This window comes from Streptomyces sp. NPDC005955, from assembly GCF_042871255.1.
Lineage (GTDB): Bacteria > Actinomycetota > Actinomycetes > Streptomycetales > Streptomycetaceae > Streptomyces.
In genome coordinates this window covers 1-112474 of the sequence record NZ_JBIAIF010000014.1, presented here as the reverse complement: position 1 = coordinate 112474, position 112474 = coordinate 1, and the positions used below count along the sequence as shown (strand labels likewise).

General features: G+C 73.3%; 110 protein-coding genes, 1 rRNA gene, 3 pseudogenes and 1 riboswitch (1 of these 115 cut by a window edge). Of the genes and pseudogenes, 48 read left to right on the top strand and 66 right to left on the bottom strand.

Annotated features, from left to right (window positions below; all coding sequences use genetic code 11):
- From ACFYOU_RS27700 to ACFYOU_RS27690, 3 genes are all read left to right on the top strand, one after another.
- Positions 1–870, top strand: the 3' portion of a protein-coding gene (locus ACFYOU_RS27700; protein WP_391309305.1) for an adenosylmethionine--8-amino-7-oxononanoate transaminase. Its footprint begins 456 nt before the window's first position; only the last 870 of its 1326 coding nucleotides appear in the window; its start codon lies beyond the left edge, outside the window; its stop codon occupies positions 868–870.
- A 61-nt stretch (positions 871–931) separates the two neighbouring features.
- Positions 932–1744, top strand: coding sequence for a dethiobiotin synthase (gene bioD / locus ACFYOU_RS27695; RefSeq protein ID WP_391309303.1), 813 nt, complete (start codon positions 932–934; stop codon positions 1742–1744).
- A 135-nt stretch (positions 1745–1879) separates the two neighbouring features.
- Positions 1880–2560 (top strand): methyltransferase domain-containing protein, encoded by a 681-nt coding sequence (locus ACFYOU_RS27690; protein ID WP_391309302.1) that lies wholly within the window; start codon positions 1880–1882, stop codon positions 2558–2560.
- A gap of 15 nt (positions 2561–2575) precedes the next feature.
- On the opposite strand, the gene ACFYOU_RS27685 is transcribed toward ACFYOU_RS27690, so the two are convergent.
- Both ACFYOU_RS27685 and ACFYOU_RS27680 read right to left on the bottom strand, forming a co-directional pair.
- Entirely contained in the window at positions 2576–2947 is a 372-nt protein-coding gene (locus ACFYOU_RS27685; protein ID WP_389768272.1) for a fic family toxin-antitoxin system, toxin component, read from the bottom strand.
- 3 nt (positions 2948–2950) lie between these two features.
- Positions 2951–3178, bottom strand: a complete 228-nt coding sequence (locus ACFYOU_RS27680; protein ID WP_391309299.1) for an antitoxin — start codon at positions 3176–3178, stop codon at positions 2951–2953.
- A 192-nt stretch (positions 3179–3370) separates the two neighbouring features.
- Here ACFYOU_RS27680 and ACFYOU_RS27675 point away from each other — a divergent pair, with 192 nt between their 5' ends.
- The 6 genes from ACFYOU_RS27675 (at position 3371) to mug (ending at position 9273) form a co-directional block, all read left to right on the top strand.
- The gene (locus tag ACFYOU_RS27675; protein ID WP_391309297.1) at positions 3371–3796 is read left to right on the top strand and encodes a GNAT family N-acetyltransferase; all 426 of its coding nucleotides are present in this window, start codon (positions 3371–3373) and stop codon (positions 3794–3796) included.
- 196 nt (positions 3797–3992) lie between these two features.
- Entirely contained in the window at positions 3993–5330 is a 1338-nt protein-coding gene (locus ACFYOU_RS27670) for a hemolysin family protein (protein WP_389768267.1), read from the top strand.
- Positions 5327–6340 (top strand): hemolysin family protein, encoded by a 1014-nt coding sequence (locus tag ACFYOU_RS27665; protein WP_389768265.1) that lies wholly within the window; start codon positions 5327–5329, stop codon positions 6338–6340. The genes ACFYOU_RS27670 and ACFYOU_RS27665 overlap by 4 nt, the downstream gene beginning before the upstream one ends.
- 75 nt (positions 6341–6415) lie before the next feature.
- The gene (locus tag ACFYOU_RS27660; protein WP_391309295.1) at positions 6416–7210 is read left to right on the top strand and encodes a GDSL-type esterase/lipase family protein; all 795 of its coding nucleotides are present in this window, start codon (positions 6416–6418) and stop codon (positions 7208–7210) included.
- Between the two features lie 60 nt (positions 7211–7270).
- Positions 7271–8713: an adenylosuccinate lyase gene (gene purB / locus ACFYOU_RS27655; protein WP_385494678.1), complete on the top strand. Its 1443-nt coding sequence runs from the start codon at positions 7271–7273 to the stop codon at positions 8711–8713.
- Positions 8710–9273, top strand: a complete 564-nt coding sequence (gene mug / locus ACFYOU_RS27650) for a G/U mismatch-specific DNA glycosylase (protein WP_385494777.1) — start codon at positions 8710–8712, stop codon at positions 9271–9273. Before purB ends, mug begins: the two co-directional genes overlap by 4 nt.
- Before the next feature lie 4 nt (positions 9274–9277).
- On the opposite strand, the gene ACFYOU_RS27645 is transcribed toward mug, so the two are convergent.
- From ACFYOU_RS27645 to ACFYOU_RS27635, 3 genes are all read right to left on the bottom strand, one after another.
- Positions 9278–9709, bottom strand: a complete 432-nt coding sequence (locus tag ACFYOU_RS27645) for a hypothetical protein (RefSeq protein WP_391309293.1) — start codon at positions 9707–9709, stop codon at positions 9278–9280.
- Between the two features lie 63 nt (positions 9710–9772).
- The gene (locus tag ACFYOU_RS27640) at positions 9773–10507 is read right to left on the bottom strand and encodes an ABC transporter permease (protein WP_391309291.1); all 735 of its coding nucleotides are present in this window, start codon (positions 10505–10507) and stop codon (positions 9773–9775) included.
- Positions 10508–10509: 2 nt separating this feature from the next.
- Positions 10510–11439 (bottom strand): ATP-binding cassette domain-containing protein, encoded by a 930-nt coding sequence (locus ACFYOU_RS27635; protein ID WP_391309290.1) that lies wholly within the window; start codon positions 11437–11439, stop codon positions 10510–10512.
- A 109-nt stretch (positions 11440–11548) separates the two neighbouring features.
- On the opposite strand from ACFYOU_RS27635, the gene ACFYOU_RS27630 reads away from it, so the two are divergent.
- The 3 genes from ACFYOU_RS27630 (at position 11549) to ACFYOU_RS27620 (ending at position 14859) form a co-directional block, all read left to right on the top strand.
- Entirely contained in the window at positions 11549–12829 is a 1281-nt protein-coding gene (locus ACFYOU_RS27630; RefSeq protein ID WP_391309288.1) for a histidine kinase, read from the top strand.
- 37 nt (positions 12830–12866) lie between these two features.
- A complete protein-coding gene (locus tag ACFYOU_RS27625; protein ID WP_391309286.1) occupies positions 12867–13523 on the top strand; it encodes a response regulator in 657 nt (218 codons plus the stop codon).
- A gap of 178 nt (positions 13524–13701) precedes the next feature.
- Positions 13702–14859 (top strand): ROK family protein, encoded by a 1158-nt coding sequence (locus ACFYOU_RS27620; RefSeq protein WP_389768250.1) that lies wholly within the window; start codon positions 13702–13704, stop codon positions 14857–14859.
- A gap of 23 nt (positions 14860–14882) precedes the next feature.
- Here the strand turns inward: ACFYOU_RS27620 and ACFYOU_RS27615 are convergent, their stop codons facing one another.
- Entirely contained in the window at positions 14883–16496 is a 1614-nt protein-coding gene (locus ACFYOU_RS27615; RefSeq protein WP_391309284.1) for an FAD-dependent oxidoreductase, read from the bottom strand.
- Between the two features lie 70 nt (positions 16497–16566).
- On the bottom strand, positions 16567–16995 hold the full coding sequence (locus tag ACFYOU_RS27610) for a DoxX family protein (protein WP_391309283.1): 429 nt from the start codon (positions 16993–16995) through the stop codon (positions 16567–16569).
- A 302-nt stretch (positions 16996–17297) separates the two neighbouring features.
- Here ACFYOU_RS27610 and ACFYOU_RS27605 point away from each other — a divergent pair, with 302 nt between their 5' ends.
- Complete coding sequence (locus tag ACFYOU_RS27605; RefSeq protein ID WP_389768420.1) at positions 17298–17771, top strand: GNAT family N-acetyltransferase; 474 nt, start codon at positions 17298–17300, stop codon at positions 17769–17771.
- Positions 17772–17890: 119 nt separating this feature from the next.
- Here ACFYOU_RS27605 and ACFYOU_RS27600 read toward each other — a convergent pair whose 3' ends face one another.
- The 3 genes from ACFYOU_RS27600 to ACFYOU_RS27590 form a co-directional block, all read right to left on the bottom strand.
- Complete coding sequence (locus ACFYOU_RS27600) at positions 17891–18652, bottom strand: GntR family transcriptional regulator (protein WP_389768244.1); 762 nt, start codon at positions 18650–18652, stop codon at positions 17891–17893.
- Between the two features lie 322 nt (positions 18653–18974).
- Entirely contained in the window at positions 18975–19856 is an 882-nt protein-coding gene (sigJ, locus tag ACFYOU_RS27595; RefSeq protein ID WP_391309281.1) for an RNA polymerase sigma factor SigJ, read from the bottom strand.
- An 85-nt stretch (positions 19857–19941) separates the two neighbouring features.
- Positions 19942–20934 carry an EamA family transporter gene (locus ACFYOU_RS27590; protein WP_391309280.1) on the bottom strand — a complete coding sequence of 331 codons (993 nt, stop codon included), beginning with the start codon at positions 20932–20934 and terminating at the stop codon, positions 19942–19944.
- Between the two features lie 47 nt (positions 20935–20981).
- Between ACFYOU_RS27590 and ACFYOU_RS27585 the strand changes: the two genes are divergently transcribed.
- The 4 genes from ACFYOU_RS27585 to ACFYOU_RS27570 all read left to right on the top strand — a co-directional run bounded on the left by ACFYOU_RS27585 (position 20982) and on the right by ACFYOU_RS27570 (position 28414).
- Complete coding sequence (locus ACFYOU_RS27585; protein ID WP_391309278.1) at positions 20982–22454, top strand: aminotransferase class I/II-fold pyridoxal phosphate-dependent enzyme; 1473 nt, start codon at positions 20982–20984, stop codon at positions 22452–22454.
- 144 nt (positions 22455–22598) lie between these two features.
- Positions 22599–24020, top strand: coding sequence for an SWIM zinc finger family protein (locus ACFYOU_RS27580; RefSeq protein ID WP_391309276.1), 1422 nt, complete (start codon positions 22599–22601; stop codon positions 24018–24020).
- Between the two features lie 68 nt (positions 24021–24088).
- The gene (locus ACFYOU_RS27575; RefSeq protein WP_391309274.1) at positions 24089–26884 is read left to right on the top strand and encodes a DUF6493 family protein; all 2796 of its coding nucleotides are present in this window, start codon (positions 24089–24091) and stop codon (positions 26882–26884) included.
- Positions 26885–26977: 93 nt separating this feature from the next.
- Complete coding sequence (locus ACFYOU_RS27570; RefSeq protein WP_391309272.1) at positions 26978–28414, top strand: GNAT family N-acetyltransferase; 1437 nt, start codon at positions 26978–26980, stop codon at positions 28412–28414.
- 34 nt (positions 28415–28448) lie between these two features.
- Here ACFYOU_RS27570 and ACFYOU_RS27565 read toward each other — a convergent pair whose 3' ends face one another.
- Positions 28449–28979 carry a hypothetical protein gene (locus ACFYOU_RS27565; protein WP_391309270.1) on the bottom strand — a complete coding sequence of 177 codons (531 nt, stop codon included), beginning with the start codon at positions 28977–28979 and terminating at the stop codon, positions 28449–28451.
- 271 nt (positions 28980–29250) lie between these two features.
- Here ACFYOU_RS27565 and ACFYOU_RS27560 point away from each other — a divergent pair, with 271 nt between their 5' ends.
- A complete protein-coding gene (locus ACFYOU_RS27560) occupies positions 29251–30942 on the top strand; it encodes a DUF885 family protein (protein ID WP_391309269.1) in 1692 nt (563 codons plus the stop codon).
- Positions 30943–30995: 53 nt separating this feature from the next.
- A complete protein-coding gene (locus tag ACFYOU_RS27555) occupies positions 30996–31892 on the top strand; it encodes an ATP-grasp domain-containing protein (protein ID WP_391309267.1) in 897 nt (298 codons plus the stop codon).
- Between the two features lie 10 nt (positions 31893–31902).
- Here the strand turns inward: ACFYOU_RS27555 and ACFYOU_RS27550 are convergent, their stop codons facing one another.
- A complete protein-coding gene (locus tag ACFYOU_RS27550) occupies positions 31903–32040 on the bottom strand; it encodes a hypothetical protein (RefSeq protein ID WP_391309265.1) in 138 nt (45 codons plus the stop codon).
- A gap of 179 nt (positions 32041–32219) precedes the next feature.
- On the opposite strand from ACFYOU_RS27550, the gene ACFYOU_RS27545 reads away from it, so the two are divergent.
- Positions 32220–33014, top strand: a complete 795-nt coding sequence (locus ACFYOU_RS27545) for an ATP-grasp domain-containing protein (RefSeq protein WP_391309262.1) — start codon at positions 32220–32222, stop codon at positions 33012–33014.
- 80 nt (positions 33015–33094) lie between these two features.
- Here the strand turns inward: ACFYOU_RS27545 and ACFYOU_RS27540 are convergent.
- Together ACFYOU_RS27540 and ACFYOU_RS27535 are read right to left on the bottom strand one after the other, a co-directional pair.
- Positions 33095–33599, bottom strand: a pseudogene (locus ACFYOU_RS27540) (class I SAM-dependent methyltransferase); the annotation flags it as partial.
- 66 nt (positions 33600–33665) lie between these two features.
- A complete protein-coding gene (locus ACFYOU_RS27535) occupies positions 33666–34160 on the bottom strand; it encodes a rhodanese-like domain-containing protein (RefSeq protein ID WP_389768218.1) in 495 nt (164 codons plus the stop codon).
- A gap of 168 nt (positions 34161–34328) precedes the next feature.
- Between ACFYOU_RS27535 and ACFYOU_RS27530 the strand changes: the two genes are divergently transcribed.
- The gene (locus ACFYOU_RS27530; RefSeq protein WP_391309260.1) at positions 34329–34775 is read left to right on the top strand and encodes a winged helix-turn-helix transcriptional regulator; all 447 of its coding nucleotides are present in this window, start codon (positions 34329–34331) and stop codon (positions 34773–34775) included.
- Positions 34776–34791: 16 nt separating this feature from the next.
- On the opposite strand, the gene ACFYOU_RS27525 is transcribed toward ACFYOU_RS27530, so the two are convergent.
- Together ACFYOU_RS27525 and ACFYOU_RS27520 are read right to left on the bottom strand one after the other, a co-directional pair.
- A complete protein-coding gene (locus ACFYOU_RS27525) occupies positions 34792–37881 on the bottom strand; it encodes an AAA family ATPase (protein WP_391309258.1) in 3090 nt (1029 codons plus the stop codon).
- Positions 37878–39041, bottom strand: coding sequence for an exonuclease SbcCD subunit D C-terminal domain-containing protein (locus ACFYOU_RS27520; RefSeq protein WP_391309256.1), 1164 nt, complete (start codon positions 39039–39041; stop codon positions 37878–37880). Before ACFYOU_RS27520 ends, ACFYOU_RS27525 begins: the two co-directional genes overlap by 4 nt.
- 205 nt (positions 39042–39246) lie before the next feature.
- Here ACFYOU_RS27520 and ACFYOU_RS27515 point away from each other — a divergent pair, with 205 nt between their 5' ends.
- The gene (locus tag ACFYOU_RS27515; protein ID WP_391309255.1) at positions 39247–40332 is read left to right on the top strand and encodes an FAD-dependent oxidoreductase; all 1086 of its coding nucleotides are present in this window, start codon (positions 39247–39249) and stop codon (positions 40330–40332) included.
- Here ACFYOU_RS27515 and ACFYOU_RS27510 read toward each other — a convergent pair.
- From ACFYOU_RS27510 to ACFYOU_RS27495, 4 genes are all read right to left on the bottom strand, one after another.
- On the bottom strand, positions 40305–40811 hold the full coding sequence (locus ACFYOU_RS27510; RefSeq protein WP_389768208.1) for a MarR family winged helix-turn-helix transcriptional regulator: 507 nt from the start codon (positions 40809–40811) through the stop codon (positions 40305–40307). The two genes, ACFYOU_RS27515 and ACFYOU_RS27510, sit on opposite strands and share 28 nt — an antisense overlap.
- Before the next feature lie 330 nt (positions 40812–41141).
- Complete coding sequence (locus tag ACFYOU_RS27505) at positions 41142–42230, bottom strand: NAD-dependent epimerase/dehydratase family protein (protein ID WP_391309254.1); 1089 nt, start codon at positions 42228–42230, stop codon at positions 41142–41144.
- A gap of 99 nt (positions 42231–42329) precedes the next feature.
- Complete coding sequence (locus tag ACFYOU_RS27500) at positions 42330–43193, bottom strand: helix-turn-helix domain-containing protein (protein ID WP_391309253.1); 864 nt, start codon at positions 43191–43193, stop codon at positions 42330–42332.
- Between the two features lie 96 nt (positions 43194–43289).
- Positions 43290–43916 carry a YigZ family protein gene (locus ACFYOU_RS27495; protein WP_389768202.1) on the bottom strand — a complete coding sequence of 209 codons (627 nt, stop codon included), beginning with the start codon at positions 43914–43916 and terminating at the stop codon, positions 43290–43292.
- A gap of 117 nt (positions 43917–44033) precedes the next feature.
- On the opposite strand from ACFYOU_RS27495, the gene ACFYOU_RS27490 reads away from it, so the two are divergent.
- Positions 44034–44441 carry a CoA-binding protein gene (locus ACFYOU_RS27490; protein WP_391309250.1) on the top strand — a complete coding sequence of 136 codons (408 nt, stop codon included), beginning with the start codon at positions 44034–44036 and terminating at the stop codon, positions 44439–44441.
- A 15-nt stretch (positions 44442–44456) separates the two neighbouring features.
- On the opposite strand, the gene ACFYOU_RS27485 is transcribed toward ACFYOU_RS27490, so the two are convergent.
- The 3 genes from ACFYOU_RS27485 to ACFYOU_RS27475 form a co-directional block, all read right to left on the bottom strand.
- Positions 44457–45014 carry a YbaK/EbsC family protein gene (locus tag ACFYOU_RS27485; RefSeq protein ID WP_391309249.1) on the bottom strand — a complete coding sequence of 186 codons (558 nt, stop codon included), beginning with the start codon at positions 45012–45014 and terminating at the stop codon, positions 44457–44459.
- A 29-nt stretch (positions 45015–45043) separates the two neighbouring features.
- Positions 45044–45616 carry a helix-turn-helix domain-containing protein gene (locus tag ACFYOU_RS27480; RefSeq protein WP_389768196.1) on the bottom strand — a complete coding sequence of 191 codons (573 nt, stop codon included), beginning with the start codon at positions 45614–45616 and terminating at the stop codon, positions 45044–45046.
- A gap of 200 nt (positions 45617–45816) precedes the next feature.
- The gene (locus ACFYOU_RS27475) at positions 45817–46581 is read right to left on the bottom strand and encodes an acyltransferase (protein ID WP_389768194.1); all 765 of its coding nucleotides are present in this window, start codon (positions 46579–46581) and stop codon (positions 45817–45819) included.
- 156 nt (positions 46582–46737) lie between these two features.
- Between ACFYOU_RS27475 and ACFYOU_RS27470 the strand changes: the two genes are divergently transcribed.
- Positions 46738–47301 carry a DapH/DapD/GlmU-related protein gene (locus tag ACFYOU_RS27470; RefSeq protein WP_391309246.1) on the top strand — a complete coding sequence of 188 codons (564 nt, stop codon included), beginning with the start codon at positions 46738–46740 and terminating at the stop codon, positions 47299–47301.
- A 33-nt stretch (positions 47302–47334) separates the two neighbouring features.
- On the opposite strand, the gene ACFYOU_RS27465 is transcribed toward ACFYOU_RS27470, so the two are convergent.
- The gene (locus ACFYOU_RS27465; RefSeq protein WP_389773011.1) at positions 47335–47787 is read right to left on the bottom strand and encodes a DUF4442 domain-containing protein; all 453 of its coding nucleotides are present in this window, start codon (positions 47785–47787) and stop codon (positions 47335–47337) included.
- Positions 47788–47906: 119 nt separating this feature from the next.
- Here ACFYOU_RS27465 and ACFYOU_RS27460 point away from each other — a divergent pair, with 119 nt between their 5' ends.
- Together ACFYOU_RS27460 and ACFYOU_RS27455 are read left to right on the top strand one after the other, a co-directional pair.
- Positions 47907–48944, top strand: coding sequence for a hypothetical protein (locus ACFYOU_RS27460; protein WP_391309244.1), 1038 nt, complete (start codon positions 47907–47909; stop codon positions 48942–48944).
- Positions 48945–49071: 127 nt separating this feature from the next.
- A complete protein-coding gene (locus tag ACFYOU_RS27455) occupies positions 49072–50412 on the top strand; it encodes an MFS transporter (protein ID WP_391309242.1) in 1341 nt (446 codons plus the stop codon).
- 14 nt (positions 50413–50426) lie between these two features.
- On the opposite strand, the gene ACFYOU_RS27450 is transcribed toward ACFYOU_RS27455, so the two are convergent.
- Both ACFYOU_RS27450 and tuf read right to left on the bottom strand, forming a co-directional pair.
- Positions 50427–51272: a spermidine synthase gene (locus ACFYOU_RS27450; protein ID WP_389773020.1), complete on the bottom strand. Its 846-nt coding sequence runs from the start codon at positions 51270–51272 to the stop codon at positions 50427–50429.
- Positions 51273–51354: 82 nt separating this feature from the next.
- Positions 51355–52524, bottom strand: a complete 1170-nt coding sequence (gene tuf, locus ACFYOU_RS27445) for an elongation factor Tu (protein ID WP_389773023.1) — start codon at positions 52522–52524, stop codon at positions 51355–51357.
- Positions 52525–52927: 403 nt separating this feature from the next.
- Between tuf and ACFYOU_RS27440 the strand changes: the two genes are divergently transcribed.
- The 4 genes from ACFYOU_RS27440 (at position 52928) to ACFYOU_RS27425 (ending at position 56714) form a co-directional block, all read left to right on the top strand.
- On the top strand, positions 52928–53656 hold the full coding sequence (locus tag ACFYOU_RS27440; RefSeq protein ID WP_391309239.1) for a VTT domain-containing protein: 729 nt from the start codon (positions 52928–52930) through the stop codon (positions 53654–53656).
- 127 nt (positions 53657–53783) lie between these two features.
- Positions 53784–54983, top strand: a complete 1200-nt coding sequence (locus ACFYOU_RS27435) for an FAD-dependent monooxygenase (protein WP_391309237.1) — start codon at positions 53784–53786, stop codon at positions 54981–54983.
- Positions 54984–55289: 306 nt separating this feature from the next.
- Positions 55290–56162 (top strand): undecaprenyl-diphosphate phosphatase, encoded by an 873-nt coding sequence (locus ACFYOU_RS27430; RefSeq protein WP_389773031.1) that lies wholly within the window; start codon positions 55290–55292, stop codon positions 56160–56162.
- Positions 56163–56537: 375 nt separating this feature from the next.
- A complete protein-coding gene (locus tag ACFYOU_RS27425; protein WP_385494723.1) occupies positions 56538–56714 on the top strand; it encodes a hypothetical protein in 177 nt (58 codons plus the stop codon).
- Positions 56715–56789: 75 nt separating this feature from the next.
- On the opposite strand, the gene ACFYOU_RS27420 is transcribed toward ACFYOU_RS27425, so the two are convergent.
- On the bottom strand, positions 56790–56972 hold the full coding sequence (locus ACFYOU_RS27420) for a hypothetical protein (protein ID WP_391309235.1): 183 nt from the start codon (positions 56970–56972) through the stop codon (positions 56790–56792).
- A gap of 39 nt (positions 56973–57011) precedes the next feature.
- Here ACFYOU_RS27420 and ACFYOU_RS27415 point away from each other — a divergent pair, with 39 nt between their 5' ends.
- Together ACFYOU_RS27415 and lnt are read left to right on the top strand one after the other, a co-directional pair.
- Entirely contained in the window at positions 57012–57485 is a 474-nt protein-coding gene (locus tag ACFYOU_RS27415; RefSeq protein ID WP_391309234.1) for a nuclear transport factor 2 family protein, read from the top strand.
- 136 nt (positions 57486–57621) lie between these two features.
- Complete coding sequence (lnt, locus tag ACFYOU_RS27410) at positions 57622–59232, top strand: apolipoprotein N-acyltransferase (RefSeq protein ID WP_391309233.1); 1611 nt, start codon at positions 57622–57624, stop codon at positions 59230–59232.
- On the opposite strand, the gene ACFYOU_RS27405 is transcribed toward lnt, so the two are convergent.
- The gene (locus tag ACFYOU_RS27405; RefSeq protein ID WP_391309232.1) at positions 59153–60061 is read right to left on the bottom strand and encodes a Gfo/Idh/MocA family oxidoreductase; all 909 of its coding nucleotides are present in this window, start codon (positions 60059–60061) and stop codon (positions 59153–59155) included. The two genes, lnt and ACFYOU_RS27405, sit on opposite strands and share 80 nt — an antisense overlap.
- A 12-nt stretch (positions 60062–60073) precedes the next feature.
- A complete protein-coding gene (locus ACFYOU_RS27400; RefSeq protein WP_391309230.1) occupies positions 60074–61279 on the bottom strand; it encodes an FAD-dependent monooxygenase in 1206 nt (401 codons plus the stop codon).
- A 79-nt stretch (positions 61280–61358) separates the two neighbouring features.
- Between ACFYOU_RS27400 and ACFYOU_RS27395 the strand changes: the two genes are divergently transcribed.
- The gene (locus ACFYOU_RS27395; RefSeq protein WP_391309229.1) at positions 61359–61991 is read left to right on the top strand and encodes a TetR/AcrR family transcriptional regulator; all 633 of its coding nucleotides are present in this window, start codon (positions 61359–61361) and stop codon (positions 61989–61991) included.
- A gap of 9 nt (positions 61992–62000) precedes the next feature.
- On the opposite strand, the gene ACFYOU_RS27390 is transcribed toward ACFYOU_RS27395, so the two are convergent.
- From ACFYOU_RS27390 to ACFYOU_RS27365, 6 genes are all read right to left on the bottom strand, one after another.
- Positions 62001–62516: a hypothetical protein gene (locus tag ACFYOU_RS27390; protein WP_391309227.1), complete on the bottom strand. Its 516-nt coding sequence runs from the start codon at positions 62514–62516 to the stop codon at positions 62001–62003.
- Positions 62517–62736: 220 nt separating this feature from the next.
- Positions 62737–63420, bottom strand: a complete 684-nt coding sequence (gene ung / locus ACFYOU_RS27385; protein WP_389773047.1) for a uracil-DNA glycosylase — start codon at positions 63418–63420, stop codon at positions 62737–62739.
- A gap of 104 nt (positions 63421–63524) precedes the next feature.
- Positions 63525–65102: an ABC transporter substrate-binding protein gene (locus ACFYOU_RS27380; protein ID WP_391309226.1), complete on the bottom strand. Its 1578-nt coding sequence runs from the start codon at positions 65100–65102 to the stop codon at positions 63525–63527.
- A gap of 251 nt (positions 65103–65353) precedes the next feature.
- Complete coding sequence (gene fabG / locus ACFYOU_RS27375; protein ID WP_391309224.1) at positions 65354–66115, bottom strand: 3-oxoacyl-ACP reductase FabG; 762 nt, start codon at positions 66113–66115, stop codon at positions 65354–65356.
- 221 nt (positions 66116–66336) lie between these two features.
- Positions 66337–66720, bottom strand: a complete 384-nt coding sequence (locus tag ACFYOU_RS27370) for a DUF3037 domain-containing protein (RefSeq protein ID WP_389773054.1) — start codon at positions 66718–66720, stop codon at positions 66337–66339.
- Positions 66717–67583, bottom strand: coding sequence for a HipA family kinase (locus tag ACFYOU_RS27365; RefSeq protein WP_391309222.1), 867 nt, complete (start codon positions 67581–67583; stop codon positions 66717–66719). The genes ACFYOU_RS27370 and ACFYOU_RS27365 overlap by 4 nt, the downstream gene beginning before the upstream one ends.
- A gap of 175 nt (positions 67584–67758) precedes the next feature.
- Between ACFYOU_RS27365 and ACFYOU_RS27360 the strand changes: the two genes are divergently transcribed.
- Together ACFYOU_RS27360 and ACFYOU_RS27355 are read left to right on the top strand one after the other, a co-directional pair.
- Positions 67759–67998, top strand: a complete 240-nt coding sequence (locus ACFYOU_RS27360; RefSeq protein ID WP_391309220.1) for a helix-turn-helix domain-containing protein — start codon at positions 67759–67761, stop codon at positions 67996–67998.
- 132 nt (positions 67999–68130) lie between these two features.
- Positions 68131–69357, top strand: coding sequence for a hypothetical protein (locus ACFYOU_RS27355; RefSeq protein WP_391309218.1), 1227 nt, complete (start codon positions 68131–68133; stop codon positions 69355–69357).
- 11 nt (positions 69358–69368) lie between these two features.
- Here the strand turns inward: ACFYOU_RS27355 and ACFYOU_RS27350 are convergent, their stop codons facing one another.
- From ACFYOU_RS27350 to ACFYOU_RS27335, 4 genes are all read right to left on the bottom strand, one after another.
- Positions 69369–70310, bottom strand: a complete 942-nt coding sequence (locus tag ACFYOU_RS27350; protein ID WP_391309216.1) for a GNAT family N-acetyltransferase — start codon at positions 70308–70310, stop codon at positions 69369–69371.
- A gap of 43 nt (positions 70311–70353) precedes the next feature.
- Positions 70354–71427: an alkene reductase gene (locus ACFYOU_RS27345; protein WP_391309214.1), complete on the bottom strand. Its 1074-nt coding sequence runs from the start codon at positions 71425–71427 to the stop codon at positions 70354–70356.
- Between the two features lie 28 nt (positions 71428–71455).
- Positions 71456–72451, bottom strand: a complete 996-nt coding sequence (locus ACFYOU_RS27340) for an MsnO8 family LLM class oxidoreductase (RefSeq protein WP_391309213.1) — start codon at positions 72449–72451, stop codon at positions 71456–71458.
- A gap of 138 nt (positions 72452–72589) precedes the next feature.
- The gene (locus tag ACFYOU_RS27335) at positions 72590–73354 is read right to left on the bottom strand and encodes a hypothetical protein (RefSeq protein WP_391309212.1); all 765 of its coding nucleotides are present in this window, start codon (positions 73352–73354) and stop codon (positions 72590–72592) included.
- 346 nt (positions 73355–73700) lie between these two features.
- Between ACFYOU_RS27335 and ACFYOU_RS27330 the strand changes: the two genes are divergently transcribed.
- Positions 73701–74303, top strand: coding sequence for a TetR family transcriptional regulator (locus ACFYOU_RS27330; RefSeq protein WP_391309210.1), 603 nt, complete (start codon positions 73701–73703; stop codon positions 74301–74303).
- 15 nt (positions 74304–74318) lie between these two features.
- Here ACFYOU_RS27330 and ACFYOU_RS27325 read toward each other — a convergent pair whose 3' ends face one another.
- Complete coding sequence (locus ACFYOU_RS27325) at positions 74319–75272, bottom strand: endonuclease/exonuclease/phosphatase family protein (RefSeq protein WP_391309208.1); 954 nt, start codon at positions 75270–75272, stop codon at positions 74319–74321.
- A gap of 356 nt (positions 75273–75628) precedes the next feature.
- Here ACFYOU_RS27325 and ACFYOU_RS27320 point away from each other — a divergent pair, with 356 nt between their 5' ends.
- Positions 75629–76852 carry a thiolase family protein gene (locus ACFYOU_RS27320; protein ID WP_389773081.1) on the top strand — a complete coding sequence of 408 codons (1224 nt, stop codon included), beginning with the start codon at positions 75629–75631 and terminating at the stop codon, positions 76850–76852.
- 116 nt (positions 76853–76968) lie between these two features.
- Here the strand turns inward: ACFYOU_RS27320 and ACFYOU_RS27315 are convergent, their stop codons facing one another.
- From ACFYOU_RS27315 to ACFYOU_RS27295, 5 genes are all read right to left on the bottom strand, one after another.
- Positions 76969–77877 (bottom strand): SAM-dependent methyltransferase, encoded by a 909-nt coding sequence (locus ACFYOU_RS27315; protein WP_391309205.1) that lies wholly within the window; start codon positions 77875–77877, stop codon positions 76969–76971.
- 77 nt (positions 77878–77954) lie between these two features.
- A complete protein-coding gene (locus tag ACFYOU_RS27310) occupies positions 77955–79076 on the bottom strand; it encodes an alcohol dehydrogenase catalytic domain-containing protein (protein ID WP_391309204.1) in 1122 nt (373 codons plus the stop codon).
- Positions 79073–80476 carry an aldehyde dehydrogenase family protein gene (locus ACFYOU_RS27305; protein WP_391309202.1) on the bottom strand — a complete coding sequence of 468 codons (1404 nt, stop codon included), beginning with the start codon at positions 80474–80476 and terminating at the stop codon, positions 79073–79075. The genes ACFYOU_RS27310 and ACFYOU_RS27305 overlap by 4 nt, the downstream gene beginning before the upstream one ends.
- 8 nt (positions 80477–80484) lie before the next feature.
- Complete coding sequence (locus tag ACFYOU_RS27300) at positions 80485–81240, bottom strand: (5-formylfuran-3-yl)methyl phosphate synthase (RefSeq protein ID WP_391309201.1); 756 nt, start codon at positions 81238–81240, stop codon at positions 80485–80487.
- 200 nt (positions 81241–81440) lie between these two features.
- Positions 81441–82784 (bottom strand): aminotransferase class I/II-fold pyridoxal phosphate-dependent enzyme, encoded by a 1344-nt coding sequence (locus tag ACFYOU_RS27295; protein ID WP_391309199.1) that lies wholly within the window; start codon positions 82782–82784, stop codon positions 81441–81443.
- Between the two features lie 102 nt (positions 82785–82886).
- On the opposite strand from ACFYOU_RS27295, the gene ACFYOU_RS27290 reads away from it, so the two are divergent.
- Positions 82887–83549 (top strand): pyridoxamine 5'-phosphate oxidase family protein, encoded by a 663-nt coding sequence (locus ACFYOU_RS27290; protein WP_389773096.1) that lies wholly within the window; start codon positions 82887–82889, stop codon positions 83547–83549.
- On the opposite strand, the gene ACFYOU_RS27285 is transcribed toward ACFYOU_RS27290, so the two are convergent.
- Together ACFYOU_RS27285 and ACFYOU_RS27280 are read right to left on the bottom strand one after the other, a co-directional pair.
- A complete protein-coding gene (locus tag ACFYOU_RS27285) occupies positions 83546–84577 on the bottom strand; it encodes an EamA family transporter (protein WP_391309196.1) in 1032 nt (343 codons plus the stop codon). The genes ACFYOU_RS27290 and ACFYOU_RS27285 overlap by 4 nt on opposite strands.
- A gap of 75 nt (positions 84578–84652) precedes the next feature.
- A complete protein-coding gene (locus ACFYOU_RS27280; protein ID WP_391309194.1) occupies positions 84653–85228 on the bottom strand; it encodes a Clp protease N-terminal domain-containing protein in 576 nt (191 codons plus the stop codon).
- Between the two features lie 240 nt (positions 85229–85468).
- On the opposite strand from ACFYOU_RS27280, the gene ACFYOU_RS27275 reads away from it, so the two are divergent.
- Entirely contained in the window at positions 85469–85657 is a 189-nt protein-coding gene (locus tag ACFYOU_RS27275) for a hypothetical protein (RefSeq protein ID WP_391309451.1), read from the top strand.
- Between the two features lie 72 nt (positions 85658–85729).
- On the opposite strand, the gene ACFYOU_RS27270 is transcribed toward ACFYOU_RS27275, so the two are convergent.
- From ACFYOU_RS27270 to ACFYOU_RS27260, 3 genes and pseudogenes are all read right to left on the bottom strand, one after another.
- Positions 85730–86332, bottom strand: coding sequence for a helix-turn-helix transcriptional regulator (locus ACFYOU_RS27270; protein WP_391309450.1), 603 nt, complete (start codon positions 86330–86332; stop codon positions 85730–85732).
- A gap of 402 nt (positions 86333–86734) precedes the next feature.
- Positions 86735–86866: pseudogene (locus tag ACFYOU_RS27265) on the bottom strand (helix-turn-helix domain-containing protein); the annotation flags it as partial.
- Between the two features lie 87 nt (positions 86867–86953).
- Positions 86954–87319, bottom strand: a complete 366-nt coding sequence (locus ACFYOU_RS27260; protein ID WP_046929261.1) for a VOC family protein — start codon at positions 87317–87319, stop codon at positions 86954–86956.
- Between the two features lie 96 nt (positions 87320–87415).
- Between ACFYOU_RS27260 and ACFYOU_RS27255 the strand changes: the two genes are divergently transcribed.
- Positions 87416–88381 (top strand): WYL domain-containing protein, encoded by a 966-nt coding sequence (locus ACFYOU_RS27255; protein ID WP_391309448.1) that lies wholly within the window; start codon positions 87416–87418, stop codon positions 88379–88381.
- Positions 88382–88779: 398 nt separating this feature from the next.
- Here the strand turns inward: ACFYOU_RS27255 and ACFYOU_RS27250 are convergent.
- Positions 88780–89007, bottom strand: a pseudogene (locus ACFYOU_RS27250) (integrase); the annotation flags it as partial.
- Between the two features lie 427 nt (positions 89008–89434).
- On the opposite strand from ACFYOU_RS27250, the gene ACFYOU_RS27245 reads away from it, so the two are divergent.
- Entirely contained in the window at positions 89435–90028 is a 594-nt protein-coding gene (locus ACFYOU_RS27245) for a DUF664 domain-containing protein (RefSeq protein ID WP_391309192.1), read from the top strand.
- Between the two features lie 85 nt (positions 90029–90113).
- Here the strand turns inward: ACFYOU_RS27245 and ACFYOU_RS27240 are convergent, their stop codons facing one another.
- The gene (locus tag ACFYOU_RS27240) at positions 90114–90839 is read right to left on the bottom strand and encodes a methyltransferase domain-containing protein (RefSeq protein ID WP_391309190.1); all 726 of its coding nucleotides are present in this window, start codon (positions 90837–90839) and stop codon (positions 90114–90116) included.
- Between the two features lie 94 nt (positions 90840–90933).
- Between ACFYOU_RS27240 and ACFYOU_RS27235 the strand changes: the two genes are divergently transcribed.
- The 4 genes from ACFYOU_RS27235 to ACFYOU_RS27220 all read left to right on the top strand — a co-directional run bounded on the left by ACFYOU_RS27235 (position 90934) and on the right by ACFYOU_RS27220 (position 94062).
- Positions 90934–91350 (top strand): hypothetical protein, encoded by a 417-nt coding sequence (locus ACFYOU_RS27235; RefSeq protein ID WP_391309189.1) that lies wholly within the window; start codon positions 90934–90936, stop codon positions 91348–91350.
- Positions 91351–91509: 159 nt separating this feature from the next.
- Entirely contained in the window at positions 91510–91917 is a 408-nt protein-coding gene (locus ACFYOU_RS27230; protein ID WP_385494763.1) for a YciI family protein, read from the top strand.
- Positions 91918–91930: 13 nt separating this feature from the next.
- A complete protein-coding gene (locus tag ACFYOU_RS27225; protein ID WP_391309187.1) occupies positions 91931–93106 on the top strand; it encodes a DUF6596 domain-containing protein in 1176 nt (391 codons plus the stop codon).
- 92 nt (positions 93107–93198) lie between these two features.
- A complete protein-coding gene (locus ACFYOU_RS27220; RefSeq protein ID WP_391309185.1) occupies positions 93199–94062 on the top strand; it encodes a PhzF family phenazine biosynthesis isomerase in 864 nt (287 codons plus the stop codon).
- On the opposite strand, the gene ACFYOU_RS27215 is transcribed toward ACFYOU_RS27220, so the two are convergent.
- On the bottom strand, positions 94059–94868 hold the full coding sequence (locus ACFYOU_RS27215) for a type II CAAX prenyl endopeptidase Rce1 family protein (protein ID WP_391309183.1): 810 nt from the start codon (positions 94866–94868) through the stop codon (positions 94059–94061). The genes ACFYOU_RS27220 and ACFYOU_RS27215 overlap by 4 nt on opposite strands.
- Positions 94869–94998: 130 nt before the next feature.
- A complete protein-coding gene (locus tag ACFYOU_RS27210) occupies positions 94999–96519 on the bottom strand; it encodes a glutamate-cysteine ligase family protein (protein ID WP_391309181.1) in 1521 nt (506 codons plus the stop codon).
- 539 nt (positions 96520–97058) lie between these two features.
- Here ACFYOU_RS27210 and ACFYOU_RS27205 point away from each other — a divergent pair.
- Both ACFYOU_RS27205 and ACFYOU_RS27200 read left to right on the top strand, forming a co-directional pair.
- Positions 97059–97637, top strand: coding sequence for a hypothetical protein (locus ACFYOU_RS27205; protein ID WP_391309179.1), 579 nt, complete (start codon positions 97059–97061; stop codon positions 97635–97637).
- A gap of 388 nt (positions 97638–98025) precedes the next feature.
- Positions 98026–98232, top strand: coding sequence for a DUF5999 family protein (locus ACFYOU_RS27200; RefSeq protein WP_385494783.1), 207 nt, complete (start codon positions 98026–98028; stop codon positions 98230–98232).
- A 103-nt stretch (positions 98233–98335) separates the two neighbouring features.
- Here the strand turns inward: ACFYOU_RS27200 and gcvP are convergent, their stop codons facing one another.
- Positions 98336–101221 carry an aminomethyl-transferring glycine dehydrogenase gene (gcvP, locus tag ACFYOU_RS27195; protein ID WP_391309177.1) on the bottom strand — a complete coding sequence of 962 codons (2886 nt, stop codon included), beginning with the start codon at positions 101219–101221 and terminating at the stop codon, positions 98336–98338.
- Positions 101222–101390: 169 nt separating this feature from the next.
- Positions 101391–101488: riboswitch (glycine riboswitch) on the bottom strand.
- A 111-nt stretch (positions 101489–101599) separates the two neighbouring features.
- Here gcvP and ACFYOU_RS27190 point away from each other — a divergent pair.
- Positions 101600–101998, top strand: coding sequence for a PRC-barrel domain-containing protein (locus tag ACFYOU_RS27190; protein WP_389773135.1), 399 nt, complete (start codon positions 101600–101602; stop codon positions 101996–101998).
- Between the two features lie 15 nt (positions 101999–102013).
- On the opposite strand, the gene ACFYOU_RS27185 is transcribed toward ACFYOU_RS27190, so the two are convergent.
- From ACFYOU_RS27185 to rrf, 11 genes are all read right to left on the bottom strand, one after another.
- Positions 102014–103381, bottom strand: coding sequence for a DNA polymerase IV (locus tag ACFYOU_RS27185; RefSeq protein WP_391309175.1), 1368 nt, complete (start codon positions 103379–103381; stop codon positions 102014–102016).
- Between the two features lie 58 nt (positions 103382–103439).
- Positions 103440–104075 carry a MerR family transcriptional regulator gene (locus ACFYOU_RS27180; RefSeq protein WP_389773140.1) on the bottom strand — a complete coding sequence of 212 codons (636 nt, stop codon included), beginning with the start codon at positions 104073–104075 and terminating at the stop codon, positions 103440–103442.
- Between the two features lie 223 nt (positions 104076–104298).
- The gene (locus ACFYOU_RS27175; protein WP_030794342.1) at positions 104299–104772 is read right to left on the bottom strand and encodes a bifunctional nuclease family protein; all 474 of its coding nucleotides are present in this window, start codon (positions 104770–104772) and stop codon (positions 104299–104301) included.
- 96 nt (positions 104773–104868) lie between these two features.
- Complete coding sequence (locus ACFYOU_RS27170) at positions 104869–105627, bottom strand: MerR family transcriptional regulator (RefSeq protein WP_391309173.1); 759 nt, start codon at positions 105625–105627, stop codon at positions 104869–104871.
- Positions 105628–105642: 15 nt separating this feature from the next.
- Positions 105643–106518 (bottom strand): FHA domain-containing protein, encoded by an 876-nt coding sequence (locus tag ACFYOU_RS27165; RefSeq protein WP_389773154.1) that lies wholly within the window; start codon positions 106516–106518, stop codon positions 105643–105645.
- 147 nt (positions 106519–106665) lie between these two features.
- Complete coding sequence (locus ACFYOU_RS27160; RefSeq protein ID WP_391309171.1) at positions 106666–107583, bottom strand: DUF881 domain-containing protein; 918 nt, start codon at positions 107581–107583, stop codon at positions 106666–106668.
- Positions 107584–107606: 23 nt separating this feature from the next.
- Positions 107607–107939: a small basic family protein gene (locus ACFYOU_RS27155; RefSeq protein ID WP_073795017.1), complete on the bottom strand. Its 333-nt coding sequence runs from the start codon at positions 107937–107939 to the stop codon at positions 107607–107609.
- Complete coding sequence (locus ACFYOU_RS27150) at positions 107936–108766, bottom strand: DUF881 domain-containing protein (protein ID WP_391309168.1); 831 nt, start codon at positions 108764–108766, stop codon at positions 107936–107938. The genes ACFYOU_RS27155 and ACFYOU_RS27150 overlap by 4 nt, the downstream gene beginning before the upstream one ends.
- 202 nt (positions 108767–108968) lie before the next feature.
- A complete protein-coding gene (locus tag ACFYOU_RS27145; protein WP_385494775.1) occupies positions 108969–111464 on the bottom strand; it encodes a sugar phosphate nucleotidyltransferase in 2496 nt (831 codons plus the stop codon).
- Positions 111465–111575: 111 nt separating this feature from the next.
- Entirely contained in the window at positions 111576–112184 is a 609-nt protein-coding gene (locus tag ACFYOU_RS27140; RefSeq protein ID WP_391309166.1) for a CDP-alcohol phosphatidyltransferase family protein, read from the bottom strand.
- Positions 112185–112390: 206 nt separating this feature from the next.
- Positions 112391–112474: ribosomal RNA gene (gene rrf, locus ACFYOU_RS27135) — 5S ribosomal RNA — on the bottom strand; the annotation flags it as partial.

The window sequence follows — 112474 nt, the reverse complement described above, 5'->3', positions numbered from 1 at the left end:
CCCGAGAAGCAACGGCTCATGACCTGGCGCGGCGGCTACCACGGCGACACCTGGCAGCCGATGGCCGTGTGCGACCCGGACGGCGGGATGCACACCCTGTGGTCCGGCGTGCTGCCCCGACAGGTGTTCGCGGACGCTCCCCCGGCCGGTTACGAGGAGTCGTACGCGGACCACCTGCGGGAGACGGTCACCCGGCACGCCGGGGAGCTGGCCGCGGTGATCGTGGAGCCGGTGGTGCAGGGCGCGGGAGGGATGCGCTTCCATCCGCCGGAGTACCTGCGGGTGCTGCGAGAGGTGTGCGACGAGCAGGGCGTGTTGTTGGTCCTGGACGAGATCGCCACCGGTTTCGGCCGCACGGGCGCGTTGTTCGCGGCCGACCACGCCCGCGTCACACCGGATGTGATGTGCCTGGGCAAGGCGCTGACCGGCGGCTACGTGTCGATGGCGGCGACCCTGTGCACCACGCGCATCGCCGAGGGGATCTCCCGGGGCGAGGTGCCGGTACTGGCCCACGGCCCGACCTTCATGGGCAATCCGCTCGCGTCGGCGGTCGCCCTGGCCTCCATCGAACTGCTGCTCGCGCAGGACTGGCGGACGGAGGTCAAGCGGATCGAGGCGGGGCTGCACGAGGCGCTGGCCCCGGCGGCGGCACTGCCCGGGGTCCGGGAGGTACGGGTGCTGGGCGCGGTGGGGGTGGTCCAGTTGGACCACGAGGTGGATGTGGCGGCGGCGACCGGGGCGGCGGTGCGCGAGGGCGTGTGGCTGCGCCCGTTCCGGGACCTGGTCTACACGATGCCGCCGTACGTGACGCGGGACGAGGACGTGGCCCGGATCGGCTGTGCGGTGCGCGCGGCGGCGGGCGCGGGCTGAGGGTGCGGGCAGGGGACGGGCGGGGACGCCCACGGGCAGCGGAACGGGACGGAGGGGCGCCATGGCGATCCTGGTCGTGACGGGCACGGGTACCGAGGTCGGGAAGACGGTCACCACGGCGGCGATCGCTGCGGTGGCGCTCGCCGCCGGCCGGTCGGTCGCGATGCTCAAACCGGCACAGACCGGTGTCGCGCCGGGCGAACGCGGCGACGCCGAGGAGGTGGCGCGGTTGGCGGGGCCGGTGACGGCGCTCGAACTCGCCCGGTACCCGGAGCCGTTGGCGCCGGCGACGGCCGCGCGGCGGTCGGGCCTGGCTCCGGTGGGTGCCCGGCAGACGGCCCGGGCGGCCCGGCGGCTGGCGGCCCTCCACGACCTGGTCCTGGTGGAGGGCGCGGGCGGTCTGCTCGTCCGGTTCGACGCGACGGGCGGCACCCTGGCCGACGCGGCCCGGCTGTTGGGCGCGCCGGTGCTGGTGGTGGTCCCGGCGGGGCTCGGCACGCTCAACACCACGGCGCTGACGGCGGAGGCGCTGCGGACGCGGGGGCTCGAACCGGCGGGCGTCGTGGTGGGCAGTTGGCCCCGGGACCCGGACCTCGCCGCGCGCTGCAATCTGGACGACCTCCCGCAGGCGGCCGGCGCGCCCTTGTGGGGGGCCGTGCCCGAAGGCGCGGGCGCGCTGGAGCCGGGGGCCTTCCGGGCGGCGGCCGGTAGCTGGCTCGCACCGGAACTGGACGGCCGTTGGGACGCCGGGGCCTTCGCCGCGCTGTGGTCCGCGCGGCCGTGGGGCGCACCGTCACGGCGGGACGTGCCCTCCCCGCTGGGGGCGGACGGCACGGCGCCGGAGGTGTCCGCGGCGCGCGGGGCGGCGGGGTAGTCCGGCGCACCAGGCGCGTCCGGGGTGCGGACGCTGCGGGCCGGCTTCCGTCGACGGGTGGTGGCGTCCCGGTGCGAGGACAATGACCGTGTTGCTCTCGTACCGGTCCCGGGCCGGTCGGACAGGGAGGTTCCCATGTGCTCGTGGACCCGTCCGGCACGGGCGCACCGGGACGCGGTGCGCCACCCCGTCTTCGCCCGGGTGTACGCGAAGGTGAGCGTGGCGACGGAGCCGGAGGTGGGCCCGTACCGTGCGGAGCTGCTGGCCGGGCTGAGCGGCCGGGTGGTCGAGGTCGGAGCCGGCAACGGGCTGAACTTCGGGCACTATCCGCCGTCGGTGTCGGAGGTCGTGGCGATCGAGCCGGAGGCGGTGTTGCGGCGGCTGGCCCGTACGGCGGCCCGTCGATCCGGAGCGCCGGTCGACATGGTGCCGGGCGTGGCGGAGGCCCTGCCGCTGAAGGGCGGGGCGTTCGACGCGGCGGTGCTGTGCCTGGTGTTGTGCAGTGTGCGGGACACTGCGCGGACCCTGGGCGAACTCCACCGGGTGCTGCGGCCGGGTGGAGTGCTGCGCTTCTTCGAACACGGCGTGGCGCCGGGCCGGGCGATGGCGGCGGCGCAACGGGGGCTGGACCGGACGGTGTGGCCGTTCCTGTTCGGCGGCTGTCACGTGGCCCGCGATCCGGTGGCGTCGATCGAGCGTGCCGGTTTCGTCGTGGAGTCCCGGCGTCCGGTGGTGGTCCCGGCGAAGGGGCCCCGGCTGCCCACTTCGTACCTGGTGCTGGGCACCGCCCGTCGTCCGCCGTCGGCCGGGGCGTGAGCGGGTGCCGGGCGCTCAGGCGCTCCAGGCCCGCAGTTCGTCGGCGATCTGTCGGACCGTGGCGTTCCCGGCCTTCACCAGCCCCGCCAGCTCGCGCACCCGTTCCGGCGAGGTGGCGACCTTGAGTCCGCTGGCGACCAGGTAGCCGTAGGCGACGGCGGTGGCGAACATCGCGTTGGAGCGTTCCAGGGCGGGGACGTGCAGGAGGACCTGGAGGAGTGCGGCGGCGCGGCTGAACGGGTCGTCGTAGACGGGCCGGCCGAATATCTCGGCCTCGTGTCTACTGACGGCGGCGACGAGCGCGCCCCAGTCGCTGACCTGGGGGTCCCCCGGTGTCTTGTGTTCGGCGACCATCAGGAGCCAGGCAAGATCGATTCGTAGGTTCAACCTTCAACGACGACCTTCGTGCTCCGCGCCGAACTCTTCGGCGAAGACGGACTCGTACTGCTTCATGAAGTCGGCGGCGGCCTCGACGAACGTGTGCCCCGTCTCCCCGGTGTCCTGTCGGACCAGTTCCTCGATGTAGCGGTTCACGCTCATGCCGCGGGCGAGGGCGCGTTCCCGCGCGGCTCGGGCGGTGCCCTCGTCCACCCGGACGTTCAGCTGCGTCTTGGCCATGCCTCGACGCTAGCGCCGAACCGCTAGCGTCGGCAAGGTGGGCAGCGGGGCGTCCGGCCGCACACGGCGACCGACCGTGCGCCCCCTCCACGCGCCCCGTCTCACATGCGCCCCGTCGGCCCGGTGACCCGGCGCGGGCCGCGGCACGGAAATCGCTGGCCGGACCGATCACCGCTCTGCTTGGCTCGGCCCATGAACGATCTCCGCATCCGCTGCGCCACCCCCTCCGACGTCAACGCCGTACTGCGGTTCTGGCACGTCGCCGCCGAGGGAACGAGCATCAGCGACGACCCCGACGGAGTGACCCGCCTCATCCGTACGGACCCCGGCGCCCTGCTGCTCGCCGAGCGCGACGGCCTCCTCGTCGGCACCGCGATCGCCGGCTTCGACGGCTGGCGGTGCTCCCTGTACCGGCTGGCCGTCCATCCGGACCACCGTCGACGGGGCATCGCCACCGCCCTGCTGACAGCGGCGGAGCAACGATTCGCCGCGCTGGGCGGGCGGCGGGTCGACGCCATGGTGCTGGAGGCCAACGAACGGGCCCACCGGACCTGGGACACGGCCGGGTACCGGCGCGAGGACCGCTGGCGGCGCTGGGTCAAACCGCTGTCGGGCTGACCGGAACGGGGTCGCACGGGCCGGAACGGGGCTTTGCGCACCCTTTACGATGAGGTGGACCACCCCGATCGGCAGGTGGTCCACCTCGTCGTCCCCGTTCCGAAAGGTGTGAGCGTCCGCCCATGGGCGAGCCTCCCAGTAGTAGACATCGCGCGTTCTCCCCGCCCCTGCCCGATCATGGGACGGAGGTGACCCGATGACCGAAGTGCTCCTGCTCGGGGTGGCGATCCTGCTCTCGCTGGCCTGTGGTGCGTTCGTCGCGGCGGAGTTCTCCCTGACCACCGTCGAGCGCGGCGAACTGGAGCAGGCGGTGGAGCGCGGCGAGCGCGGAGCCGCCAGCGCGCTCAAGGCCGTGAAGAACCTGACCTTCCAGCTCTCCGGCGCCCAGTTGGGCATCACCGTCACCAACCTGATCGTGGGCATGCTCTCCGAGCCGTCCATCTCCAAGCTGATCGCGGGCCCCCTCCGGGACCTCGGCATACCCGCATCGGCGGCCTCCTCCGTGGCGCTGGTCCTCGGCACGGCCCTGTCGACGGTGTTCCTGATGGTGGTCGGCGAGCTGGTGCCCAAGAACTGGGCCATCTCCTCCCCCCTCGTCATCGCCAAGTGGGTGGCCACCCCGCAGCGCCTCTTCAGCGCCGCGTTCCGCCCGCTCATCACCCACCTCAACAACACCGCGAACCGTGCGCTGCGGCGGCTCGGGCTGGAACCCACCGAGGAACTCGCCTCCGCGCGCGGCCCCCAGGAACTGGTCGCCCTGGCCCGGCACTCCGCGAAGGAGGGCAGGCTGGAGGCCGACACCGCCGAACTGTTCGTGCGCACCCTGAACCTCGCGGACCTCACGGCGGAGAACGTGATGACGCCACGGGTGCAGGTCATGGCCCTGGAAGCACGCGCCACCTGCGAGGACGTCGCCAACGCCACCCGGGCCACCGGACTGTCCCGGTTCCCCGTCTACCGCGGCAACCTGGACACGGTGGTGGGCGTCGTCCACATCAAGGACGTCCTCACCGTTCCCGCCGAGCGACGCCCGCGGGAGCCCGTCTCCGCCCTGATGCGCGAGCCCCTGCTGGTCCCGGAGTCACTGACCGTGGAACGGCTGCTGGACCGGTTGTCCGGCAAGCGCACCATGGCCGTCGTCATCGACGAGTACGGCGGCACGGCCGGGGTCGCCACCCTGGAGGACATCGTCGAGGAGGTCGTCGGCGAGGTCCGCGACGAACACGACCCGCACGAGACCCCGGACCTGGCGCTCGCCGGCGAGGACGAGGACGGCCGCACGCTGTACTCCGCCGACGGTTCCGCCCGCACCGACGAGCTCGCCCGGGTCGGCCTGCGCGCACCGGACGGCCCGTACGAGACGCTGGCCGGGCTGGTCGCCACCGAACTGGGCCGCATCCCGGCCGCCGGGGACCGGGTCGAGGTCGCCGGCTGGCGGCTCGACGTGGTCGACGCCTCCGGGCGTCGGGCCGCCCGGGTGCTGATGCACGCACCGCCCCTGACCGCCGACCCGGACGAGGAGGACGAGCGATGATCGCCGTCCAGTTGCTGATCGGGCTGGCGACCCTGGTCGCGAACGCCTTCTTCGTGGGCGCCGAGTTCGCCCTGATCTCGGTGCGGCGCAGCCAGATCGAGCCGCACGCCGAGGAGGGCGACCGTCGGGCGCGCAGCGTGCTGTGGGGACTGCGGCACGTGTCCGCGCTGCTGGCCGCCGCACAGCTCGGCATCACCCTGTGCACCCTGATCCTCGGCATCGTCGCCGAGCCGGCGATCGCCCACCTGCTGGAGCCCGCGTTCGACGCGGTCGGGGTGCCGCACGGCCTGGTCCACCCGATCTCCTTCGTGATCGCCCTGACGGTGGCCACGTACCTGCACATGCTGCTCGGCGAGATGATCCCGAAGAACGTCGCCCTCGCGGAGCCGGTGCGCAGTGCGCTGGTGCTGGGGCCGCCGCTGGTCGCGGTGGCCCGGGCGCTGCGCCCGGTGATCTTCACGATCAACGCCTTCGCGAACGGGCTGCTGAGGCTGATGCGGGTGGACGCCAAGGACGAGGTCACCGCCTCGTTCTCGGACGCGGAGCTGGCCCGGATGGTGAAGGACTCCGGCGATGCGGGCCTCATCGACGACCGCGCCCAGGAGCGGCTGCACGACGCCCTGGAGCTGGGGCGCCGCCCCGTGAACGACGTGGTGCTCCCGTTGGAGCAGATCGTCTACGCGCACGTGGGCGTCACCCCGGAGCAGCTCGAAAGGCTGTCGGCGCAGTCGGGCTTCTCCCGGTTCCCGGTGGTGGACGACAGCCGTCGGATCGTCGGTTACCTGCACGTCAAGGACGCGCTCGACGTCTCACCGCGGGACCTTCCGTTCCAGGTCAAGGACATGCGGTCGATCGCCCGGGTCCGGGCGACCACCCCGCTGGACGACGTGTTGACCGCGATGCGCAGCAGCCGCACGCACCTGGCCGCCGTGCTCGGCGCGGACGGCAAGCTGGCGGGCCTGGTGACCATGGAGGACGTGCTGCGGGAGCTGTTCGGACAGCCCGTGTAGCCGCCCGTCCGTCCACCGCCGCGGCGGGTGTCACCGGTCCGGTGGCACCCGCCGCGGCGTTACCATCGCACCGCTATGGAGACCACCGCCTACACCAGTTTCGTCGCCGTCGGGGACAGCTTCACCGAAGGCATGTCCGACCGGCTGCCCGACGGTTCCTACCGGGGGTGGGCCGACCTCCTGGCAGCGCGACTGGCCCGCGCGCACCCGGGCTTCCGGTACGCGAACCTCGCGGTGCGGGGCAAACTGATCGGCCAGATCGTCGCGGAGCAGGTGGAGCCGGCGGCCCGGATGCGGGCCGATGTGGTGACGCTCGTCGGCGGCCTCAACGACACCCTGCGGCCCTCGTGCGACATGGGACGGGTCCGCGCCCACCTGGAGGAGGCCGTGGCCCGGCTCGCGCCCTCCTGCGGCCGGCTCGTACTGATGCGCAGCCCGGGGCGACGGGGACCGGTGCTGCAACGGTTCCGGCCCCGGATGGAGGAGCTGTTCGCCCTGATCGACGACCTCGGGGCCCGGTACGGCGCCACCGTCGTGGACCTGTACGGCGCCCCGGTCCTCGGCGATCCCCGACTGTGGGACGCGGACCGGCTCCACCTCTGCGCCGAGGGCCACCGCCGGGTGGCCGAGGCGGTCGGGCAGGCACTGGGCCTACCGGCCACCTGGGACTGGCGCACGCCCCTGCCGCCCGCGGCGCCGGCGCCCTGGGCCACGCGCCGGGTGGCGGACGTCCGCTTCGCCGGGCGGCACCTGGCACCCTGGATCGGCCGACGGCTCACGGGCCGCTCCACGGGCGACGGACGCCCCCCGAAGCGCCCCGAGCTGCTGCCCTACGACGCATCCACCACCGCACCGCGCCCGGGTTCGTAGCTTCCTCCGAGGGGGACCGGGGCGCTGACCAAGAGGTTCCGCCCAGTAGACTCCCTCCACGTGACTGCTGCGCCTTCGAAGCCCCGTATCCCCAATGTCCTCGCCGGCCGCTACGCCTCCGCCGAGCTGGCCGACCTCTGGTCCCCCGAGCGGAAGGTGCGGCTGGAGCGTCAGCTCTGGCTGGCCGTGCTGCGGGCCCAGAAGGACCTCGGGATCGAGGTCCCGGACGAGGCGATCGCCGACTACGAGCGGGTCCTCGACCAGGTGGACCTGGCGTCCATCGCGGAGCGCGAGCGGGTCACCCGCCACGACGTGAAGGCCCGGATCGAGGAGTTCAACGCGCTCGCCGGGCACGAGCACGTGCACAAGGGCATGACGTCCCGGGACCTCACGGAGAACGTCGAGCAGTTGCAGATCCGGCTCTCCCTGGAGCTGGTCCGCGACCGTTCGGTGGCGGTCCTGGCACGGCTGGGCAAGCTCGCCGGCGAGTACGCGGAGCTGGTGATGGCGGGCCGCTCGCACAACGTGGCCGCCCAGGCGACGACGCTCGGCAAGCGTTTCGCGACCGCCGCCGACGAGCAGCTCGTCGCGTTCGGCCGGGTCGAGGAGTTGCTGGCGCGCTATCCGCTGCGCGGGGTGAAGGGACCGGTCGGCACCGCGCAGGACATGCTGGACCTGCTGGGCGGGGACACCGCCAAGCTGGCCGAGCTGGAGCAGCGGGTCGCCGGCCACCTGGGCTTCTCCCGGGCGTTCACCTCGGTCGGCCAGGTCTATCCGCGGTCGCTGGACTACGAGGTCGTCACCGCGCTGGTGCAGCTCGCGGCGGCCCCCTCGTCGTTGGCGAAGACGATCCGGTTGATGGCCGGGCACGAGTTGGTGACCGAGGGCTTCAAGCCGGGTCAGGTCGGCTCCTCGGCGATGCCGCACAAGATGAACACCCGCTCCTGCGAGCGCGTCAACGGCCTGATGGTGATCCTGCGGGGCTACGCGTCCATGACGGGCGAGCTGGCGGGCGACCAGTGGAACGAGGGGGACGTGTCCTGCTCGGTGGTGCGCCGGGTCGCGCTGCCGGACGCGTTCTTCGCGCTGGACGGGCTGCTGGAGACGTTCCTGACGGTCCTGGACGAGTTCGGTGCCTTCCCCGCCGTGGTGGCGCGCGAGCTGGACCGGTACCTGCCGTTCCTCGCCACCACCAAGGTCCTGATGGGCGCGGTGCGGGCCGGTGTGGGCCGGGAACTGGCGCACGAGGCGATCAAGGAGAACGCGGTCGCGTCCGCGCTGGCGATGCGCGAGGGCGGCGCCGAGCGCAACGAACTGCTCGACAAGCTCGCCGCCGACGACCGCATCCCCCTGGACCGGGCCGCTCTCGACGCGTTGATGGCCGACAAGCTGTCCTTCACGGGCGCGGCGGGCCAGCAGGTCGCGGCCGTGGTCGCCCGGGTGGAGGAGCTCACCAAGCGCTTCCCGGAGTCCGCCGGGTACGCCCCCGGAGCGATCCTCTGACCCGCTTCACCCCCGCCGAACTGGAGGCCGCCCGCGACCGTCTCGTCCCCGACGTGACCGCGGACGGTCTACGGGTGCTCTTCTGCGGCATCAATCCGGGATTGATGACGGCGGCGACGGGTCACCACTTCGCCCGCCCCGGCAACCGGTTCTGGCCGGTGCTGCACCTCTCCGGCTTCACGCCCCGGCAACTGCGCCCCGCGGAGCAGGACGAACTCCTCGCCCACGGCCTCGGCATCACCAACGTGGTGGCGCGCGCGACCGCGCGGGCCGACGAGCTGAGCCCCGCGGAGTACCGCGAGGGCGGTCGGCTGCTGGCCGCGAAGGTGGCCCGGCTGCGGCCCGGCTGGCTGGCCGTGGTCGGGGTCACCGCGTACCGTGCGGCCTTCGGTGACCGGCGGGCCGTGATCGGGCCGCAGGAGACGGTGATCGGGGGCAGTCGGGTGTGGGTGCTGCCCAATCCCAGTGGGCTGAACGCGCACTGGACGGCCGCCACGATGGCCGAGGAGTTCGGGCGCTTGCGCACCGCGGCGCTGGACGACGGCCCGCAGGGCCCGTAGCGGACTACGGCGGGTCCACCGCCGTGACCACCGCCAGGAGCCGGGGCCCGATCTCCGGGCCCTCCCGGGTGATCGCGAGGACCAGCCAGCGCGCGGACGTCCGCCAGACCAGGGCGTCGCCCGCACGGGAGCTGAGCGAGCGCCAGGGCTCGGGGACCGCCCCGGGGTCGGTGCTGCGGAGGAAGACGCCCTGGAGGCCGATGAAGTCCGGCTCGCCGTGGCGTGCGGTCAGCGGCCGGGCCAACGCCTCGCGCTCGGCGTACAGCTGCTCCTCCGCCTCCCCGGGGCCCACCGCTCCCTCCGCTCCCTCCGCGACCGGGGGCGTGAGGTCGGCGAAGGGGTGGGCCGGACCGTCGGACACCGCACCGGGGTGCCCCGCGGCGGGTTCCCGGGAGCACAGCCGGTCGATCGCGCCGAGGCGCTGTGCGGTGGTCATGGGCTCCAGTAAAGCGTGCCCCACTGACACTTGGCGGTCGGTCACCTCCCGGTCCGACCGTCCTCACGCATCGCGGCGGCGCACCGCCCACCAGCCGACGAGCAGCGCGGCCAGGGACCACAGGGCGGCCACCGCGAGGCCGGACCAGGGACCGAGCGTGCCCTCGGGGTCCGCGAGGAGGGCCTGCCGTGCGGCCCGGTCGGGGAGGTACTGGGCCGCTCCCCCGGCGACGTCGCCGACCACGAACGAGACGATCAGGGTGAACGGGACGAGGACGCTGAGCGTGGCGACCCCGCTGCGCAGCAGGGCGGCCAGCCCGGTCGCCAGCAGGGCGGTCAGGGCGAGCCCGACGCCGCCCCCCACACAGGCGCGGACGGCTCCCGGATGGCCGAGGCCGATGCCGTCGTCCCCGAGCAGGCCCTGGCCGAGCGCGAAGCTGGCGAACGTGGTCACCAGACCCACGACGAGCGCGGCGGCGCCGATCACGGCGGCCTTGGCCGCGTAGAAGAGGTCGCGGTTCGGTACGGCGGCGAGGGAGACGCGCAGTCCGTGGTGGACGTACTCCGAGGACATCGCCGTGGTGCCGAAGGCGATGGCCGCGACCTGGGCGAAGTTCAGGGCGTAGAAGGCCGCGAGGAGCCGGTCGTCGCCGAGTTCGCTGCTGTCCGAGGGGAGGGACGCGTAGACGAGTCCGGTGAGGGCGAGGGACACGACGAACAGGGCGATGAGCGATCCGAGGCTGGCGCGGACCGAGCGGATCTTGATCCACTCCGCGTGCAGAACGGCGGTGGGCGACACGGTCAGACCTCCCGGGCGGGGGTGGGCGGGGCGGTGAACTCGGCGCTGGCCGTGGTGAGGTCGAGGTACGCCTCCTCCAAGGTGGCGCCCTCGTCGGCGAGGGCGAGCAGGGTCACGCCTGCGCGGGCGGCCAGCGCGCCCACTTCGGCGGCCGTGACGCCCTCGGCGGTCCAGGAGTCCTCGTCCGCGGGGACGATGCGGTGGCCGGCCGCCGAGAGCGCGGCTTCCAGCCGGGCGGCGTCGGGGGTGCGCACCCGGGTGCGGGTGGTGCCGCGTTCGGCGAGGAAGTCACCGATCGGCAGGTCGGCGAGGAGCCGGCCGCCGCCGAGGACGACGAGGTGGTCGGCGAACGCGGCGGTCTCGGCCATCAGATGGCTGGAGACGAGGACGGTGCGCCCCTCCTCGGCGAGGCGGCGCAGGGTGCCGCGGATCCAGATGATGCCTTCCGGGTCGAGGCCGTTGGCCGGCTCGTCCAGGATGACCACGGCCGGGTCCCCGAGCAGGGCGGCGGCGATGCCCAGGCGTTGGCGCATCCCCAGCGAGAAGGTCTTCACCCGGCGTCGGGCGACGGGGGCGAGACCGGTCTCCTCCAGCACCTCGGTCACCCGCCGGGCCGACAGCCGGTTGGCGACCGCCAGCGCCAGCAGGTGGTGGTGGGCGGTGCGGGAGCCGTGCGCAGCGCCGGGGTCGAGATGGGCACCCACGTGGCGCAGCGGCTCGCCCAGGCCGGCGTACCGCTTCCCGGCGATGGTGGCGCTGCCCCGGGTGGGCCGGTCCAGGCCCAGGACCAGCCGCAGGGTCGTCGACTTGCCGGAGCCGTTGGGGCCGAGGAAGCCGGTGACCTTGCCGGGGGCGACGGAGAACGTCAGCCCGTCGACGGCCCGTTTCTTCCCGTAGACCTTGGTGAGGTCGTGTACGTCGATGGCGTTCATGCCGTTCAGCCTGGCCGTCGGGAGGGTGCCTGCGCCTCCCCCGCGCGGGGAGAGCGGCTCCCCCGTGCGGGGGAGCCGCCCGGCGGGTGCGCCTGGCACGATGACGGGCATGTCCTCTCCGCCCGGGCCCTCCCGTGGTTTCAGGTCGGGCGTCCGGGCGCTCGGGCGTCCCGTGCTGCGCGCCGTCGTGTACACGCGCTGGCTGCATCTGCTGCTGGGGGGATTCGGCGCCCTCGTGTCGGCGATGGTGTACCCGGGGCTGACCGGGATGACCCCCGTCAAGTGGCTGTTGGTGGCGCTGGTGCCCGCGGTGCCGGCGGCCCTGATCGGGTGGGTGCCGGTGGTGCGTCGCGCGGAGGGCCTCCAGGCGCAGCACATGTTGTTCCCGGGGCCGCACGCGCGGGGGCGGCGGTCGGACCGGGCGCCGGACATCAGCGCGGCGCCCTCGGCGAACTGGCGGGACCGGCTGCGGACCTCGGTGTGGATGGTGCTGCGGCTCGAAGCGGGCTGTCTGACGATGCTGGTGTCCGGGTTCGCGATGGCCCAGGTCCTGGCGTTCGTGGCGAGGGCGGTCGGGGCGCCCGCGGACGACATCGACGCACTGTGGGCACAGCCCCTGCCGTGGTGGGCGGCGGCGCTGCTCGTTCCGGTGTCGGTGGCGCTGTTGCTCGGGTTCGTCGTCCTGGCCGGGGCCGCCGTGGCGGCGGCGGCCGGCAGGCTGCTCGGTCCTTCGCCCGCCCAGCGGCTCGCGCAGTTGGAGGAGCGCACCGAGCGGCTGTTGGAGCGCAGCCGGATCGCCCACGAACTGCACGACTCGATCGGCCATGCGCTGTCCGTCGCGGTGGTGCAGGCGGGGGCGGCGCGCGCCGCGGGGAACCCGGAGTTCACGGAACGGGCGCTGGGCGCCATCGAGGAGACCGGGCGGGCCGCGATGGAGGACCTGGAACGGGTGCTGGTGATCCTGCGGGAGCCCGGGCGGGCCGCGAGCAACCGGCCCACCCTGGCCGAGGCGGAACGCCTGCTGGAGTCCGCGCGGGCGTCCGGGGCGAGCGTGGACGCGCAGGTGACGGGCCCGGTGGACCGGTTGCCGGGGCCCGTCTCGCGCGAGTGCTACCGCATGCTCCAGGAGTCCCTGACGAACGTGTTGCGGCACGCCGGGCCGGTTCCGGTGCGGGTCAGGGTGCAGGTGCTCGACGGACACGTGGACCTCGACGTGCGCAATCCGCTGCCCGTGGGCGTCGACGGCCCGGCGCCGATGGGGATCTCCGGTGACCGGGGCGGCAGCGGGCTGCGCGGCATCCGGGAACGGGCGGCGCTGTTGGGCGGCCGGGCGGAAACCGGCCCGGTGGGTGCCGACTGGCGGGTGCGGGCCCGGCTCCCCCTGGGGTGAGGGTCACCGTGTCAGTGCGGGGCCTTAGGCTGAGGGGATGCCCCTGACGGTCCTCCTCGTCGATGACGAGCCCCTGGTGCGCGCCGGTCTGCGCGCGGTGCTCGAAGCACAGCCCGACATCACGGTGGTGGGGGAGGCGGCCGACGGGGCGGCGGTGATCCCGTTGATCCGTTCCCTGCGGCCGGACGTCGTCGCGATGGACGTGCGGATGCCGCTCCTGGACGGCATCGCGGCCACCCGGGCGGTGTTGCGGACGGTCCCGGATCCGCCGAAGATCATCATGGTCACGACCTTCGAGAACGACGAGTACGTGTACGGGGCGCTGCGTGCGGGTGCGGACGGCTTCCTGTTGAAGCGCGCCCGGCCGGAAGAGGTCGTGCACGCCGTGCGGCTGGTCGCCGAGGGCGATTCGTTGTTGTTCCCGGCGGCCGTGCGGCGGTTGGCGGCGGAGTATGGGCCCGGCGCGGAGTCGGGGCCGGAGGCGTTGGGTTCGGCGGCGCTCACCGATCGGGAGGCCGAGGTGCTGCGGCTGATGGCGCAGGGGCTGTCGAACACGGAGATCGCCGCCCGGCTGGTCGTCGGCAACGAGACGGTGAAGTCCCATGTGAGCGCGGTGCTGGCGAAACTGGGGGCCCGGGACCGCACCCAGGCGGTGATCGCGGCCTACGAGTCCGGGTTCGTGTCGCCGGGATGAGGGACGGGCGCGCACCCGGGTACGGGGCGGTGTTCGGACCGCGGACGCTCCGGTTCGGAAACCCGAACGAAGAACGGATTTCCTACCGGGAGGTTGCGGGACTGCATCGAAGCTCGCCGTGGTCGCACGGTAACAAGTACGATCCGGGCCATACGAGCACGAGCTGAGAGGACACACGTTGGGGCAGCTGACCGGCGGGGACCCCTCTCTGCTGCGGCGTATCAACTCCGCGGTGGTCCTGCACGCTTTGCGTGCGGCGGGCTCCGCGACGCTCACCGAAGTGACCCGGGTGACGGGCCTGTCACGGCCGACCGTCGAGGGTGTGGTCGAGGGTCTCATCGAGGCGGGCTTGGCGGTCGAGACGGCCGCCGAGGAGGGCACGGCACGCAGGCAGGGACGACCGGCGCGCAGGTTCCGCTTCCGCTCCGAGGCGGGCCATCTGCTGGGGCTGGAGCTCGGCCCGCACCGGGTCGCGGTGATCCTCGCCGACCTGGACGGCCGGGTGCTGGGCACGGGGACCAAGGAGGTCACCATCGAGGCCCCGGCGGACGAGCGGCTGGAGCGGCTGCGGACCACCGTCGCGGACACCCTGCGGCGCACCGGGGTGGCCCGCAGTTCGCTGTGGGCGGTCGGCGTGGGCACTCCGGGGATCATCGAGGCGGACGGCGTGATCAAGCTGGGCGCGGCGCTGCCCGGCTGGACGGGTCTCCAGTTGGGCGAGCGGCTGCGGCGGTCCTTCAAGTGCCCGGTCCTGGTCGAGAACGACGCGAACACGGCGGCGGTCGCGGAGCACTGGAAGGGGGCAGCGAAGGAGTCCGACGACATGGTCTTCGTCCTCGCGGGTCTCAGTCCGGGCGCCGGATCGCTGATCGGCGGGCGGCTGCACCGGGGCTTCGGCGGTGCGGCGGGCGAGATCGGTGCCCTGCACCTGCTGGGCCGGGAGGTGACGCCCGAGACGCTGCTGTCGACCACGGGCAAGCCGTTGGAGCCGTTGAACGAGCAGGCCGTGGCGCACGTCTTCGCCCTGGCGCAGGAGGGCGACGAGAACGCCCGGGCCGCCGTGGACCGGTTCATGCGGCGGCTGGTCCACAACGTCGCCGCGCTGGTACTGGCCCTCGATCCGGAACTGGTCGTGGTGGGCGGTTGGGCGACCGGGCTGGAAGGCGTGCTGGAGCCGTTGCGGCGGGAGCTGGAGCGGTACTGTCTGCGCGCGCCCAAGGTGGCCCTGTCGATGCTGGGGGAGGCGGCCGTCGCGACCGGTGCGCTGCGGCTGGCCCTGGACCACGTCGAGGAGCAACTGTTCGCGGTGCAGGGCACGGTGACCGCCCGGCGCTGAGCGGCACCCGTGGACCGTCCTCGCTAGCCGCCGGCCGCGGTGGTGCCGGCGATCCAGCCCCAGGCGAGGGCGGAGCCGATGGTCGCGCCCGGCGAGACGATGCCGGGGCCGATCGCGCCGGCCATCGCATTGCCCGCCGCGAACAGCCCGGGCAGGGGGTCACCGTTCCAGCGCAGCACCCGGGCCCGTTCGTCGGTGAGCGGGCCGCCCTTGGTGCCGACGGAGCCGGGCAGGACCAGCACGGCGCACAGCGGGGGTTCGGCGACGGTGCCGAGGTTCGGGTGGGGGGCCGTGGGGTCCCCGCCGGCACGGTCGTAGTGGGTCGTTCCCCGGCCGTGGTCGGGGTCGAGGCCCCGGGCGGCGAACTCGTTGAAGCGCCGGAGCGTCCGGGTGAGCGTCCCGGGGTCGATGCCGGTGCGGGCGGCGAGTTCGGCCGGGGTCGCCGCTTCGACGGCGTGCGGGGGCAGCGGCTGTCCGGGGCGGGCGCCGGCGAACGGGTAGCGGGCCCGGTAGCGGGCGTCGGCGACGGCCCAGGCCGGGGTGTTGCGCGGGTGCCCGGTGGCGGGGTCGAGTTCGGCGAAGGCGAGGGCGACGTTGTGGCTGGACTCGTTGACGAAGCGCCGGCCCGCGGAGTTGACCCAGATGACGTGCGGGAGCATGCGCTCCGCGAGCGTCAGTTCGGGCCGGGGGGTGCCGTCGGGCCAGGCGGCGCCCGGGCGCTGGGTGACGGGCCAGGACCAGCACTCCCCCGTGTGGGCGAGCGCCGCGCCCGCCCCGGCGGCCAGCCGCAGTGCGTCGCCGCGGCCCACCGGGGGCGTCACGGGATGGGCGTAGGGTCCGTCCAACAGCCGCGTGCACAGGGCACGGTCGTGTTCGAAGCCGCCGCAGGCCAGGACGACCGCCCGTCGCGCACGGAACTCCGGGCCCCCGTCCACCCGGACGCCGGTGACGGCGGTCGCCCCGGGCGCGCCGCTGGTGAGCAGTGCGGTGACCCGGTGGCCGCGGAGCAGGTCGACGCCACGGGCCCGGCAGCCGTGCAGCAGTCCGACGACCAGTCCCTGGCCCAGGGCGACCCGGCCGGCGGCCGTCCGCTCCTCGATCAGGCCCGGTGGGGGTGTTCCCCCGGTGACCAGGCGGAGCCGGGTGATCTCCTCGTTGGTGACCACCGGTGCGAAGAAGGGGGGCGGCCAGAACAGTTCCTCCGCGGCGCCCAGGGCGCCCAACGACACCGGGGCGACTTCGAGGTTGCGCCCGTGGGTGCGTCCGCCGGGCGCTTCGGCGAAGGAGTCGGGCAGGGTCGTCGGGGTGAAGCGGATCGGCGCGTGCTCCTCCAGGAAGCGGACCGTCCGGGGCGCCGCGTCCACGAACGCCGCGGCCAGGTGGGGATCGCGACCGCTGGTCCGGCCGAGCAGATAGGCCAGGGCGTCCCGGGGGTCGTCGGCGACGCCCACGTCGGCCATGTGGTGGTTGGCCGGGGCCCACACCTGACCCGCCGAAACGGCGGTGGCGCCGCCCCACCGGTCGCTGCCCTCCAGGACCAGCACGCTCGCGCCCCCGACGGCGGCGGCCAGCGCCGCGCACAGTCCGGCCGCCCCGGAGCCCACGATCACCACGTCATGGGGGCCGTCGTGACTCACCCGGTCTCCTCGGGTCCACCCGGTCCACCCGGTCCGGTTGTGGTTCTGGTTCTGCTTCTGCTTCTGCTTCTCATGCCAGGGTGAGGGCCAGGGCGCCGACGTAGACGATCTGGTAGAGCGTGCGCCGGCCGACGGGGTCGCCGAGCGCCGTCCCGCGGCGCGCGGCGGAAAGGTTGGCCGGGAACATCGCGATCAGCAGCAGCACGAGACAGATCGCCGCCCACGGCGCCGTGGCCGGGATCAACAGGCCGACCGCACCGGCCAGTTCGAGGACGCCGGTGAGCGTCACCAGCAGTTCGGGCCGCGGCAGGCCCGGCGGCACCATGTCGACGATCTCCGCCCGGAGCCTCGGGTGGAAGTGCGCGAGGCCGGTGAACACGAACATCACCGCCAGGCCGACGCGTAGCGCGGGCAGCCAGGCGTCGAGCACGTCCACGCCCGCGAACCCGGCCAGTCGTGCACCGGCGAAACCGACGAGGAGGGCGATCAGGGGTTCCATCCGTACCTCCGCCGGCGTGGGTCGGACGTCCGCGGCCGCCGTGGACGAGCCGCCGTCCCCCACTGAACCACCGGTGGGTGCCCGCGGTCGGCTCCGGGCGGGGACGGGCCGCCAACCGGGTGCCGGCCTCCCCCGTACGGACGACCCCGGGCGACCCGCTCGGGAGGCTGCGCGGCTTGGTACCGTCGCGCCGTCGGGCACCGCGGGACGGCGGTGGCCGCGCGGTCACGCACGGCGGCCCGTCCCGCCGGCCGGAGCGGAGGAGTTTTGCGGTGTCGAACGCCGTAGTCAGGCTCGCCCCGATGGGGCCCGAGCACGCCGGACAGGTCCTCGCGATCTACCGGGCGGGCATCGAGGAGGGCAACGCCACCTTCGAGACCGCTGCCCCGGACTGGGACGCCTTCGACGCCGCTCGGCTCCCGGCCCACCGTCGTGTCGCCCTCGACCCGCGGGGTTCGGTACGGGGGTGGGCCGCCGTCAGTGCGGTGTCCGCCCGGCCGGCGTACGCGGGGGTGGTCGAACACTCGGTGTACGTCCACCCCGACGCACGGGGTCGGGGTGTCGCCGGCGCCCTGCTGCGGGCGCTGATCGCCTCCACCGAGGCGGCCGGGATCTGGACCGTGCAGTCCGGGGTGTTCCCGGAGAACACCGCGAGCCTCGCCCTGCACGCACGGGCCGGGTTCCGGGTGGTCGGGGTCCGCGAGCGGGTGGCCCGCCACCACGGGGTCTGGCGCGATGTGGTGCTGATCGAGCGCCGCAGCACCGTCGTCGACTGACCGTTCCGAGCCCGCGGGCCCGGGGCCCGAACGCGGCGGGAACGGCCGCCGTGGTCGGCGCGTACGAAACCGCCGCGGCGGCCCCGTTCTCGCCGGGACCCGCTGCGGCGGTCGGTGGTTCAGGAGGCCCGGCGTTCGGGCCCGTGGTGTATCTCGACGCCACCGGAGTCGCCGAAGGTCAACCGGCAGGTGTCGGCCCGGTACGTGGCCACCGACACCGCGGCGGTGCGTCCGGCGGCGAAGAACCGGGTGGTGACGACCAGGACCGGTGCCCCGGGCAGCCGGTCGAGTTCCCGGGCGTCGTCGGCGCGGGCGGAGCCCAGCTCGACGGACCGGTCCTGCCCTTCGAGTCCGAGCCGCTGGAGTTCCCGCAGCACGGCGCGTCCGCGGGCCGTGCCCGACGGGTTGTCGATCCCGGAGACGTCCGGCACGGACGAACCGGGGACGTAGAGCAGTTCCGCGGCGACGGGCAGGCCGTTCGACACCCGGGTGCGCCGCACGATGTGCACCGCTTCCCCGTCGAGGGTCTCCAGCATCCGTGCGACCGCAGCAGGGGGCACGTCCGACTCGCTGCCAGCGGTCTGCCATGCTTCTCCGAGCGCGCCGGGCCAGTCCTGCTCGTCGGACCCGACGGCGACCCCGACGCGCGGCGGGGCGACCGTGGTGCCGACTCCGCGTCGACGATGGAGGCGCCCTTCGAGTTCGAGTTGCTCCAGTGCCTGCCGGAGCGTCGCGCGGGCCACCCCGAAGCGGGCTGCCAGCTCACGTTCGTTGGGCAGGATCTCGCCCACCGTGAACTCCGAGTCGAGTGCCTCGGTGAGCACGGTCTTCAGGTGCCAGTACTTGGGCTCCGGCACCGTCTCCAGTTGCGTGGTCCCCACCCTGTCCTCCGCAATCGCCGTGTCCCAGAAGCGTTTTTAGCGCCCTTGTTTATTAAAGGTTCCTGCACTATGTCTGCGACGATAGAGCCGAGCCACCCCTTGGTCAAGACCAATTCTGAATCGACACGGGGTCGATCCCGCTCCAGTCAAGACAACATTCATGAGGCGTTAGCGATGCTCACACGCCCGCAAGGCACTTGTCACATCGCGTACAGGGATCGTCACATGACGAAACCTTTACTTTCCGGCGCGCCGGCGACGAGTGGGCGCACAGCCGAGCGCCCCCGCGCACAAACTCACGCGGGGGCACCCAAGAGGGACTTCATCTGAGTGAGATGAGTTTGTCCGGATTTCGAATGATGTAGACGTGCTGAACGCGACCGTCCACCGCGTCCAGTTGGAAGACCGCGTCGGGTGCGCCGTCCTCACGGGCGAGGACCGCGATCCCTCCGTTGATTTCGAGGAGTTCGAACGTGGTGCCCCCGCCGGTGTCCTTGCGGGCGATGCCGCAGAGGAAGCGGGCCACCTTGTCGGCGCTCTCGATGACGCGCAGCGGCGCCCTGCTCTTGCCCCCGCTGTCGCCGACCAGCCGCGCGTCCGGCGCCAACATGGACAGCAGCCGCTCCAGATCGCCCTCGGCCGCGGCGGCGAGGAAGCGCTCGGTGAGGTCGCGGCGCTCGTCCGGATCGACGTCGTAGCGGGGCCGCCGCTCCTCGACGTGCTTGCGGGCGCGGTTGGCGAGCTGCCGGACGGCGGCCTCGGTGCGGTCGAGGGTGACGGCGATCTCCCCGTACGGGTAGCCGAACGCCTCCCGGAGGACGAACACCGCGCGTTCCAGGGGCGACAACGACTCCAGCACCACCAGTACGGCCAGCGACACCGTGTCGGCGAGGACGACGCGGTGCGCGCCGTCCTGGGCGACGGACCCGAAGTCGGTCACCAGCGGCTCGGGCAGCCACGGGCCGACGTAGGACTCGCGCCGGGTCTGCACCTGGCGGAGCCGGTCGATGGCGAGCCGGGTGGTGACGCGGACCAAGTAGCCCCGCGGGTCGCGCACCTCGCTGCGGTCCGCGCCCGACCAGCGCAGCCAGGCGTCCTGGACGACGTCCTCGGCGTCGACCACCCGGCCGAGCATGCGGTACGCCACGCCCGTCAGGACGGAACGGTGCTCCTCGAAGACTTCGGTCGCGGTGTCGACAGCCACGCCCCCATCCCACCCCGCGGTCCGGCCCGCTGTCCAGCCGGTACCGGTCGGCCCAAGGTGCCCCGGGTCGGCTCGGGTGCCCTGCTCAGGGGCCGTCGACACCGGCGGGGTCCACGGACCGACGCGGCGCCGGCGGGACCTCGCCGGTGGACCGGGCGACCCCGGCGCCCGTCGGGTCGGGCGGCCCGGCCGCCGCCCCGCCCGGCCGCCCGCCGAGGAGGCCCGCCCCGACGGCCACCCCCACCGCCACCAAGCCGCTGCCGACCGCCTGGGCGGTGCCGTAGGTCCCGGCCCCGACCAGGGGCGCGGTGGCGGCGGCAGCGACCGGGATCAGCCCGGAGAACAGCGTGGCCCGCTCCGCCCCGATGCGCTGCACACCGGCGTACCAGCAGACGAAGCCGATCACCGTGACGACCGCGGCGACCCACCCCAGGGCGAACGCCTCCGTCAGGTCGGGCATCCGCAGCCAGGCACCGCCGTCCAGCAGCACCCCGAGGAACGCCGACTCGACGGCGGCGAGCCCGCACACCACCGCCGACAACAGCTTGGGTCCCAGCGGGCGCAACACGGGCACGGCGAGCACCGCGAACCCCACCTCGCCGAGCAGCGCGCAGACGGAGAACGCCAACCCGGCCGCGTCGGTGCGCCCCCACCCCTGGACCGTGAAGGCGCCCACCGCGACCAGCAGGGCGCCGTACAGCGCCGCCCGGCCCGGTCGGCGCCCGGCGAGCGCCGGCACCAGGACGGCGACGACGATCGGCGCGCAGCCGACGAGCACCCCGGGCACCGCGGGTTCGGCGGTGCGCTCGGCCGCGAGCACGGCGAAGTTGAACCCGACCATGCCGACGGCGGCGAGCAGAAGCAGCAACAGCCACTGGCGGGCCGCCAAGCGGCGGACCGCGGCCGTGGCGCCCGGTCCCACCAGCGGGAGCAGCAGCAGGAAGGCGAGCCCGTAGCGGAGGAACAGACCGCCCGCGTAGGGGTAGTCACCGAGGAGGCTGTTGGCCGTGAAGGAGCCGCCGACCAGGACGCAGGCGAGGGCGGCGGACAGGGCTCCGCGCACGGAGTTCGCGTTCATGGGACCGACGTTAGGGACGCGGGTGGACCGGATTAAGGTCCACTTCCATGAGCGTATCGGGGACCACTTCCGGTGACGGGGCGGCGGGCCGGGGCGGCGGGCCCGGTAGCGCCGCGTGGGAACTGCTGCGGCCCGCGGTGGCGGCGCCGGCCCGGTCGCGGGGGCGGGCCCTGCGGTCGGCGCTGCGCGAGGCGGTCCGCAGCGGCCGGTTGGCCCCGGGGACCCGGCTGCCGTCCTCCCGCGACCTCGCCGGTGACCTCGGGGTGTCGCGCGGGCTGGTGACGGAGGCGTACGAACAGTTGACCGCGGAGGGGTATCTGCGCAGCGACCGCGGGGCCGGCACCTGGGTGGGCGGCGCGGCGCGGGCGGCCCGTCCGGCGGTCCGGGACCGTGCCCCGCGCCGGCCCGGTCCGGGCGTCGACTTCCAGCCCGGCACGCCGGACCTGTCGCTGTTCCCGCGCACGGGGTGGGCGGCCGCCCACCGCGCGGTCCTGGCCGAGGTGCCGCACGGGGCGCTCGGCTATCCCGACCCCGGGGGGTTGCCCCGGTTGCGTACGGCCCTCGCCGGGTTGTTGGCCCGCAGGCGCGGGGTGGTGGCGGATCCGCAGCGCCTGGTGGTGTGTTCGGGCGTCGCCCAGGCGCTGACCCTGGTGGGGCTGGTCCTGCACGCGCAGGGGGAGCGTGCGGTGGGGGTCGAGGATCCGGGCAGCCCGCCGCACGGCGACCTGTTCGCCGCGACGGGGGTGCGTGCCGTGCCCCTGCCGGTGGACGGGGAGGGGGTGGCCCTCCGTCCCCTCGCGGCATCGGGGGTGCGCTGCGTGGTGACCACACCCGCGCACCAGTTCCCGCTGGGGATCGCGTACTCGGCACGGCGGCGGGCCGACCTGCTGGAGTGGGCGCGGGCGGTGGACGGGCTGGTCGTGGAGGACGACTACGACGGCGACTTCCGGTACGACCGCTCCCCCGTGGGCGCCCTCCAGGGCCTCGACCCGGAACACGTGCTCTACACGGGATCGGTGAGCAAGTCGCTGGCCCCGGGGCTGCGGCTGGGGTGGCTGTTGGCGCCGGAGCGGCTGGTCGACGCGCTGGTGGAGCGCAAGCGGACCATGGACCTGGGCAATCCGGCCGCCGACCAGGAGGTGTTGGCGCGGTTCGTGGAGAGCGGAGCGTACGACCGTCAGTTGCGGCGGTGCGGGCGGGCCTACCGGGAACGACGGGACGCCCTGGTCGGGGCGGTGCGGGAGGGCTTCCCCGGCGCTCGGGTGACGGGGATCTCCGCGGGGCTGCACGTGATCGCCGCGCTGCCCGGGCGGTTCGGGCCCGAGGCGCGGTTCCTGGCCCGGGCGGAGGCGGCCGCCGTCGCCGTCCGGCCCCTGTCGTCGTACGCGGCGCACGCCTCCTCGGTTCCCGACGACGGCGCGGTACGGCTGGTGTTCGGTTATGCGCACCTGCCCCCGGCGCGGATCGTCGACGGGGTGCGGCGACTCGCCGCGGCGGTGGGGGCGGCGAGTCGGACGTGAGCCCGCCCGGGGCGGGTTGACCGAGCGTGACCCCGCCGCGGTGGCCGGATCGCGAGGGTGCGTCGAGTGCGTCCGCGATCGGCCCGGAGCCCAACGTCCCCGCAGGTCAGGCCGATTGTCAGTGGGGACACCTACCGTTTTCCCATGACCCGATCACTGCACGCCCTGGCCTACGCACGCCCTTCTTCGCTGGAGTCGGTGCCCGGTGGTCGGCGCCTCGGCCTGGAGACCTCCCAGGGCGCGACGCCGACCGGCCGGGAGGCCCACCCCCGGTTCTTCACCGGCTTCCTCACCTCGCCCCAGATCGCTTCGGCCGCCCTGCTCGCGGTGGCCGACGTGGCGGCGGCCCGGTACTACCAGCCGCAGTTGCGGGCCTCGCTCGACCCGGTGGTCACGGGCAACGGCGACCGCATCCGGTTCGAGTCGTTCTCGGGGTGCGGCGGGGTGTACGCGCGCCTCGACGTCCTGGCGCCGGGGCTGGACGGCGGCGAGATCGGGCACGGCACGACGAACGTGGACGTGAACAACCCCCTGCGCGAGGCGCTGTCCCGGATCGGCTCGGACGACCCCCTGCACCTGCGGGTCGGCCCGGACGACATGGTGGTCACCACGCTGGACGGGCCCGTCGTGGAGAAGAAGGTGCCGCTGCCGGACCGCTGGCTGCGGGGGTTCGCCGAGGCACAGGTGATAGCGGCCGGTTTCGAACTGCGGGCCGAACTGCCGGCCGGCGAGGCCGTGCGCTTCCTCCGTTCGCTGCCGAAGGGCAGTGGACGGGCGCGTCCGGCGCTGTGGGTGGTGCCCGCCGGACGGAGCCTGCGGCAGACCACCCGGCCGGTGCCGGGCGCGGTGTGCCTGCCGGGTCCCGATCGGCTGGTCGCCCTCCAGCGGGTGCTGCGGCACGCCACGGCGCTGCGGATCTACGGTCCGGCCGCGGTCGGGGAGGCGGCGGTCTCGGCCGCCTGGGAGGTCGTCCTGCCCGGCATGCGGCTGACCCTCACCCTGTCGCCCGAGGCGTCGCGCGGGTTCTCCGGTGAGGGCGGGGTGTTGGAGGCGCTGGCGACGGACGAGGCCGGGGAGGACGCGGAGCTGATCGGGGTGCTGCTGGCCTGGGAGCCCCGGATCGAGATCGCCGATCTCGCGGCGTCCTCCGGGCTCACCCCGGAGCGGGTGCGGGCCGCCCTGGTACGGCTCGGCACCTCGGGCCGGGTGGGGTACGACACCGCGGAGGCCGCCTACTTCCACCGCGAGCTGCCCTACGACGCGGCCCGTGCCGAGCGGCACAATCCGCGGCTGCGGTCCGCGCGCGCCCTGGTGCAGGCCGGGGCCGTGACGCTGGAGGGCGCCCTGGGCACGGTCACCGCCGAGGACGGCCATGTGCACCGGGTGCGCGAGGACGGCGGCCGACTGAGCTGCACCTGCCAGTGGTGGGCCGCGTACCGGGGCGGGCGGGGCCCGTGCAAGCACGCGCTGGCGGTGCGGATGGCCCGCCGGGAGGTCACGGCCCCCGTCGGCGCCGGGCGGACGGCCCCGGCCCCCGCGGTGGAGACGGACACCGGCGTCCGATGACGACCGGCCAGGCAGCGGTGACGAACCCGGCGAACCCCCGACACGACACGACGAAGGCAGCGGGAACGATGAGCACGCAGACGGCACGGACGACGGCATCCCCCGACCCGGCGGACCGGGCGGCGCAGGCGGGGCAGGCGGGGCAGGCGGCCCGGACGCCGCAACAGGCCACGGACGCACTCGTGGCGGCCGTGCGGGACGGAAACGTGTCCTCGGTGGTCACCCTGGCCCGGGCGATGACGACGGACGAGCGCCGTGCGGCGCTGTCCGGGCTGAAGGCGCTGCGCAAGGAACTGCGGACGGACTCGTGGTCCCGCCGGTCCCGGCGGACGTACCCGGCCCTGCACGCGGCGGGCGCCGCCTGCCACACCGGCGCGGTGGCCACGGCGACCTGGCTGACCGGCGCGGACATGCGTTGGTCCCCGGCCCCGCCCAAGCTGCTGCTGGAGGTGTTCGCCGACCGTGGTCCCGCGTGGCAGGGCGACGTGGCCCGGCGGCTCGCGGAGCGCCCGCCGTCCGCGAGGGTGGCGTACGAGTTGATGTCCGGGCTGGTCCGGCTCGCCGACTGCGCGGTTCCCACGACCGAGAGCTACGTGCGCGGGTGGATGGACGACGTCAGACGGCGTTGGTTGGCCGCCGGTCCCGAGCTGCTGGACCGGCTGCGCTCCGATCCGCATCTGGTGACCATGGTCACCGCCCTGTTCGAACTGGACGACATCGGCACGCAGTTGGAGTGGAGCTACGGCAGGGACGGCACCGAGGGCTGGATACCGACGTTGATCCGGCTGACGGCCGAGGGCGCCCTGGACCGCACGGCGATGCTGGACGCCTGTGTGGCCCGGCTGCTGCGCGGCGGCAGGACCGCCGACCAGCGGGCCTTCCTCACCCTGCTGGGGAAGTTGGCGCCCACGCGGGACGAGGAGCGGCAGCGCACCGCGGACTGGACGGCGCTGGTGGCGGACGCCGGGCCCACGGTGGCCGCACACGCCCAGGCGGTCCTCGGCTCGATGGCGTTGGAGGGGGAGTTGACGGCCCGACAGCTGGCGGAGGTGTCGCGGGGCGCGCTGTTCCGTCCGGAGAAGAAGCTCGTACGATCCCAACTCATCCTGCTCGGGAAGGTGTTCAGCGCCTCGCCGGAGCTGCTGCCGGAGCTGTTGCCCGCGGTCGCCTATGCCTTCGGGCACCAGGACACCGACCTCCAGGAACGCGCCCTCAAGCTGGTGGAGAAGTACGCCGCCCAGGTGCCCGGCGCCGTCCGGGAGGAGGTCCTGGCTGCGGCCGATCAGCTGAGCGCTCCCCTGCGCCCGCGCGCCGCCCGCGCCCTGGGCGGTGCGCCCGGGGCCCTGGAGTCCACGGAGACGGAACCGTACGAGGAGTTCCTGCCGCCGGTGCCCGAGCCCGGCCGGCGGGTCCCGCCGATCGGGTCGGTGGCGGAGCTGGCGGAGGAGGTGGGCGCCCTGCTGACGAGCAGTGGCCGCAGCGACGCGGTGACCTTCGAACGCGTCCTCGACGCCCTGGTGCGGTACGCGCACACGGACCGGGAGGCCCTGGTCGAGGCGGTGCGCCCGGTCGTCGTGCGGCGCTGGTGGTACCCCGGAGCGTCCGAGCACGGGCGGCCGAACATCAACTTCGGTGTGGACACGTACGGGATCGAGGTGGTCCTCGCGAGCCTGTTCGAGGTCGTGCGCACCGCCACGCTCCACACGGCGGCGCGCAGGAGCGCACAGGGCCTGGACAGCTGCGTGCACGCGGTGCTGGAGCAACCCCGTCGGGCCCGTCTGTGGGAGGCGGCGTACCGGGTGGGCAGCGACCGGCCGCCGTTCCTCCTGGCCACCCCGACCTGGACCTCGGGGCAGGTCGATCCGGCGGAACTCGTGGCCCGGCTGGACGCGTACCGACGGCTGGGGGTGAGCCCCGGCGAGGTGGACTTCGCACAGGCGCTGCTGCGGGTGCGCCGGGACGAGCGGGCGGACCCGGGGACGGCCACGGGCCCCTCCCCGGAGGCCGCCGCTGCCGCGACCGCCGCCAGCGGGCTCGGAACGCCGGAGGGCGACCGTCTCGCCCGCTGGCTGACCGACGGCGAGCCCCCGCCGCCGTCGATCCGGGTCGTGACGGACCAGGAGAGCCAAGCCCTGTTGGTCGGGGTGGGCCAGGTGCACAGCCTCTTCGAGGAGCTTCCGGGCGTGTTCCGCGCCATGGGCGCCCCGTTGGAGGCGGACACCCACGCGAGCCGGTCCTGCTACCACTGGACCGTCGAGCACGAGGGCCACGAACTGCTGACCGTGCCGGGCCGGCGGGAGCTGGTGGCGGCCCGGCTGGTCGGTCTGCTGTCGCAGACCGCCCGGTACAACGCCAGCGGTGACGTGGCCTATCTGCCGAGCCTCGCCGAGGCGCCCGGCCCGGCCGGTCCCGCGGTCCACCTCTCCATGGCGTACGGCATCGGTGCGCGCAACAGCGAGGAGCGGGTCGCTGCGGTGGACGCCCTGCTGGTGCTGGCCGCGCGGGGGCAGCTCGACGCCCCGCTGCTGGGGGACCTGCTGAGCACCCTGATGCTCCGCGGCACGGTCAAGCCGTCGCGCGCCGTGGACAGCGTGCGCACGGCAGCGGCGACGGGCGCGTACCGCACGGTGGGGGCGGTACTGCGGGAAGCGCTGCCCGCGCTGCTGGCGGGCCCCGCGCACGACGGCAAGGCCCTGCGGGGCGTGGCGGACCTGTTGGCCGTGGCGGCGGAGTGCGCGGAGCGCACCGGGGAACGGGGCACGGTCGCGCACCTCGCGGAGTTGGCGGCCCGCAGCGGCAGCGCCCGGCTGCTCACCCAGGCCCGACGCCTGCACGCGGCGCTCGGGGAGGAGTCCACCGGGTGATCGGGGCACGGGGCGGGGCGGCGCGCGGGGTGTTTTACCCATCGGTCACAAACGGTTCGTGATCACGCAACACGTCCGCACCACAGTGACGGCATGAGTCGAGACCTCCCCGTCCCCCGCCCCGCCGGCCACGAGCGGCGCGCACACCACTGGCGCCGGGACGTGGTGGAGCTGGCCGCCCTGTTCACGGCGGTGGCCGTGGCGGACGCCGTGGCCAATCTGATCGGCCACGGGCCGAGCGGACCCGCGCTGCTGCTGGTCTCGGCGGTGGTGCTGCTGGCCACGGCGGGGTTCCACACCTGGTGGGCCCACCGCTCGCGCGGCCACGACCACCCGGCGGGGCCCGGCCGGACGGCGCCGCACGCCCTTGCGGACCGGGTCCCGTCCGCGGTCCCCGGTCCGCAAGGGCCGGGAGCGACGGAGTTGTGGCGGCTGCGCACCACGGTCCGCGACGCCCCGGGCTCGCTCGCGGCGCTGTGCGCGGCCCTGGCCGAGCACGAGGTGGACATCCTGGGCCTCCAGACCCACCCCCTGGCCGAGGGCACGGTGGACGAACTCCTGGTGCGGGCGCCGGCGGGGCTCCCCGCGGGCGAGGTCACCCGGGCCGTCGCCCGGGCCGGCGGTACCGGAACCCGGATCGAACGGGCCGACCCGCACGACCTGGTCGACGCGTCCACCCGGGCCCTGGGCCTCGCCACCCGCACCGCTCTGGACCCGGCGGAACTCCCGCTGGCGCTCCGTCAGCTCCTGGGCCGCTGCACGGTCCGTTCCCACCCTGCTCCCCGCACCGGAGCCCACCACCCCGACGCGTCGGCGGAGGGCGTCCTGCCGGGGGACACGGTCCTGCGGCTGCGGGCCCCGGACGGCGGCCACCTCACCGTGGAACGGCCCCACCTCCCCTTCACGCCGACGGAGTTCGCCCGCGCCCGGGCGCTGGTGGAGTTGGACACCCGGCTGGGTCCCCGGGTGCCGCGGCAGCAGGACCGGGTGGCCCTGGCGCGCGGTGGGGAGGTGACCGTGCGGCGGGCCTCGCCCGCGGACCTCGCGGAGGCGAAGGCCCTGCACGAGCGGTGTTCGTCCCAGACGCTGCGGATGCGGTACCACGGCTCCGTCAAGGACGCCGACCCGTACCTGCGCCGGCTGCTGGCCCCGGGCTTCGGCCGCACCCTGGCCGCGCGGACCGCCTCCGGCCGGATCGTCGCGCTCGGGCACCTGCTGTGGGACGGGGACGAGACGGAGGTGGCCCTCCTGGTCGAGGACGCGTGGCAACGACGGGGCATCGGCAGCGAGCTCCTGGGGCGCCTGGTGACCACGGCCGAGGAGGCGGGCTGCGCGAGCGTCTACGCGGTGACCCAGGCGTCCAACACCGCGATGGTGGCGGTGATGCGCGGGCTGGGACTACCGCTCGACTACCAGCTCGACGAAGGGGTGCTGGTCATCACGGCCCGGCTGGACGGGGTCGCGGCCGGCAGCCCTTCGCCGTCGGCAGCCGGTGTCGCCGACCGCGGTGCCGCGCCGCCCGCCCCGTGACGGACGCTGGCGTCGCCCGGCGGGCCGGGGGCGCTCAGCAGTGGACGTGTTCGTCGTCGTCGAGCGCGGTCTCGGTGCCCACCCAGAACACTCCGGGGTCGAAGGAGACCCGTAACAGGACCCGGCCGCCGGCCAACTCCTTCTCGAAGCAGACGTCGGTGCGCCGCACCCGGGAGTCGCCCGCTGCCCGTGCGGTGGTCACCCGGGTCCAGCCGTCGCCCTCCGCCAAGGCGCGGTAGTGGTCCCGGACCACCTGGTGGTCGCCGTCGAACTCGTAGCTGCGGGTGGCCGACAGCAGTTCGTCGTCGCGGCCGTCCATGCAGCCCACCTCCAGGGTCTGCCAGCCCGTCGCGATCCGCGCTCCTTCGGGCGGCGACCCGAGGAGGGACACCGAGGAGATCTCGTCCGCCCTGGCCTTGGTCCCGAGGCAGTCGTCGTCGTCCAGCAGCAGGCCCCCCATCAGCCGATTGAGTCCGAACAGCAGTGTCAGTCCCACCAGCAGGGCGCCCAGAACGGTCACGACGACGAGCTGCCACAAGGTGAGTCCGGTCGGTTTCGTCGACACCGTCCCGCCCCCAGGTACGTCCCCGGGCGCCCGTACGGTTCCGGATCGCGGCGCCCGGGCCCGAAGTTACACGTCCGACGGGCGCTCCGGTGGCACTGGGTGCATTCCGGGCCACTCCGGTCGACGGGGCGGACCCGCGGAGGAATCGAACGGAGTTCCGATCACGGGGGACCGCGGGCGACGGTTCCGGCCGATCGGCCACCCGGTTGCCTCCGCCACGAACACCGAGGCCCCCGTGACGACGTACGGGTCCGCGTACGAGGATGTCCGCATGTCAGAGACGAAGAGCCCGCTGCCCCGCGAGGTCGCCGACGCCTATGTCGACGACCTCGTCGCCCTCGATCCGGTGACCGGCACCTACCTGGGGGTTCGCGCGAGCCACCGTGCCCTTCCGGACTACTCCCCCGCCGGCCAGGCCGCCCGGGCGGACCTGGCCCGCCGGACGCTGACCCGCCTGGACGCGGCCGAGGCGCTGCCGGGCGCCGGCGCCGACCGGGAACGCCGCTGCGGCCGGCTGCTGCGCGAACGGCTCACCGCGGGACTGGCCGTCCACGACGCGGACGAGCACCTGAGGGCGGTCGGCAACATGTTCTCGCCCCCGCACGACGTGCGCGAGGCGTTCTCCCTCACCCCGACCGACACGGACGAGGACTGGGCCGTGCTCGCCGTCCGGCTGCGCGCGGTACCGGCCGCGCTGGCCGGGTACCGCGAGTCGCTGGCCCTGGGCCTGGAGCGCAAGCTGTTCGCCGGTCCGCGCCCCACCGCCACCTTCATCGGCCAGCTCACCGAGTGGACCGAGCCCGATGCCGCGGGCGACTCCTGGTTCGAGCAGTTCGTGGCCCCCGGCCCGCAGTCGTTGCGCGCGGAGCTGACCGAGGCCGCCCGGATCGCCCGGACGGCGTTCGCCCAACTGCGCGACTGGATGGCCGCGGAGTACGCCCCGGCGATCGAGGGAGCGCCGGACCCGGTGGGCCGCGAACGGTACGCACGGTGGTCCCGCTACTTCAACGGTACGGACCTCGACCTCGGCGAGGCGTACGCGTACGGCTGGTCCGAGTACCACCGGCTGCTGGCGGAGATGCGGGCGGAGGCCGAGAAGGTGCTGCCGGGCGCCGCCACGCCGTGGGTCGCGCTGGCCCACCTCGACGCGCACGGACGGCACATCGAGGGCGTCGAGGAGGTCCGGGTCTGGCTCCAGGACCTGATGGACCGGGCGATCGACGCGTTGGACGGCACGCACTTCGAACTCGCGGACCGCGTACGGGTCGTGGAGTCCAGGATCGCGCCGCCCGGAGGGGCCGCCGCGCCGTACTACACGGCGCCGTCCGAGGACTTCTCGCGCCCGGGCCGCACCTGGCTGCCGACCATGGGACTCGACCGCTTCCCGGTCTACGACCTGGTGTCCACCTGGTACCACGAGGGCGTGCCCGGCCATCACCTCCAGCTCGCGCAGTGGGCCCACGTCCAGGAGGACCTGTCGCGCTACCAGGCGGGCGTCGGCGGGGTGAGCGCCAACTGCGAGGGCTGGGCCCTGTACGCGGAGCGGCTGATGGACGAGTTGGGCTTCTTCACCGACGCGGAGACCCGACTCGGCTACCTGGACGCCCAGATGATGCGGGCGGTGCGGGTCATCGTGGACATCGGCATGCACCTGGAGCTGGAGATCCCGGCCGGTTCGCCCTTCCACCCGGGCGAGCGCTGGACCACCGCACTGGCCGAGGAGTTCACCGGCGCGCACAGCAGCCGCCCGGCCGACTACGTGGCCAGCGAGCTGACCCGGTACCTGTCGATCCCCGGTCAGGCCATCGGCTACAAACTCGGCGAGCGCGCGTGGTTGCTCGGTCGGGAGCGGGCCAAGGAGCGCCACGGGGAGGCGTTCGACGCCAAGGCGTGGCACATGGCGGCCCTCTCCCAGGGGTCCCTGGGCCTGGACGACCTGGTGGACGAGTTGTCCCGGCTGTAGCGGGCGGGCGCCGTCCGCTCCTGCTCGTCCGCCCCCGCTTCGGAGGAACGCCCGTGCGTCCCGGATTCCTGTTCCCCTGCGACCCGCTGCGCCCGACCCGCGTCGACCCGGAGTTCGGGCCGCAGGCGGCGGCCGTGCGCGCGGCCGGCGCACCGCTCGCGTTGCTCGACCACGACGCACTCACCGCCGGCGCGGCCCACGCGGCGGTGGCCGCCGTCCCCACCGGGTCGGGCGCCTACTGGTACCGGGGGTGGATGGTGCCTGCCGGGCGATACGGGGAGTTGGCGCGGGCCGTGCAGGAACGGGGGTGTGCGCTGCTGACCGGGCCGGCGCGGTACACCCGGGCCCATGAACTGCCCGGGTGGTACGCCGCGTTCGCCGAGCTGACCCCGCGCAGTGCCTGGCGGGCCGCCGTGCCGTCGGCCCCGCCCGACCGGGCGGCGCTCGGGGAACTGGCGGCTTCGCTGCGACCGGGCGCGGCGGTGGTGAAGGACTACGTGAAGTCCCGCAAGCACGAGTGGGACGAAGCGTGTCACGTGCCCGACCTCGGGGACGCGGAGCGACTGGCCGCAGTGGTGGACCGTTTCTTCGCGCTCCAGGACGAGTCGCTGGCCGGCGGGCTGGTGCTCCGGGAGTTCGAACCGTTCGTCGCGGGCGGCGAGGCCCGGGTGTGGTGGGTGGACGGCGAGCCGGTCCTGGTGACCGCGCACCCCGACACCCCGGGCGGCTGTCCGGTTCCGGAGCTGGCGGGGGTCCGGGCGGCCGTCGCCGCGCTGGACTGCCGGTTCGTGACGACGGACCTGGCGCTGCGGACGGACGGGGAGTGGCGGGTGGTGGAGGTCGGGGACGGGCAGGTCAGCGGGTTGCCCCGGGACGGGGCCGCCGGCGGGGCCGTCGACACGCTGGTCGCTGTGCTGTACCGGGCCCCGGTCGACGGGGTCGTCCGGTAGCTGCCGGTCCTCACGGGGGCGGGTCGCGCAGGTCCCGGACGTACCGGTCGAACCGTACGGCGTCGCCGTGCGGCCGCGGGCCGGGGGTGAACCCCGCCCGCCGCGCGACCGCCGCGGATGCGGGGTTCGCCGGATCGACCTGGATCACGGCTTCCTCCCCGCCCTCGGTGGCCGCGTGCCGAGACGCCAGGAGGACGGCGCGGGTGGACGGCACGGTCGCCTCGCGCCACCGGTTTCCGCGGGACGCCTCCTCCGCGACCTCCCGTCACCAGGGGCGCGGGGAAATCCGCTGTCCCCGGGGAGCCGGGATACGGGACCCTGCCCCTCGTGACCTCGACGACGTCCCCCTCGCGCACCCTGTTCCTGCCGCCCCGGCCCACGGCGACCGGCCGCGCCCTGGCGGCTGCCGCCGAGCGGCGCGGGCTCGGCTGCGAGGTGCTGCCGGGGCGGTGGGTGCCGGACGCGGTGCGCGGTGCGCCCGGGCCCGCCCTGTTCGCGGGTCCGGGGTTCGCCGACGTGGTGGCGGTGGAGTTGGGGCTCGGTCTGTTGGAGGCCCCGGTGGACTGGTTGGCGGCGCTTCCCCGGGAACTGACGGGCCGGCACGTCGAGTGCGTTCCGCTCGCCGCGGCGCGGGCACTGCGGCGGCCCGCGTTTGTCAAGCCCCCCAACGACAAGAGCTTTCCGGCCAGGATCTACCCGGACGGCAGTCGGCTGCCGGGTCCCGACGCCCTGGACGACACCACCCCGGTACTGGTCAGCGATGTCGTGGCGTTCACCGCCGAGTACCGCCTGTTCCTGTTGGACGGCGAGGTGCGCACCGGCAGCCGCTACGGGGTGCGGGGCGGTCGGGACCTCCTCCCGCTCGATGCGGATCCCTGTGGTGCCCGGGTGCGCGAGTTCGCCGCCCGGGTGGTGGCGGCGGGGCCCCGGCTGCCGTCGGCGATCGTGGTGGACGTGGGGCGGCTGGTGGACGGCGGCTGGGCGGTGATCGAGGCCAACGCGGCCTGGGCCAGCGGCCATTACGCGGCCGATCCGGACGCCGCCCTGGAGGTGCTGTTGCGCGCCGCCCGCCCCCGGGAGAGCGTCACAGCGGCGGATGAAACGTTCCTGCGCCCCCGGTAGGAGCAGGCGCGGGAACGGGAACCGCGGTCCCGGACCGGAGCGGTCACCGCGCGACGGCCAGGAAGCTGGCGACCGGGCGCGGGGTGCTCACCGTAGGCGTGCGTCAGACGGACGTGTTCACCGTGCCCGACCCGACTGACGAGCAGCAGTGGCGCACCGGGCGCCAGGGTGCGGTGGAAACTCGGCGAACACGCCCGGAAGCGACTCCGGCGGCGTGTGGTGGACGGAGTAGTGGGCCAGGAGGCCGCCGAGTCGGTGGTCACCGATCTCCAGCGCGGTCATGGAACCCACGGTGAACCGCAGTGCGGGATGGGCCTCCCGGGCCAGTTCCCCCATCCGCGGCGACACGTCGATGCCGAAGGCCGGCACCCCCAGTGCGGCGAGGTGCGCCGTCACCTTGCCGGGACCGCACCCCACGTCGGCGACCGGCCCGTGGGCCCCGGTCCGGACGAGTTCGGCGAACGCGGTCAGCACCGCCCGGGACAGCGGATCCCGTTCGGAGGGCGCCTTGACGTGCTGCGCGTAGTCGGCGGCGACGGTGTCGTAGGACTCCCGGACCGCGGCGAGGAAGGGGGGCTCGGTCACCCCGCCCAACCCAGGGCCTGGGCAGGGCCTCGCCCGGTCGGGGGGCCTCCCCCGCTGCTCACCCGCTCAGCAGCCGCAGTGCTGGGCGTCGAGCGGCGCGGTCAGCGGGTCGGGGTCCCGGCGTGCGGGGCCCTCGAAGGTCTCGTAGGGGAAGCCCTCCCGTGCCCAGTACTCGAACCCGCCGAGCATCTCCTTGACCCGGTACCCCCGTTCGGCGAGGGCGAGGGCGGCCCGCGCGGCGCCGTTGCAGCCGGGCCCCCAGCAGTAGGTGACGACCGGCACGGACCGGTCGAGGAGCCGGTCCGCCTGCTCGGGGATCAACGCGGTGGGCAGGTGCACGGCCGAGGGCAGATGTCCCTGGTCCCAGGACTCGGTGGAGCGGCAGTCCACGACGACGAACCCGGGGTCCCCGTCGTCGGCGAGCGCGGCGGCCACGTCCGAGGCGTCCGTGTGGAAGGCGAGGCTCGCCGCGAAGTGGGCGGCGGCCCGCTCGGGGGACGCCGGCGGAACCCGCAGCACGGGGTGCGGGGCGGTGCGGGCGCGGGCGGTGCTGGTGGTCATCGTGGGTTCCTCCGTGGGTCGGTGCTCCCGGCTCCCCCGCCCCCCCCGGGGGGGCGGGGCGGTGCTCTGCCGGCACCGAAGAATCTACGGATCCCCCGGCCGCGGGAGAACGGCCGATCCACGGGACCGGGCTTGTCCCGCCGTGGATTCCCCTGGTATTCCTCGGTGATGACCGACCAATTCCCCGACGCCACCGACTGGCGCATCCTCGATGTCCTCCAGCGCGAGGGCCGGGCCAGCTACGCGGACCTCGCCCGTGCCGTGTCGATGTCACCGAGCGCGGTGACGGAGCGCGTGCGGCGGCTGGAGGAGGCGGGCGTCATCCAGGGTTACGCGGCGGTGCTCGATCCGCAGCGGTTGGGCCTGCCGATCCTCGCGTTCGTCCGGCTGCGCTACCCGACCGGCAACTACAAGCCGTTCCACGACCTGGTCGCCGCGACGCCCGAGATCCTGGAGGCGCACCACATCACGGGCGACGACTGCTTCATGATCAAGGTCGCCGCGCGGTCCATGAGCCATCTGGAGCAGGTGTCGGGCCGGATCGGCACGCTGGGTTCGGTGACGACGAGCGTGGTGTACTCGTCGCCCCTGGCACGGCGGGCGCTCGCCCGGTGACCGCGGGCCGCCCGGCTCAGCGGCCCCCGGCGCGCTGGCGCACCGAGGACCCGCCGCGCCCCTTCACGACCTCCAGTTGGGCGTGCACCCGGCGACGCAGATCGGGCACGTGGCTCACGATCCCCACCGACCGGTCCCGTTCGCGCAGCGAGTCGAGCACGTCCAGGACCTCGTCCAGGGTCTGGTCGTCCAGGCTGCCGAACCCCTCGTCGATGAAGAGGGTGTCGAGCCGTACGCCCCCGGCCTCGTCGGAGACCACGTCGGCGAGGCCCAGCGCGAGGGCCAGCGAGGCGAAGAACGTCTCTCCGCCGGAGAGGGTCGCGGTGTCCCGTTCCCGGCCCGTCCAGGCGTCCACCACATGGAGGCCGAGGCCCGAACGCCCCCGCCCCGCACGGTCGTCGGAGTGCACGAGGGTGTAGCGGCCCTGTGACATCCGGGCCAGCCGGGCCGTCGCCGCGGCGGCCACCTGTTCCAGTCGGGCCGCCAGCACGTAGGACTCCAGACGCATCCGGCGTTCGTTCGCCGCGGAGGTACCGGCCGTGAGACCGGCGAGCCGGGCGACCCGCTCGTGCTCCTCGCGCAGCGGGGCCAGTGCGCGGGCGGCGTCCGTGGCCCGTGCGGAGAGCCGGTCCAACTGGTCGCGGTCGCGGTCGGCGGCGGCGAGCGCGGTCGTGGCGTCCCGGAGCCGCTGTTCGGCACGGTGCGCGGCCTGTTCGGCGCCCGGCAGGTCCGCGGAGGGCGAGGCTCCCGCCGCGACCGTGTCCGCTTCGGTGAGGGTGGCGCGGACCTCGGCGTCCGCCCGCTGCCAGGTGTCGATCCGCTGCTGGAGTTCCCGGTGTGCCGCGGGGTCGAGTCGGGCCAGGGCGGCCTCCTCGTCGGTGGCGAAGCCGGCGCGGAAAACGGCGTCGGCGACCCGCGCGTCGGCCTCCTTGAGCTGCCCGGCGGCCTCGGCGCCCGCGCGCACGGCGTCGACCGCGGTGTGCAGCGACTCCACGCGGCGTTCGAGGTCGGCGGCGCGGGCGGCCACACTGACGGCGCTGCCGCGGGACCGCTCCAACTCCTGTGCCAGGGTGGCCGCCTCGCGCTCCAGGGCCTCCCGTCGGGAGGCGCGGGAGGCGGTGCGCCGGGCGGCCTCCTGCTGGGCGGCGAGCCTGCGGGCGTGCTCGCCCTCGGCCCGGTCCAGGGCCTCCTGAGCGGCGTGCAGCCCGGCGGCGACCCGGTGGGCGGCGGCGTGCTCCTGGCTCAGCTCCGTGACGGCGGCGGCGAGCCGTTCGACGGGTTCGTCCCCGGCGCCGGCCGTCGCGCCGGCGAGCTCTTCACGGGCCCGGGCGCTGCGCTCGACGGCGGCGGTACGGTCCGCGTCGGCCCGCTGGTAGGCGTCGTGGGCGGCGTCCTCGGCGGCACGGTCGACGTGGCCGGGCGTCCTGCGGGCGGGGTGGGGGTGTTCGGTGGCGCCGCACACAGCGCAGGGCTGCCCGTCGAGGAGCGTCGCGGCGAGTTCGGCGGCGATGCCGTTCAGCCGGTGTTCCTTCAGGTCCAGCCACTGCTGGCGGGCCTCGCCCGCACGGTCGTGGGCCTCGCGGCGGCGCCGTTCGGTCTCGACGACCCGTTCGGCGAGCCGGTCGCGCAGTCGGGCGGCTTCCAGACGCAGGCGGGCGGGTTCCCGCTGTCCCGCCAGCGCCTCGGTCCTGGCCACCGCTTCCCGGGCGGTGTCGATGTCCCGGCGGAGGGCCGCACGGGTGGCGTCCCAGTCGTCGAGCCAGCCCGTGGCCTCCAGGACGATCTCCTGGTCGGCGCGCTCCTCGCCGCGGGAGGTGGTGAGTTCGGCGGTGAGCTCGGTGAGACGGCGCTCGGCGCGGCGCGCGGATTCCAGGCCGCCCAGTTCCTCGGTGGCCCGACGGGCGGCCGAGCGCAGCCCGCTGACGTCGAGGCCGGAGAGGGCGCTGCGAAGCGGCTCGTTCCCGCCGGATTCGGCTTCGAGGGCCGCGCCGGCTGCCGCCACGGGTTCCGCGTCGGGGGGCAGCGCGTCGAGGGCCGCGCGCGCCTCGGCTTCGGTACGGGTGGCCGAGCGGTGGCGGGCCTCGGCGGCGGTCCGCAGGTCCCGCACGGGGGCCACCGTCTCGGCCTTGCCGGCCCGTTCCCGGCGCAGCAGGTCCGCGCGGTGCTCAGCGGCCCGTTCGGCGAGGGCCGCCGCCCGCTGTCGGGCCTGGGCGAACCGGGCCTGGAGGCGGTGGCGTTCGGCCGCCCGGGCCAGGGTCCGCCGAGCGGTGGCAACGTCGGACTCGGCGGCGGCGAGGGCGATCTCGGCGTGGGCGAGGCGTTCGCGGGCCGCGGTCCGGGCCACCGCGGCCCAGCCGAGGACGTCCGCGCTGAGACCGGGCTCGCCGGGAGCGGTGTCGGGCAGCGGGAGGTCCGTCGCCCCCTCGCGCAGGGCACCCGCCGCGGTGACCATCTGGTTGGCCAGGGCGAGGAGTGCGGTGTCCGCTTCGCGCACCGCGGCCTCCCCCGCCCGGCGGTGCTCGGCCAGCCGCTGTTCCACGCCGGCGAAACGGCCGGTGTCGAAGAGCCGGCCGAGCAGCTTGCCCCGGGCCTCGGCGTCGGCGCGCAGGAAGCGGGCGAAGTCGCCCTGGGGCAACAGCACCACCTGGCAGAACTGTTCCTTGGTCATGCCGAGGAGTTGCCCGACCTCCTCGCCGATCTCCTGGTGGGAGCGGCTGAGGTCCGTCCAGGCACCCGAGCGGTACTCGCGCAGGGCGCTGTACGCCTTCTCGGTGGTGGTGCCGGATCCGCGCTTCTTGGGGCGGGACCAGGGGGGCCTGCGGGTCACTTCGATGCGGCGGCCGGCGACCGTGAGGTCCAGGCTCACCTCGGTGACGGTGGCCGGGTCGGCGTGGTCGCTGCGCAGGTGCGCGCCCTGGCCCTGCTGTCGGGACCCGGGCACCGATCCGTACAGCGCGTAGCAGACCGCGTCGAGGACGGAGGTCTTGCCCGCGCCGGTGGGGCCGTGGAGCAGGAAGAGTCCGGCGCGTGCGAGGTCGTCGAAGTCGACCCGGTGGGCGGCGCCGAAGGGTCCGAACGCCTGGATGCGGAGGTGGTGGAGTCTCATCGGGCGACCTCGCGCACGGTGCCGGCGGTCCGGACGGCGTCGAAGGCGTCCCGCAGCACGGCCCGCTCGGGTGCGTCGGGGCCGGCGCCGCGGACGTGGGCGACGAAGTCCTCGGCGATCTCCTGGTCGGTGCGCCCCGACAGGCGTTGCCCGTAGGAGGTCCCCTCGTCCCCGTCCGCGCGGTCCGGGGCGAAGACCAGGCTCAGGGTGTGCGGGAAGCGGGTGAGCAGGCGGGCCATGGGGTCGTCGGGGCGGACCGCGTCGGTGAGGGTGGCTTCGACCCAGGCGTTCTCGTGGGGGGCGAGCCGGGGGTCCTCCAGGAGGTCGGCCAGGGAGCCGCGGAGCCGGGCGAGGGGGCGCGGCACCGGGCAGTCGATGCGCTCGGCGCGCACCGCGCCGGCCGCGTCGAGGTCGACGAGCCACAGGGTCTTGCGGTGGTCGACCTCGGAGAAGGAGTAGGCGAGGGGGGAGCCGGAGTACCGCACCCGTTCGCTGAGGGTCTGGCAGCCGTGGAGGTGGCCGAGTGCCACGTAGTCGACCCCGTCGAAGACCTCCCGGGGGACGGAGGCCACCCCGCCCACGGTGATGTCGCGTTCGCTGTCGCTGACCTGCCCGCCGGTGACGAAGGCATGGGCGAGGACCACCGAGCGGGTGCCGGCGGGGCGCTGCGCGAGGTCGGCGCGCACCCGGTCCATCGCGGCGCCGAGCACGTGGTCGTGGCGGGCCCGCTCGACGCCGAACTCGTCCCGCACGAGGCCGGGCTCCAGGTAGGGCAGCCCGTAGAAGGCGACGTCGCCGTGGGCGTCGGGCAGCAGGACCGGGGTTCCCACCGCGGCCGGGTCGGTCCGCAGGTGGACGCCCGCCCGGCCGAGGAGCCCCGCGCCGACGCCGAGCCGCCGGGCGGAGTCGTGGTTGCCGGAGATCATCACCGTGGGTACGCCCTGTTCGGCGAGCCGGTGCAGGGCCTCGTCGTAGAGCTCCACGGCGGCCAGCGGGGGCACGGCGCGGTCGTACACGTCGCCGGAGACCACGACGGCTTCCACCTCGTGCTCGCGGACCGTGTCGACCAGGTGGGCGATGAACGCGGCTTGGGCATCCAGCAGGTTCACCCGGTGGAACGTCCGACCCAAATGCCAGTCGGAGGTGTGCAGAATCCTCACGATACCGCTCCGACCTGCATGTTTCCCCCTGCTCGTCCCCTGGGCCGAGGACCGGCCCCGCACCGGTCCCCGCTGTTCACGTCGACCACGCTAGCGCCTGCGGGCGCCCGGGCCGGCACGGGCCCGCACCCTTCGCCGCCCCTTGCTAGTTCGCACCACGAACCAATACGGTTCGCAATACGAACTACTTAGGGGAGTGGGAGACATGGGACGTGTCGTCGCGGTCGTCGGCGGGGGCTACGCGGGCTCGGCGGTCGCCAAGGCGCTGGACGAAGAGGCCGACGTCGTGCTGATCGATCCGAAGGACGCCTTCGTCCATGCCGCCGGGGCGCTGCGCGCACTGGTCCGCCCGGACTGGGCGGAGAACGTCTTCTTCCCGTACGACACGCTGCTGAAGCGCGGCCGGTTCGTCCGTGCGCGGGCCGCGTCGGTGGACCCCGGCGGCGTCACCCTGGCGTCCGGCGAGCGGATCGACGCCGACTACCTGGTGCTCGCCTCCGGCTCCGGCTATCCGTTCCCCGCGAAGTGGGAGATCGACTCCAGCAGCGAGGCGCTGGCGAGGCTCCGCGCCGTGCACGCGGAACTCTCGGCCGCCGAGCGGGTGCTGATCCTCGGCGCCGGTCCCGTCGGCCTCGAACTGTCCGGGGAGGTCAAGGCGGTCTGGCCGGACAAGCACGTGACCGTCGTCGATCCGGCGGAACGGCTCGTCCCCGCGTTCGCACCGGAGATGCGCGAGGAGCTGCGGCGCCAGCTCGACGGCCTCGGGGTGGAACTGCGGCTGGGCACCCGGCTCACCGCGCAGCCACCGACCGAACCGGGCCGGCGGGCGGGCTTCACCGTCGCCACCACCGACGGCGAGCTCCGGGCCGACATCTGGTTCCGCTGCCACGGGGTCCGCATCGACAGCAGTTACCTCGGGCCCGACCTGGCGGCGGCCCGAACGGCGCGGGGGCCGGTGCGGGTGAGCGGGACCCTCCAGGTCGACGGGCACGAACACGTCTACGCGGCCGGCGACCTCACCGACCTCGACGAAGCGAAGATGGCCGCGCACGCGGTGCGACACGCGAAGGTGGTGGCCCGCAACGTCCTCGCCCAGGTGCGGGGCGAGCAGCCGTCGGCCGTCTACCGGACGTCCCCCGCTTCGATCCTCCTCCCGCTCGGGCCCCGGGCCGGGGTCGGACAGACGGCCACCCCCGACGGCCCGTCCGTGCTGTTCGCGGAGACGGTCACGCAGTACAAGGGGGCGGACCTGGGCACGGACCGCTACGCGGAGCTGTTCGGCACGTCGTGACGGTCCCCCGCCGGCGCCGGCGCCCCGTCCGGCTCCAGGAAGACGACCGGAACCCGGTTGGTCTCGACCACCCTGCCGAGCAGTTCCGCGAGGGCGGTGCGTTCGGCCCCGGAGAGGTCGTCCAGGAGCGCGTCGACGCGTCGGCGGGTGCCCCGGTAGAACTCCTCGGCGAGTACGGCGCCCTCCTCGGTGAGGCCGACGACGACGGCCCGCGCGTCGTGCTGGCAGGTTTCGCGCCGCACCAGGCCGCGGCGGGCGGTCCGGTCGACCAGGCCGGTCAGGCTCGACTTCGCCAGCCCGAGGATCGCGCCCAGCTCGCTCATGGGGTAGGGCTGCGGCATCAGCACGCACAGCAGCTGGCCCTGTTGCGGGGGCAGTCCGAGGGCGCGGGCGGACTCGGCGTAGACGGCGTTGACCAGGTACGAGGACCGTACGAGGCCGGTCACGACGTCCATCTGCCCGCTCATGCGTCTCGCCATCCGGCCAGGGTACGGCCCGGTGGGCGTGCGCAGTCCCCTGCGGGTGCGTGGTTGGTTGCTCGCGCAGTTCCCCGCGCCCCTTGTGGTGCGCTGTGCTCAGGGTGCGCTGTCCTGCGAGCTGCGTCCCACTGTTGCGCAGTTCCCCGCGCCCCTGATCAGGTGCGTACCAGCTCTCGTGCGCGGTTCCGCTCGGGCCCCGCGCCCCTGAACGGGGCCCCGCCGTCCCCAGGCCGGGCCCCGATAGGGGCGCGGGGAACTGCGCGAGCAACCACCACGCACCCGCAGAGGACAGCGGAGCCCCCGCACGCGCAGCCGGACGCACCCGATCCGTCAGCCGGGAACGACCCGCTCCCGACGCAACGTCTCGAAGAGGGCGGCGAAGGACGCGAGGGTGTCGACGTAGTCCGTGAACCCCGCAGTACGGCTACGGGTCAGATCGCTGAAGCACTCGACCGGCCGGTTGAGGTCAGCATCCGTGTGCCACCAGGAAGCGACCCGCGCCAACTCGGGCTCGACGAGCCGCTCCCGCACGGCCAACGCCCGCCAGGGCTCCACCGCATCCGCCATCTGCGCTTCCAGCGGACGCGGCCGCTCCGCGTAACCCTCCGGTTCGACGTCCAGGAGTTCCGCGATGCGGGGCCACATCCACCGCCAGCGGAAGGTGTCGCCGTTGGCGGTGTTGTACGCCTGGCTCGGCAGCCCCCGAGCGGTCGCGGCCCAGATCATCTGCCGGGCGAGCAGACCCACGTCGGTCATGTCGGTGACGCCGTTCCACTGCACCTCGTTGCCGGGGAAGACGAAGGGCCGGCCCGCCGCCCGGGACAGCGCCGCCTGCACGGCCAGGGTCATCCCCATGTTCATCGCGTTGCCCAGCGCATGGCCGATGATCGTGTGGGACCGGTGGACGCTCCAGGCGAAACCGTGGTCCGCGGCGGCCTTCCAGAGTTCGTCCTCCTGCGCGTAGTAGAAGTTCGGGACGGAGAGCCGCGGCTCGTCCTCCCGGAAGGGGGTGTCCCTGATCTCTCCGACGGCGTACGCGTCGAAGGGGCCCACGTAGTGCTTCATCCCGGTGACCAGGGCGACGTGACGCAGCCGTCCGGACCGGCTCGTCTGCGCCAGGACGTGGCGCACCATGGCGGCGTTGACGGTGATGTTCTCGGCTTCGGTGGCCCGCCTGCTCCAGGCGGTGAAGAACACGTGCGTGGGTGCCAGTGGGGCGAGGGCCGCCCGTACGGACTCCGGGTCGGTCAGGTCGGCGGTGACGGTGTGCACGCCGTCCCGGGCGGGCGGGGCGCTCCGGGAGAGGCTGACGACCCGCCAGCCCTGCGCGGTGAGTTCCCGGCACAGGGCGCGGCCCGCGATGCCGGTGCCGCCCACGACGAGGGCGAGCCGGGCGTCGTGCGGGTCGGTGGTGTTCATGGTGGCTCCTGTTCGCGGGCACGACGGCACGCCGAGCGGCAGTCCGGGCCCCAAGGTGTGGGTGTGCGGTAACGGTCCGCCGCGCGGGCGGGGGTGTGCTCAGTGCGCCCGGTGGGCCGTGGGCGGGCTGAGGGCGGCGAGCAGGGCGAGGGCGTCGGCCGAAGCGCTGCCGGGCTCGGCGGTGAAGATCTCCAGCCGGTGGTCGGGGCTGTCCGGCTGGAGCCACACCTGGTAGGTCAGCTCCAGCTCCCCCACCACCGGGTGCCGCAGCCGACGGCCGCCGAAGGTGCAGTCCCGTACGTGGCCCGCCGACCACAGGGCGGTGAACTCGGGGCTCTTCATGACGAGTTCGCCGATGAGGGCGGTGAGCGCGGGGTCGTCAGGATGGCGTCCGGCGACCAGGCGCAGATAGCCGACGTGGGTCGTGGCGTGGGCCTCCCAGTCCGCTTCCTGTTCCCGGACGTGGGGGTCGAGGAAGAGCATCCGTGACAGGGAGGGCCGCCGCGCGGGGTCCTGCGGCGCGTCGTGGTCCAGGTGCCCGGCGAGCAGGGCGTGCCCGAGCCGGTTCCAGGCCAGTACGTCGTTGCGGCGCCCCAGGAGGACGGCGGGCAGTTCGGGGAGCGCGTCGAGGAGGGCGAGGGTCCTCGGGTGCGGGGCCTCCGGAGGTGGCGGGCCCGGGGTCGGGCGAGCGGGGGCGCGGGCCAGGTCGTACAGATGGGCGCGCTCGGTATCGTCCAGGCGCAGCGCCCGGGCGAGGCCGTCGAGGACGGAGTCCGAGGCGTTGCGGCTGTGTCCTTGTTCGAGGCGGGTGTAGTACGCGACGCTCACTCCGGCGAGGCGCGCCACCTCCTCGCGGCGCAGACCGGGGACGCGCCGGCTGCTGCGCACGGTGATCCCCACCCGTTCGGGAATCGTCCCGGCACGTCGAGAGAGGAGGAAATCACCCAGTTCGCTTGGGTTCATGGGGCGAGCCTACGTCGCTGAACAGGGCCGTGGGGGCGGTGAGACTGTCCCTGTGAGTGGTCGGCTGACGGTCCCGGCCCCTTCTGGCGGGCGGGCTCAGACGGTGCCGTACGCTTCGCCGCCCAGTTCGAGGACGGCGGTTCCGGCGGTCGCGTCGGCGAGCCAGGCGCGGAACGCCTCGACCTCCGCGTCGGGCAATCCGATCTCGATGGAGACCGCCTCCGCGTACCGCACCCCGCGCACCTCGCGTCCGGTGGCGCGCAGGTCGTTCTGCACCTTGCCGGCCCGCTGGTGGTCGACGGTGACGGTGGCCAGTCGGAAGCGTCTGCGGGTCACCGTGCCGAGGACGTCCAGCGTTTCGCCGACGGCTCCCCCGTAGGCCCGGATCAGTCCTCCGGCGCCCAGTTTGACCCCGCCGTAGTAACGGGTGACGACGGCGACGACGTACCGGACGTCGCGGCGCAGCAGCATCTGGAGCATGGGCACGCCCGCGGTGCCACCGGGTTCGCCGTCGTCCGAGGCCCGCTGCACCGAGGCGTCGGCCCCGATGACGTACGCGGAGCAGTTGTGGGTGGCGGCGGCGTGCTCCCGTCGGACGCGGGCGATGAAGTCCTGGGCCTCCCGCTCGGTGGCGGCGGGTGCGAGCGCGCACAGGAAGCGCGAGCGGTTGATCTCGATCTCGTGCACACCCTGTCGGGCGACCGTGCGGTACGCGTCCTGCATCGTCCCAGCGTAGGCGCTGCGCGTCGCAGGGTACGCGGCGGGGGAATCTCCGGCCGCCGCGCTTCGTTCTCGGGAGTGGGACGGCAGCGGGCCGCCCGCCTACGCACGGAGGCAGCCATGTACGGCGACCAGGCGACGGTCGAGAAGATCCTCACCGAGTCCGGTGACACCTGGGCCGTCGTCGGCCTCTCCGCCAACGAGTCGCGGGCCGCGTACGGAGTGGCGCGGGTGCTGCAACGCTTCGGCAAGCGGATCGTGCCGGTCCACCCCAAGGCCGAGACGGTCCACGGCGAGCAGGGGTACGCCTCGCTCGCCGACGTCCCGTTCGACGTGGACGTGGTGGACGTGTTCGTGAACGCGGAGCTGGCCGGCCGGGTGGCCGACGAAGCGGTGGCCAAGGGCGCGCGGGCCGTGTGGTTCCAACTCGGCGTGGTGGACGAGGCGGCGTACGCACGCACCCGGGCGGCCGGGCTCGCCATGGTGATGGACCGGTGCCCCGCGATCGAGATACCGCGGCTGGGCTGAGCCCGCCGCGGCCGTTCAGGCGCGCCCGAGCCCTTCGATGACGGTCGCCCCCGGCAGTTCGGCGAGGGCCTTGCCGGGCACGATCAGCTTCCCCCGACGACGGCCGCTGCCCAGCAGCACGTGCGGGAGGTCGACCACGGCGGCGTCCACCAGCAGTGGCCAGTCGGCGGGCAAGCCGATGGGGGTGATGCCCCCGTGCTCCATGCCCGTGAGCCCGGTCGCGGTGTCCATCGCGGCGAAGGACGCCTTGCGCGCGCCCAACTGACGGCGTACGACGCCGTTGACGTCGGCGCGGGCGGCGGACGGGACGACGCAGGCGGCCAGGGTGGTCTCGCCGCCGCGCTTGGCCGCGACGACCACGCAGTTGGCGGAGGCGGAGAGCAGGTCGGGGCCGTAGTGCTCGGTGAAGGCCGCGGTGTCCGCCCACTGCGGTTCCGTGTCGACGTAGAGGAACTGCTCCACCGGGACGGTGCCGTGCCAGTGGCGGACCGCTTCGGCGATCGGGGCGATGAGGTGGTCCAGGTGGTCCGCAGCGGGGACGGCGTCGTCGAAGGTGCCGATGGGTGCGCGCATACGGGCACGCTAACAGCCCGGCGAACGGGTCAACGCGCCGGTGGAACGGCGACCGCCATGGTCATCTCGACCACTGCGGAGCCGTCGTTGCGGTAGGTGTGGGGCACGTTCGCCTCGAAGGTCGCCGAGGTGCCGGCGGGCATCGCGTGCGGGGTGCCGTCGACGACGAGCGTCAGCAGACCGGCGGTCACGTGCAGCAGTTCCACGGTCCCGCCGGGGTGCGGGTCGGAGGTGCTGCCCTCGCCCGGCATCAGACGCCACGCCCACAGTTCCAGGGGGCCGCGGCGTTCGGTGCCGACCAGGAGCAGGGTGTGGCTCCCGGCGTCCGTCGACCACATGCGCACCGCCCCCTCGGGCGGGACGAGCCGGACCTGCGGTCCCGGTTCGTGGTCGAGCAGGGTGGCGATGCTGATGCCGAGGGCGTCCGCGAGCTTCACCGTGGTGCCGACGCTCGGGTTGGTCCTGGCCTGCTCGATCTGGATGATCATCCCCCGGCTGACGCCCGAGCGGGCCGCGAGGGCGTCCAGGGTGAAACCGCGCTCGCCGCGCCAGCGCTTGAGGTTGCGGGCGAGGGACTGGGTGAGCTGATCGAGGTCCGACACGTTCCGTCCAGGGTGTTGGCCGGGCGGACCGCCGGTACGGTGCGCCACGGTGTGGTTCCGGGCGAGGGCCCCACGACTGACCGCACTGTACTTCGAGGGCCCCGGACCGCACCGACAGCACTCCACCGGTGCGCTGCGCCGCCCCCCGCGCGGACCTGTGCGGCCGGGGCCACCGACCCGACCGGCCGCGTCGGTGGCCGTCAGACGGGCCGCTCGTCCTCAGCGTCCTCCCGCGCGAACACGAGCAGCTGCTCCGGCGTCACGCCCTCCGGCACGGGGACGGGCGCGGGGGTCCGCAACGGCGGCTGCCAGCCCTCTTGCGCGGTCCACCGCCGGACCACCTTCGCGGGCGCGCCCGCCACCACCGCGTGGTCGGGCACGCTGCCGCGCACCACCGCGCCGGCCGCGACGACCACGTTCCGCCCGATCCGGGCGCCGGGCAGGATCACCGCCCCGGTTCCGATCCAGCAGCCGGACCCGATCTCGACGGGCTCCATCCGCGGCCACTGCTTGCCGATGGGCTGGTCGGGGTCGTCGTACGAGTGGTTGGTCGACGTCACGTAGACGTACGGGCCGAAGTAGCTGTCCGCGCCGATGGTGACCGTGGTGTCGGCGACGACATGGCTGCCCCGCCCGAGGACGACGCCGTCGCCGATGCACAGGATCGGGTCGGGGCCCAGGTCGAGACCGGGCAGCAGGCCGGCGGTCAGGGTGACTTGTTCGCCGATGATGCAGTGGGCGCCGAGGTGGATCCAGGGCTCCCCGAAGACGGTGCCCTGGGGGAACGCCAACCGGGTGCCGGTGCCGATGGACCCGAAGTCCAGACGTCCGGGGTGTTCCGCGGTGACCGCTCCCGCGCGTCGGGCCCAGGCCCAGCCCGCGTGGACGGCCTGCTGGGCCGCGCGCCGCGACCAGCGCCCCGGGCCCCGGGCCAGGACGGAGAGCACGTTCCACCTCGTCGGCACCCGGCCACCCTACTCACGGGTACGACGGGGCGCCGCGAGCACCCGTGTGATCTTCACCCCATCCGCTGGACCGTCCGCGCGCGGCGTCGCCTACCGTGCCGTGCACACGCGCGTCGCACGGCGGCGCCGACCGCACCGACGACGAGGAGACCAGTCATGGCCGAGCGGGCACTGATCGCGGGGGTCGGCGGCAAGGACCCCGAGGTGGACCCGGGGGCGTTCGTCGCCCCCACCGCCGTCGTGATCGGCGACGTGACCGTACGCACCGGGGCGAGCGTCTGGTACGGCGCCGTCCTGCGCGGCGACTGCGGTCCGATCGTGATCGGTGCGGACAGCAACGTGCAGGACAACTGCACGGTGCACGTCGACCCCGGCTTCCCGGTCACCGTCGGCGAGCGGGTCACCATCGGCCACAACGCGGTGGTGCACGGGTGCACGGTCGGCGACGACGCACTGATCGGCATGGGGGCGACCGTGCTCAACGGTGCGGTGATCGGCGCCGGTTCGCTGGTGGCGGCCGGGGCCCTCGTCCCGCAGGGCATGGAGGTGCCGGCCGGTTCCCTGGTGGCGGGCGTGCCCGCCAAGGTGCGCCGACCGCTGACCGAGGAGGAGCGGGCCGGCATCACGCGCAACGGCGCCCTCTACGGGGAACTCGCCGGGGCGCACCGCGACGCCCACGCGGAGCGGACCGCGGGCGGGGGCGACTCGGCCGGTAGGTGAGCGGTGGGGTGCGCCGGGCCCGCCGCACCGCGCTCAGCCGTGCGGTCGCAGCGTCCAGACCACCGTCATCTCCCCGGTGACCGCTCCGTCCGCACGGCGGATGGCGATGTCGACGGGGAACTCGGGGCGGCCGCCCGCGTCGAGTTCGGCGATGACGTCGGCGGCCGGCCGTCCCAGGGTGGCGGTGGCGGTGACGGGGCCCATGGCCAACTTCTTGTAGGCGATCTCGGCGCGCACGGCGAGCGGCACGGCGCGGGAGAGCTGTTCGCCGAACGCCGCGAGCACGACGGCACCGCTGGCCGACTCCCCGAGGGTGAACATGGCTCCGGCGTGCGGTCCGCCGACGTGGTTGTGGTAGTCGCCCTGGTCGGGGAGGAGCACCACCGCCCGCTGTGAACCGGCCTCCTGGAACTCCAGGTTCAGGGTGCGGGCCATGGGGACGGTGGCGGCGAGCATCTCGCCCACGGACGTGCGGTCTGCGCTCATGCCCGGATGTTACCCGCGGGTAGTAGCGTTGGCCAGGGTCTCCGGGACCGTGCGACGGCCACGGACCCGTCGAGGACCTGTGACCCACCCGTTGCCCGGCGCCACTATGGTTACTGCCCATGTGGCCAGGACAGCAGCAGCCCGGGGGCGAGCAGAACCCGCAAGCGCAGAACCCCAACCCGTACCAGCAGCCGGGTTATCAGCAGCCCAACCCGTACCAACAGCCCGGGTACCAGCAGCCCAACCCGTACGCGCAGCAGCCGGGTCAGCAACCGGGTCAGCAACCGCCCTGGGGCGCGCCCACCATGTCGGCGGGCCCGGCCGTTCCCGGTGGGCCGGGCGGCGGCGGTGGCGGCAGCCGGACCAAGGTCGTCGCGATCGCGGCGGCGCTCGCCGTGGTCGTGGCCGCGGGGGTCACCGGTTTCCTCGTGCTCGGCGGCGAGGACGAGAAGGAACCGGCCGCCAAGGGCGGTGACACGAGCGCATCGGCCTCCGCCCCGGCGTCCCCTGCGGAGCCGTCCGCCACCGAGAACCCGCGCGACAGCGAGGACATCAAGCCGACCGTCGCGGGGTGGAAGGTCGTCTACAACCCCAAGCGCGGGGTCGCCTTCGACGTGCCGGCCAACTGGGAGGTCGACCAGCCCGGCATGTCCATCGGCTTCGAGGACACCAAGTCCAAGAAGGTCAAGCCGCTGATCGTCATGTCGGCGCCCGCCTACTACAAGTCCAAGTGGTGCCAGTCCGACGACGAGAAGGACGGCAACCCGGACAGCACCGCGCTCGCCACCGTCGGCACCAAGGGGGCGAACGGGGCCACCAGCGCCGAGGACGCGGCCGTCCGGCAGGCCCCCTGGTGGGTCTACGGCGGCTACACCCAGCCCGACCGCAAGAGCATGACCTTCGACGAGAAGGGCACGCCCTTCACCACCACGTCGGGCATCGAGGGCAGCATCGCGCGCGCCCACTCCACGAACACGCCCAAGAAGGGCAAGTGCGTGACCGACGGCAAGTCCATCGCCTTCGGCTTCAAGAACTCCAAGGGCGACTACGTGGCCTGGAACATGTACGGCGCCAAGGGCGTGAAGGAGGAGGTGCCGGACTCGCTGATCACCCAGATCCTCAAGACGGTCCGGCTGCACGGCGAGCCCACCGACTGATCACCCGCCGCGGTGGGCCCCGATCGGGCGGCCCACCGCACGGCCGCCCCGGGGGACGGGGGCCCGGCACGGAGTCCACCGGGAAAACCGATTGGGCTCCCGGCCCTTCCCCGGCGATAGTCCATGGGTGAACACCTCCTCCGCCTCCCCGCGACGCCCACGACTACCGTCCTGGGCGGGCCGCAACTACGTGCTCCTGACCGCCGCCACGGTGATCACCAACCTGGGCAGTCACGGCGCACTGATCGCCTCGGCCTTCGCCGTCATGGAACTGGGCGGGGACAGCGGTGACGTGGGCCTGGTGGCAGCGTCGCGCGCCGTCCCGCTGGTGGTCTTCCTGCTGATCGGCGGAGCGGTCGCGGACCGACTGCCGCGCCACCGGGTCATGGTGGCCGCGAACACCCTGAACTGCGTGTCCCAGGCGGTGTTCGCGGTGCTCGTCCTCACCGGCGAGGCCACCCTCTGGCAGATGATGCTGCTGTCCGCCCTCGGCGGCGCCGGGCAGGCCTTCTTCAGCCCGGCCTCCGAGGGCATGCTCATGTCGTCGGTGACCGGTGAACAGGCGAGCCGCGCCTTCGCGCTGTACCGGATGGCCATGCACGGCGCGGGCATCGGCGGCGCCGCGCTGGGCGGCGCCATGGTCGCCGCGATGGGCCCGGGCTGGGTGCTCGCCATCGACGCCGCCGCCTTCGCCCTGGCCGGGGCGCTGCGCGCCTTCCTGGACGTCCGGCACATCCCGGCCCGGGAACCCGGCGAGGGGCTGCTCGCCGATCTGCGGGACGGCTGGCAGGAGGTGATCAGCCGTCCCTGGCTCTGGTCGATCGTGGCCCAGTTCTCCATCGTGGTCGCGGTGATCGGGGTCTCCGAAGCCGTGTACGGACCGATGGTCGCCCGGGACGAACTGGGCGGTGCGGCGCCCTGGGGACTGGCGCTGGGCGCCTTCGGGGTCGGCACGGTCGCCGGGGCGCTGCTGATGGTCCGTTGGAAGCCCCGCAGACTGCTGTTCGTGGGCACGCTGTGCATCTTCCCGCAGGCCCTTCCCGCGGCCGCGCTCGCCGTGCCGACGCCGCTGGTGGTCCTGGTGGCGGTGATGTTCGTGAGCGGCATCGCCATCGAGGTGTTCGGCGTCTCCTGGATCACCGCGCTGCACCAGGAGATCCCGGAGGAGAAGTTCTCCCGGGTCTCCGCGTACGACTGGCTCGGCTCGCTGGGGCTGGTCCCGGTCTTCACCGCACTGGCCGGACCGGCGGAGAACACCATCGGCCGTTCCACCGCGCTGTGGGGGTGCGCGGTGCTGGTGGTCGTGGTGACCGCCGCGGTGCTGTTCGTGCCGGAGGTGCGCCAGCTGGCCCGACGGGACGCGTCGGCGGCGCCGGAACCGGGTGCGGTGGTTCCGCCCGGCGCCCCGCACGTGGAGGCCGTCCCCGCGGCCCCCGGTGGGGAACCGGTCCGCGACGGCCGGGCCTGACGGCCGCCGCGCGGTCAGCCGACCCGGAAGGCACCGCCCGGCGGCTCCGGGGAGGCCACGGCGTCCGCGTCCCGCACCGGCGCCGCGTCCCCGGTGCGCCGGCGCAGCGCGGCCCCGTGTTCCACCCGCGCGGCGAACGCGTCGGCGGCCACCCGGCGGGTCAGTTCGGCGACCGCGACGGGGGCGTGCGAGGCGACCAGGACCAGGTTGCCGAAGCGGCGGCCCCGGAGCACGGAGGGCTCGGCGATCAGCGCCAGCTCGGGGAAGACGGCGGCGAAGGTGGCCAGTTGGGACCGGAGGAAGGCGAAGGGCGCCCCGTCCGCGAGGTTCGCCGCGTACACCCCGTCCGCACGCAGCACCCGCTGCGCCGCCCGTGCGTAGCCGAGGGTGGTGAGGTGGGCGGGCACCCGCGAGCCGCCGAACACGTCGGCGATCAGCACGTCGGCCGAACGGGCGGGCGCCCGGGTCAACCACTCCAGGGCGTCCGCCCGGTGCACCTCCACCGCTGCCCCCGGGGGCAGCGGCAGGTGTGCGGCGACGAGCGCGCTGAGGGCGCCGTCCGCCTCCACCACCTGCTGTCGGGAGCCGGGCCGGGTGGCCGCGGTGTAGCGGGGCAGGGTGAGCGCCCCGCCGCCCAGGTGCACCACGTCCAGCGGGCGGCCCGCCGGCGCGGCGGTGTCGATGACGTGCCCGAGCCGGCGGGCGTACTCGAACTCCAGGTGCGCGGGGTCGTCGAGGTCGACGTACGACTGCGGGGACTCGTCGACGGTGAGCAGCCAGGCCCGCGGCCGGTCGATGTCGGGCAGCAGTCGGGCGGTGCCGTGCTCCACTGCGCGGACCACGGGTACGGGCTCCTCCATCCGACCATTGTGCCGTCCCCCGCGGTGCGGCCGTCACGGGAGGGTGACGGCCGCACCTACGGGGGCCTCGCGTCGTCCTACGTCAGTCGACCCGGGACACCGTCCCCGCGCCGACGGTCCGGCCGCCCTCACGGATCGCGAAGCCGAGGCCCGGCTCCAGCGGGACGTCCCGTCCCAGCTCGACCGTCACGGAGACGGTGTCGCCGGGCCGCGCCACGGCCCGCTCGCCGAGGTCCATGTCCCCGACGACGTCCGCGGTGCGGATGTAGAACTGCGGGCGGTACCCGGTGGTGATCGGGGTGCTCCGGCCGCCCTCCGCCGAGGAGAGGACGTACACCTGCGCGGTGAACCGCCGTCGGGGCTCCACGCTGCCGGGCGCCGCGACCACCTGCCCGCGTCGCACGGTGTCCCGCGCCACCCCGCGCAGCAACAGGGCCACGTTGTCGCCGGCCTGCGCCTCGTCCATCGGCTTGCCGAAGGTCTCCACCCCGGTGACGACGGTCTCGACCCCGGCGCCGAGCACCTCGACCCGGTCCCCCACGCGTACGGTGCCGCGCTCCACCGCACCGGTCACGACGGTGCCGCGGCCGGTGATGGTGAGGACGTTCTCGATCGACAGCAGGAACGGCGCGTCGACGTACCGCTCGGGCATCGGCACGAACGTGTCCACCGCGTCCAGCAGCGCCACGACGGACTCGGTCCACTGGGGGTCGCCCTCCAGCGCCCGCAGCCCCGAGACCCGCACCACGGGCACGGTGTCCCCGCCGTAACCGTGCGCGGAGAGCAGTTCGCGGACCTCCAGCTCCACCAGGTCGGTCAGCTCCTCGTCCCCCGCGTCCGCCTTGTTGATCGCCACGACGACGTGGTCGACGCCGACCTGACGGGCCAACAGGACGTGCTCGGCGGTCTGCGGCATGATCCCGTCGAGCGCGGAGACGACGAGGATCGCCCCGTCGAGCTGCGCGGCCCCGGTGACCATGTTCTTGACGTAGTCGGCGTGACCCGGCATGTCGACGTGGGCGTAGTGGCGGGTGTCGGTCTCGTACTCGACGTGCGCGATGTTGATGGTGATGCCGCGGGCGGCCTCTTCCGGGGCCCGGTCGATGCGGTCGAAGGGCACGAAGGTGCCGGTGCCGCGCTCGGCGAGCACCTTGGTGATCGCGGCGGTCAGGGTGGTCTTGCCGTGGTCGACGTGACCCATGGTGCCGATGTTGAGGTGCGGCTTGGTGCGCACGTAGGCCGTCTTGGACATGGGGGTTCCTCGCATCGCGGAGGTGGGTGAGGGGCACGGAGCACGACTCCGGTGCCGGGGACCCCTAGGACCTACCGACCCTCCCCCTGCGGGGTCCGCCGGTCGATCCGGGGAGGGTCAGCGTCGCGCGCCGTCGACGGTCGCGAGCGAGCAGATGACGGCAGCCTTCCGAGCATCCGCTGCTGCGGATGCTGCGAGGGGGAAGGCGTGCCGGAACATGGGGAGATCATCGCGGACCGGGGGCGGCGCCGTCGACCGATTAATTCCGGTCCCGGCACCGAACCGCACCCCGGTCCCGGCACCGGCCCGCGCCCCCACCGATGCCGACGCCCCCGCCGGTTCCGGAGCGCGGCGCCCACGGACCCGACGGCGATCATATGTACGGGTCGGTTACTCTCCCCGCATGCTGGACACCACCCTCACCCGACCCGCGCCGGTCCCCGCGGCGACCTCGACGAGCGTCGCCGCACGGTGGGTCGGGGTCCTGCTGTCGCCCTGGTCCCGGCTCTCGCTGCTGGTGGTCCTGCTGGCGGGCGCGGCCCTCGGGATGCTGGTGTTCGAGCCGCAGCGGTTCCTCGCCGACGGCTGGCCGTCCCAGCTGCACGGCGCCACCGCCGCCGTGGTGTTCGCCGCCGCCTACGGGCTGTGCACGGTGGTGTTCGTGCCCCGGCCGCTGCTCAACCTCGCGGCGGGCGCCCTGCTCGGCGCGCGGTTCGGTCTGGGCGCGGCGGTCGCGGGCACCGTGCTCGGTGCGGCCCTCTCCTTCGGTCTCGGGCGGTTGCTGGGGCAGGACGCGCTGCGGCCGCTGCTGCGGGGGCGCTGGCTCCGGGCCGCCGACGGGCAACTGAGCGAACACGGCTTCCGCTCGATGCTGCTGATACGCCTCTTCCCCGGAGTGCCCTTCATAGCGGCGAACTACTGTGCGGCGGTGTCCCGGATGGGGTGGTTCCCGTTCGTCCTCGCCACCGCCCTGGGATGCGTCCCCAACACGGCCGCCTATGTGATCGCGGGCGCCCGCGCCGAGACCCCGACCTCCCCCGGCTTCCTGATCGCGACGGGCTTCATCGTGGTCACCGCGCTCTTCGGCACGGTGGTCGCCTGGCGCAAGCGCCACCGGCTGCGCACCCGCTGACCGCTCCTCGGCTCCCCGCACCGGGCGGTCCGCCGTGACCGACCCGCGCGGGACGGGCGACCCCACGCACACACCCTGCTACCCTGCGTTACTCGTCATGCACTTTGCGTCACTCTGGGGAGCGTGTGTGAAGGTCGCCTGCGTCGGCGGCGGGCCCGCCGGTCTGTACTTCTCGATCCTGATGAAGCGCCAGGACCCGTCCCACGACATCACCGTCTACGAACGCAACCCCGCCGGATCGACGTACGGCTGGGGCGTCACCTACTGGAGCGCGCTCCTCGACCGGCTGCGAGCGGGCGACCCCGAGTCGGCGCGGGCCATCCGCGAGCACTCGGTGAGTTGGCACCAGGGCGTGGCCCACGTGGGCGACTTCACCACCGTGCAACCCGGCGACCGGGGCTTCGGCATCGGACGGCGCCAGATGCTCGCCCTGCTGGCCGAACGCGCCGCGTCCCTGGGCGTGCGGTTGGCGTTCGAGCAGGAGGTCACCGAACCCCCGGCGGCCGACCTGGTGGTGGCCGCCGACGGCGTGCACAGCGCCCTGCGGGAGCAGCACGCCGGCCACTTCGGCACCGAGATCGCCTCCGGCCGCAACGTGTACGCCTGGCTCGGCACCACCCGGGTCTTCACCTCGTTCACGTTCGCGTTCGTGGCGACCGACCACGGCTGGATCTGGTGCTACGGCTACCCCTTCAGCGCCACCCGCAGCACCTGTGTCATCGAGTGCTCGCCCACGACCTGGCGCGGACTCGGCCTCGACCGCGCCGACGAGGCCGAAGGGCTGAACCTCCTGGAGAAGCTCTTCGCCGCCCCCCTGGACGGGCACCCGCTGATCGGTCGCGAAGGGTCGGACGGCCCGGCCCAGTGGCTGACGTTCCGGACCGTCACCAACCGCGCCTGGCACCGGGGCGACCTGGTCCTCCTCGGCGATGCGGCGCACACCACCCACTACTCCATCGGCGCGGGTACGACGCTCGCCCTGGAGGACGCGATCTCGCTGGCCGGGGCGCTGCGCGACGCGCCCGACGTCCCCTCCGCACTGGCCCGGTACGAACGGGAGCGCCGGGCGGCGCTGGTCCCCGTGCAGAGCGCGGCGCGCTACAGCGCCCGGTGGTACGAGGACCTGCCGCGGTACATGGCGCTGCCGCCCGCGCAGATGTTCGCCCTGCTCGGGCAGCGGCACTCCCCGCTGCTCCCGCACCTTCCGCCCCGGTTGTACTACCGGTTGGACCGGGCCGCCGGCCGACTGGAAGCGGTACGGCGGTTCAAGCGGTGGGCCGGACCCCGGATGGCCCGCACGCTGCACGCACGCTCACGCACCCGTTGAAGCGGCCCCCGTCCCCGACGTCGGGCGGGTGTGCGGCGCCCGCCCGACGTCCGCCGGCCGCCGCGCGGTAAGCCCCGGTTCACCCGCGGCTCCTACGCTGCGCACCAGGTCGCGGTGGTCACGCCGACCGGGCCGCCCGGGGCTCCAGCCGCACCGGACGCCCGGCACCGTCCCGTCCGCAGCCGTACGCCGTGTCCCCGTCCGCATCCGCTCCCGCAGGTGCGCGTCCGCACGGGTGCGCCCCGTCCGCATCCGGCCCGCGCGCCCGTGGCCGGAGCCCCGATCAGCACTGGATCCCGTTACTCCATGTCTTGGTTCGAAGCCTTCGTCCTCGGACTCGTCCAGGGGCTGACCGAGTTCCTCCCCATCTCCTCCAGCGCCCACCTCCGGTTGACCGCGGCGTTCGCGGGCTGGCAGGACCCGGGGGCCGCGTTCACCGCGATCACCCAGATCGGCACCGAGACCGCCGTGCTGATCTACTTCCGCAAGGACATCGCCCGGATCGTCTCCGCCTGGTTCCGGTCCTTGACGGACCGGTCCCTGCGCAGTGACCACGATGCGCAGTTGGGTTGGCTGGTGATCCTCGGGTCGCTGCCGATCGGCGTGCTCGGCGTGACCCTGAAGGACCAGATCGAGGGCCCCTTCCGGGACCTGCGGCTGATCGCGACGACGCTCATCGTGATGGGCGTCGTCCTCGGCGTCGCGGACCGCCTGGCCGCCCGGGACGAGGCGGGCGGCAAGCACCGGGCGGTGCGCCCCCGCAAGACGCTCAAGGACCTGAGCGTCCGGGACGGCCTCGTCTACGGGTGTTGCCAGGCGCTGGCGCTGATCCCCGGGGTCTCCCGGTCCGGTGCGACGATCAGCGGCGGCCTGCTGATGGGGTACACCCGGGAGGCGGCGGCCCGTTACTCGTTCCTCCTGGCGATCCCCGCGGTCCTCGCCTCCGGCGCGTACGAGTTGAAGGACGCGGGGTCGGGCCATGTGTCGTGGGGGCCGCTCGTCTTCGCGACCCTCATCGCCTTCGCGGTGGGGTACGCCGTGATCGCCTGGTTCATGCGCTTCATCACCACCAAGAGCTTCATGCCGTTCGTCTACTACCGGATCGCCCTGGGGATCCTGCTGTTCGTCCTGGTCGGCGCCGGGGTGTTGAGCCCGCACGCCGGTGAGTTCGGGCACTGAGGCGACGCGACCCGCGGGCGCACGAGGGCCCCGCCCGGAAGGCGCTGTCCAACCGGGGCGGGGCCTCAGCTCACGCAGCCAGCATGCGCTGATGTTGCTTGCAGCGTAGGCGGCACCACTGACATCGACGGTGCGGGTCGACGACCGCAGTACCTCGCCACGGGACGTTCAAAACCCGCCAGGGACCGGTAAATCGGCCGAGAAGGAGAGAGTTGCCTCACAGCCGCGCCCTGTCCCCATGACGCACCCGGCGCCCGGAAACCACACGTGACCTGCACGTTCTCTCCGCAAAGCGCTCCGCAGCACCTTGCGTACAGTGATGAACTAACGGCAAGGCGTAGCGGATGGTCAGAACGACCGCCTAAGCTTCGTGGCATGTCCCGCATCCAAGAGCACTCCGGTTGCGTGCGTTCCGCCGACTCGCTCAACGAGGAGATCCGTGACCTCTGGCTCCGGACCGGCGGTCGCCTGTCAGCGGAGGAGCGCCGCACCTACGAGGCGTTGGTGACCGAATGGGCCGCTGCCGTCAGGAGTGACGTCAGGGCCTGGTGACCACGCCGGTCCCCGGTTCCCCGTACCACCGCCACGACGTACGCCGCGCACGGTCCGGCAGTTCCGCCCGTCCCGTCACCCGCAACAGGGTCCGCCAGGAGCCTCCTCGACCGTGACGTCCGGGAAGAGCCGGGCGAACACCTTCAGGCACAGGTCGGCGGGCGGCTCCCCGTCGACACCACCGAGCCCGTCAGCGCCCTTCGGCACCGACGCCTTCCGGCCAGCAGATCGCGCCCGCTCGGCCTCCACGGTGCGCAACCCCTTGGCGTGCGGGCGCGGTTGGCCAACACTGATCCGATGACCCAGCGCGTGGACCTCGCGACCGTGATGGACCGCCTCGCCATCGACGACCTCGTCACCGACTACGCCCGCGCCCTCGACGAAGGCGACTGGGACGCGCTCCGCCGGCTCTTCGTCCCCGGCGGCCGGGCCGACCACCGCTCGGCCGGCGGGATCACGGGCGACGCGCACCAGGTCACCGCCTGGCTGGCGGGGACGCTGGACGCGTACCCGCTGCGGCAACACCTCGTCGTCAACCGGCAGCTGCGCTTCGCCGACCCGGAGCGCGGCGAGCGGGAGGCCGCGCGGATGCGGGCGGACTACCGCACCGTGCTGGGCGCGGCACCGGACGGAAGGGGCGTCGCGCCGGACGTCGAGTGCGGGGGGCGCTACGCCTTCGCCCTGGTGCGGACGGTCGACGGCTGGCGGCTGGGCGAGGTCGTCGTCAAGGAGCTGTGGCGGCGTCACGGAGTGCCGAGCGGCGCCCCGTGACGCACGGGGCCGGCGGGCCCCGGGCCGCCCCCGTCGCGGGGTGTCCCCCACTCGCTCCGGGACCCGCGCGCCCCACGGGGCCGTGGCCCATGCTGGGGGTGTCGGCGCGGACCTCAGGAAGGTCAAGGAGGGCTCCATGACGTCGCTCTTCGGCCGGGAACGCGGGCGCCGGGCGCCGGGCCGTGGGCAGGACTCCCCCGCCGGGTCGTGGCGCCGGTCCGCCGTGGCCGCCCTCGCGGGCGCCCTGCCCGCACTCGCCTTCCCGGCTCCTTCCCTGTGGTGGCTCGCCCACGTGGCGCTGGTGCCGTGGATGCTGCTGGCCCGGAGCGCCCCCACCGGCCGCCGTGCCGCTCTGGACGGCTGGTTCGGGGGGCTCGGCTTCATGTTGGCGGTGCACCACTGGCTGCTGCCGAGCCTGCACGTGTTCACCTTGGTGATCGCCGCCCTCCTCGGGGCGCTGTGGGCGCCCTGGGGCTGGCTGGTCCGGCGGTTGCTGGGCGGACGGCCCGGGCCGGGTCGGGCGGTCACCGCCCTGCTCGTCCTGCCGTCGGGCTGGTTGGCGGTCGAGGTCGTACGGTCCTGGCAGGGCCTCGGCGGCCCCTGGGGGTTGTTGGGTGCCAGTCAGTGGCAGGTGACGCCCGCGCTGCGGCTCGCCTCGCTGGGCGGGGTGTGGCTGGTCAGTCTGCTGGTCGTCGCGGTGAACACGGCGCTGGTGCTGCTGGTGGCGGTGCCCGCCGCACGGCTCCCGGCGGTGGCGGGACTGGCCGTCACCGCCGTCGCGGGGGCCGGCGCCTGGGTCTGGGCACCCCGGCCGCAGCCGGACGGCAGCGCCCGGGTCGCGGTGGTCCAGCCCGGGGTGGTCGACGGGGCGGGTGCCCGTTTCGCCCGGGAGGAGCGGCTCACCCGCTCGCTCGTCGGACAGCGGCTCGACCTGGTCGTGTGGGGCGAGAGCAGCGTGGGTCACGACCTCGCCGCCCGCCCGGATCTGGCCGACCGGATCGCCGCACTGGCGCGGGACGTGGGCGCCGACGTCCTCGTCAACGTGGACGCGCGCAGCTCGGACCCGGCCGCCGCGCCGGGCATCTACAAGAGTTCCGTGCTGATCGGGCCCGAGGGGCCCACGGGCGACCGCTACGACAAGATGCGGCTGGTCCCGTTCGGCGAGTACGTTCCCGCGCGGTCGGTGCTGGGCTGGGCGACCTCGGTGGGCAAGGCCGCGGGCGAGGACCGTCGGCGCGGTGCACGGCAGGTGGTGATGGACGTCGGCGGTCTGCGGGTGGGGCCGTTGGTCTGCTTCGAGTCGGCGTTCCCGGACCTGGGCCGCCGACTCGCCGAGGACGGTGCCGCGGTGTTGGTCGCCCAGTCGGCGACGTCGACCTTCCAGGGGAGTTGGGCGCCGTCGCAGCACGCCTCGCTGGCGGCGCTGCGCGCGGCGGAGACCGGCCGCCCCGTGGTCCACGCGACGCTCACCGGGGTGTCCGCGGTGTACGGACCCCGGGGGGAGCGCGTCGGCCCCCGGCTCGGCACCGAGCGGATCGCGGCCCAGGTGTACGAGGTGCCGCTCGCGACCGGGGTCACCCCGTACGTGCGGTTCGGGGACTGGGCGGTGCGCGCGGCCCTGCTGGTGCTGGTGGGGTACGGCGCGGTCGAGGGGGTGCGCGGGGTCGTCAGACGGCGGTCTGCTCCTGGATCGCCAGGACCACGCGCTCGCACAGCTCATGGGTCGCCAGCGCGTCCCGGGCGTTGACCGTGCGGCCCGCCCGCACGTCGTCGAGGAAGGCCAGGACGACCTGTTCGATGCCGCGCTGACGGGCCACCGGCACCCAGTCGCCCCGCCGCCGGACGCTGGGCTGACCCTTGTGGTCGATGACCTCCGCGAGGTTGACGACCTGTCGTTTGCTGTCCTGCCCCGCGACCTCCAGGACCTCCTCGACGGAGCCGCTGAGCCGGTTCATCACCCCGAGGGCGGTGAAGCCGTCGCCCGCGAGTTGGAGCACGACGTGGTGCAGCAACCCGTCCTCGGCCTTGGCCCGCACGGCGACGTGGTCGACGGCTCCGGGCGCCAGGAAACGGAGCGTGTCGATCACGTGGATGAAGTCGTCGAAGACGAAGGAGCGCGGGTCCTCCGGCAGTCCCACGCGGTTCTTCTGCATGATGATGAGCTCGCGCGGGTGCTCCAGGCACTGGGCGTACCCCGGCGCGTACCGGCGGTTGAAGCCGACGGTGAGGCTCACCCCGCGCTCCTCGGCCGACCGCACCATCCGCTCGCAGGTGGCGTAGTCGTAGGCGAGCGGCTTGTCGACGTAGGTCGGCACGCCCGCTTCGACGAGCCGGGTCACGATCTCGGGGTGGGTGACGGTGGGCGCGTGCACGAAGGCGGCGTCGATCCCCTGGGCGAGCAGGGCGTCCAGGTCCTCGTGCCGGCGGTCCTCGGGCAGGTGGTACGTGGCGCCGATCCGCTCCAGGGTCGCCGCGGTGCGGGTCTGGAGGTGCAGTTCCACGTCCGGCTGGGTGGTGAGTACCGGCAGGTACGCCTTCTGCGCGATGTCACCGAGTCCGATGCAACCGACCTTCACACGTGTCTCCAGCTAACTGGTGCGGGTGGGACGCTCGGAAGCATACGGGCCACCGGGCGGGTTCCAGTCGGCTATCGCGGCGAACCCCCGCAGCATCGCATCGGGCATCAACCGCGAGGTCAGGGCCAGTGCCGCGGTGCGCAGCGCCACGGCGGGGCGGCTGCGGAGGGCGACGACCCGGGCGGCACCCGCCGCCTTGCGGACGATCGCACCGGTCCGTGGCAGCCGGTCGGCGCTGTAGGCGGCGAGCGCGGATCGCAGATCGGCCGCGGGGTCCGCGTGGTGGGCCAGGACGATGCCGTCCTCGATGGCCTGGTTGCCGCCCTGGGCGAGCATCGGGGCCATCGCGTGGGCCGCGTCACCGACGAGGACGACCCGGCCGCGGTGGAAGGCGGGCAGCGGGGTCGTCATGTGGTGGACGTCGTGGCGCAGGACCGGTAGCCGGGCCGCCGCCCCGAGCAGGGCGGGCACCGGGTCGTGCCAGTCGGCGAACCGTCGCCGCAGTTCGGCGTGTTCGTCGGGGGCGGTCGTGCCTGCGGGGGCGAGGGCGGCGGCGTACGCGTAGACCCGGCCGTCGGCCAACGGGTGCGCCCCCCACAGGGAGCCGCGCCCCCAGGTCTCGTGGGGTGCGAAGGGCCGGCCGGGGGTGGGGTCGGGGGCGACGAACCGCCAGGTGGTGAAGCCGGAGTAGCGGGGGCCCGGGTGCTCGGGGAAGAGGGCCCGCCGGGTGGCGGAGCGGATGCCGTCGGCGGCGACGACCAGGTCGGCGTGGAGGTCTCCGTCCGGTGTGCGCACCACGGCGCGTGCGGCGCCGGGCACCCCGGGCGCCACGAGTTCGGCGGGCGAGTCGGTGCGCAGCCGGTCCGGCGGCAGCGCGGCGGCGAGGCGGGCGATCAGGTCGGCGCGGTGCAGCAGCACCAGGGGCCCGCCGAAGCGTTCGGTCACCGCCTCGGCGTCCAGCCGGGTCAGCCAGCGTCCCCGGGGGGTGCGGAGCCCGCCCGGGCCCTGCCAGGCGGCGCGTGCCCGGATCTCGTCGCCGAGGCCGATGACGTCCAGGGCCCGTTGCCCGTTGGGGGCCAGGGCGATGCCCGCGCCGACGGGGTCGAGCGAGGGGGCGCGTTCCAGCACGGTGACGTGCCAAGCGCGCCGGTGCAGGGCCACGGCGGTGGCGAGGCCACCGATCCCGCCCCCGAGGACGACTGCGTGCTGCTGTGACACGACCCCTCCGTCTACTACAGACGTAGTGCTGGATTCCTCGAACGTACTACAGCTGTAGTGAAAGAGGTAGGTTGGGGTCGTGCCCGCATCCCACGCTTCGCCCGACCCCCGACCCGCCCGCCCGTCCGGGGCACCGTCCGGCTCGGAGCGCGCCGTGCTCATCGCCGACACCGCGCTCGCCCTGCTGACCGCACGCGGGATGCGCGGGCTGACCCACCGGGCGGTGGACGCGGCGGCCGGGCTCCCCCAGGGGTCGACCTCCAACCACGCACGCACCCGACAGGCGCTGTTGGAGGTCGCGAACCACCGGCTCGCGGAACGCGAGGCCCGGGTCCTACGGGTGCGGGAGCTGACGGACCCCGCCGGTGGCGTCGAGGCGGTCGCCGAGGGCGTGGCCCAGGCGCTGCACCGCTATCTGACCCACCACCGGGACCTGTTGGTGTGCCGCTACGAACTGGCCCTGGAGGCCACCCGGCGCCCGGCGCTGCGGCAGGTCTTCGACGACACCGGGCGGCAGTTCCGGGAACCCCTCCTGGCCCTGGTCAGCGCGCTCGGCTCGCCCGATCCCGCCCGGCACGCACTGGCGCTGATCGCCTGGGCCGAGGGCATGATGTTCTCCTGCGTGGCCGGCTCGGCGCACTCCCGGTCCGTGTCGTTGGAGGAGCTGCGGGCCGGGTGCCGGGAGCTCCTGGCGGGCATGACGGCGCGCTAGGTACGTGCACTACGGCGCGGGTCGAACGGGCCCGGGGTTCGTGGGCGGGTCCCCGTCCAGTTGGCGTCCCAGCCGGACGATGGCCGAACGGACCGTCTCGCCGTGCGCATCGCCGTCGAGCGCGTCCAGGGCTCCGCTCGACAGCCTCAGATGGCTGCGGGCGGCCTCCCGGCGACCGAGTCGCGCGTAGTCGGCCGCGAGGTTCAGGTGCAGCGTCGGGTAGAAGGCGCGGGCGGCCGGTGCCAGGGCGTGGGGCGGCATCCGACCGTCGGCGAGTTCCTCGGCGGCGGACAGGGCCCGCAGGTCCCAGGCGAGTTCGGCCTCCGGGTCGTCCTGGGTGTCCGCCAGGTAGTGGGCGAGGGTGCAGCGGTGCAGCGGGTTCCCGTTCTCGACGATCTCCGCCCACAGCGCGAGGAACCGGTCACGGGCCTCCTCGCGGTCACCTCCGTGGTGCAGCATGACGGCCTGCCCGATGCGGGTCATCGTGACCTCGTCCCGCGCTGACCGTTCCTGCGGTTCCGTCACCCTTGCCTCCGCCGTCCACCGGGTCGCCGCCATCGAACGGGCGCCGATGCACCGGTGACCCGCCGGTCGACGCTAACCCGCCGTGGTCACCGGTGCGGGGCAGGCGCGGGTGGCGTACGCACCGCTGGTCCACAGGTGCGTACGCCGAGCGGGCCGGCGCCCGTGGGACGTGCCGGGGTGCGGCCCCCCGAGGAGGGGAAGCCGCACCCCGGACACGGGGTCAGCCCAGGTCGGGAATCCGCCAGTCGATCGGGGCGTGACCCTGCTGGGCCACGGCCTCGTCGATCTGGGTGAAGGGCTGCGACCCGAAGAACTTCTTCGCGGACAGCGGGGACGGGTGGGCGCCCTTCACCACCACGTGCCGCTCCTGGTCGATCAGGGGCAGCTTCTTCTGGGCGTAGTTCCCCCACAGGACGAACACGGCCGGGTCCGGCCGGTCGGCGACCGCGTGGATGACCGCGTCGGTGAACCGCTCCCAGCCCTTGCCCTTGTGGGAGTTGGCCTCGCCGGCCCGGACCGTCAGCACCGCGTTCAGGAGGAGCACTCCTTGGCGGGCCCAGGGCATCAGATAGCCGTTGTCCGGCACGGGGTGCCCCAGCTCCGCGTGCATCTCCTTGTAGATGTTCCGCAGCGACGGCGGGGTCTTCACGCCCGGCCGCACGGAGAAGCACAGGCCGTGCCCCTGGCCCTCGCCGTGGTAGGGGTCCTGGCCCAGGATCAAGACCTTCACCTGGTCGTACGGGGTGGCCTCCAGTGCCGCGAAGACCTCGTCGCGCGGCGGGTAGACGGGGCCGTTCTCCCGCTCCCCCTCCACGAACTCGGTGAGCTCCTTGAAGTACGGCTTCCCCAGTTCCTCACCGAGGACGCCGCGCCAGGATTCGGGCAGCAGAGCGGTGTCGGTCACGTGAACATCCTCCGGAATACGGTCATTCGGCGACCGTTCGCCACGGCCGCCCCCACACCCGAGAACCTACCGGCGTCCACTGACAACGCGCACCGTTCCCGGTACTACCAGCTGGTTTTCCGACGCAGCTCCCACAGCAGCATGACCGTGGACGGATCGAGGGAACGCTCGCTCCCGGAGATCTCCTCGCTCGCCGCGACGTACTGCCGACCCTGCCACAGCGGCAGCAGCCGGGCGTCGTCCACGAGGATCTGCTGCGCCCGCTCGAAGTCGGCGACCACGGCGGAGCGGTCCGCCTCGCGCCGGGACCGCGGCAGCAACACGGAGGTGATCTCCGGCACCGGGTACGGGGTGCCGAGCGCGTTGCGTTCGCCGACGAAGGGCGCGATGAAGTTCTCGGGGTCCGGGAAGTCCGGGAACCAGCCGCGGCCGAAGACGGGGTACTCGCCCCTGCGGTACCCGGCCTCGTAGGTCTTCCAGGCGCGGCTCTTCAGGGTGACCTCGAACAGCCCGGACTCCTCCAACTGGCTCTCGATCTCCCGGAAGGCGGGCTCGGTCAGCGAACCGTACCGGTCGGTGGTGAACCACAGCTCCAGCGGCACCGGTTCGACGATGCCCGCAGCGGCGAGCAGGTCGGCGGCCCGGTCCGCGTCGGGTTCGCCGAAGTCGTCGAAGTACCCGGTGGTGTGCCCGGGCAGCCCGCTGGGGATCATGGAGTACAGCGGGTCGACGGTGTCCTTGTAGACCTTGTGCGCAAGGGCACTACGGTCGATGACCTGGGCCACGGCCCGTCGGACGGCGGCCTTGCGGGCCCACCGGTCCTCGGGGTTGAAGACGAGGTAGCTGATCTCGGTGCCGGCCCCCTCGACGAGTTGCACGCCGTCGTCGGGGTCGTTGCTCTGGAGCGCGATGACGTCCTCGGCGGCCAGGCCCCGGTAGGTGACGTCGATCTCCCGGTCGTGCAGCGCCTGCACCATGGAGGCGGAGTCCTGGAAGTACCGGATGGTCACCTCGTCGTTCTTGCGCTGCGCACGACCCCGGTAGTGCCCGTTCCTGACCAACCGGGCCCGTCGTCCCTCCTCGTACGCGGCGAGGGCGTAGGGGCCCGAGCCGGTGACCTCCTGCTCCGTGCGGAGCGCGTCGGCCGGGTACTCGCGCGGGTCGACGATCGACATGGCGGGGGTCGCGAGGACGAACGGGAACGTCGCATCGGACTGGCCGAGGTGGAAGACCACGGTCCGCTCGCCCCGCGTCTCCACCCGGTCCAGGCTGCCCAGCAGCCCCTTGGGGCCGCCGGGGACGTTGATCCGCACGATGCGGTCGATGCTGTGCTTGACCGCGCTGGCGTCGAGGGCGTCGCCGTCGGAGAAGCGGAGCCCTTCCTTGAGGGTGCAGGAGTAGGTGCGCATCGACTCGTCCGTGAACGCGCACCGGGCCGCGTCGGGTTCGGGCTCGGAGGCGCCCGCCGGATAGCTGAGGAGGGTCTGGTAGACGTTCCGGAACAGCTCCCAGGAACCGTCCCAGGACGCCGCCGGGTCCAGGGTGCTGGGAGCGCTGGTCGTTCCCACGGTGATCTGCTGGTCGGCGCCCGAGGCGCTCTCCGAAACGAACCCGCACCCGGCGACCACGCACATCGACACCGCGGCCGCCACGTGCCGCACACACCGGAACCGGACGAACACGCGCACGCTCCTCGATCGGCTGAACCAGGGGGGCCGGCCGACCATATCGCAGCGCCCGCACAGAAGAATCGTCTCTGCACAGGGTTGCCGATACCGATGCGATCACACGGGGACGGACGTCCACGCACCGCGTGAACCGGGCTCCCGAGGACGCCCGGCACGCCCCCGGACGGGACCCGCGGAGTCGACCGCGGACAGGACCCCGGCCGCGGTCGCCCCCCGGCCGGCGCACGCCGGAGCGCGGCGGTCGGTCAGCCGAGGGGACCCCCGGCCACGTACAGGACCTGGCCGGAGACGAACCCGGCCGCGTCGCCGGTGAAGAAGGCGATCGCATGGGCGATGTCCTCGGGACGCCCCACCCGCTGCACGGGGATCTGGGTCGCGGCGGCGGCCTGGAAGTCCTCGAAGCCCATCCCGACCCGCTCGGCGGTGGCCCTGGTCATCTCGGTGACGACGAATCCGGGCGCGACGGCGTTGGCGGTGACGCCGAACTTGCCGAGCTCGATGGCGAGGGTCTTGGTGAAGCCCTGGAGGCCGGCCTTGGCGGCGGCGTAGTTGGCCTGTCCCCGATTGCCGAGCGCGGACGACGAGGACAGGTTGACGATCCGGCCGAAGCCGGCGTCCACCATGTGCTTCTGACACGCCTTGGTCATCAGGAACGCCCCGCGCAGGTGCACGCCGAGGACGGTGTCCCAGTCGGACGCGCTCATCTTGAAGAGCAGGTTGTCCCGCAGGACGCCCGCGTTGTTCACCAGGACGGTCGGCGCGCCCAGTTCCCCGGCGATGCGCTCCACGGCGGCCCCGACCTGCGCCTCGTCCGTGACGTCACAGCCCACGGCGACCGCCCGGCCGCCCGCGGCGACGATCTGCGCGACGGTGTCCGCGCACCCGGCCTCGTCGAGGTCCAGTACGGCGACGGCCCGGCCCTCGGCGGCCAGCCGTACGGCCGTCGCGGCGCCGATGCCCCGCGCCGCGCCGGTCACCACGGCCACGCGCTGTTCAGTGGTGGACATGCACACTCCTCGTCCTCGGGACGGCCTCGCCGTGCGCCGTTGGGAGGGTCGCCACGGCCGACCCGGGCGACCCGGCGTCACCCCGGAAGGGGTGAGCTACCGCTCAGTACTGTCGGCGGACGTGACGCTAGGAGCCCCGGCACCCGGTGTCAACGGCATCGGGCGCGACACCGCCCGGCACCGTCCCCGACGGGCCGGGCGCTCCCGGACGGACCGGGGCGTCACCGCACCAGCGTCTCCACCAGCCGCTCCAACTCGGCCCGCGGATCGGCCGTCAGCCCGGTGTGCACGGGGCCCGGTTGCACCACGGTGGACCTCGGTGCGACGAGCCAGCGGAACCGGCGCCCCGCGTCGTCGCGCGCGGCCTGGCCCGCCGCCTCGCCGCCCGCGCACACCTGCTCCACGGCCCGCAACGCGGCCCGCACCCCGGCCAGGTCGACCGCGGGGTCCAGGGCGATCAGACGCGCCTCGTCCACGTGGGTGCGGGCGGCCACGAAGGACCGGGCGCGGCAGTACACGACGACCCCCGCATTGATCAGTTCCCCGCGTTCCACCCGGGGCACCACCCGCAGCAGGGCGTACTCGAAGACGTCCCGCCCGCTCATCGGCCGACCCCCTCGGAGGCGGTCGCCCCGGACGCGGCACGCTCGGACGTGGCAGCCTCGGACGCGGCAGCCGACCAACCCGCCGGACGTCCGGCCAGACGCGGGTCGGGCGGACCGAGGGTGGTGCGCCGGTGGACGTCCGGCGCACGGGACAGCAGCGCCGCCACGTACGCGTCCCGCACGGCGTCGGGGCCGTCGAAGCCCTCCTCGCCGACCAGCCAGGCGTCCGGGACGCCGGCGGCCACCTCGTGCAGCAGTTCCGCGGTGACCAGCGGGGCCAACTCCGCCGCGGCGGAGTCCAGATCGGGGGCGAACGGGGCGAGGGCGTGGTCCGTCGCGTCGTAGGGCCGGGCCGTCGACGCGCTGACGGTCGGCCAGTTGTGGTGCCAGATCATGCTGGCGCCGTGGTCGATGAGCCACAGGTCGCCGTGCCAGACGAGCAGATTGGGGTTGCGCCAGGACCGGTCGACGTTGTTCACGAGCGCGTCGAACCACACGATCCGTCCGGCCTCCCCGGCGTCGACCGTGTAGGCCAGGGCGTCGAACCCGAGGGCCCCCGACAGGTACGCCGTGCCGAGGTTGGGGCCGCCGCTGGCCTTCAGGAGGCCCTGCACCTCGGGGTCGGGTTCGCCGAGGCCGAGCACCGGGTCCAGGGCGAGCACGACGAGTTCGGGGACCCGCAGCCCCAGCCGCTGTGCCAACAGCCCGCACAACACCTCGGCGACGAGGGTCTTGCGCCCCTGCCCGGCACCGGTGAACTTCATCGCGTACGTACCGAGATCGTCGGCCTCGACGAGTCCCGGGAGCGAGCCGCCTTCCCGCAGGGGCGTGATGTAGCGGGTCGCCGTGACTTCTGTCAACATTTCCCCAGGCTATACGGCGCGGCTCCCTGCGAATCCGCAGACCGGTTCGCACCTCGCCGCCGGGCGGGTCCCGCCCCCGTCGGCCCTGGGGAGAACCGTGGGGTTCCGGGACCCGGTCCCGGCCGGACGGGGGGTCGATCGGCCGAGCCTACAATGCGGCCGTTGCTGTTCGACCTTGCGGAACTCGACCAGTCTGCGCCGCGCGTTCCGGGCCGAGACCGGCCTGCCCCTGTCGGAGTGGCGGACCCGGCTGCGCCTCAACCACTCCCTGACGCTCCTGGAACAGGGGCACATGGTGTCCGCGGTCGCGGCATGGGTGGGGTTCAGCACCAACGGCTACATCCTGGCGTTCCGCCGGTACTTCGGCCAGACGCCCGGGACCTACGTCAGGAACTGGGAGAACGAACTGACCTGAGCGGCGGCGGTGCCGGTCGTTCGGGAACTCAAGATCACCCGCGGACAGCAACAGGTGACGCGCCATGTCCCGGGCCGTCCTGCACGGCCCGGGACGCGTCGTACCACCGAACGCCCCGTGAAAGGCCCGAGCATGACCGCATCCCGCCCGACCCGCTCCCGCCGGACCGTGCGCACCCTGTGCGCCGCCGTCGCGGTGGTCGCGTCGGCCACCCCCGCGTACGCGAACTCGTCCCCGACCCCGGCCCCGTCGCCGTCCGGAGTCGAGCCGCACGGCACGTGGACCACGTCGAAGCTGACCGAGACCGACGCCAACGCCTTCGCCGTCACCCGCCCCGACGCCCACACCACCTGGGCGGCGGGCATCCGCTCCGAACGGGAGGGAGAGCGCCACGTCCGCACGGTCCCGACCCTCTGGGAGCGCGACGACCGGACGGGCGGCCGCTGGAAGGCGCTGCCGACCGCGCCCCTGCCCGGCTCGTACGACGTCCGTTTCAACGACGTCGACGCCTCCTCGCCGCGCAACGCCCTGGTCGTCGGTGACCACGTCCAGGAAGCCGGCGGGATCATCACCCAGCGCTGGGACGGCAGGAGGTGGCAGACCGCCACGGCTCCCGTCCCCACGCAGACCATGACCGCCGGGTTCCTCTCCGTCGACGCCCGCACCGCCCGCGACGCCTGGGCCGCGGGCTGGTCCGCCGTTCCCGATCCGGAGCACGTCGTCAAGGCCGTCGGGGAACTCCAGCACTGGGACGGCACGCGGTGGACACCGGCGGCGCTCCCGGACGTCGGGGAGGGACCCGGCGGCAACTGGACCCTCTCGGGCGTCACGGCCCGCGCGCACGACGACGTGTGGGCGGTGGGCGAAGCGTTCAACGAAGCCTGGTCGCGACCGGTCCTGCTCCACTACGACGGCACCACCTGGCGCAAGGCCCCCGCACCCGACCTCGGCGAGGAGCGGGTGCGGTTGAACGGCGTGGCGTCCGGGCCGCGCGGCGAGGTGTGGGCCGTCGGCCGGGCCAAGGCGCCGGGCGCCGCGGCCCGCGGTCTGGTCCTGCGGCTGAGCGGGGGCACCTGGGCGGAGGTGCCGCTGCCCCCGGGCGTCGCTCCGCTGCGGTCAGTGACCGTGAGCGGCGCCCGCCCCGTGGTCCTCGCCGAAGGCGAAGGACCGGTGGCCCCGAAGGTGCTGGAGCGCGCCGGATCGACCTGGAAGTCGCTGGACCTGCACGCGACCGGCGGCGCGGAGTTCGCCGCGGTGGACATCGCGGCGCGCGGGCGCACCTTCGACGTGTCGGGCAAGTTCCCGGGACCGGACACCGACCCCGTCGGCCCGGCCGTGGTGGTCACCGCGCGCCGCTGACCGACCGGCCCTCAGGTCTTGATGAGCGGCGCGTCCCGGGAGAGTTCCCGGAACCCGACGCCGTAGTACAGCCCGCGTGCCTGGGGGTGCCCCGGCGCCCCCAGGCACGCGACGGTCATCCGGTCGGCCCCGGCCGCGCGCGCCAGCCGCATCCCGTGCAGGAGCATCGCCCTGCCCAGCCCCCGCCGCCGGTAGTCGGGATGCGTCCCGACCGGCTCGAACTCGGCGGTCCGGTTGGCCTCGTCGAGCCACATGATCGTCGAGGAGGCCATCGTGCCGTCCGGCGCCTCCACCAGGACGTGCAGGTCGCCGCGGTACCCCGCCGTCCGCCGGACGCCCCGGTAGTCCTCGGCCGTGTACGTCGAGGGGGCCCAGGCGTCCCGGTGGGCCCGGACCGCGGCCTCGGGCCCGGCCTCGTCGGCGGTGCGGAACCGGAACCCGTCCGGCAGGAGGGGCCGTTCCAGCTCGGTGAGGTCCCGCTCGTTGAGCTGGGTCCACGAAGCGGTGTCGCCGAGCGAGGCCGGGTCGGTCGCGTAGCCGTGCGCCGCCCACCGCTCCAGGGCGTACCCGTCGGCGGCGCTCGGCACCACCGTGCGCTCGACGTTCCCGGCCACGCCCTCGTACCCGTCGATCACCTCGTCCACCAGCCCGGCGTGGTCGGGGTGCACCTGGTACGCCAGATAGGCGTCGGTGACCTCCCGCACCGACCCGTCGCTGCGCCGTACCCGGTGCGGCAGGAAGGCCCAGCCCCACGCCACCAGGTCACCGTCGGCGAACCACAGTCGGCGGCGCCAACCCGCGCCGCGGGTGGCCTGCCCCCTGCCCCAGTTCCAGGCCAGCTCTCCGAAGCTCGCATCGGCGTTCACCAGGTCGCGGCGAACGGCGGTGACGCGTTGCGCCAGACCCTGCATCAGCCGCACGTCGGCGGCGGTCAGCGGTTCGAAGTCCGTCATGGTGCGCCACTGTGCCAGGGTCCCCCGGTGCCGGCGAACCGATTTACGGACCGGTAAGGGTGGGGTAGTCGGTGTACCCGTGGGCTCCCCCGCCGTAGAAACCCGCACGGCGCACCGCGTTGCGGGGTGCGCCGGTGCGGCAGCGGGCGACCAGGTCGGGGTTGGCGAGGAAGTCCCGGCCGAAGGAGACGAGGTCCGCGCCGTGGGCGAGGGCGTCGGCGGCGGCCTCCGGCTTGTCGCGGTCGGCCGGGAGCGGGGTGACCATCAGCGCGGTGGGCCACCGTTCCCGTACCGCGCGGTCCAGTTCCGTGCCCGTCTCGCCGTGGTGGAGGTACGCGATCCCCAGCGCGGCGAGGGCCCGGACAAGGGCCGTGTAGGTGGTGTACGGGTCGGCTTCCGTCAGGTCGCCGAACGGGTGGGACGGGGAGATGCGCACGCCGACCCGGTGCGGGCCGACGGCCTCGGCGACCGCCTCGGTGATCGCGACGGTGAGACGGATGCGCCCCTCGGTGGTCCCGCCCCAGCGGTCCGTGCGGAGGTTGGCGTTCTCGGCGAGGAACTGGTGGAGCAGATAGCCGTTGGCGGCATGGACCTCCACCCCGTCGAGTCCGGCGGCGACCGCCCGGCCCGCGGAACGGACGAAGCCGTCGATCAGCTCCTCGATCCCGGCGGCGGTGAGGGCGGTCGGGAGCACGGCCGGCGTCCGGCCGCCGGAGGTGTGGACGAGGGCCCGGGCGGCAACCGCCGAGGGGGCGACCGGACGGGCCCCTGCGGGCAGGAAGGCCGGGTGGGCCAGCCGGCCCGCGTGCATGAGCTGGACGAAGAGGCGTCCGCCCGCCGCGTGCACCCCGTCCGCGAGCCGCGCCCAACCGTCCTGGTGGGCATCGGTGAACAGGCCCGGCGCGTCGGGACCGATGGCCCCGGCGGCGAGCGGATGGGTGCCCTCGGCCACGATCAGCCCCGCCGACGCGCGCTGCGCGTAGTAGTGCGCCATCAGCGGGCCGGGGGTGCCGTCGGCGCCCGCGCGGGCACGGCTCATCGGCGCCATGACCATGCGGTTGGGCAGCGTGAGGTCACCGAGGCGGACGGGCTCGAAGAGGGCGGTGGGCGCGTGCACGACGGGTCCTTTCGTGGGGTGCGGGTGATCAGGACTTCCAGGTCTCGGCGAGCAGTTGGTACGAGCGCAGCCGGGCGTCGAAGTCCCATGCCTCGCTGACGACCATCAGTTCGTCGGCGTCCGTGCGGTCGACGAGGCCCTCCAGGCCGCGGCGGACGGTGTCCGGCGCACCGGTGAAGGACTCCGCCAGCATGGCGTTCACCGTCCGCGCCTCCTGCGGGGCCCATACGGCGTCGATGTCGTCGACCGGCGGGAGGAACTGCATGCCGCCCCGGAAGTGGGTGAGGAACTTCTGCTGCATCGTGCTGAAGATCCGTACGGCTTCCTCGTCGGTGTCGGCGACGACCGCGTTGGCCGCGACGACGGCGTACGGCCGTGCCAGGGCTGCCGAGGGGCGGAAGGAGGTGCGGTAGAGGTCCAGTGCGGTGCCCAGTTGCTCGGGTGCGAAGTGGGAGGCGAAGACGAAGGGCAGGCCCTCCCGGGCGGCGAGGGCCGCGCCGAAGGAACTGGAACCCAGGACGTAGACGGGCAGGTCGACGCCCTCGCCGGGGATCGCGCGGACCTTGCGCTGCGGGCTGCCGGGAGCGAGGTATCCGCGGAGTTCGGCCAGCTGCTCGGGGAAGTCCGCGCCGCTCGGGTGTTCGCGCCGCAGTGCGCGGGTGGTCCAGGTGTCGGTTCCGGGGGCCCGGCCGAGGCCGAGGTCGATGCGGCCGGGGTGGTAGGTGGCGAGGGTGCCGAACTGCTCGGCGACCACGTACGGGGCGTGGTTGGGGAGCATGACGCCGCCCGAGCCGACCCTGATCCGGTCGGTGGCCGCGGCGACCCGGCCGATGATGATCGAGGTCGCGGAGCTGGCCATCGCCGCGGTGTTGTGGTGCTCGGAGATCCAGAAGCGTCGGTATCCGTACGCCTCGGCGGCGCGGGCCAGCGCGACGGTGTTCTCCAGGGCTTCGGCGGCGGGTCGACCCTCGCGGATCGGGGAGAGGTCGAGGACGGACAGCGGTGTGTCGGAGTAACGGGTCATGACGGGTCTCTCGCGGTGGGCGCGGGCCGGGACGGTCCCCGCGCGGGGGTGGTGGGGTCCGGGACGCCGGCGCGGGGGCCACCCGGCCGGAACCGTGGGAGGGTTCCGGCCGGGTGGTCGTTCCTGCCGGTGACCGGGTCAGATCTGCGGCGTCGGGTGCGGCGGGGACACGTCGAAGGACGAGTGCGCCCCGCCCAGCGCCCGGGACTGCGGCAGCCAGGACGAGACGATCAGGCTGGTCCGGTCCATCAGCTGCTCGGTGCCGAGTCGCGCGGGCAGGAAGCGGCCGAAGGCGTCCAGGCGCTCCAAGTGCTCCAGCCCCCGGGAGAGGGCGACGGACTGATCGGCGTCACCGGTCTTCTCGGCGACGGTGAGGATGCCGATCTGCTTCTCCTCCGGCTGGAACATCAGCCAGACGCTGGACAGGCCCTGCTTCTCGGCCTCGTCACGGAGGGCGGGCCAGACCTCCGCCAGCAGCTGCTCGACGTTCTCGTCCGTGTAGGAGTAGCGCTCGAACCGGTTGATGTGGTGGGCGGTGGCCATCGGCTTGAAGTCGTGCGCTCCGGTGACCTTCCAGTAGTGCTTGTCCACGCCGGGGAAGCGCGACCAGAACTTCACCCCGGGCTCCGGGAAGAGCTCCTCGTTGGTGAAGTGGTCGTAGTCGAGCACGTTCTCCCAGGTGTCGAAGAGGTAGCGCCCGCCGATGTACTTGACGCCGGTGGCCGGGTCGAAGCGCAGCGGGGTGTACTTGTGGCGCATGCCCGGGCGGATGTCCATGTGGGGGCGCTCGCGCTCCAACATGTCGACGAGGTCCTGGGTGGAGTAGCGGTCGTCCAGGGGGAAGTCGGAGGTGAAGGCCGCTTCCGCCTTGATCGGACCGGTCTCGTAACCGCGGACGTCCATGGGTGTTCCTCTCTCACTGCGGGTTGCCGCTCCCCGGGTCGGGTGCCCCCGCTCGTGGCGGGCCCCGCCGTGACGCCGGCGGGGCGGGGAGTCTCATCGGGTGCCGGCCCCGTCCGGGGCCGCGCGGAGACCTGCGGCACCCGGCCTCGGGGCCGTCGCGTGCCGTGCGGCCGGTTCGAGGGGCCGCGGACCCACCGGGCTCCCCCGTGTCCGGCACGTCGACCGTGCCGGACGCGGGTCGCCCGGGTGTTTCCGTACGCACCGGATTCCACTAACCGGACCGCGTGGTCATGTTTGAACCGTAGCACAACCTGACCGCGTGGTCCGATTAGGTAGAGTGGGGACCATGATGAGAGCTGACGCCGTGCGCAACCGCCGCCTGCTGATGGACGCCGCCGCGGCGGAGTTCGCCGAGAACGGCATGGAGGCGTCGATCACCCGCATCGCCACCCGGGCGGGAATCGGCAAGGGGACGGTCTTCCGGCACTTCGACACCAAGGAACAACTGCTCGCCGAGGTCTTCAGCGACCGCCTGGAAGAACTGGTCGCAGCCGGACTCCGGCTCTCCGGCTCCGCGGACCCGACCGCCGCACTGTTCGAGTTCATGACCATCGGCACCGAGATCCAGGCCCGCGACCGCTCCTTCTGCCAGGCCGCCGCCGCGCTCTCCCGCAGCGAGTCGGCCGTCCGCGCCTCGCGCGAACGCCTCGCGGACGTGGCCGAAACCCTCGTCGCCGAGGCGCAGCGGGCCGGGACGATCCGCGACGACATCACGGGCCTGGACGTCGTGCTCCTGCTCAGCGCCGCCTCGCAAGCGGTGCTCAGCATCAGCACGGACGCCCCCGACCTCTGGCAGCGCTACCTGTCCATGACCTTCGACGGCCTGCGCAGCCGGAGCGCCCACCCGCTCCCCGTCCCCGCCCCCACCCGGGCCCAGTTCACGGGATAGCCGGGCCGGACCCCGTCAGCGTTCCCAGGCGGCGGCGCCGCGCAGCAGGTGGTGGTCCGACATGCCGGGGGTGCAGGCCGCGGCGTCGCCCCGCACGGCCTTGAACCAGGAGTAGCCGAGGAAGATGTAGTCGATCTTCCCCGGTTCGGTGACCCGGGGCGAGCACACGGGTTCGGCGGTCGCCTCGCCGCTGCGGCACCGGTCACCGGACTGCGGGCAGTCGGCCCCCGTGAAGTGGGACTTGTCGTTCTCGTCCACTTCCTGGAACGCCCCGGTGCCACCGCCGTGGTTGTAGAGCGAGCCCAGCCGGGCGTCCTTCGGCAGCATGTTGAAGTCCCCGGCCAGCACCACCGGGTCCCCCTGGTCGGCGAAGGCCCGGGTGACCGCCGCCACCTGGGCGGCCTGGACGCGCGGATTGTCCCCCCGGTAGTCCAGGTGGGTGTTGCAGGCGCGCACGTCCCGCCCCGTCACGCGGGCCCTGGCGCACAGGAGGATGCGCTGTTCGCCCGCCGACGGCTTGTCGAGCAGGGTGACCGTCCGACTGCCGTTGTCGATGGCGCCCTGACCGCCCTTGGCGAAGACGGCCAGTCCGTACCGGGTGTCCGAGCCCCACTTCGCGCACCCGGACGTCGAGCCCAGCGCCGCGCCCCAGACCGAGTCGTACGCGGGGCCGCCGGAGGACCGGTTCGCCAGGGCGTCCCGCAGGAGCGTCCACTGGCCGTGGCACAGCTCCTGGAGCATGAGCAGATCGGTGTCCCAGGCGTCCATCGCGCCGATCACCTTGTCCCGCCAGGCGGGCTTCGACCCCTGGTAGATGCTGCACGACGCACCGCAGACGTTGTAGGACAGGAACCTCGGCTTGGGCCAGTTCACCGGGTCGGGCACATCGGCCTGCGCAGGGCCCGACGCGAGGAGCGAAACGAAGGACAGGAGCACGGCGAGGATCATCCTGCTGACGGAACGGATCATGAGCGTGGTCCGCCTCTCCTGTCGCGGGGAAGGCCCGCCCCGGCTCCCGCACGGCGCTCCCTCGCACGCCGGGCCGAACCCGGGCGGGGCTGTGCACACTGTAGGGATCGACGCGCCGCTTCAGCACGCTGCTTCTGGCCAATCGCCACCCCGCCGCGCCGTCACGCCGTCACGCCGTCACCCCGTCTCGCGGCCCCGCCGCCCGGCTGCCTCGTCACCTCGCCATCTCGCCATCTTGTCGCCTACCGAACATTCGGTTAGCGTGCGGTGCGGCCGGGGTCCGCTCGCCGCACCGCCCTTCGGCCACCGCACCGTCCTCCGCCCGCGACGGCCCGTGCCCCCTGAGGAGTCCGCCCATGCCCGACGAGGTCTTCCTGATCGACGGCGCCCGCACCCCCCAGGGCCGCTACGGCGGCGCACTGGCCCGGGTGCGCCCCGACGACCTGGCGGCCCTGGTGGTCGGCGAGGCCGTCCGACGCGCCGGCGTTCCGGGCGGGGCCGTGGACGAGGTGGTCCTCGGAGCCGCCAACCAGGCCGGCGAGGACAACCGCGACGTGGCGCGGATGGCGGTGCTGCTCGCCGGGCTCCCGCACACCGTGCCCGGGTACACCGTCAACCGGCTCTGCGCATCGGGCCTCACCGCGGTCGTCTCGGCCGCCCAGGCGATCCGCTCCGGGGAGGCCCAGGTGGTGGTGGCCGGCGGAGTGGAGTCGATGACCCGTGCCCCCTGGGTGATGGCCAAGCCGGGCACCCCGTGGGCCGCGCCGGGAGAGGTCCACGACACCACCCTGGGCTGGCGGTTCACCAACCCGCGCTTCACCGCGGCCGACCGCGCGGCGCCCGCGGACGCCGGACCCGAGGACGTGCGGACCACCCTGTCGATGGGCGAGACCGCCGAGGAGGTCGCCGCGCTCGACGGCATCACCCGGGCCGAGTCCGACGCGTTCGCGCTCCGCAGCCACCAACGGGCCGTCGCCGCCCAGGAGGCCGGGCGCTTCGACCGCGAACTGGTGCCAGTGTCAGGTCCGGACGGCGAGGTGACCCGCGACGAGGGCCCCCGTCCGGACACCACCCTGGAGAAGCTGGGGCGTCTGCGCACGGTCTTCCGGGAGGACGGGATCGTCACCGCCGGCTCCGCCTCGCCCCTCTCCGACGGCGCCTCGGCCCTGGTCGTCGCGAGCGGTGACGCCGTGCGCCGGTACGGGCTCGTTCCCCGGGCCCGGATCGTCACCTCGGCGTCCGCCGGCGTGCTCCCCCGGCTGATGGGCCTCGGTCCGGTGCCCGCCACCGAGCAGGCCCTCGCCCGCGCGGGCCGGGTGGCGGGCGACCTGGACGCCGTGGAGCTGAACGAGGCGTTCGCCGCACAGGCGTTGGCCGTCATCCGTCGACTGGGGCTGGACGAGGACAGGGTCAACGCCGACGGCGGCGCGATCGCCCTCGGGCATCCCCTCGGCTCCTCCGGCGCCCGCATCCTGCTCACCCTCCTCGGCCGGCTGGAACGCGAGGACGCCCGGCTCGGCCTGGCCACGCTCTGTGTGGGAGTCGGTCAGGGCGTCGCCATGCTGGTGGAGCGGGTGTGAGCGGCGCGCCGCCACGGACCGGTGCGCCGCCACGGACCGGCGCGGCGTCACGGACCGGTGCGGCGTCACGGACCGGTGCGCAGGTGTGGCGGCGGTCTGGTCGTCCGGTGGCGGCGTCAGCTCCGGGGCTTGTTCGCGAACACCCACCGGTTGCCCGCCAGCGCGTCGTTGGGCTCCGCTAGCGGGCCGCGTCCGTGCCTGCGGGTGAAGTCGAAGGGGGTGTGGACCGCGGTGTCCCAGCCCTTGCCCGTCAGATCGCCGACGGAGTCGGGCCGCGGCGCCCGGTCGAACAGGGCGAGCAGGTCGATGCCTATCTGGTGGGTGGTCGAGGTGTAGAGCGGGCTGTTGCGGTACTCCAGCAGGTCCTCGTCGAGTTTGACCTCGAACGCCAGGGCGCTGCCCGGGGTGCTCAACCGGTGCACCGTGTCGATGAGGTGCGTCTCGGCGGCGGCGGGCAGGTAGAACAGCAGCCCCTCAGCCAGCCAGACGCTCGGTGCGGCCGGGTCGAAGCCGGCGTCGGACAGCGCGGCGACCCAGTCGGCGCGCAGATCGGTCGGGACGGGCACCCGCGCCGCCTTCGGAACGGCCGGCAGCCCGTCGAGCACCTCGTGCTTGAACGCCAGCACGCCTTCCCGGTCGACCTCGAAGAGCACGCAGCCGGGAGGCCAGTCGAGCCGGAACGCCCGCGCGTCCAACCCCGCTCCGAGCAGCACCACTTGACGGGCGCCCGTGCGGTGCACCGCACGGAGGAGGAAGTCGTCGAGGACCCTCGTCCGCAGCCCGAAGTACCGCGCGAACCGCCCCCACAGCGGGTTGGCGTCCCCGTCCGGAACCTGCTGCCCGCGCACCGGCCAGCCGGCGGACGCCGGTGCGGCGCGCACGAAGTGCTCCGCGTAGACGTCCCGGGCCAGGGCGTCGTGGCGGTAGGTCTCGATCGCCCGGGCCGCCGCGACCATCAGCGCGGTCAGACCCACACCCCCTTCCACGCCTTCCACACCGGTGTTCCGAGGTGCCGTTCCGACCATGTGTCCTCCCTGGGTGAGTCGAGACCGTGACCAGCGGGAAGCCGGCACGGAATCGACCGGTGCCCCGCGACGCGCGGCTACGGGCGTCCCGTTCCTCCACGAACGCGCGGCAGCAGGACGGGTTTGACCACCCGGCCCGCCGCGCAGTCGCGTTCGGCCTCGTTGATGTCGGTGAGCGGATACGTACGGATCAGTTCGTCGAAGGGGAACCGCCCGGCCCGCCACAGTCCGATCAGCCGCGGAATCAGCAGCCCCGGCACCGCGTCGCCCTCGCAGATGTGGGACATGCGCCGACCCCGGTCCAGGGTCCCTGGTGCGAGCGGTAGCGGGGTGTGGAGCCGCGCCACCAGACCGAGGTGGCCGGCGGGCCGCAGCGCCCGTAGGGCATCGTTGATCAGCGGTGCACAGGCCGTGGTGTCGAGCGCGAACTGTGCACCGCCGTCGGTGAGGTGCCGGATGCGGCCGGGCAGGTCGGCCGAGGAGGCGTGCAGCGGGGTCGCACCGAACCGCTCGGCGAGGGCCAGCCGCCCGGGGTGTCGGTCGACGGCGACGGTCAGCGCCCCGGAGGCGGTGGCGGCCATCACCGCGGCCAGGCCCACCGCTCCCGCTCCGAAGACCGCGAGGGTGTCGCCGGGGCCGATCGCGAAGGAGTGGAGGACCGCTCCCGCGCCGGTGAGGAAACCGCAGCCGAGCGGCCCGAGCAGTTCGACGGGGAGCGAGGGGTCGACCCGTACGGCGTTGCGGGCCGGGACCACCGCGTACGCGGCGAACGAGGACTGGCCGAACCACCGGGGGGCCAGGGCCCGCCCGGCAGCGTCGGTGAACCGCGCGGCGTTCTCCGCGCGCCCGCCGAAGAGGTTGAGCGAGGCGAAGGAGTCGCAGTGGGCGGGGGCCCCGCGCAGGCAGTTCCGGCAGTGGCCGCAGGAGTCGAAGCTCAGGACGACGTGGTCGCCCTCGCGCAGACCGGTGGGCGGACCGGACGTTTCCACCACGACCCCGGCCCCCTCGTGGCCGAGCACCGCGGGCAGCAACGGGCCGCCCGGCGCACGCCGGAGCGCGAGGTCGGTCCGGCACATCCCGCAGCCCGCGATCTCCACCAGGACCTCGCCCACGGACGGGCCCGCGGTCAAGATCACCTCTTCGATGGCGAACCGGCCCTCGGACGAGCGCAGCACCGCCGCTTCGAACCTCCTCGTCATGGCCCCTCCGGGCGGTGCACGACGAACGGTCGGAGGTTGCCGTAGAGCCCCCACGGCCCGCCGGCGACGCCGACCCCGCTGTCCTTGGTGCCCGCGAAGGGCTGGGCGAGGGAGAGTTCGGCGTGGTGGTTGATCCATGCCGTCCCGCACTCCAGCCGTTCGGCCACGGCCTCGGCCAGGTCGAGGTCGGTGCCCCAGACCGAACCCCCCAGTCCGAAGCCGGTGTCGTTGGCCGCCGCCACGGCTTCGTCGAGGTTCCCGTACGGCAGCACCGGCAGCACGGGGCCGAACTGTTCCTGCGTCACCACGGGGCTGTCGGGCGGGACGTCGGCGAGGACCGTCGGGGCGTGGAAGTAGCCGGGTCGGTCGAGTCGGTGGCCCCCGGCCGCGGCGCGGGCGCCGTCCGCCAGGGCCCGGGCCGTGTACTGCTCGACCCGGGCCAGTTGGGGGGCGTTGTTGACCGGGCCCAGTTGGGTGCCGGGGTCGAGGCCGGCTCCGACGACGACGGTCTTCGCGCGCTGGGCCAGGGCCTCGACCACGTCGCAGTGGAGCCGGGCCGGTACGTAGACCCGCTTGACCGCCATGCAGACCTGCCCGCAGTTGCGGAACGCCGCCCAGAACAGCCGGTCCGCGATCCGCTCCACGTCCACGTCCTCCAGCAGGACGGCGGCGTCGTTGCCACCGAGCTCCAGGGTGGCCCGGGTGAGCGAGGCGGCGGCGCCCACCGCGACGGCCCGCCCGGTGGGCACCGAACCGGTGAAGGTCACCTGCCGGATGCCCGGGTGGGAGGCCAGCCGGGCGCCGAGGGGTTCCTGACCGGTGACGACCGTCAGCACGCCCGCGGGGAGGGCGGTGGAGACGACGGACCCCAGCAGCCGGGTGGCGAGGGGTGTGTGGGGGGAGGGCTTCAGCACCACCGTGTTGCCCGCGGCGAGCGCCGGCGCGAACTTCGCCGAGGCGAGTTGGAGGGGGAAGTTCCACGGGACGATCGCGGCGACGGGCCCGAGGGACCGCCAGCGGACCTCGCTGCGCACCGGCCGGCCGTCGTCCAGGAGGTGGGGTTCGGGCACGAGCTCGGCGAAGTACCGCAGGCGGGCCGCCGTGCGGGCGATCTCCGCCTGTGCCTCGGCCAGGGGTTTGCCCTGTTCACGGGTGAGCAGAGGCGCGAGGTCCGCCCCGGCCGCCACCACCGCGTCGGCTGCGGCGCGCAGCGCGGTGGCGCGTGCGACGGGGTCGGCACGCCAGCTGCGCCACGCTTCGTGGGCCCGGGCGACGACGGCGTCCAACTCTTCGGGCTGCTGGTCGGGGGCCTGCGCGAAGTCCTCTCCGGTCGCCGGGTCGAGGACGGCGAAGCGCTCGCCGGGGGTCCGCGGCGCGCGACGGGGGTGTCGGGTCGCCATGGCCGCGGTCAGCCCGCGGTGGGGGCGGCAGCCGCGTGTTCCCGGGCGTGCCGGTCCATCTCCGCCCGGAAGGCGGCCACCAGCGACGGTTGGATCCTGCCGGTGGTGCGGTCGCCGCCCTCGCAGACCGCTCCGCGCACCCCCACGATGTCCGTGCCGATGCGGGTCAGTTCGCCGAGGTCCCCCGCCCTCAGGCTGCCGGCGAGGGCGGCGAGCAGACCGGCGTCGTGGGCCTGCCGGACGAACGCGGCGCAGACCTCCGGCGGAACGTGGTCGAACAGTCGGGTCCCGTCCTTGACCGCGGTGTCGAGCATGGCCGCGTCGGAGCCGGAGCGGCGGGCGATGTCCGGCAGGGCCAGCGGGTTGACGCAGCCGATCCGGTGGGCGTCGGCGTAACCCGAGGCGACGACGAACGCGTCCGGTCGGTGGTCCTTCACCGCCCGGACGACCCCGCGCATGACGTCGACGGCCTGTTCGGGCGTCGTGCACCCGTAGAGGCCGACCTTGATGTAGCTCGCCCCGGAGACGACGGCGCCGAGTGCCGCCTGGGCCACCGTGCCGGGCTTGTACGGGACGTCCCCCACGGTGGCGGAGACCGGTTTGTCCGCCGGGACCACGTCGCGGATCTCCCTGATGACCCACGGGAAGTTCGCGCCGAGCGAGCCCTCGTCGGGGTTCTTGACGTCGACGATGTCGAGGTGGTCCGCGGCCTTCGCGCAGTCGAGGGCTTCTTCGACACCGTCGGGGGATATGAGCAGCAACAATCTGGACCCCTTCCACCGCGCGCTCCCGGCCGGGGCCGGGCGCGCGGAGTCGTCTGGATCACGTGCGGTCCGCTCATCATCACGGCGGCCCCCGGCCGTCGGTAGGGCGCGCGGAGTCCGATCGAGTACGGCCGGGGCGTACCGGTGCGCCGTGCACGCCGGTGCGAACGGGTCCGCCGGGCGGTGCGGGGCCGCCGTTCCTAGGTGGAGCGCCGGGCCGGAGCGGGGGCCACCGCCCGGGCGACCGCTTCGGCCAGTTCCTCGACGTCCGTCCCGGTTCCGTCGCCCGACAGCGTCGACACGGTGATCCGCACCCCCTGGGGCGTCCGGGTGCGGAACCGCGCTCCGGGAGCCACCGCCCACCCCGCGTGCAGCAACCGCGCGACCGCTCCCGTTTCGTCGGGCACGGGGACCCAGACGTTCATGCCGCTGCGTCCCCGGGCTTCGACGCCCCGTGCGGCGAGGGCGGTGATCAGGGCGTCGCGGCGCGCCCCGTAGGAGGCGGCCACCTCGTGGGGGTCCACCGCCCCGGAGCTCCACAGGTGGGCCACGGCCCGCTGTTGGAGCAGGCTCACCCAGCCGGGCCCGAGGCTCTGGCGACCCCGCACCCGGTCCAGGGTGACCTGGTCGCCGGTGAGTACCGCGACCCGCAGGTCGGGACCGTACGCCTTGGCCGCGGACCGCACCAGGGCCCAGTGGGCGGTGCCGCCGGCCAGCGGGTGGAGGGGTTGGTCGACGACCCCGTGGCCGTGGTCGTCCTCGATCAGGAGGGTGTCGGGGTGGCGCGCGAGGACGGCGCGCAGGGACCGTGCGCGGTCCGCCCCGATCACCGCCCCGGTGGGGTTCTGCGCCCGGTCGGTGACGATCAGGGCGCGCGCCCCGGCGGCCAGCACCCGCGCCACCTCGTCGGGCAGCGGACCGTCGTCGTCGACCGCCACGGGGGCGACGCGCAGGCCCAGCGCCGGGACGAGGTCGAGGACGCTGCCCCAGCCGGGGTCCTCCACGCCGACGGTGTCGCCGACCCGCAGATGGGCGGTGAGCACCCGTTCCAGGGCGTCCAGCGAACCCGAGGTGACGGCCGTCGGTCCGTCGGGCACGCCGTCCCGGTCGAACGCGCGCCGCGCGTACCGGGCGAGGTCCGGGTCGACGGGCTCGGCCCCGTACAGCACCGGATCGCGGTCGGCGCGCGCGGCGGCGGCCGTGAACGCGGCGGTGAGCGGGGGCAGCAGGGCGACGTCGGGGTTGCCGTCCGACAGGTTCCGCACGCCCGGGGGCACGTCCACCCGGATCGCCGCGCGGGTGGTGACCGCGGGTTTGGCGCGCACCCGGCTGCCGCGGCGGCCGTCGGTCTCGATGACCCCGCGTTCGCGGAGCGTCCGGTAGGCGGCGGCGACGGTGTTGGGGTTCACCCCGAGGCGTTCCGCCAGGGCGCGTTGGGGGGGTAGCGCGGACCCCGGCTCCCACGCGCCCGACGCGATGGCCTGCTCGACGCTGCGGGCGATCTCCGATGCCCTTCGACCCTGGATGGGATATTCTCCTAGCACAAACAACATTATGCACTAGTGCAATCGTTTCCGCACGGGGCGCCGTCCGATGTCCGTGCGGAGCCCCCGGGCCGAGGGCCGATGACCACGAGGGAGCCGGAGATGCCGGACCAGAGCGCCTACGCACCGACGGAGCGGACCGTCCCCACCCGTTCCCGGGAGCGGGCCGCCTACGACCGCGCGACCGTTCACGCGATACTCGACGCCGCCTACGTGTGCCACCTCGGCTTCGTCCGCGACGGCACCCCCGTCGTCCTGCCCACGCTGTACGGACGGGTGGGCGAACGCCTCTACGTGCACGGCTCGACGGGCTCCCGGCCGCTCCGGCTCGCCGGGGACGCGGATCCGGGGCTGGCGGTGTGCCTGACGGTGACCCACGTGGACGGGCTGGTGCTCGCCCGCTCGGCCTTCCACCACTCGATCAACTACCGCTCGGTGGTGGTCCAGGGCACCGCCCGGACGGTCACCGACCCCGACGAGAAGCGCACGGCCCTCGACGCCCTGGTCGACCACGTGGTCCCGGAACGCTCCCGGGACTCACGCCCGGCGAACGCCAGGGAGCTGGCGGCGACGGCCGTCCTGGCGCTCGACCTGGACGAGGTCTCGGCGAAGATCCGCACGGGCGGCCCCAACGACGACCCCGAGGACCTGCCGCTCCCCCACTGGGCGGGGGTCGTTCCGGTCCGGCAGACCTACGGGTCCCTCGTCCCGGCCGACGACCTCGCCCCGGGAACGGCCGTGCCCCCGTACCTCTCCGCGCTCTAACCCGTGGGCTCCCGGTCGGCCGCCCCGACCACCGGGGCGGCGGCCGGTCCGGCGGGCACCGGACCGCCCCCGGCCACCGGTTCGGACGAGCCCTTGACCGGCGTCGCGGACTGGGCGATGAACGCGCCGACCATGACCATGCACCCGCCGATGATCTGCGGCGCGGACAACTGCTCCCCGAGCAGCACCCAGGCCAGCACCGTCGCGACGACCGCCTCCAGACACGCCACGACCCCGGCGACCTGCGGTGACAGCCGCCGCACCGAGAGCACCCCGGTCATGTAGGCGAGGACGGTGGCGATCAGCACCACCCAGCCGAGCAGCAGGTACGCGGCCACCGGACGCCCGTCCATGTCCGCGGTGCCCGCGAGCAGCGACCAGTCCATGTTCCAGGGGCGCGAGATCACCGTCAGGGCGAGCGCCCCGATCAGTAGCCCGTACGCGATGACCCCCAGCGGATCGGGGGCCTCGTCGCCGGCGTCGCTGCCCTGGTCGGAGAGGACGAAGTAGCACGCCTGGCAGCAGGCGGCGCCGAAGGCGAGCAACAGCCCGAGCACGTCGAAGCCGAGTCCCGACCACACCTCCACCACGCAGGCGAGGCCGCCGACGGCCAGCACCACGCCGACCGCGGCGGCCCGGGTGACCGGCCGCCGTTGCACGAAGCGGATGTACCCGAGGAGCAGGGCGGGGCCCAGGTACTCGACGAGCAGGGCGACGCCGACGGGGATGCGGGAGATCGACGCGAAGTAGAGGGCCTGGACGCCCGCCACGGCGAGCAGGCCGAACCCGGCGAGCAGTGCGGGGCGCCGCACCAGCAGGTCCCGGTGGCGCCATGCCAGGGGCAGCATGACGAGAGCGGCACCCGCGACCCGCAACCACACCACGTGCAGGGGGTGCAGGCCCGCGTCGATCAGCGGTTTCGCCGCGACGCCGGAACCGCCGAAGGCGACGGCCGACAGGAGCGCGATCCCCAGGCCGACGCCGCGGCGCGGGCCGTCGTCGTTCACTCCAGTCGTGTGCACCGGCACATGATGTCAAACAGCGTCAGGAGCGTCAGCCCCCACGGCCCTGTCATCCGTCTCACATCCGGGCCCGGCCGGAACTCAGGACGACAGGCGTCCCCCGCCGCCGCCCCGCTCCTCGCACCCCGCATCGGCCGGCCCGGCCTCGGCCCGCGCCACGACCCGGGCGGGTTCCACCCCGGCGTGCAGCAGGACTTCCACCGCACGGCACTCCCGGTCGGTGGCCAGCGCGACGAACAGGTCCAGCCCGCCGGCCCGTTCGTCGCCGCGGGCCCGGGCGCGCAGCACGGCCCGGTCCATCGCGGCGGCGGCCGCCGGTGACCAGCGCGCGACCCCCACCGCACCCCGTGCGACGGGAAGCGCGCCCGAGTCCTCGACCGAGGACTGCCACTGGAGTCCGTAGCCGATGCTGCGCTGCACCAGGTACCCGAGGAGCCGGGCGGCCTGCGGACCGTCCCCGAACAGCACCCGGACCAGGGGATCCGCCTCCAGCAGCGAGTGCAACAGGTGGGCGGTGTCGACCTGGCGGTCGCCGTCACGCACGGCCCGTCGTCTCGCGCCCGCCACCACGGCGATCATCTCGACGCTGAGCAGGTCGTCGGCGGGAAGGGGCGTGGCACCGCCGGGGGCGGGCTGCTGCGGAAGGGGGAGGTGCACATCCCCACCCCATCAACCGGGCGGGGAAAGCGCATCACCAAGAGGGAGCATTTACGGGTCCGACACTGGTTGGGCATGGATGTTCCGGTTCTCCTCCTTACGGATGAGATCGTGCGATCCTCCCCTTCCGGGGCGCGCCCTCTTGCCGAGCGCGCTCCGGGCCGCCCCCGCCCGCCCCCCGAGCGGAACATGCCCTTCCGATCGGCAACCGGCACCGCCGCGGGGGCGTCCTTCAGGAGCATGGAGTGCGCGTACTGGCTCGTGACCCTGCCGTCGATCGACGGCCGTCGCTACGTGTACCGGGTCTACGCGCCCGATGACGCCCTGCCCGCGGACCTGTTCTGGGACGCCTGGCACTGCCACGACGAAGGGCCGCACCCCCGGGCGTTCGACGTGTTCGACGCGGCGGAGATCCGGCGCCCCCGCTGAACCCGCCGGCCGGGCCGAACCCGCCGCACGCCCGGCGCCCCCGCAGCGCGGGGCGAGCGGCCCGGCCGCCGCTCAGTCCTCGTCGGCGAGGATCAAGTACAGCTTCTTGCGGGCGTCGCCGATCACGGCAAGCGCCTTCTCCTGCTGCTCCTTGCTGCCCGACTTCCAGACCTGGCCGAACGCGTCCAGCAGCCCGAACCCGGCCTGCCGGACCTCGTTCAGCGCCTCCCAGTCGACCCCGCGCCCGGCCGCGTCCCAGGGCGCGTCGGGCCCTTCTTCGGCCGCCTCGCGACCGGGCCCGGTGAGGGAGAACAGCTTCTTTCCGCCCTCGGTGGCACTGCTGATCAGCCCCTCGTCCTCCAGCAGCTGCAAGGTCGGGTACACCGAACCCGGGCTGGGCTTCCACGCCCCGCCGCTGCGCTCGGCGATCTCCTGGATCATCTCGTAGCCGTGCATCGGGCGGTCCTTCAGCAGGGCCAGGATCGACGCGCGCACATCGCCGCGCCGCGCCCGTCCCGGCGCCCCGCCCCGGCCCCGCCCGCCCCAGTGCCCACCACCGGGTCCGAAGCCCGGCCCGAAGGGCCCGAAGGCGGCCCGGCGCCCGTCGAAGCCGTCCCGGCCCTGATGGCCGGGGCCGCACGGACCGTGTCCGTGTTCATGCCCATGAGTACGCATCTCGCTCACTCCATCCATCGTTGATCGATCGCGATACCTCAACGATATATCGATAACTCGTATCGAACAAGACCCGCCGCAGCGATGTCCGTTGACCTGTGCCAGCGATCGTTGATCGCCTGCCAGGTCGTTCTCTAGAAGCCGATCACCTGGAGGCTGCCTGTCGGCGAGCGTGGCGGGCTGCCAGCCGGATCCGGAGGCGCCCGCCTTCCGCACTCCGCCGTCCGGTCTGGTGGATGCGAAGTGGATGATGGTTCGGTGACGACCATGTGAAGGTCCACTTCCGCATGGACATGGACGAGGACGGCCGGCCGCCGGCAAGTGTCGAGAGCCTTTGGGCCGTAGACCTCGGCGACAGCACGGTGCGGCTGGACAACACGCCCTGGTCCGTCCGCGGAGTCGCCAGCGCTTCACGGTCGGCCAGGACACCTGGAAGCGGGCCGCGACTTCGCTGATCGGCCAGCCGTCGTCAGCGACGAGTCGAGCGGCTTTCAGCCGGTGGCGCGGAGTGAGGGCCGCGTTCGCATGCGACATTTCTGAGCTCCTGGACAGGCTGAAGGGCCGGCCATGGTGTGTGGCCGGCCCTTCAGCTTGGAGATGTGCGGGGAGGGATGGTGCAGGTCAGTCGACCGGGGAGACTCGGATGAGGTTGCCGTCAGGGTCCGTGATCACGAACGTGCGGCCGAAGACAGCATCATGCGGCTCCTGCACAACGTGGACCCCCTTCGAGGCCCACCTCGTGAAGATCTCGTCAATCGCCTGTGATGGCCCCGGCACCATGAGTCCGATCTCTGTCGTACGAGGGAGGCTCGGGACCGCGTGCTCGCTGTAGCCCGTCCACAGGGCGAACAGGACACCGGGGGCGGCTTCGAAGGCTACGTAGTGGGGACTGGTGAAGGTCGGTTCGATCTCGAACAGGTCGCTGTAGAAGGCGGTGGCGGCCTCGGCGTCGCGGACGCCGATCAGGAACAGGTTCGGTGCGGGCATGGAGTGCTCCTCAACTCGTTGATTTCTCGGTCCAGCACCCAGTGGATCAACCAATCGCGACGGAACCTGTCACCTTTTCTGAGAACATGGGTGAGCATGAAGGCTTCAAGACTCCTGCATCTCCTGCTGCTCCTGCAGACCCGTCAGCGGCTCACCACCACGGAGCTCGCCGCGCGTCTTGAGGTGTCCCGGCGGACCGTGCTGCGGGACGTCGAGGCGCTATCGAGAGCGGGCGTGCCCGTCTATGCCGAACGTGGGCGGAACGGCGGGATCGTCCTGCTCTCCAGTGCACGGCTCAGCGCATCCCATCTGGAACCACCGGAACTGGAGGCCCTGTCCGTGGCCGGCTTGGACAGCGCGCTACGTGAGCGAATGGGCCTAACTGCGGTGTGGGAGTCGGCCGAGCGCAAGATCGCCGCCCGCCAGGCTGCAGCACCTGAGTCGCCGAGCCCGCTGCGGCTGGCCGACCTTGTGCTTGTCGACAGCACCGCGTGGTTTGCTGCCCCCGAGGCAGCGGTCGAAGTATCGGATCTGGCCTCGACCCTGCGACACCGGCGACGCCTTCGAATCCTGTACCGGCGCAGCGCCGAGAGCCAGGCCTCGACACGGGTGGTCGACCCGTACGGGATCGTGGCGAAATCAGGTCGCTGGTATCTCGTCGCCGATGACCAGGGCGACAGCCGGCTGCTCGCTCTGGAACGACTGTCGGCCTTCGAACAGCTGGACGCACCAGCCGTGCTCCAACCAGGCGAAACCCTCCGCACCAGATGGGCCGTGTTGAAGAAACGCACTGAGGAGCAAGATCGCGTGAGCGTGACCATCCGCCTGCCGGAAAAGGGTCTCGACCTGGCGCGGCGCATCCTCGGCACCCGCATCCACCATGTCTCCGACGCGGAAGAAGGCTCGTGCGTCGTCGTCGTGCGCTACCCCGACATCGAGTCGGTGCGTCAGCTTCTCCAGTTCGGCGACCACATCGAGGTGCTCGCCCCTGAGACGGCCCGCGCACGCATCGGTCAGCTCGCCAGGGACCTGGCTGACAGTCACTCAACCCCCGCATCGTGATTGCCGATCAGGTCCCCTGTTCTCAATCAACGTGCCCGGTCAGTACACCTAGCCACGTTCAAAGCACGGCCCAACTTCGTCGCGGCTGCTCAGGCCAGCCACGGGACAACCGATGGCACTTACTCAAGCACCATCGCCGAGTCCGGCCGTCCTTGCGGCGGTCAATGGGTTTCTGGCACTGACCGCAGGACACCGGCCCGAAGAAGATGGATGGGTCAGCACCCCCAGACGACCATGTGCGGCAACGGCGAGCAGTAAACGGGCATGACGCCGAACGTGCGGGTGACCGCAAAGTCGGAGCCGCATCTCTTGCACTTGACGGTGTCGAGCGTCTTCCGTCGCTGTTCGGGGTCACGGCCGGTGACGGCGGCAATCCGTGCCCAAGTTGGACGGCCCCTCATCTCCGGGACGATCACCGGCTTGGCTGCCGCATGCTCCAGACGCTCGTCGAGGGTCAGCATCCGGGCATGCGGCAGCACCGAGCGGGACATCTTCAGCGCGTCGACCCAGCCCGGTCTCATCAGCTCCGGGGTGACCGTGCGGGCCAGAAGCACGCTGGCGTCGACGGACTTCGTCGTGGGCCTGAGCACCGCCGCGGCCAGTGTCCTGGTGGCGACGTCGATCATGTCTCCACAAGTCCTCCCGCCAGATCGGTCAGCAGAGCGCCGGACCACAACAGATGGAACAGCACCGGCAGAACCTGCAACCGGTCTCCGACCAGCCCGGCGCCCTCCTATTGCCCCATCGGTTCGCGGAAGGCCTCCCGGAGCCGATCCGCCACCGCCACCGGTCGGCCGCAGCGGGCCCGCCGGTATCGGGACAGCCAGCGGATGTTCGCCGCGAACACCGGCTCGGGCCGCCCGACCCACTCGAACTCCCAGCCCACGGCTCTGCAAGCATGTTGGGTCGCCTCGAACGGCCTGTCCCAGCTGGCCCCCAGCGATCACTGGCGCAGGTCAGTCCGCGTCCCGCGACCCGTCCCTGCCGCCTGGCCCGCCGCGGTCGACGGGAAAAGGCGGTGACCGAAGATCACGGGCGCGCCAGACTGGCCCGATGACCACACCGGATGCCAAGAACGACCTCCACTTCTACTTGCAGTCCGCCCGTGACGCCCTGTTGTGGAAGCTGGAAGGGCTCTCGGAGTACGACGCCCGCCGCCCGCTGACGCCGACCGGCACGAACCTCCTGGGCCTGGTGAAACACGCGGCCAGCGTGGAACTGGGCTACCTCGGCGACATCTTCGGACGACCCTCCGGAGAGCCGCTGCCCTGGCTGGACGAGGGCGCGGAGCCCAACGCGGACATGTGGGCCACCGCGGACGAGTCACGCGCGTACGTCGTGGAGCTGTACCGCCGGGCGTGGACCCACGCGGACGCGACGATCGACGCGCTGGCACTGGACACGACCGGCAGGGTGCCGTGGTGGCCCGAGGGCAGGGACGAGGTGACGCTGCACCACGCCGTGGTGCGCGTGATCGCCGATACGCACCGGCACGCCGGGCACGCCGACATCCTCCGGGAGCACCTGGACGGCGCCGTCGGGATGAACGAGGGCAACGACAGCATGCCGCCGGGCGACGCGGCGTGGTGGGAGAACCATCGGAGCCGGCTGGAGCGCGCGGCCCGGGAAGCCGACCGGAACGCCTGACGACGGAGGGGAGTTCGCCACCTCCCCCAGGCACCGAGGCGTCACGGCCGGTGGCCGGTGGCGGCGCGCCCGCCGCCCCCGCGGATCAGGGACGACGCGCCAGGAAGACGAACTCCTTCCCTGGACGGTCGGGTGCGTCGCGCACCTCGTCCACCACGAAGCCGTGGGCGAGCAGGTCCCGCTCGACCTCCGCCCGGTCCCGGAAGCGCAGGGTCGAATCCGAGGACAACACCTGTCCGTCCGCCGCGAACCCGTAGGTCCAGCGGAAGGTCACCAGGGGCAGGCTCACGTCGACCACCCGACCCCAGGTCTCGACCGCGCCGACGCCCGGGACCTCCGTCACTTCGTGGGTCTGCTCACGCGTCCACTCCTCCCAGGCGCGCCGGGACGGGTCCCGGGTCTCGAAGACCAGGCGCCCACCGGGTCGCAGTGCCTCGTGGGCCCCCCGGAGCGTCTGCTGCCACGCGTCCGGGTCGGCGACGGCCTGGGCGACGTTCCCCGTCATCGTCACGAGGTCGACCCGCAGCGCGGGGAGGTCCGTCGCGTCACCGCAGATCCAGCGCACCCGTCCGCTGCCCGGTTTGGCCCGGGCGACCTCGATGGACGCCCGGGCGGGATCGACGCCGACGACCTCGACCCCGCGGTCGGCCAGCAGCAGCGCGAACACCCCCGTGCCGCAGCCGATGTCCAGCACCCGACGCGCCTCGAACTCCGCCACGAGGTGCAGATAGGCATCCAGATCGCTGCGGTCGGCGTGCAGCGGATCGTAGATCGCGGCGAGCCGTGGATGCGCGAAGCAGTCGTCGGTCATGCGGCCGAACGTTTCACGGCCCGCCCCGGACGGCCACCGGATTTCGCCGCCCGGGGCACCGCCCCCGCGGGCCGGGCGGCGTACGCTCGGCACCGTGCCCCGCCACCCGAAGAAGCCGCGCCGTCTGGTGGCCGACGGCCGTACGTTCCTGTGGACGCTCCGCCACGGTCACCGCACGGCGGACGACGGCCGGTCCACGGACTGCCGCCAGACCCTCACGCTGTACCCGCAGCCGGCCGGCACCGGTGGCCCGCTGCGCATCGTCTTCGCGGAGGGCCCCGGCCGGTACGTCCCGGGCGGGTTCCCCCTGGGCTCCGGCGACGTGGGGCACACCCGGGGCGGCTCCCTGAACCTGCACGCACCGGGCGCCGTCCGGGCCCTGCTCGACGCGGCCTCGGCCCGCGGGTGGCGGCCGGGGCGGGCGCCGGCAGTGGAGGTCGACGGCTGGCCCCTGCTCGCCGCGGCCGTCGCACGGACCGGGACGCCTCCGGAGCGGGCGCCCGAGGGCTGAACCCCGGCCCCTGCGGTCCCGGACACCGCTGGACGGCGCACCCGGACTCCGCCACCGGAGTCAAGGAACGCGGACCGCGATGTCGAGAAACCGTGGCTGGCTCCGTCCCCGAGGTGAACGCGACCACCATGGGTCGCACCAGCACACAGGAGGCACACCATGGCCAAGTACCTGCTGCTCAAGCACTACCGAGGTGCCCCGGCTCCGGTCAACGACGTGCCCATGGACCGGTGGACCCCCCAGGAGATCTCGGCCCATGTGCAGTACATGCGCGACTTCGCGACCCGACTCGAAGGCACCGGCGAGTTCGTCGACAGTCAGGCGCTCGCCCCCGAGGGAACCTTCGTCCGGTACGACGGCGAAGGCCGGCCACCGGTCACCGACGGCCCGTTCGCCGAGACCAAGGACCTCATCGCCGGCTGGATGGTGATCGACGTCGACAGCTACGAGCGCGCCGTCGAGTTGGCCGGGGACCTGTCGGCCGCCCCCGGCGCGGGCGGGCGACCGATCCACGAGTGGCTGGAGGTGCGCCCGTTCCTGGCCCCGCACTGCCCCCCGATCACCTGAGCGGTCAGCTGACGTGGACGAGACCCTGCTCCGGAGCCTCGCCCCGAGCGTGCTCGGCATCCTGGTCCGCCGCGGAGCCGACTTCGCGGCGGCCGAGGACGCCGTGCAGGAAGCCCTGGTCGAGGCGGTCCGGGCCTGGCCCGCCGACGGTTCCCCCGGCCCCTCGCCCGAGGACTCCCCCGTGCGGGACCCGAAGGGCTGGCTGGTCACCGTCGCCTGGCGCCGGTTCCTCGACGCCACCCGCGCGGACACCGCCCGCCGCCGCCGCGAGGACCTCGTCGGCCAGGAGCCGGCGCCCGGGCCCGCACCCTCGGTCGACGACACGCTCCAGCTCTACTTCCTGTGCGCCCACCCGTCCCTGACGCCGTCGTCCGCCGTCGCCCTCACGCTGCGTGCCGTCGGCGGGCTGACCACCCGCCAGATCGCCCGGGCCCATCTGGTCCCCGAGGCGACCATGGCGCAGCGGATCAGCCGCGCCAAACGCACCGTCTCCGGAGTGCGGTTCGACCGGCCCGGCGACGTCGCCACCGTGCTGCGCGTCCTCTACCTGGTCTTCAACGAGGGCTACTCGGGCGATGTCGACCTCTCCGCCGAGGCGATCCGGCTCACCCGGCAGCTCGCGGCCCGGGTCGACCACCCCGAGGCGGCGGGACTGCTCGCCCTCATGCTGCTCCACCACGCCCGGCGGGCCGCCCGGACCGCGTCCGACGGGAGCCTGGTGCCGCTCGCCGAGCAGGACCGCGGCCGGTGGGACACCGGGGCGATCGCCGAGGGCATCGAGATCCTCACGGCCGCGCTCGCCCGCGACCGGCCGGGCGAGTTCCAGGCCCAGGCCGCCATCGCGGCGCTGCACGCCGACGCGCCCAGCACCGAGGAGACCGACTGGGTGCAGATCGTCGAGTGGTACGACGAGTTGGTGCGCCTGACCGACAGCCCGGTCGTCCGGCTCAACCGCGCGGTGGCCGTCGGCGAGGCCGAAGGGCCGCGCGCCGGTCTGGCGGCCCTCGCACCGCTGGACGACTCGCTGCCCCGCTACTGGGCGGTGGCCGCGTACCTCCACGAGTGCGACGGCGACCCGGTGACGGCGGCACGGCTCTACGTCGAGGCGGCCCGGAAGGCGTCCGACCTCGCCGAGCGCGACCACCTGACGCGCCGGGCCGCCCGCCTCAACGCCCGGGCGCGGCACTGACGACCAGCGGCGCGGACCGGCCCCACGAACCAGTCCAGTGGTCCTCCGGTGGCCTTGGCCGGTGCGGCGGCCCGCCGCCTAGAGTCCCTGACATGCGCCTGCGAATCGTCGATGCCTTCACCGACCGCCCCTTCTCGGGGAACCCCGCCGGAGTCCTCCTCTTCGGCGTGCCCGAGGAGCCCGGCGGCCCCGTCGGATCCCCCGCCGCCTTCCCCGACGACACCTGGTTGCAGCTGGTCGCCCGGGAGGTGAACCACGCCGAGACGGCGTTCGCGCACCCACTGCCGCAGGGCGGCGACGCCGACTGGGCGTTGCGCTGGTTCACGCCGACCACCGAGGTCGACATGTGCGGTCACGCCACGCTCGCCACCGCGCACGTGCTGGCCACCGCCAAGCTCGTCGACGGGCCGGTGAGGTTCCGGGCCCGCTGCGGCATCCTCACCGCCGAGCCGCACGCGGACGGCACGATCACCCTGGACTTCCCGACCGCCCCGTTGGTCCCGGTGCCCGCCCCGGACGGACTCGCCCGCGCGCTGGGCGCCGAGCCGCTGTGCGTGTACGACGCGGGACCGCAGATCGGTGACCTGGTGGTCGAGCTGACGGACGAACGGACCGTCCGCGAGCTCACGCCCGACCACCGGGCGCTCGCCGCGTTCTCGGACCGGGGCGTCATCGCCACCGCCCGGGCGGACGACCCCGGCCGGGGGCATGACTTCGTGTCGCGCTGCTTCTTCCCGCGGGTCGGCATCGACGAGGACCCGGTGACCGGGAGCGCCCACACCGCGCTCGCCCCGTTCTGGGCGCCGCGCCTCGGCCGCACCACCCTGACCGGGCTCCAGGCGTCGCCCCGCTCCGGTCTGGTGCGGGCCGAACTGCGGGGGCCGCGCACGCTCCTCACCGGCACGGCGGTGACCGTCGTCGACGGCGAGTTGCTCGCCGCGCCCCCGGGCCGCTAGGGCGTGGGCAGCCAGTCGACCTTCCCGGCGAGCAGGGCGTATCCGACGAAGGCCCCGACGTCGAGCAGGGTGTGGGCCACCACGAGCGGGCCGACCCGCCCCCACCGCCGGTAGAGGTAGACGAACACCACGCCCATCACCATGTTGCCGATGAAGCCGCCGATGCCCTGGTACAGGTGGTAGGAACCCCGGAGCACGGAACTGACGGTCATCGACGCCCAGGGCGAGAAGCCCAGCTGGTCCAACCGGCGCAGCAGATAGGCGAGGACGATGACCTCCTCCACCACGGAGTTCTGTGCCGCCGACAGGATGAGCACCGGGTACTTCCACCAGACCTCGGGCAACGCCTCGGGCACCACGGTCAGGTTGAACCCGAGACCGCGCGCCAGCAGGTAGAACGCGATGCCCGTACTGCCGATCACCGCGGCGACGGCCGCCCCGCGCCCGAGGTCGAACCACGGCCGGGTGCGGTCGAACCCCAGGGCCCGCAGGCCGGTGCCCTCCCGGATCAGCAGATGGGCGACGAGGGCCACGGGCACCAGGGCGGTGGTGATGCCGAAGAGCTGCCACGCCAGGTCCAGCCAGGGCCGCCCGGGGGCCGCCGAGGCGTTCATGGTGGCCGCCTGGTCCTTGAGCCCGCCCGGCTCGGTGACCGACCCGAGGAAGCTGATGAGCGCGGACACCCCGCTGGCGCCCAGCGAGAGGGCGAGGACGAGCAGGGTCTCGTCCCGCAGCGTCCGGCGTGAGAGCCGCTCCAGCGGCCGGGCCGGGCCGGGTCCGGCCGCCGACCCCGTTACCGTCTGCACCCTTGCCTCCAGTCGAATCGCTCCCGGGCGCGGGCTCCCCGGCCCGCCGCGGGACCCATCCTCTCCCGAGGAGGTCCACGGGCGGATCAGGGGGCGCGTCGCCCGGGGCGTCCCACCACGGCGGGCGGGTTCAGCCCGGCGGCAGGGCGGGCTGCGGCAGGCCGACCGGCCAGGTGTGGACGGGCTGCCCGGCGTGCATCAACTCGCAGTAGCGGCGGGTCGTCGCCGCCAGGGCCGCGTGGCGGTCCAGTCCGCTCTCTCGCGCCCGGTGGAAGGTGGTCGTCTGCCACGAGGCCCCGTTGACGCGCTGGCGACAACGTTCCTCGATCACCCCGAGGTAGCGGTCGCGGTCCGCGGGCTCCACCCCCCAGGCGTCCAGTCCGCCCGCGGCCAGGGGCAACAGCTCCTCCAGGACGAGGGTGACGGCCGGGATGCGCCGTACGGTGCCGTGCCGCCCCGGTCGGGGCCACTGGAGCTCGGCGTCGATCCCGTGGCGGCACGCGTCGTCGAAGTTCCTCGCCGCGGCCTCGAAGGGCAGCCGGCTCCACACCGGAACGGGGTCCTCCGCCAGGGCGCGGACGATGCCGTAGTAGAAGGCGGTGTTCGCCATGACGTCGATCACGGTCGGCCCGGCGGGCAGGACGCGGTTCTCCACCCGCAGGTGCGGCACGCCGTCGACCGTGTCGTACACGGGGCGGTTCCAGCGGTACACCGTGCCGTTGTGCAGGACGAGTTCGGCGAGCGAGGGCACCCCGCCGTCGTCGAGGACCTTGAGGGGGTCCTCCTCGTCGCAGATCGGCAGCAGCGGGGGGAAGAACCGCAGGTTCTCCTCGAAGAGGTCGTACGCGGAGTCGATCCACCGTTCGCCGAACCAGGTGCGCGGACGCACCCCCTGGGCGGCGACCTCGGGCGGACGGGTGTCGGTGGACTGTTGGAACAGCGGGGGGCGCGACTCCCGCCACAGCTCCCGACCGAACAGGAAGGGCGAGTTGGCGCCGAGGGCGATCTGCACCCCGGCGACGGCCTGAGCCGCGTTCCACACCCCGGCGAACCGGGCGGGCGTCACCTGGAGGTGCAGTTGCACCGAGGTGCAGGCGGCTTCCGGGGCAATGGAATCCGAAGTGCAGGTGAGTCGTTCGACCCCTTCGATGTCGAGTTGGAAACTCTCGCCCCGCGCCGCGACGATCTGCTCGTTGAGCAGGGTGTAACGATCGGCCGCGGAGAGGTTCGCCGGCACCAGATCGTGCTGGGCCAGGGTGGGCAGAATGCCGATCATCACAATTCCGGCATCGACTTCGTTCGCTTTCCGGTGCGCATAGGCGAGCCCCGTGCGCACTTCCTCCGCGAGCTGGTCCAGTACGCGCCCGCCGAGCCGGTGGGGCGCAATGTTCACTTCCAGATTGAACATGGCCAGTTCGGTCTGGAAATCCTGGCTGGCGATGCGTTCGAGGACTTCCGCATTCATCATGCGCGGTAGCCCGTCCGGGCCGGCCAGGTTGAGTTCGATCTCCAGGCCCATGAGGTTCTTGGGCCGGTCGAACCGCTCCTCCGCCAACAGGCGTCCGAGCCCCGCCAAGCACTGGCGGAGCTTCTCGCGGTACCGCTGTCGATCGGACAGGTCGACAACGCCCGCCACGACCTTCTCCCCCATCGCAGCGTCCCTCCTCGAAGTGGGCAGCCCACCGTCCGGCCGCTCTGTCCTGGGGGATGATGCCCAGACAGCACGATCGATAACGCCCCATGACCTGCACCCGGGCGGCTACCGTGGACATGGTCACCCAGGGGGCAGTTTCAGGGGGCAATGAACGATACGTGCGGGAATCACTGTCCGATACGGCACGCAAGCCGCCCCCGGGGACGCGGAGGCGTTACCGAATTGTGGCGTAAAACGGTGGAGAAAATCGGCCGTCCAATCTCGGAAAATATCACGAGGTCACGAAGTTGAAATCATGGCGAATGGGGAGAAAAATCCACGGTACGCCGACCGAAACGCCCCTTGCTCACCGTAATTCGATCAGCTAGGCGAATCATCAAACGAGCGCCTGTCGTATAAACTCCGCTACAGAGGCAGAGAGTTGGCGCTCGCGGCCCCGTCCCCCCGGCCGCCTCGCCCCCTCTGACCCCACGCGCTGACAGCGCCGTCCGCGCCCTTCCTGGTTCCGCCTGCCGGTGAATGAGAGGCGACCCACCATGCCGCTGGTCTTTCCCCCTGCTCCCGCGCCTGCCCTGCGCAGCGTCGTCGCGGCACTAGGTTCTCCCACGGCCGTCCGTGAGGCCAAAACCCCTGCCCTGCGTGCCGCACAGGGCTCCGTCACAGCGGAACTACCGCTGCCCGTCCACGTGCTGGACCAACTCGTGCCCGCCTCGTCGACCACCCTCGCGGGCTGGCGTTACGTGATCCGCTGCGGCGACCAGTCCGTGGCGGCGGCGGACACCGTCCTCACCGCGGACGGCTGGGCCTTCTCCCACTTCTTCGAAGGCCCGTACATCGCATCCACCCAACGCGCCGTCCGGCAAGCGGAGTCGCTCCCCGTCCCGTACCAGGCGCGGCTGCTGTCCGTTCCCGGCCTGTACATGCTCACGCTGTGGCTGCACGGCGACCCCACGGCCGACCCCGCCGGGGGCACCCTCACCCCGACCGACCTGCTCATCCCCCTGGCACCGGCGCCCCCCGGCGTCACGGCGCACCGCACGCACCGCGCGGCCGAACTGCTGCCCGCCCTGGGGAACCGCCTCACACCGGCACCCCCGCTCACGGCACCGGCCTGAGCCGACGGCCGCCAGCGCCCCGACCCACCCGCCGACGCCCCCTCAGCCAACCGAACGACTGAGCGGCAGAACGGCAGAACTACCGAACGACGGACGGACGGTCCCGGTGCTCACGCAGAGCACCGGGACCGTCCGTCTGTGCTAACGGCCCGAAAGGACTAGCCCTTTTCGACCATTCCTAACCCCCCATTCGGGCAACCCATTTGGGCTGAACCATCCGTGCGGGTGATACGTCTCTAACGAGTAAGAACCTGCTGCCGCGAAATCCCTGCGGAATCACGCCCGTGGGGCAACACTGGGGATCAGACCGACGATACGGGGGGCGGCCATGAGCACCGGGTCCAGCCGCAGGACAGCCTTCACACCGCAGCGAAAGAACGCATCCACCATGTGCCAGCACCAGTCACCGTGCCCGACGGCGGAGTCCGCCGACCGCGAGGCCGCGCTCGCCGTGGCCCACCACCCGGAGCAGGGGTGGAGCCTGCTCTGCAACGGCGTCCTGCTGTTCGAGGACACCGGTGAACTGCTGCCCAACGGCGAGATCATCGCACCGCACCGCCCGCTCGGGGCGGACGGCGTGATGACGGCGGCGTAAGCCCCCACCGGACCGGCAGTCGCACCGGCGGGGCCGGCCCGGAACACCTCCGGACCGGCCCCGCTTCCACGTCTGCGGCACGGGCCGTGGGCCCGCGACGGCATCAGTCCTGGTACGCGTCCAGGGGCGGGCAGGAGCAGACGAGGTTCCGGTCGCCGTACGCCTGGTCGATCCGGCGCACCGGCGGCCAGTACTTGTCCGCGGCCGACACCCCGGCCGGGAAGACCGCCTCGTCACGGCTGTACGCGTGCTCCCACGCACCGGACAGGGCGCGCGCGGTGTGCGGGGCGTTGCGCAACGGGTTGTCCTCGGCGGGCCACTGCCCCGAACCGACCTTCTCGATCTCCGCACGAATGGCGATCATCGCCTCGCAGAACCGGTCCAGCTCGACCAGGTCCTCGCTCTCGGTCGGCTCGATCATCAAGGTGCCCGCCACCGGGAAGGACATCGTCGGTGCGTGGAAGCCGTAGTCGATGAGCCGCTTGGCCACGTCGTCGACGGTCACGCCGGTGGCCTTGGTGAGGGGGCGCAGGTCGATGATGCACTCGTGCGCGACGAGTCCGCCCGGACCGGTGTAGAGCACCGGGAAGTGCGGTTCGAGGCGCTTGGCGACGTAGTTCGCGGACAGCACCGCGACCTGGGTGGCCCGCTTGAGCCCCTCGCCGCCCATGAGCCGTACGTACGCCCAGGAGATCGGGAGGATACCGGCGGAGCCCCACGGCGCCGCCGAGATCGGCCCGACACCGGTCTCGGGCCCGGCCGCCGGCTGGAGCGGATGGTTCGGCAGGTACGGCGCGAGGTGGGCGCGCACGGCCACCGGTCCGACACCCGGACCGCCGCCGCCGTGCGGGATGCAGAACGTCTTGTGCAGGTTCAGGTGCGAGACGTCGCCGCCGAAGCGACCGGGCTTGGCGAGCCCGACGAGGGCGTTGAGGTTGGCACCGTCCACGTAGACCTGACCGCCCGCGTCGTGCACCTGCGCGCAGATGTCCGCGACGTGCTCCTCGAACACGCCGTGCGTGGACGGGTACGTGATCATGAGGACGGCGAGCTGCTCGCGGTGCTGCTCGATCTTGGCCCGGAGGTCGTCGACGTCGACCTCGCCGTCGTCCGCGGTCGACACGACGACGACCTTCATCCCGGCCATGACCGCGCTCGCCGCGTTCGTGCCGTGCGCCGACGACGGGATCAGACAGACCGTGCGCTGCTCGTCGCCGTTGGCCCGGTGGTAGCCGCGCACCGCGAGCAGCCCGGCCAACTCGCCCTGGGAGCCGGCGTTCGGCTGGAGGGACACCCGGTCGTAGCCGGTGACCTCGGCGAGCCGCTCCTCCAACTCGTGGATCAGCGTGAGGTACCCCTGCGCCTGCTCCGCCGGTGCGAAGGGGTGCAGCTGACCGAACTCGGGCCAGGTGACCGGCTCCATCTCGGTGGTGGCGTTGAGCTTCATCGTGCAGGAGCCGAGCGGGATCATGCCCCGGTCGAGGGCGTAGTCCCGGTCCGAGAGCCGGCGCAGGTAACGCAGCATCGCCGTCTCCGAGCGGTACTGCCGGAAGACGGGGTGCGCCAGGTAGTCGTCGGTGCGCAGCAGCGCCCCGGGCAGGGCGTCCACGACGGACGCGTCCAGGGCCTCGACGTCGGCGTCGGCGCCGAAGGCGGTCCAGACGATGCCGAGCTGGGCCCGGGTGGTGGTCTCGTCGCAGGCGATGCCCACGTGGTCGGCGTCCACCAGGCGCAGGTTGACGCCGCCCTCCCGGGCCGCGGCGACGACCTCGGCGGCCCGGCCGGGCACCCGTGCGGTGACCGTGTCGAAGAACGCGCCGTGCACGATCTCCGTGCCCGCCGCCCGCAGCCCCTCGGCGAGGATCGTCGCGTAGCGGTGGGTGCGGCGGGCGATCGTCCGCAGCCCTTCCGGACCGTGGTAGACGGCGTACATCCCCGCCATGACCGCGAGCAGCACCTGCGCGGTGCAGATGTTGCTGGTCGCCTTCTCCCGCCGGATGTGCTGTTCACGGGTCTGGAGCGCCAGCCGGTAGGCCCGGTCCCCGTCGCTGTCCACGGAGACGCCGACGAGGCGGCCCGGGAGGCTGCGGGCGAACTTCTCGTGGACGGCCATGTACCCGGCGTGCGGTCCGCCGAAGCCCATCGGCACCCCGAAGCGCTGGGTGGTGCCGACCGCGATGTCCGCGCCGAGCTCACCGGGCGGGGTGAGGAGCGTGAGGGCGAGCAGGTCGGCGGCGACGGTGACGACGGCACCCAGTGCGTGGGCCTGCGCGATCAGGGGCCGCAGCTCGCGGACCGCCCCGGAGGCACCCGGGTACTGGAGCAGGACGCCGGTGACCCCCCGCTCGGCGACCTCGGACGGGATGCCGGAGGACAGATCGGCGACGAGGACCTCGACCCCCGTGGGTTCGGCGCGGGTCCGGATGACGGCCACGGTCTGCGGCAGGGTGTCCGCGTCGACCAGGAAGACGCCGTTCTTGACCTTGCCGACCCGGCGCGACAGTGCCATGGCCTCGGCCGCGGCCGTGCCCTCGTCGAGGAGGGAGGCCCCGGAGGTGGGCAGTCCGGTCAGCTCCGCGACCACGGTCTGGAAGTTGAGCAGCGCCTCCAGCCGGCCCTGGGAGATCTCCGGCTGGTACGGGGTGTAGGCGGTGTACCAGGCCGGGTTTTCCATGACGTTGCGGAGGATGACCGGCGGCGTGAAGGTGCCGTAGTAGCCGAGGCCGATCATCGAGCCGAGCACCTCGTTGCGGTCCGCGAGGGAGCGCAGCTCGGCGAGGACCTCGGCTTCGGTGCGGGCCGCGGGCAGGTCCAGGGCCTCGGCGTTCTTGATGACCTCGGGCACCGCGGCCGCCGTCAGCTCGTCCAGCGAGCCGTACCCGACCTGCGCGAGCATCTTGGCGCGGGCCTCCACGTCGGGTCCGACGTGGCGCCGCTCGAACGGGATGCCCTGTTCGAGCTGGGCGAGGGGGGAACGGTTGACTGTCATGCGGGGGCCTCCTGGTCGGTACGACCTGCGAGGGGCACCGCATTGCGGGTGCCCGGACGGCCCTCCCCCTCTGTCATCTCAACCTGAGAGCTTCACCGGGCCGGAGCCCGACTTTCACCGTCGGTGAGGGCGGAGGCCGTCGGCCTTCCGCCCTGCTTTCCAGAGTGACCTCACCCGTGCGGTACTGGGGGCCTGAGAGATTCCGGGGAGGATTTGCTCCTTCGGCGCCCCCGGTCGTCAGCCGGGGAGCTCTCCCGCACAGGGTCAACAGCCGTTTCCACCCTACCAGCGGGCCCTCGCACGGGGCTTCGAGTGGCCGCCCGTCGAAATGTGGACTTTCGTAGTGCTTACGGATGAGTTGCGACCACTGGAGGGCACGTGCAGACCGACATCGATCCGCGCAACCTGATCGGCCGCAAGGCGTTCGACCTCCACGGCACGAAGATCGGCACGGTGGACGAGGTCTACCTCGACGACGCCACGGGGGTGCCGGAGTGGGCGGCGATAAGGACGGGGCTCTTCAGCCGTGACGCGTTCGTCCCGCTGGAGCCCAGCGAGCTGGTGGAGGGCACGTTGCGGGTGCCCTTCGAGCGGTCCCTGATCAAGGACGCCCCGGACTTCGGCGTCGGCCGCCACCTCTCGCCCCAGCAGGAGCTGCGCCTCTACCACCACTACGGGCTGAACCTGGCGTCCCCGGGCCCGGCGCCACCGGCGGTACGGGACTTCGGTGAGCTGGCCGGAGCGGGCGACGACCCGAAGCTCCCGGACGACCGCTAGGCCCCCTCTTCCGGATCAGGCCGGGTCGTCGGGGGCGGGGCGGTGCACCAGGGAGACCGGGCCGGAGGGTTCGAGGGCCGGGTCGTCCACGGCGAAGGTCCGCACCCGGCCCGGCCCGGAGTACGGGGTCTCGAACCGCACCGTCACCCGCCCCACGCCGCTCCCCTGCACCCAGCCCCGCCCGTACTCGGCGTGGTGCACGTCATGGCCGGCGGCCCACGGGGCGGGCGGACGGGCGCTCGTCGGTTCCGTGCCGTCGGGTGGGGCCGCGGGCTCCTCGGCGGCGGCTCCGTCGGCCTCGGTCCGGGCGCCCGCCGCCTGGGCGAACAGGTCCTCCTGGGTGTAGTCGGCGAGCCCGCTCACGCCCACCCCGAGGAGGCGCACGCCCCCGGTGGTGTCCACGGACTCCAGCAGCCGCGCGGCGGCCTCCCGCACCACCGAGGGATCGTCGGTGGGTCCGCGCAGCGTCTCGGAGCGGGTCAACGTCGAGAAGTCGTACCTGCGCACCTTGAGCACCACGGTCCGCCCGGAGTGTCCCGAGTCCCGCAGTCGCCGCACGCACCGATCGGCCAGCTGCTGGACCTCCCACCGCACCCGCGTGCGGTCGTGGATGTCCACGTCGTAGGTGTCCTCGACGGACACCGACTTCGTCTCCCGTTCGGCGACGACCGGCCGCTCGTCGTGCGCGAGGGCCATCGCGTACAGCGCCGCCCCGTGGGCCTTGCCCAGCAGCCGCACCAGTTCGTCGGCCCCGGCCTCGGCCAGTTCGCCGACCGTGGTGATCCCGGCGCGCCGCAGCTGGTCCCCGGTGGCGGGTCCGACCCCCGGCAGCACCCGGACGGGCATCGGGGCGAGCAGCGCCCGCTCGGTACCGACCGGTATCAGCAGCAGCCCGTCGGGCTTCGCCTCCTCCGAGGCGACCTTGGCCAGCATCTTGGAAGCCGCCAGGCCGACCGATCCGGTCAGCCCCGTGGTGGCCTTGATGTCGGCGCGCAGCCGGGTCCCGACCGAACGCGCCGACGCCTCGTCCCGGGCCGCTCCGGCCGCCTCCAGGTCGACGAACGCCTCGTCCAGGCTGAGCGGCTCCACCAGCGGTGACAGCTCCCGCAGCAGGCCCATGACGTGGTCGCTGATCTCCCGGTAGAAGGCGAAGCGGGGCACCAGGTAGGCGGCGTTCGGCGCGAGTCTCCTGGCCTGGGCCGTGGGCATCGCGGAGCGCACCCCGAAGCGGCGCGCCTCGTAGGAAGCGGTGGCGACCACCCCGCGCGGGCCGATGCCGCCCACCACCACCGCCTTGCCCCGGAGACTGGGCTTGGCGGCCTGCTCCGCCGAGGCGTAGAAGGCGTCCATGTCCAGGTGCAGGATGGTGGGCTGGTTCCTCACACCCCCGATGCTGCCCTACGCCTCTGACAACGCCCTGGTGGGCGGGGGCGTCGGCGCGTCAGACGGCCCGGTTGCGGCGCCGGGCGAGCTCGTCCGCGGGGTGGTTCCCGACCAGGGTCTCCCCCGTGTCCACGCGTTCGCCGTGCAACTGGGACAGGGCGCTCTCGACGTCCTGCCAGACCACCCCGACGGCGATCCCGAAGATGCCCTGACCGCCCTGGAGGAGTTTGTGGACCTCGTCGGGCGAGCCGCACTCGTAGACGGTCGCGCCGTCGCTCATCAGCGTCATGCGCTCCAGGTCACGGAATCCGCGCTCCCGTAGGTGCTGGACGGCGGCCCGGATGTTCTGGAGCGAGACACCGGTGTCGAGGAACCGCTTCACGATCTTGAGGACGACCACGTCCCGGAAGCTGTACAGCCGCTGCGTGCCCGAACCGTAGGCGGGTCGGACACTGGGTTCCACGAGCCCCGTGCGGGCCCAGTAGTCGAGCTGCCGGTAGGTGATGCCCGCGGCGGCACACGCCGTCGGTCCGCGGTAGCCGACCTGATGGGGTTGCCGTTCGTCGTCCTCGTCGGCCGGCAGCGGACGCCCCGGCACCTGGCCGGTCCGACCGCTGTGGAGCGCGTACGGGCCGCCTTCCCCCGGAATCCGTCCGGGGGCACCCCCAGCCGTACCGTCGCCGCTGCTTCTCACGCCGACCTCCGTCCTTGACCTGCCTTCCCGACGGTAGGCAGTCGCTCGGGGTGCGTCAACGATCGCCACACTCGCCACGCCGAGTGATAATCACCCTACGAGTGGTTTCCCGTGTCTGATTGCGGGAAAGGCTAGCCGAATGTGCCGAGAGGGCCGCCCCGGGTACCGGAACGACCCCCCGGATCCGGCCGACCGCCGCCGGCGGTCGACGCACGCGGCCCGGTCACTGGCTGTTGGTGCCGAAGTCCTCGGGCGAGATCTGGTCCAGGAACTCACGGAACTTCTCCACCTCGTCCTCCTGCTCGTCGGGGATGGCGATCCCCGCGTCGTCGAGGACGCCGTCACTGCCGTAGATCGGCGTTCCCGTGCGCAGCGCCAGCGCTATGGCGTCGGAGGGGCGGGCACTGACCTCGACACCGCTCGCGAAGACCAGCTCCGCGTAGAAGACGCCCTCGCGCAGGTCCGTGATGCGCACCTCGCTCAGCTCCTGACCCACGGCCTCCAGCACGTCCTTGAACAGGTCGTGGGTCAGCGGCCGTGCGGGCGCCATGCCCTGCTGGGCGAAGGCGATCGCCGTCGCCTCCCCGGGGCCGATCCAGATGGGGAGGTAACGGTCGCCTCCCACTTCACGCAGAAGCACGATCGGTTGGTTGGAGGGCATTTCGACCCGGACACCTACGACGTCGAGCTCGTTCACACAGCAACCCTAGGCCGTGCCCGGCACCTTTGGGTAGTCGGGCACTCCGGCCGGCTGGCCAGCGGGGCGCCCTTGCGCGGCCCGCACCGGGCTCCGTCAGGGCAGTCGCACCCCTAGGGCCGCCCGAACCAAGGCCGAATGCAGCCCCACGGTCAGCTCCGCCAGCTCCCGCGTCCGCGCCTCGGCGTGCGCCCGGGTCTGCGGATTGCGGTGCAGCCGCAAGGGGGCCACGACCTGGTCGACGAGACCGGCCTCGCGTTCCGCGGACGCCTTCATGGCGCGCAGGTGCCGCGGCTCGATGCCGTACCGGCCCAGTTCGACGAGGAGGCCGGCCACGGTGACGGCCGAGGCGTCGTACCCGCCGTCGGGCAGCGGAACGAGCAGCCCGTAGGACTCCCACTCCGCCAGGCCGTCCTCACCGACCCCGACGGCCGCCATCAGCTCCTCACGGCCCACCCGGGCCGCCGTGGGCCCGGATGCGTCCAGGGCGCCCGCCCGGCCCGTCAGGGGGTCGTTCTGGGGCTCCCCCGGGCGACCCAGGGAAGGCAGCTGCACGGCCTCCCCCCGCTCCAGGGCGTCCAGGTACTCACGGATGACCCGGAGGGGGAGGTAGTGGTCCCGCTGCAACCGCAGTACCTGGGCGAGTCGCTCCACGTCCTGCGGGCTGAACTTGCGGTAGCCGGACGGCGTGCGCTGGGGCTCGATCAGCCCCTCGGACTCCAGGAAACGGATCTTGGAGATGGTGACCTCGGGAAACTCCTCCCGAAGCGCGTTCAACACGGTGCCGATGCTCATGAGGCGGCTGGCCGCCGCGGCGGTGCCGTTGCCGGCACCGCCGCTCGGTTTGTGCAGCATGGGGCCTTCCCCGGGTCAGACGCCCCGCTGGCTCGCGTAGAAGACCAGCCGGTACTTGCCGATCTGGACCTCGTCGCCGTTGGCGAGCCGGACGTTGTCGACCGGCTCGCGGTTGACGTACGTGCCGTTGAGGCTGCCGACGTCCGCGGCGGTGAACGCACCGTCCGGACCGCGGCGGAACTCGACGTGCCGGCGCGACACCGTCACGTCGTCCAGGAAGATGTCGCTCTGCGGATGACGCCCCGCGGTCGTCAGATCACCGTCCAGCAGGAAACGACTGCCGGAGTTGGGACCGCGACGGACCACCAGGAGGGCCGAGCCGAAGGGCAGCGCGTCCACCGCGGCCTGTGCCTCCGGCGACAGGGAGGGCGACTGGGTCTGCCCGGTCACCTCCGCGTCGTACGCTTCGAGCCCGGAGATCGAGATGGTCGAGGTCGTCTCCGACGGCCGCTCGGCGCCACCGCGCAGGGGCGCTCCGCAGTTGGAGCAGAAACGGCTCGCCTCCGCGTTGCGGTGACCACACCTCGTACACACCAAGGTCATGGACGGACCCCCTTGCGGCTGCCCACCGGGGGCTTGGGACGCGTACGGGTCGGCGGCAAACCCTCCACCCGTACCTGAGGTTGACGGTTCCCCGAAACCTATGCGGCCGGGCGCGGCAGGGTCAACGGGGGACGCGCCCTGTCCGCCCGAAATGTCACCACCTGGAGCACCAACCTGATCACGGAACAGCGGGCGTTCGCCGGACTGCTCCTCGGCTCCCCCGTGACGGGGGGCACGGTGTCGTGCCGTGGCGTTGCCACGGTCCTCGCGTGCGCTCTTGCCGAACAACTTCGCAAACAACTTCACGGGCGATTCCCCTTGACCGAAACAGACCCGCCCGTGGGGCAGGACGAACCCTGACTACACACACCTGCCGACCCGGACACCTTCACAACGTCCGTACCCACCGGACAGTTTCCACCACGCACCGCTCTTCCGGTGCGCCGACCCCCCGCAACCACGTGCACCCGCCGAGTGACCCCCGCGTTCCCCGGATCACCGGGAGGACGACCGAGCGTAGTCAGGCTGCTTCGCCGGCCGCAAGGCGTCCACGACGATCTCCTCCGCACGCGTCACCGTCACGCTGGCCTGCTCCTTCTCCAGAGTCTGCACCACGCCGCCGGGGATGTGGAGCGCCGGTTCCAGGTCCTGCGGCCTGCCGATCACCTTGAACCGGTACGGCGGACTGATCGCCTTCCCGTCCACGCTCACCCCTTCTCCTTCCCCGCCCGTCAGGTACGTACCGGCCACGATCCGCACTCCGTTGAGCTGGATCGCCTCGGCACCCGCCGCGCGCAGCTCCTGGACGGCGTCCAGCAGCATCCGCGACTCCACCCCCGCGTGCTCGTCGGTGACCACCATGGTGATCCCGGGGCCCTCGGCGCCCACGGTGCCGGCCAGCACGCCCAGTTGCTTCTCCCTCTCGACGGTCTGCTTGCGCGCCGCTTCGGCCTGGTCCGAACTGTTCTCCAGTTCGGTGCGCTGGCCTTCGAGACGCCGCTTCTCATCGTCTAGACGTTCCGTGCGGTCATCCAGTTCATCGAGGATCCGTACCAGATCCTCCTGTCGGGCCCCACGCAGCACACTACTGTCACTGGTGGCCGCGACCTGGACGGCGAGGCCGAAACCGAGCCCCGCGAGCAACAGCGCGACGATCAGCTGCGCCCGGCTCAGGCGCGGCGGCCACAGCCCCTTCACGAGGCGCTGTCTCCCCGTCAGACCCGGTTGCGTGACCCGCTGGCCGTGCGGCCCCTGCGCATCGAGGTCTCCCGGACCGCCCGCCGCGGGCCCCACGGGCACCTCGGCGGGCAGTTCCCTGCGCAGCTGGTGGGCGGAGGCGTCCTGCTGTTGCCCCGCACCGCCGCCCACGGCCTCACCGGCACGGCCGGGCCCGCCCTGTCCCTCGGAGTTCATCGGCCCCTCGGAGTTCATCGGCCTCACGCCCGGAACACGTGACGGCGGATCGCGGCGGCGTTGGAGAAGATGCGGATGCCGAGCACGACCACCACACCGGTCGACAACTGCGCGCCGACGCCCAACTCGTCCCCCAGGAAGACGATCAGGGCCGCGACGACGACGTTCGACAGGAACGACACCACGAACACCTTGTCGTCGAAGATGCCGTCGAGCATGGCCCGCAACCCTCCGAAGACGGCGTCCAGCGCCGCGACCACGGCGATCGGGAGATACGGTTCGACCACCGCGGGGACTTCGGGCCGGACCAGCAGTCCGGCCACGACTCCCAGGACGAGGCCCAGTACGGCGATCACGATGTGCCCTTCTCTGTTCTCGGCTGTGCGGTGCGGACGATCACGCTCGGCGCCGCGGGCAACCGCAGGTCGTCGTGCGCGGAAATCCCCGTCCTGATCCCGAAGTTCTCCTGGAGAGCGTTCAGGTACAGGCCGTCGGGGCTGTTCTGGAACCGGGTGCTCAACCGCTGGCGGTCACCGACCGCGAGCACGGTGTAGGGCGGTACCAGGGGACGGTTGTCCACCAGGACGGCGTCCCCCGCCGCGCGGATCGCGGACAGGGCGGTGAGCCGCTGTCCGTTGATCGACACGGCTTCGGCCCCGGAGTGCCAGAGCCCGTTGACGACCCGCTGGAGATCACGGTCCTTGACGCGGCCCGTGTCGGAGAAGCCGGAGGTACCGCGCGGACCGTCACCGTCCGCGTCGGCCTCCTTCGCGTCGTCCACCGTCAGTTTGACCCCGGGGCCGTGGACCGCGGAGGAACCCGCGAGGACACCGACGAGGTCGTCGGAGCCCTCCTCGTGCTTCAGCGCCTCGCGCCTGCGGTCGTGCACGTCGTCCCGGAGGGTGTCGACGCTCTTCTCCAACTCGTCGGCCGCCGCCGTCTCGGCCTCGACCCGGTCGATCAGTTCCTCGCGTTCCTTGGCGATCACGGGAGCCGTCACCCGGGCCTGCGCCGCGCCCACCGTGACGACCAGTCCCGCCAGGACCAGCCCCACCGCCAGGCCGAGCCGCGCGCGCAGGGTCTTCGGCAGCCCGCCGCTCTCCCCCTGGGCCCGCTTGCGCGCCGCGGCCTCCGCATAGCCGTCGTCGAGGCTGTGGTCCATGACGTTCGTCAACAGGGACATGGACGCGTCCGGGCGCCGGGGACGCGAAGTCGTACTCCGAACAGGGGGCGGCTGCGGCATGCCGCACATCGTCGCACGTCGGCGTCCATTCCTCCGAATGGCCCTGACGGACCGCCGGACGGCGCCCGGCAGGGGCACCGTCCGACACTCGAAAGACGTACCCGTCACGCGGCGATGACGGCCCGCGCGGGTGACCGACGGGTCAGTTGCCCGCGCTCTCGACGACCCCCGACCACTCGTCCAGCAGGGCCTGCGCCGAGGCGTCGTCGGGGCCCTCCGCCCACAGGTGGGTGACCGCTTCGGCACGGTCGGGGAGGACGAGCACCCAACGGCCGTCCGCCTCGACCACGCGCACGCCGTCGGTGGTGTCCACGGACCGGTCCCCCGCTTCCTCCACCACCCTGCGCATGACCAGGCCCTTCACGGCCCACGGCGTCGCCACGTCGCGCTTGAGCACATGGGCCCGCGGAATCCGTGCATCGATCTGGCTCAACGTCAGCTGGGTGCGGGCCACCAGACCGATCAGCCGGACGAAGGCGGCCGTGCCGTCGAAGACGCTGCTGAACTCCGGGACGATGAAGCCGCCGCGCCCGTCACCGCCGAAGATCGTGGACTCCTCACGGCCCACCCTCGTCAGGTCGTCGGGGGACGTCGTCGTCCAGTCGACCTGGGTGCCGTGGTAGGCCGCGACCTGTTCGGCGATCCGGGTCGTCGTCACCGGCAGGGCCACCCGCCCGCTCCGGCGCTCGGCGGCGACCAGGTCCAGCATGACCAACAGCGCACGGTCGTCCTCGACGATCCGCCCCTTCTCGTCCACCAGCGACAACCGCTCGCCGACCGGGTCGAACCGCACACCGAACGCCGCCCGGGCCGAGGCCACGATCTCCCCGAGCCGTACCAGGCCGGCCCGTCGGGCGTCCGCCGTCTCGGTGGGCCGCGCCTCGTCCAGACCCGGATTGACCGTCAGCGAGTCGACGCCGAGTTTGCCCAGCAGGCTCGGCAGGACCAGGCCGGCGCTGCCGTTCGACGCGTCGACCACCACCTTGAGCCCGGAGTCCGCGATGCCCGTCGTGTCGACGTTCCGCAACAGGGAACCCGTGTACGAGTCGAAGACGCTCGCCGGGAAGTGCAGGTCGCCGATCTCGCCGGGGAACGCCCGACGGTACTCCTGGCGCGCGTACACCCGGTCGAGCTTGCGTTGACTCGCCTGGGAGAGGTCGGCGCCGCGCCCGTCGAAGAACATGATGTCGACGGAGTCGGGTACCCCGGGCGAGGTGCGGATCATGATGCCGCCGGCGCTGCCCCGTGCCGTCTGCTGCCGCGCCACGGGCAGCGGCACGTTCTCCAGGTCCCGCACGTCGATCGCACTGGCCTGGAGGGCGGAGATCACCGCGCGCTTCAGGGCCCGGGCGCCCCTGGAGTGGTCGCGGGCGGTGGTGACCGTCGCGCCCTTCTTCAGGGTCGTCGCGTAGGCGCCGGCCAGCCTCACGGCCAGCTCCGGGGTGATCTCGACGTTCAGGATGCCGCTGACCCCGCGCGCACCGAAGAGGTGCGCCTGGCCGCGGGACTCCCAGATGACCGAGGTGTTGACGAAGGCGCCCGCCTCGATCGTCTTGAAGGGATAGACCCGCACGTTGCCCTGGACGATCGATTCCTCACCGACGAGACACTCGTCGCCGATGACGGCACCGTCCTCGATGCGGGCGGCCCGCATGATGTCGGTGTTCTTCCCGATGACGCAGCCCCGGAGATTGCTGTGCTCCCCGATGTAGACGTTGTCGTGGAGGACCGCCTTGTGGAGGAAGGCACCGCTCTTCACGACGACGTTCGAGCCGACCACCGTGTGCTCGCGGATCTCGGCGTTGGCTTCGACCTTGGCGTAGTCCCCGATGTACAGGGGTCCCCGCAGCACCGCGTCGGGGTGCACTTCGGCGCCCTCGGCCACCCACACCCCGGGCGAGATCTCGAATCCGTCGAGGTCGACGTCGACCTTGCCCTCCAGGACGTCCGCCTGGGCCTTCACATAGCTCTCGTGCGTGCCCACGTCCTCCCAGTAGCCCTCGGCGATGTAGCCGTAGATGGGCTTGCCGTCCTTCATCAGCTGGGGGAAGACGTCACCGGACCAGTCGACGGACACGTCGGCCTGGACGTAGTCGAAGACCTCGGGTTCCATCACGTAGATACCGGTGTTGACGGTGTCGGAGAAGACCTGGCCCCAGGTGGGCTTTTCCAGGAAGCGCTCGACCCTGCCCTCTTCGTCGACGATGGTGATGCCGAACTCCAAAGGATTCGGTACCCGCGTCAGACATACCGTGACCAGGGCTCCCTTCTCCTTGTGGAAGGAAATCAACTCAGTGAGGTCGAAATCGGTGAGGGCATCACCGGAAATGACCACGAACGCGTCGTCCTTGAGCGCCTCTTCCGCGTTCTTCACACTGCCCGCGGTTCCGAGTGGCTTCTCCTCGTTGGCATAGGACAACTCCATGCCGAGTTCTTCACCATCACCGAAGTAGTTCTTGACGAGGGAGGCCAGGAACTGGACGGTCACGACTGTCTCGGTGAGCCCATGCCTCTTCAGCAGCCGCAGCACGTGCTCCATGATGGGCCGGTTGGCCACAGGCAGGAGCGGCTTGGGCATGCTTGAGGTCATGGGGCGAAGGCGTGTGCCTTCACCACCGGCCATCACGACGGCCTTCATGTCGGAAGCGTCCTCCTTGAGAGACGACGGTCTAGCCGACTGCGCCCTCAATTGTCCCGCACGGATCCGCTACGGGCCATCAGGCGAGCACCCAGGCACCATCGGCGGGGCTCAGCCGGCCATGGCGTCCGCCCGCACCAAGCGGCGAACCTGCACCATGTACAAGACTCCTGCCCACCAGTACAGGGTTGTACCCCATCCGGCGAACGCCCATCCGAAAATAGCAGCGAGTGACGCGATCCATCCGCTTCCGTCGCTGAGCAGCAACAACGGGAAGGCGTACATCAGGTTGAAGGTGGCGGCCTTGCCGAGGAAGTTCACTTGCGGCGGCGGATATCCGTGCCGTCGGAGGATCCCGACCATCACCAGCAACACGAGTTCACGCGCAAGCAGTACGGCGGTCAGCCAGACGGGGAGGATCTCCCGCCAGGTGAGGCCGACCAGGGTCGACAGGATGTAGAGCCGGTCGGCCGCGGGGTCGAGCAGTCGGCCGAGGCTGCTCACCTGGTTCCAGCGACGCGCGAGCATTCCGTCCAGATAGTCGCTGATGCCGCTGAGCGCCAGGACGAGCAGGGCCCACCCGTCGCTCTTGGGGCCCCCGAACTCGGGACGGAGGATCAACCACAGGAAGAGGGGCACGCCCAAGAGACGTGCCATGCTGAGGATGTTGGGGATGGTGAGGACCCGGTCCGTCTGGACACGCGTCTCCTGGACCTCCACCCGGGGGCCTCCTGTGGGAACGAGCCAACGATACGACCTGACCTTACCGTCAAGCGGAGAACCTTCCGTACGGAGGGGTGTACGGCACTCCGGACAACGGCCTGCGAGCCGGTTGCCCCTGTTTTCCCGACCCGTGAACGCAAAAAAGAGCTGCGGGCCCCGGAGGAATCAACCTCCAGAGCCCACAGCTCTCTTATTCAAAATTTGTTCGGCGGCGTCCTACTCTCCCACAGGGTCCCCCCTGCAGTACCATCGGCGCTGTGAGGCTTAGCTTCCGGGTTCGGAATGTA

Coding starts and splice junctions, on each gene's coding strand:
- bioD (WP_391309303.1), top strand. CDS start 932: ATGGCGATCCTGGTCGTGACGGGCACGGGTACCGAGGTCGGGAAGACG.
- ACFYOU_RS27690 (WP_391309302.1), top strand. CDS start 1,880: ATGTGCTCGTGGACCCGTCCGGCACGGGCGCACCGGGACGCGGTGCGC.
- ACFYOU_RS27680 (WP_391309299.1), bottom strand. CDS start 3,178: ATGGCCAAGACGCAGCTGAACGTCCGGGTGGACGAGGGCACCGCCCGA.
- ACFYOU_RS27675 (WP_391309297.1), top strand. CDS start 3,371: ATGAACGATCTCCGCATCCGCTGCGCCACCCCCTCCGACGTCAACGCC.
- ACFYOU_RS27670 (WP_389768267.1), top strand. CDS start 3,993: ATGACCGAAGTGCTCCTGCTCGGGGTGGCGATCCTGCTCTCGCTGGCC.
- ACFYOU_RS27665 (WP_389768265.1), top strand. CDS start 5,327: ATGATCGCCGTCCAGTTGCTGATCGGGCTGGCGACCCTGGTCGCGAAC.
- ACFYOU_RS27660 (WP_391309295.1), top strand. CDS start 6,416: ATGGAGACCACCGCCTACACCAGTTTCGTCGCCGTCGGGGACAGCTTC.
- ACFYOU_RS27645 (WP_391309293.1), bottom strand. CDS start 9,709: ATGACCACCGCACAGCGCCTCGGCGCGATCGACCGGCTGTGCTCCCGG.
- ACFYOU_RS27635 (WP_391309290.1), bottom strand. CDS start 11,439: ATGAACGCCATCGACGTACACGACCTCACCAAGGTCTACGGGAAGAAA.
- ACFYOU_RS27630 (WP_391309288.1), top strand. CDS start 11,549: ATGTCCTCTCCGCCCGGGCCCTCCCGTGGTTTCAGGTCGGGCGTCCGG.
- ACFYOU_RS27625 (WP_391309286.1), top strand. CDS start 12,867: ATGCCCCTGACGGTCCTCCTCGTCGATGACGAGCCCCTGGTGCGCGCC.
- ACFYOU_RS27610 (WP_391309283.1), bottom strand. CDS start 16,995: ATGGAACCCCTGATCGCCCTCCTCGTCGGTTTCGCCGGTGCACGACTG.
- ACFYOU_RS27605 (WP_389768420.1), top strand. CDS start 17,298: ATGGGGCCCGAGCACGCCGGACAGGTCCTCGCGATCTACCGGGCGGGC.
- ACFYOU_RS27590 (WP_391309280.1), bottom strand. CDS start 20,934: ATGAACGCGAACTCCGTGCGCGGAGCCCTGTCCGCCGCCCTCGCCTGC.
- ACFYOU_RS27585 (WP_391309278.1), top strand. CDS start 20,982: ATGAGCGTATCGGGGACCACTTCCGGTGACGGGGCGGCGGGCCGGGGC.
- ACFYOU_RS27580 (WP_391309276.1), top strand. CDS start 22,599: ATGACCCGATCACTGCACGCCCTGGCCTACGCACGCCCTTCTTCGCTG.
- ACFYOU_RS27575 (WP_391309274.1), top strand. CDS start 24,089: ATGAGCACGCAGACGGCACGGACGACGGCATCCCCCGACCCGGCGGAC.
- ACFYOU_RS27570 (WP_391309272.1), top strand. CDS start 26,978: ATGAGTCGAGACCTCCCCGTCCCCCGCCCCGCCGGCCACGAGCGGCGC.
- ACFYOU_RS27560 (WP_391309269.1), top strand. CDS start 29,251: ATGTCAGAGACGAAGAGCCCGCTGCCCCGCGAGGTCGCCGACGCCTAT.
- ACFYOU_RS27535 (WP_389768218.1), bottom strand. CDS start 34,160: ATGACCACCAGCACCGCCCGCGCCCGCACCGCCCCGCACCCCGTGCTG.
- ACFYOU_RS27530 (WP_391309260.1), top strand. CDS start 34,329: ATGACCGACCAATTCCCCGACGCCACCGACTGGCGCATCCTCGATGTC.
- ACFYOU_RS27525 (WP_391309258.1), bottom strand. CDS start 37,881: ATGAGACTCCACCACCTCCGCATCCAGGCGTTCGGACCCTTCGGCGCC.
- ACFYOU_RS27515 (WP_391309255.1), top strand. CDS start 39,247: ATGGGACGTGTCGTCGCGGTCGTCGGCGGGGGCTACGCGGGCTCGGCG.
- ACFYOU_RS27510 (WP_389768208.1), bottom strand. CDS start 40,811: ATGGCGAGACGCATGAGCGGGCAGATGGACGTCGTGACCGGCCTCGTA.
- ACFYOU_RS27505 (WP_391309254.1), bottom strand. CDS start 42,230: ATGAACACCACCGACCCGCACGACGCCCGGCTCGCCCTCGTCGTGGGC.
- ACFYOU_RS27500 (WP_391309253.1), bottom strand. CDS start 43,193: ATGAACCCAAGCGAACTGGGTGATTTCCTCCTCTCTCGACGTGCCGGG.
- ACFYOU_RS27495 (WP_389768202.1), bottom strand. CDS start 43,916: ATGCAGGACGCGTACCGCACGGTCGCCCGACAGGGTGTGCACGAGATC.
- ACFYOU_RS27490 (WP_391309250.1), top strand. CDS start 44,034: ATGTACGGCGACCAGGCGACGGTCGAGAAGATCCTCACCGAGTCCGGT.
- ACFYOU_RS27485 (WP_391309249.1), bottom strand. CDS start 45,014: ATGCGCGCACCCATCGGCACCTTCGACGACGCCGTCCCCGCTGCGGAC.
- ACFYOU_RS27470 (WP_391309246.1), top strand. CDS start 46,738: ATGGCCGAGCGGGCACTGATCGCGGGGGTCGGCGGCAAGGACCCCGAG.
- ACFYOU_RS27465 (WP_389773011.1), bottom strand. CDS start 47,787: ATGAGCGCAGACCGCACGTCCGTGGGCGAGATGCTCGCCGCCACCGTC.
- ACFYOU_RS27460 (WP_391309244.1), top strand. CDS start 47,907: ATGTGGCCAGGACAGCAGCAGCCCGGGGGCGAGCAGAACCCGCAAGCG.
- ACFYOU_RS27450 (WP_389773020.1), bottom strand. CDS start 51,272: ATGGAGGAGCCCGTACCCGTGGTCCGCGCAGTGGAGCACGGCACCGCC.
- tuf (WP_389773023.1), bottom strand. CDS start 52,524: ATGTCCAAGACGGCCTACGTGCGCACCAAGCCGCACCTCAACATCGGC.
- ACFYOU_RS27440 (WP_391309239.1), top strand. CDS start 52,928: ATGCTGGACACCACCCTCACCCGACCCGCGCCGGTCCCCGCGGCGACC.
- ACFYOU_RS27430 (WP_389773031.1), top strand. CDS start 55,290: ATGTCTTGGTTCGAAGCCTTCGTCCTCGGACTCGTCCAGGGGCTGACC.
- ACFYOU_RS27425 (WP_385494723.1), top strand. CDS start 56,538: ATGTCCCGCATCCAAGAGCACTCCGGTTGCGTGCGTTCCGCCGACTCG.
- ACFYOU_RS27415 (WP_391309234.1), top strand. CDS start 57,012: ATGACCCAGCGCGTGGACCTCGCGACCGTGATGGACCGCCTCGCCATC.
- lnt (WP_391309233.1), top strand. CDS start 57,622: ATGACGTCGCTCTTCGGCCGGGAACGCGGGCGCCGGGCGCCGGGCCGT.
- fabG (WP_391309224.1), bottom strand. CDS start 66,115: ATGTCCACCACTGAACAGCGCGTGGCCGTGGTGACCGGCGCGGCGCGG.
- ACFYOU_RS27370 (WP_389773054.1), bottom strand. CDS start 66,720: ATGAGCGGGCGGGACGTCTTCGAGTACGCCCTGCTGCGGGTGGTGCCC.
- ACFYOU_RS27365 (WP_391309222.1), bottom strand. CDS start 67,583: ATGTTGACAGAAGTCACGGCGACCCGCTACATCACGCCCCTGCGGGAA.
- ACFYOU_RS27355 (WP_391309218.1), top strand. CDS start 68,131: ATGACCGCATCCCGCCCGACCCGCTCCCGCCGGACCGTGCGCACCCTG.
- ACFYOU_RS27350 (WP_391309216.1), bottom strand. CDS start 70,310: ATGACGGACTTCGAACCGCTGACCGCCGCCGACGTGCGGCTGATGCAG.
- ACFYOU_RS27340 (WP_391309213.1), bottom strand. CDS start 72,451: ATGACCCGTTACTCCGACACACCGCTGTCCGTCCTCGACCTCTCCCCG.
- ACFYOU_RS27335 (WP_391309212.1), bottom strand. CDS start 73,354: ATGGACGTCCGCGGTTACGAGACCGGTCCGATCAAGGCGGAAGCGGCC.
- ACFYOU_RS27330 (WP_391309210.1), top strand. CDS start 73,701: ATGATGAGAGCTGACGCCGTGCGCAACCGCCGCCTGCTGATGGACGCC.
- ACFYOU_RS27325 (WP_391309208.1), bottom strand. CDS start 75,272: ATGATCCGTTCCGTCAGCAGGATGATCCTCGCCGTGCTCCTGTCCTTC.
- ACFYOU_RS27320 (WP_389773081.1), top strand. CDS start 75,629: ATGCCCGACGAGGTCTTCCTGATCGACGGCGCCCGCACCCCCCAGGGC.
- ACFYOU_RS27315 (WP_391309205.1), bottom strand. CDS start 77,877: ATGGTCGGAACGGCACCTCGGAACACCGGTGTGGAAGGCGTGGAAGGG.
- ACFYOU_RS27310 (WP_391309204.1), bottom strand. CDS start 79,076: ATGACGAGGAGGTTCGAAGCGGCGGTGCTGCGCTCGTCCGAGGGCCGG.
- ACFYOU_RS27305 (WP_391309202.1), bottom strand. CDS start 80,476: ATGGCGACCCGACACCCCCGTCGCGCGCCGCGGACCCCCGGCGAGCGC.
- ACFYOU_RS27290 (WP_389773096.1), top strand. CDS start 82,887: ATGCCGGACCAGAGCGCCTACGCACCGACGGAGCGGACCGTCCCCACC.
- ACFYOU_RS27275 (WP_391309451.1), top strand. CDS start 85,469: ATGGAGTGCGCGTACTGGCTCGTGACCCTGCCGTCGATCGACGGCCGT.
- ACFYOU_RS27270 (WP_391309450.1), bottom strand. CDS start 86,332: ATGCGTACTCATGGGCATGAACACGGACACGGTCCGTGCGGCCCCGGC.
- ACFYOU_RS27260 (WP_046929261.1), bottom strand. CDS start 87,319: ATGCCCGCACCGAACCTGTTCCTGATCGGCGTCCGCGACGCCGAGGCC.
- ACFYOU_RS27255 (WP_391309448.1), top strand. CDS start 87,416: ATGAAGGCTTCAAGACTCCTGCATCTCCTGCTGCTCCTGCAGACCCGT.
- ACFYOU_RS27245 (WP_391309192.1), top strand. CDS start 89,435: ATGACCACACCGGATGCCAAGAACGACCTCCACTTCTACTTGCAGTCC.
- ACFYOU_RS27240 (WP_391309190.1), bottom strand. CDS start 90,839: ATGACCGACGACTGCTTCGCGCATCCACGGCTCGCCGCGATCTACGAT.
- ACFYOU_RS27230 (WP_385494763.1), top strand. CDS start 91,510: ATGGCCAAGTACCTGCTGCTCAAGCACTACCGAGGTGCCCCGGCTCCG.
- ACFYOU_RS27220 (WP_391309185.1), top strand. CDS start 93,199: ATGCGCCTGCGAATCGTCGATGCCTTCACCGACCGCCCCTTCTCGGGG.
- ACFYOU_RS27210 (WP_391309181.1), bottom strand. CDS start 96,519: ATGGGGGAGAAGGTCGTGGCGGGCGTTGTCGACCTGTCCGATCGACAG.
- ACFYOU_RS27205 (WP_391309179.1), top strand. CDS start 97,059: ATGCCGCTGGTCTTTCCCCCTGCTCCCGCGCCTGCCCTGCGCAGCGTC.
- ACFYOU_RS27200 (WP_385494783.1), top strand. CDS start 98,026: ATGTGCCAGCACCAGTCACCGTGCCCGACGGCGGAGTCCGCCGACCGC.
- gcvP (WP_391309177.1), bottom strand. CDS start 101,221: ATGACAGTCAACCGTTCCCCCCTCGCCCAGCTCGAACAGGGCATCCCG.
- ACFYOU_RS27170 (WP_391309173.1), bottom strand. CDS start 105,627: ATGCTGCACAAACCGAGCGGCGGTGCCGGCAACGGCACCGCCGCGGCG.
- ACFYOU_RS27160 (WP_391309171.1), bottom strand. CDS start 107,583: ATGAACTCCGAGGGACAGGGCGGGCCCGGCCGTGCCGGTGAGGCCGTG.
- ACFYOU_RS27150 (WP_391309168.1), bottom strand. CDS start 108,766: ATGTCCCTGTTGACGAACGTCATGGACCACAGCCTCGACGACGGCTAT.
- ACFYOU_RS27145 (WP_385494775.1), bottom strand. CDS start 111,464: ATGAAGGCCGTCGTGATGGCCGGTGGTGAAGGCACACGCCTTCGCCCC.